The organism is Caloramator proteoclasticus DSM 10124, from assembly GCF_900129265.1.
GTDB classification, from domain to species: domain Bacteria; phylum Bacillota; class Clostridia; order Clostridiales; family Caloramatoraceae; genus Thermobrachium; species Thermobrachium proteoclasticum.
On record NZ_FQVG01000001.1, the window covers coordinates 1 to 115,343 of the forward strand.

A 115,343-nucleotide genomic window follows, 5' to 3' on the forward strand; every position below is an offset into this window, starting at 1 on the left:
ATGAAAATAGCCTCAAGAATAGTAAGAAGTAGTCGCTACATAATATTTAAGCTTTGCAGTAGCTACGCATATAAAAATGATTTTTATGAGATTGTAGCAAATATTCACAAGTTAGAATGAAATTCTTTTATTATTGTTCTTTGATAAGTTCAAAAAGTAAAATTTTATACTATAGGTGAAATCTATTCTTCTTTAATGTAAATATCTGTAATTTATGAAAATTTTATTCATATAACAATTATACTAAGATTTCTTATAAATATTTTTCAGTTTAATTTTTGGTTGGTGAATAATTCAGGTTTATATATTTTAGTGTATCTACCATTTCAAATTGGACATCATTATAATGTGTTTTAAAGTATTTTCCTATTGCCTCTGCAGCCTTTATGTGTCCACTTCCTGCCGATACTGTCAAGCACAATATCTTCATAACTTCACCTCACTTAATTATATTATAAGCAATAAATCTTAAAAAATCCTTTTATTAACATAATGTTAACAACAAATTAAATGTATAATTACAAGATAAATACAAAAAATAAATTTAGAAATTTTTGTGTAAAGGGTGGTAATATGTTTAATAAAAGGTCTTTTCTTGCAATAGTTGTTTCTATAATAATTGTTTTTACCACAACATTTGGAGTTCTAATGTATCTTGATAGGAGAGATTATAGAATATTTCTTGGGAATCAATACCAAAAGGACTTATATGAAATAGTCTCAAATGTTGAATCTCTACAGGCAAGTTTATCTAAGGTTCCAGTTACTATGTCAGAAAAACAAGGGATAATTATTTTTAGTGAGATTTGGAGGCAGGCGGGTGCAGCACAGGATAGATTAAACAGTCTTCCAATTTCCCACGAAGCCCTGTCCCAAACATCAAAATTTTTAGCCCAAGTTGGGGACTTTTCCTATACACTCCTTAAAAGAAGCAGTAGTGGGCAGGGATTAAGTGAATCTGAGCTTAAAACATTAGAAAAGCTTAATGATTATGCAGGTTATCTAAATGTTAAACTGCACGAACTGCAGCAGGAGGTTTCGGAGGGTAAATTAGACTGGACTGAAATCAAGCTTAAGGGAAAAGTATTATTTTCGCAGAATTTGCAAAATCCAGTGGATGTAAAATTTGAAAATATATCCAAGGAGCTTCAACAATACCCAACTTTAATTTACGATGGCCCATTTTCAGAAAATGTACTCAATATAAAGCCAAAGATATTAGAACAGCCGAAGATAAGCATAGAAGAAGCAAAGAGGATAGTTAAGGATATACTTGGAAATGATAAGGTTCAATCTATAGATACATATAGCAGTAAACAGGGAGGCAAAATACCAGTTTATCCCTTTAAGGTTACTATGAAGGGCAATAAGGATGCAACAGTTGATGTTGATGTAAGTCAAAACGGAGGCAAAATTGTATATCTTCTAAATACAAGAGAAATAAAAGGTTCAAAGCTTAATATGAAGCAGGCAATTGAAAGAGGAATGAAATATCTTGAAAATATAGGCTATAGAGATATGCTTCCAACTTACACATTAAAATATGATAATATTGCTCTAATAAATTATGTTTATGTTCAGGATAAGGTTGTTGTTTATCCGGACCAAATCAAGCTAAAGATTGCATTAGACAATGGAGAAATAATTGGTATAGAGGCACAGCACTTTTTAGTAGCCCATACCGAAAGAAGGATACCTACTGCAAGGATTACACCACAGGAGGCAAAGGCGAATGTTAGTAAAAATTTAAACATAAAAAACATAAGATTGACAATAATACCAATGGAATCTTTAAAGGAAGTTTTATGTTATGAATTCTTTGGAGAATATAAAGGAGAAAAGTTCTTCATATACATAAATGCTCAGGATGGAACAGAAGAGAGGATACTGAAGTTAATAGATACACCTAATGGTGAGCTTACCATATAGTTTATAACATATAAAAATGTTTTGGGGGAAAATTAATATCAAAGGGGGGATTTAGTATGTCAAGACATAGAAGTATTATGTCTGACGAACTAAAGTATGAGCTTGCAAAAGAGCTTGGGGTTTATGACATTGTTAAGGAAAAAGGCTGGGGCGATGTTCCATCAAGAGAGTGTGGAAACCTTGTAGCAGCAGCAATAAAATATGCAGAGAAGATGTATGAACAAAACCACAATCACAGCTAATAAACGCAGAAGATAATTTGCAAATTTGACATCAAGAGATGCTAAAGTGTATAAAAAGAGCCCCGTAGAAGGATTTCAAAGGCATTTATCACAAATTAAAAAGTGATTAAAAATGCCAAAAGAAATCCTTTACGGGGCAAATTTACATAAGAAAATATAATATTAATGTTTCTTGACTTATAATAGTACAAAATATAAAATGTCTATATAGTAAGACCTAAGCATATCATTAAAATAATTAGGTAAACTTTCAAATTATTAATAGGTGTTGCCTATTTAATTGCTGAATAGGTAACCCGCCATATTATGATAAGGAGAGGATAAAATGGCAAGAGCACTTGCGTTAATTTCAGGTGGATTAGATAGTGGACTTGCAGCAAAACTTGTAAAGGACCAAGGTGTAGAGGTTATTGGTATATGCTTCAAGTCTGCTTTTTTTGGTTGTGATAGAGCAGTAAAGATGTGTGAACAGATAGATATACCCCTTAAGGTTGTTGATTTTTCAGAAGAACATCTTGAAATGGTTAAAAATCCTAAACACGGATACGGAAAGAATATGAATCCTTGTATAGATTGCCACGCTATGATGTTAAACTATGCAGGAAAACTAATGAAGGAGCTTGAGGCAGACTTTATAATAACAGGAGAAGTTTTAAACCAAAGACCTATGTCTCAAAATAGACAGGCACTTGATATAGTAAAGAAGGAATCAGGATATGAAGAATATATATTAAGACCACTATGTGCTAAAAATTTACCTGAGACTTGGATGGAGAAACAAGGACTTGTTGATAGAGAAAAATTACTTGATATATCAGGCAGAGGAAGAAAGGTTCAGATGGAGCTTGCAGAAAAGTGGAATATAAAGGAGTATCCATCACCAGCAGGAGGCTGTAAGTTAACAGATCCTGGTTTTTCTAAGAGGCTAAAGGACTTACTAACACATAATAAAGAGGCAAAGCCTCAAGATATAGATATATTAAACATAGGAAGACATTTTAGAATAAATGAAAATGTAAAAATAATTTCAACAAGAACACAGGATGAATTTAAAATGTTAAAGACAATGATAAAAGAAGGAGATTATATATTTGATACACTTGATGTAACAGGTTCAACTGTTGTTTTAAGAGGAAAACCAACTGAAGAAGATATAATACTTGCAGCAAGGATTGCAGCAAGGTACAGCAAAGCGAGGGAAGAAAAAAATGTTAGAGTTAAGTATAGAATTTATAATGAAAATAAATATAATATATTAACGGTAGAACCTGCTTTGGATGATGAAATAGCAAAGTATATGGTGTAATAAAGTAAAAAGGTGGGAGAGAATTGGATACAAGACCTATTGGTGTTTTTGATTCAGGGATTGGAGGGCTAACTGTAGTTAAAGAGATAATGAAGATACTTCCTTATGAGGATATTGTGTATTTTGGAGATACTGCAAGGGTTCCATATGGAAGTAAATCTAAGGAAACCATAACTAAATTTGCCAAACAAAATTCAAGATTTTTATTGAGTAAAGATGTTAAAGCAATAGTAATAGCCTGCAATACTGCATCTGCATTAGCCCTTGAGGAGTTAAATTCAGAATTTGATGTTCCAATAATAGGTGTTATAAAGCCTGGTGCAAGTGCAGCAGTTAGAGCAACTAAAACAGGTAGAGTAGGAATAATAGGTACAGAGGGTACAGTAAACAGCAGAGCCTATGAAAAGATGATAAGAAGGCTGTTTAAGGAAGTTGAAATTTATGCACTACCTTGTCCACTATTTGTTCCCCTTGTAGAGGAGGGATGGGCAGAAAAGGAAGTTTCCTATATGATAGCAAGAGAATATTTAGAGCCCTTTAAGGAATTTGATGTGGATACACTTGTTTTAGGTTGTACCCACTATCCTATATTAACTAATGTTATAGGTAAAATAATGGGAGATGGTGTAACTTTAATAAACCCTGCAGAGGAGACTGCAATTGAGCTAAAGAGCATTTTATTTGAAAATGGATTACAAAATACATCTAAAAGAAATGCTGAATATAGCTATTATGTAAGCGACAATCCTGATAAGTTTAAAAGAGTTGGTGGAAACTTCTTGAATAGGGAAATAGAAAATATTACAAAAATAGATATAGAAAAATATTAAAAAAGCGAGGATGAGAGTGTGGAGAATAAGCGTTTGATTTCTGTAAAGACAAAGCAATTGATTGATGGACAAGAAGAAACAATAGAACTTATTTCAGAAGGTATATATTATAAAGATAACGACAGTTATGTGGCAGAATATGATGAGTCTGAAATATCAGGAATGGAGGGTACAAGAACAACCCTAATTATAGGTCAAGACAGTTTAAATATAATAAGAAGAGGTACAACCACCTCTGAACTGAAATTTAAAAAGGGAGAAAAGCATACAGCCTTCTATTCAACTCCCTATGGTGCACTTGAAATAACAATATCAACAAATAAGGTTGATATTCAGGCAGATGATAGGGGTGCAAAGGTTGAGCTTGATTATAAAATGCAGGCAACAGGCCTTGATCCGATTATAAATCATTTAGAGTTAAAAATAAGGTAAACAAAAGGTGTTTAGCACCTTTTGTTTTTATTTTAAAAGTATTTTTTTATCTTGTACTGCAGTGTTTGTCTTGGTATCTTTAGCATTTTGGCGGCAAGGCTTATATTATTGTTGCTCAAGCTTAACGCATCCTCAATCAACTTTTTTTCATATCTTTCTATAGACTCCTCAAGAGAAATATTATTGCAGCCTTTTATCTGTTCAGGTAGGTCGTCCATTGTTATTGTATCATCGTCCTTTAGGTTTAATATTCTCTCTATAGTATGTTCAAGCTCCCTTACGTTTCCAGGCCAGCTGTAGTTAATTAAACAATCAAGAGCCTCATCTGTTATTTGTATTTTATCTTTTCCAAGTTTATTTTTATATTTATTTATAAAAAAGTTAATAAGAAGAGGTATATCAGTCCTTCTATCCTTAAGTTCTGGTATTTTTATTGATATTACATTTAGTCTATAATATAAATCCCGCCTAATTAATCCTCTTTTTAAGCATTCTTCAGGGCTTATGTTGGTGGAGGCAATAAATCTAACATCAACCTTCTTTTCCTTTACATCTCCAACCCTTCTTACCAATCCATCCTGCAAAACTCTTAAAAGCTTTGCCTGAAGGGTGGGAGGCATAGAGTTTAGCTCATCAAGATAAAGAGTTCCTCCATCTGATAGTTCCAAAAGTCCAGGTCTATCCTCTGAGCCTGTAAAGCTTCCCCGCACAGTTCCAAATAGAATCCCCTCAAGAAGTGTTTCTGGCACAGCAGCACAGTTTTGAGCAATAAAGGGCCCATTTCTTCTTTTGCTGGCAGAATGTATAGCCTGCACAAAAAGTTCCTTACCCACGCCAGTCTCTCCATATATAAACACAGGAGAAGAAGAATTAGATGCCTTAATTGCTATATTTTTTATATAGAGCATCTCATTGCTCTCACCGATTATATCCATAAAGGTGTATAACCTTCTCTCTAAGCTTTTTCCATCCTTTTTAGTTATGAGTTCATTTTTTAGCTTCATTATTTCATCGGTCATTTTTTTTACGCTGGTTAAATCCCTTGAAATTTCAATAGCACCTATTATTTTTTCTCCATTTAAGACAGGAAGTGTTGTGTTTTGTGTTGTTATTTTTTCACCCTTGAAGTTAATGAAGGTTTGGATGTTGTCTTTGATTGGAGTTTTAGAATGAAGAACGTTAAGCAGTGTACTATTTCTCTGTGAAAGGGAAGGGTAAACCTCAAGGATGTGCCTCCCTAAAACTTCGTCTAAATTTATATTATCAAGTTTTTGTGCCTTTTTATTGAGAAAAACAATCCTACCCCTATTATCTATAATTGTGATTCCATCCTCTAAATTATCGAAAATATCATATACATTTTTATCAAACATATACCTTTCCCCCTATTAGTGATTAAAAATCGGCACAAAATGCAGAATTTTCTGCATTTTTATTTTATCATACTTTTCTTTAATTTACCATTGTTTATTTTAGTAAAAAATATTGCTATGAATTTTTATGTATGAAAAAAATGATAACAATGCATAGCATATTTTTGTAGCTAATTTAAAATATATATGCCCAAAATTCATCATACATAGAAAAGATAATATAAAATGAAGTAAATTTTGCAATTGTTTTTAAAGAAAACATAGTAAATATAGTGGATAGTTAATATAAATATAATCTAAATTTTGGCATAAACTTTGCAAAATAAATTTTAAAATAAACATAGGGGGGATTTTTATGAGAGGATGTCCATACGGAACACACAGAGTTATAGAACCAAAGGGAGTTCTACCACAAACAGCGTTAAAAATTGACAATACAATGGAGATTTACGATAACGAAATATTAATTGACGTAAAGACACTAAATATAGATTCTGCAAGCTTTACTCAAATAAAGGAGCAGGCAGGAGGAGATATTGAAAAGATAAAGGAGATAATGCTAAATATAGTGAAGGAGAGAGGAAAACATCAAAACCCAGTAACAGGTTCAGGTGGAATGCTAATAGGTATTGTAGAGAAGATAGGAAAAGATTTAGAGGGAAAAATTGACCTTAAGGTTGGAGATAAAATAGCAACATTGGTTTCACTATCATTAACTCCACTTAGAATAGACAAGATTTTAAATGTTAAAAAAGATATTGACCAAGTGGATATAGAAGGAAAGGCAATCCTATTTGAAAGTGGTATATATGCAAAACTTCCTGATGATATGCCAGAGACATTAGCACTTGCAGCACTTGATGTTGCAGGAGCACCAGCCCAGACTGCAAAGCTTGTTAAACCAGGTGATTATGTTTTAATACTTGGTGCAGCAGGAAAGAGTGGACTTTTATGCTGTTATGAAGCTAAAAAGCGTGCAGGGGTAACTGGTAAGGTAATTGGTTTAGCAAGACCAGGAAAATCAGCAGAGAGATTAAAACAAACAAATCTTTGTGATGTAGTAATTGAAGGGGATGCAACACAGCCTGTTGAAGTCTTAAATAAGGTTCTTGAATGCACAGGTGGAAGGTATGTGGATATTGCAATTAACGTTGTAAACATACCAAATACAGAGATGTCAACAATTCTTCCAGTTAGGGACGATGGAATAGTTTATTTCTTCAGTATGGCAACAAGCTTTACAAGAGCAGCACTTGGAGCAGAAGGCGTAGGAAAGGACGTTAATATGATAATAGGAAATGGATATACAAAGGGACACGCACAGATAACACTTGAGGTTTTGAGGGAGAGTAAGCTATTGAGAGAAATATTTGAAACTATTTATGTTTAATTGTGAGGGGGATTTAAATGAGGGATTATAGGAGTATTGAGCTATTTAAAAACGTAACTGAAGAAGAGTGGAATGATTGGAAATGGCAGGTTAGAAATAGAATAACGACCGTTGAACAGTTAAAGAAGGTTATAAACCTTCTGCCTGAAGAGGAGCAGGCAATAGAGAGGTGCCTAAAAACATTAAGAATGGCTATAACTCCATACTATGCAACCTTAATGGATAAAGATGACCCCCACGACCCTATTAGAAAGCAGGCAGTTCCAACATTATTAGAGCTTAATTTTTCAAGCTGTGATATGAGTGATCCATTACACGAGGATGCTGACTCTCCAGTACCAGGTTTAACCCATAGATATCCAGATAGAGTTCTTCTTTTGATTACGGATATGTGTTCTATGTACTGCAGACACTGTACAAGAAGGAGATTTGCAGGGCAGACAGATTCATCACTTCCATTAGATAGAATAGACAAGGCAATAGAATATATAAAAAATACTCCACAGGTTCGAGATGTTTTGTTATCAGGTGGTGATGCTCTACTTGTTGATGATGATAGACTTGAGTATATAATAAAGAAACTTAGGGAAATACCCCACGTTGAGATAATAAGAATAGGTACAAGAACACCGGTTGTAAACCCTATGAGAATAACTAAAGACCTATGTAATATGCTCAAAAAATATCATCCAATTTGGCTTAATACTCATTTTAATCATCCAAAGGAAATAACAGAGGAGTCAAAGAAGGCCTGTGAAATGCTTGCAGATGCAGGCATACCACTTGGAAACCAATCAGTTCTTTTAAGAGGAGTAAATGATTGTGTTCACATTCAGAGGAAACTTGTTCACGAATTGGTTAAGATGAGGGTAAGACCATATTACCTATACCAATGCGACCTATCACAGGGAATTGAACATTTTAGGACAAAGGTTTCAAAGGGAATAGAGATTATAGAGGGATTAAGGGGACATACATCAGGTTTTTGTGTTCCGACCTTTGTAGTTGATGCACCAGGTGGAGGCGGGAAGACTCCAGTTATGCCTCAGTATGTGATTAGCCAATCTCCAAAAAAGGTTGTCTTAAGAAACTTTGAGGGAGTCATTACGACATATACTGAACCTGAGTATGTTGAGGAAAAATGTACCTGCGATGTATGTAGAGGTAAGGAGCAGGATGATGTGACTGGAGTTTCGATGCTTATTGAGGGAGATAAATTAAGTTTTGAACCAGATGTTTTATTAAGGAGAGAAAGGGCAAAAAATTATAAAAACAAATAGAAGGTGGATGGATGAATTTATATAGTGCAATAGACACCTATAAAAAGATATCAATACTTGGTATGAGTAAAAATTCAGGAAAGACAGTAGTTTTAAATGAGCTAATTGATATTTGTAAAAAGAAAAAGAGAATAGTCTGCCTTACCTCAATAGGCGTAGATGGAGAGGGAAGGGATATTGTGTATAAAACAAAAAAACCTAAAATCTATGCCTATGAGGGCACATTAATTGCAACTTCAGAGGAGGCACTAAAAAGTTTTAGTGCAAAGTATGAAATAATCGATATTCTGCCCTTTTCAACCTGTCTTGGAAGAATAGTTATAGTTAAGATAATAAGGGATGGATATGTGCTTTTAGCAGGTCCAGATAGTAATAGAGAAATATCTCAAGTTTCAGATATGATGCTTACCCTTGGGGGAGATATTGTACTAATTGATGGTGCACTAAATAGAAAAACGCAGGGTTCCCCTTCTATAACTGATGCGTGCATACTATCAACTGGTGCAAGTCTCTCAAGGGATATAAATATAACAATAAAAAAAACAAAGCATACAGTGGATATGTTAAGTCTTAATAGAGTAGAAGAGGATGCTTTAAACAAAATAAATTCTCTAAATTCAAAAAATGTTTTATTAATAGGGGATAACACCATTGATACGGATATAAAGACATCCTTAGGCAATGAGGATGAAATATTAAATAGAATAGATAAAAATATAAAATATATCTACTTACCCGGAAGTTTAACAGGAACTTTTTTGAATAAAATAAAGGGACTTGAGGTTGATATAATTGTTAAAGATGGAACAAAGATATTTGTAAACAGGGAGGATTATGATAGTTTTAGGGTGGCAGGAGGTAATATATATGTATTAGAAAGGATAAATCTAATATGTGTAACTCAAAATCCAACTTCCCCCTTTGGTTACTATTATAATCCTGATGTGTTTTTGCAAAACTTAAGGAGGGCATTATACCCTCTTGATGTATATGATGTTTTGTATGAAGGAGTGGGGGTATGATTTTAAAAGATACATTAAAGAATATTGGAATGGACTATGTTTTATCTATATTAAATGTAAGAACCCCCTATGGAAAGGAAAGGATAAATTCATTAACTTTGTATAAAAACAAAGATGAGTTAAATAGGCAGTATGACTGTATAGAGTTTTTAATGGGTTTTATACAGAATAATAAAAGGGATTATAATGATATTTTGTCCCTTCTTGAAGGTATAAAGGAGATAAGAACCTCCATAAAAAGGGCAGTGTCAGGTTCGGTTTTAGAGGTATCCGAGCTTTTTGAAATAAAGAACTTTTTAATAAATGTTCGTGAAATATGTAAAATACAAATGGATAATAACTTCATAGAGGAGTTGAAGCTCTTTAGAATACTCTATTTAGAAAATATTTTAGACATAGAGGGGCAAAATAGCAAAAGTTTTTATATATACGATAGCTACAGCCAAAGATTAAAGACAATAAGGAGTGAAATAAAGGATTATATAAGAAGACTAAATCTTTTAAGGGAAGAGATTAAAAATAAGGTTGAACAAAAATACGGTGTTTATGTTAAGCAAAACAGCGAAATTGTGATATCAAGGGATGATGTTAAAATAGAAGAGGCCCTTTGTGATAAAAATCTAAGACAGGCTCTAAAGACACCCTACTATATTATTTTTTCCCTTGAGCTTGGGGATGAGGGAGATAGGATTAATAATATAATAGAAAAGCTAAAGGAAGAGGAGGAAGAGGAAGAGCATAGGATTAGAACATATTTAACAGAGAAAATTAAAGAAGAGGAAGAAAATTTGAATAGGCTAATTGCCTTAATTTCAGAACTTGATTTGCTCCTTCAAAAGGCAGAGCTTGCTATAGAGACAAAATCAGTAAGACCTAATATAAATAATAGTATTGAGATAAAAATAGAAAAGGGACGACATCTTAAGGTTGAGGCTGAACTTAAAAAGAAGGGAGTAGACTTTACACCAATTTCAATAGATTTAAAAAAAGGTTCAACAATAATTACAGGAGTAAATATGGGGGGTAAGACTGTTACATTAAGGCTTATTGGTCTTTTGTGTATTATGGCTCATATGGGATTTTTTGTACCCTGCGATTTCTTTAGCTTCTACCCCTTTGAATACTATTTTTGTCAAGCAGGTGATATGCAGTCGCTTGATAATGGATTATCAACCTTTGGTGCAGAGGTTTTGGCTCTAAATGAGGCTGTTAAATACAAAGATAAGATGGGACTTGTACTTATAGATGAAATAGCAAGGGGAACAAACCCAAAAGAGGGACGAGCAATATTAAAGGCAATTCTATCATATTTTAATACCTTAAATTCTGTTTTGGTTGTAACAACCCATTTTGATGGAGTAGATGATATAGCAAGACATTATGAGGTTGTGGGCCTTAAAATAGGAGAGGATATTAAAAATATTTCCCTTAAGGATTTGAATCTATATATGGACTATACCTTAAGGGAAGTCTATGGTAAGTACGAAGTTCCAAAGGATGCAATAAGGGTGGCAAGACTTCTTGGTTTTGAGGAGGATATACTTAATTTGGCAGAAAAATACCTAAAGTAGGGGGGATAATATGGCATATATAAACTTAAATGAAGAGCTTATAAAAAGGGCAAGGGATGCAGCAAGAAACATAGCACTTGATACACAGAAGTTTATAGACCTTCATTCAACAGTTTCAACAGAAAGAACCATTGCAAGGTTATATGGAATAGATGGAGTAGATGAAAATGGAGTTCCACTTCCAAACAGAATAGTTGACCACATCAAGGAAAATGGTGCATTAGAGGACGGGTTATCATATTATTTAGTAAATGCTGTACTTGAGACAAATCTATCAACGCAGGAGATTGCAGAGGAGGTTGCAAAGGGAAATTTAAATATAGTTAAATTAAACAAACACAGCTTAGAAGAAATTAAAAATAGGGCATTAGAACTTGCATATCCAATGGTAGAAAGGATAAAGCTAAATAGAAAAAAAAGAGAGGAAATGATTAAAAATATAGGTGAAGGGGATAAGCCCTACCTTTATGTTATAGTTGCAACAGGAAACATATATGAGGACGTTGTACAGGCACAGTCTGCAGCAAAGCAGGGAGCAGATATTATTGCGGTGATAAGAACAACAGGTCAGAGCCTTCTTGACTATGTGCCCTATGGTGCAACAACCGAAGGTTTTGGAGGAACCTATGCAACGCAGGAGAATTTTAGAATAATGAGAAGGGCCCTTGATGAAGTATCTTTAGAGGTTGGAAGATATATAAGGCTTTGCAACTACTGTTCAGGTCTGTGTATGCCTGAGATTGCAGCAATGGGAGCAATGGAAAGGTTAGATGTAATGCTAAATGATGCCCTCTATGGAATACTTTTTAGAGATATAAATATGCAAAGAACAATAGTTGACCAGTTCTTCTCAAGAGTAATAAATGGATTTGCTGGTGTAATCATAAATACAGGAGAAGACAACTACCTAACAACAGCAGATGCAGTAGAGGCAGCCCATACTGTTTTGGCGTCACAGTTTATAAATGAACAGTTTGCAAAGATGGCAGGAATTTTAGAGGAACAGATGGGGCTTGGACACGCCTTTGAAATGAATCCAGACCTTAAGGATGGATTTTTACTTGAACTTGCACAGGCACAGATGGCAAGGCAGATATTCCCTAAGGCACCATTAAAATATATGCCTCCTACTAAGTTTATGACAGGAAACATATTTAAAGGACACATTCAGGATGTACTATTTAATGTTGTATCTATTTGGACTCATCAGGGTATACAGCTTCTTGGTATGTTAACAGAGGCAATCCACACTCCTTTTATCTCCGACAGAGCCCTATCTATTGAGAATGCAAGGTATATATTTAATAATATGAAGTCAATAGGTGATGAAATAGAGTTTAAACGTGGAGGACTTGTAGAAAAAAGAGCAAATGAAGTTTTACAAAAGGCTACAATGCTTCTTGAGGAGATTGAAAAGGAAGGATTATTTACAACCCTCGAGAAGGGAATTTTTGCAGACATTAAGCGTTCAAGATATGGAGGAAAGGGATTAGATGGAGTATTTAAAAAGGGAGAAAACTATATAAATGAGTTCATACCTCTAATGTTAGGAGGCGCTAACAATGAGTAGTGGACTTTATTCAATGGAGAAGAAGGATTTTGACAAGACCTTTGATAAAACAAGGGTTAAGGCCTATGGAGATACAATGAATGATGGGAAGGTTCAGCTATCCTTTACACTTCCTCTTCCCTATTCAGAGGAGGCAAAGGAGGCGGCAAGGCAGCTTGCAATGAAGATGGGAATTGAAGAGCCTAATGTTACCCATATGATGGATTTAGGTGTAGGATATACCTTTTTTGTTGTATATGGTTCCTGTATACACTCTGTTGATGCAACAAAGATAGTAGTTCCAAAGGTTGAGACCAATACAATGTCAATGGATGAGGTGGATGACTATATTAGAAAAAATATAGGAAGAAAGGTTGTTGTAGTTGGGGCTTGTACAGGTACAGATGCCCATACGGTTGGAATAGATGCAATTATGAATATGAAGGGATATGCAGGACACTATGGGCTTGAAAGATATCAGATGATAGAGGCATATAACTTGGGAAGTCAGGTTCCAAATGAAGTATTGGTGGCAAAGGCAATAGAGGTAAATGCTGATGCAATTTTAGTATCACAGGTTGTAACCCAAAAGAATGTACACATTCCAAATATGACTGAACTTGTAGAAATAGTTGAAGCAGAGGGTATAAGGGATAGAGTTGTACTGGTTGCAGGTGGGCCAAGAATTAGTCACGAGCTTGCAAAGGAGCTTGGTTATGACGCAGGGTTTGGAGCAGGTTCCTTTGCTGAGGATGTAGCTTCTTTTATAGTTCAGGAGATGGTAGCAAGAGGTATCAGGTAGGCATATAAATATGCCCCATTAAAGGGTTTATAAGGCTTAAAATTAGGCTATCCTTTAATGGGACTTTATTATTTTGTCTTCTTATATTTTATAATCATTTGTGAAATTTTTTAAAATTTTTGCATAAAACCAGTCCATTTATGATATTATATATACAAATAAACATATACTAATCGGGAGGGGTTTTATGCGAATAAAATGGTTAGGCCACGCCTGCTTTAAGATAACATCAAAAAATGGAATAAGAATAGTAACAGACCCATTTGATGATAACGTTGGATATAAACTGCCTAAGGTAAGTTGCGATATAGTTACAACAAGCCATAACCACTACGACCATAACTTTACAGATTGTTTAAGTGGAGATTATACAATAGTTAATAAAGTTGGAAATTTCTATATAAAAAATATAGCAATAAGAGGAGTACATACCTATCACGATGAAGAACAAGGTGCAAAAAGAGGAGATAATATAGTTTATGTCTTTGATGTGGATGGTAAAAAGGTCTGCCACCTTGGAGATTTAGGACATAGGCTTACAAAGGCACAGATAGAAATGATAGGAGATGTAGATGTTCTTTTAATCCCAGTTGGAGGGGTATATACAATTGATGCAGAGGCAGCACGTGATGTGTGCGAGAGCCTAAATGCAAAGGTAATAATACCTATGCACTACAAGACAAAACCATTAAAATTTGAACTAAACTCAGTTGATAAGTTCTTAGAATATTATCCCTATACAAAGCTTGATAAACCCTTTATAGAGATAACGGAGGATATGTTAAAGGAAAGACATATATATGTACTTCACTATGAATAGGAGGCAAATTTGCCTCCTTAAATTTTTAGATTATATGTTGGAATTCAGATTTTTAAAAGTCCCCTTAAAGGATTTTATTAGGCTCTTTTATGAGCTTTAGCAAATCTTAGCTTTTCGACTTTGAAAAGTCCGTAATTCGGCACAGGACGTGCCGAGCCGAGCGGCCATCAGGACGATGGCATCGCGAGGGTAGGACTTTTTCAAACAAAGAAAAGCTTAGATTTGATTAGCGAAATAAACGAATGCCTAAAAATCCTTTATGGGGATAGTATATAAGAACAAATTGAGTATGCAAATTTGCCTCCATTTTATATTCCCTCTTGCACAAATCTAAAACATAAAGTAAAATATAAAAGTTAAATGAAATGAATACAAAGGAGGCTTATTATGGCAACCAAATACATATTTATTACAGGTGGTGTAGCGTCATCTCTTGGAAAAGGAATAACCGCAGCATCCCTCGGAAGACTACTTAAGTCCCGCGGGCTAAAGGTGTCCATACAAAAGTTTGACCCTTATATAAACATCGACCCAGGAACAATGAGCCCATATCAGCACGGTGAAGTTTTCGTTACAGACGATGGTGCAGAAACAGATCTTGATCTTGGTCACTATGAAAGATTTATCGATGAGAACTTGTCTAAAAACAGCAATGTCACAACAGGCAAAATCTACTGGTCAGTTATCCAAAAAGAGCGTAAAGGTGAATATCTTGGTGGAACAGTTCAAGTTATCCCACATATTACAAACGAAATAAAGTCAAAGGTTTACAAGGTTGCAAAGGAAAATGATGTAGATGTTGTTATAACTGAAATAGGTGGAACAGTTGGAGATATAGAAAGCTTACCTTTCCTTGAGGCAATAAGACAAATCAAGTATGAAGTTGGACGTGAAAATGTTCTTTTTATACACGTTACTTTAGTTCCATACCTTGGTAAGGCGGGAGAACTAAAAACAAAACCAACACAACACTCAGTTAAGGAATTAAGAAGCATAGGCATTCAACCTGATATAATTGTTTGCCGTTCAGAAAAACCACTATCCCGTGAAATGAAGGACAAGATTGGACTTTTCTGCAACATAGATGGAGAATCAGTAATACAAAACCTTGATGCTCCAACGCTCTATGAAGTTCCTCTTATGCTTCACGAAGAGGGATTAGACTCCCTTGTTGTAAAGAAACTAAACATAGATGCAAAGGAAATAGACCTTACAGAGTGGAAGGCTATTGTTGAGAGATTAAAGAATTTGAAGCACAGGGTAAAGATAGCCCTTGTTGGAAAATATGTAGAGCTTCACGATGCTTATATGTCAGTTGTTGAGGCCCTAAAGCACGCAGGTATTTACAACGATGCGGATGTTGAAATAGATTGGATAAATGCCTGTGATGTGGATGAAAATAACTATGAAGAAATATTAAAGGATGCAGATGGAATATTAGTTCCAGGTGGATTTGGAGATAGAGGTATTGAAGGCAAGATACTTGCAATAAAATATGCACGTGAAAACAATGTTCCCTTCCTTGGAATATGTCTTGGAATGCAATGTGCAGTAATTGAATTTGCAAGAAATGTAGTAGGCCTATCTGGTGCAAACAGTTCAGAAATAGACCCAAATACAAAATATCCTGTAATTGACCTTATGGATGAACAAAAGGATATTGATGAAAAGGGCGGAACAATGAGACTTGGACTTTATCCTTGTAAGTTAAAGGAAGGAACCTTCTCCTATGAAGCCTATAAGGATGAGATAATATATGAAAGACATAGACATAGATATGAATTTAATAATGAATACAGAAGTCAAATAACAAAAATGGGAATGGTACTTGCAGGAACAAGCCCAGATGATAAGCTTGTTGAAATAGTTGAAATACCAAACCACAAGTGGTTTGTTGGTGCACAGTTCCACCCAGAATTCAAATCAAGACCAAATAGACCTCATCCACTATTTAGAGACTTTGTAAAGGCTGCATTAAATAAGTAAGAAGGAGCTGTCAGATGACAGCTCCTTTTAATTTTGGGCATATAAAATTACTTTATTTTAAATTATAAAAAATGCTGAATATAAAAAATATGTAGAACTGATGATTGTTTTTTGATAACATATAACTATAAACATTGTAATATGGAGTGGTAGTATGTCAAAAAAAAGAATAAGTCTGATTGTATTGGTTATATATTTTGTTTTTATCAATAATAATGCCATAGCTTTGAATAAAGAACCAAGCGTTCTATGGCAAAGCATTGATGGAGGTAAAAGTTTTGAAAGATATAATAGTATAAAAAGAACTAATGATTCTGGCTTTGTAGTTGTTGGACATACAAGTTCTAATGATTATGAAACAAGTTTGAATTTATATGGTGGATTTGATGCACTTTTAGCTAAATATAATGAGCTTGGGAAACTTGAATGGGCAAAAACCTTTGGAGGTGAAGCCTTTGAAACCTTTAATAGTGTAAGTTTATGTAGGGATGGTGGATTTATTGTATCTGGTTTTACTGAATCTCAAAAAGGTGATTTGTCTGGATTAAATGTTAAAGGTGAAGAGGCATTAATAATAAAGTATGATTATAATGGCAATGTTGAATGGAAAATGACTTATGGTGGAAGTATGTATGATAGATTTACAAATGCTATAGAGGTAGCTGATGGATATATAGCAGTAGGGTACTCTAATTCATTAGATGGTCATTTATATTCCTTTAATAAGGGAGAATATGATGGAATCATTGTTAAATTAGACAGAACAGGTAAAATAATTTGGGAAAAAACATTTGGTGGTAGTAAATGGGATAAGTTTTTTTCAGTTATTGGTGTAAGTGATGGTTATATTGTTAGTGGATATTCAGGTTCTAAAGATAATGACTTAAAAAATATAAAAATTAAAGGTGGAGATGATGGAATTTTAGTAAAATACAATTCAAATGGACAAGTTATGTGGATAAAAAACATAGGTGGAAGTGGAGATGAAACAATACAATCAATTTGTAATTTTAATAATGGCTTTATAGGTGTTGGTTATACTACTTCTGCTGATGGAGATTTTTACGGTTTAAAAAACAAAGGTTTAACCGATGCATTTATATTTAGATTTGACTTAAATGGTAATATTTTATGGAAAAATACATTTGGTGGAACAGGAAAAGATGTTTTTAATTCAGTAATGTATGAGCAGGATTTTGGAATAGTAGCTGTAGGTTATAGTCAATCAAATGATGGTGATTTATATAATTTAAATTTAGGTAGTCAAGATGCATTAGCTGTTAAATACAATATAAATGGAAATATGGAGTGGAAAAAAACTTATGGAAAAGGGGGAGATGATGTTTTCTTTTCTGCTGTCTATTCTGATTTTTTAGGATTTGTTGCTGCTGGATATACAAACTCAAAAGATTTAAATATTAAAGGGAATGAAGATTGTTTAATAGTTAAATATGAGGAGCCACGAGTAAAGGTAAAAGGGATATATTTAACTGAAAAGCAAAAAGTAATCAAAAAAGGAGAAAGTTATAAATTGACAGTAAGGTTCATTCCTGATGATTCTACAATAAAAAAGGTTAAATGGACAAGTAGCAATAGTAATATTGTAACTGTTGATGAAAATGGAGTAATAAAAGCAAAATACATAGGTGAAGCAGTGATAACGGCTAAAAGTTTAGATGGAGGATACGAAGCTAAATGCAAGATTATTGTTAAGCATAATTTTGATAAGAAAAAGTTGCCTTTTATAATATGGGCTAATTTATATTTAAAAACAGTTAATATCTTAAAAAGCATTATGTAAAGGAGGTATAAAATGAGAAGAATTTTTTCCTTGCTTCTAAGTTTTATATTTATTTTCAATATTGTACCCAAATTTTCTTTTGCAGCAACAGATACTAATTTACCAAAGGATTCAATTGTTGTAGGTGAAAAAATATTTACAAATGATTATATTTCAGTTAATACAAATTTAGTGAATTCTGAAATTAATAGTAATCCAGGTAAAGTATTCTACATTGACAACCAAGGGATTATAAAAAATGAGTATGGACAGGTAGTTTCTGAAAAACAAATTATTGATAGTACAAGAATTTTAACTGTTTATAGTACTTCAGACAATTATGATAATCCTAATGGTACAAAATACGTAGCCAATGAAAATGATGTATTTGTAAAATTAAGCAATAATGAAGTTAATAAAAGATATGGTTATGGAATTTTTGATATTCAATATGTTAACGAATATAAAAAAATAATAAATGTGAAAATAAATGAAATTCATAATATTCCAGAGGCGTACTATTACATAATTGGTACAGGAAACTTCATAATAGATGTAGATACAAATAAGTTATCAAACTTAAATGATGATTATCAATTAAATAAAAAGATGCTAACTGAAAGTTTTACTATTTCAAATGATTATCCTATAAACACTTTATATATTGCTATATATAATTCTTCTGGTTATAGAGTTGCTATAGGTACAATATTAAATGTTAAAAGTGGTACAACACCTGTATTGCTTTATGTTGAAAATGATAGTATTGAAATGTATACAAATTTAAAAGGGAATATAAGCAATGGTGGTTTTGTAGCTACTGATGGAGACTTTATATATTATAGTAATACAGCTGATGGTGGGAAAATATATAAAAAGAGTATAGATGGAGATGTTGATTATCCTATTTGTAATGATAATGCCAAATATATAAATATTGTAAACGATTTTATATACTATAGTAATATGGCTGATGGAGGAAAAATTTATAGAATTAAGACGGATGGTACAGCAAGAAGTAAAGTAAACAATGTTCTTTCCTCATATATAAATGTAGTAGATAATTATATTTATTACATCAATGGAAAAAGAGGTAATAAAATATATAGAATTAGTGCGTATAATACAAACCCAAACTATGAAGGTACACTTGTTGCTACAGACAAAGCAGAGTACTTAGTTGTTAATAATAATAAGATATATTATAGCAATTTGTCTGATAAAGGAAGATTATATTCAATAAGTATAATTGGAGGCAAAATAGGTTCAAGACAGGCGTATGTAACTGTAACGGGCAATAAAAATTTAGGTGTAAGATATATTTCACTAACATTGAACAATGAAGTTTATTGTACAGGCTATGATTCAAAATTGTATAAGTTAAATAGTGTGACAAGCAGGTTAGAACCGCTAACTATACAGGTTATAATGACTAATAAAAGCAAAAATTCTGCTCCAAAAACAGTATATGATAAAGTTGGTGCAATGAATGCTGTTGAATCAAATGCTATATATTATAGAAGCATAACTGATGGAGGAAAAATTTATAAATTAGATTCCACAGGTCAAGCGGTTAAGGTAGTAGATGATGTTGCAACTAATATAAATATTATTGAAGATATATTGTTTTATTTAAAAGGCGGTAAATTGTACATATATGATATGAAGAACCAGAACAAACCATTTGCTGTTACTAAATTTAAACCTGAAGGTAAAATTGTTAGAGTAGATGATTTAGAAGATATACCTTATGGTTCTCAATTGCCAGATAGAATTTCTGTTGTTTTAAATAATGGAGATGTAAAGGATGTATTAGTTGCTTGGGATATGAAAAATGTTAAATCTAAGAATGGCGTATTCACATATAATGGAAGCGTAATAGGATATGGTACAAAGGTGCAAATAAAAGCTGTTAGATATTCACAAATGATATTACCTGACAATATAGAAATCTATAATGAAGAAGGAAGTAAAGCAGATAGTGTTATTGTTAAGGGACTACAATATGGAGAAGAAGTATTAATATATAATGAAGATGGAAAACTTCTTGGTAAAGTTAAGGCTGATAAGAAAGGAATTGCGTCTTTAACAAAGATTGATTTAGAACAAATGGGTGGTAACTTAAAAGTTTTAAGAGTAACCCCTAATTATGCACCAAGTATTCCAACGATTAAAGGCTTCCCAGCAGAAACACCAAGCATTTTAAGTGTTCAATATATAGAAACAGAAGGTAGATATGGAATTACATATAAAGGATTAAGCCCATATATAAAGTATGCTATAACCTCTGAAAATGGTATAGTTACATCTGATAGTTACAGTGATGTAATACAAGCTGAAGAAAGAGGAGCTAATATTTACTACTTCAAGATTAATCAAGAAGTATTTAGTTATAGAAATAATAAAAATCAATATATAAGAATAGCATACAAAGATAGCATTACTCCATCTAAACCATTTACAATGATTTCTCAACCAGAACCAAATGTTTATTATGATTTTAACTTAGGAACCTTTGTTGGTTTAAATAGTAACATAGAATGTAGAATAGAGGGAGCAAATGAGTGGATTAGTGCTTATGACTTAATACAAGAACAGCATAGAGTTGTAGGTAAAAACTATGTTGAGTTTAGATATAAAGCAAGTGGAAATAAGATGCCAGGTATTAGTAAATTGGTTTCAATAGTTAAAATGCCAAATATAATAATTGAATCAAAGGGAGAAGTATTATTTGATTCACAAGATATAAATACTTTTGATTATAATACTATTGCTAATACGATGACAGCAAAATATATAGCTAATACAGATAAAACGGGAATAAATATAAAATATGCTTTACCATCTACAAACGTGACATATAAATATAGGTTAAATGATGATAATACAGAATATGATTTCCCAACAGGAAGTCAAATGACACTTGCAGGTAGTGTATTAAATTTAAAAGAAAATGAGCTTAATAGTCTAATAATTAGTGCTTATTCAGGATATAGCAAGATAGGAGAATTAAAAATAAATTTCAAGATATTTAATCAAAATTCGATAGAAATTTCTCCTCAATTAGAGGGTGTTATTGGAAGAAAAGTTGGCGATAAGTATATATGCTATAAGGCAAAGGTTGTTGTTCCAGCGGTTACAGGAATGGGAAGTAATATACCAGTTGTAGGAACAGTAAGTTACAATGGAGGAATGCCAATTAAATATAACTTTGAATATATAAGTGATTCAAAAGGTGGCAGATGGGAAGGAGAGTTAATGAGCCCTACAAATTTAGGAAAGGGAGAATATGTTGTTACAGTAAGATATGAAAATCCACTGTTCAAGCCATCTGTTGTATCCAGCAGTAAGACTATAAAGTTTGAAATTAATGATGAAATAGCACCACAAATAAATATAACACAAAATGGAAGTATTATCGGTGAGCTTGTTAGAAAGTATTCACCAGTTGGTGGATTAAATGAAAGTTATAGTGGAACAAAGCAGTATTATGGAGATGTTGTATTAGAAGGATTTAATGCTTTAATGCCTTCTGACAAAATCGAATGGATAGATAATAAATTAGCGACAAGAAATATTGACCAAAAAGACTACTCATTCTATGTTGAATACAGCAGAGATCAAGGCAATACTTGGTCAAGCATTAAGAAAGGTGATAAGTTAACAATAGCAGGAGAATATTTATTAAGAGTTATTGTTTATAATAACAATAATGGACACTATGCTTATTATGATTACAAGTTTTCTATTAAAAAATAATTAAAAAGTGTTTAAAAGGCCTTCTTACATATTTACATAGAAGGCCTTTTAATAAATTATTTTGTTTTTATTTAAAAGGTAGGTGAATTTTATGCGAATAAGAAGGTTTGCTAAAAGGTTAATTGCATTATTAATGGTATTTTTTTTCTTTTTAACAAGCAATGTAATAGCTAATGAATTTATAGATGAAATAAAAGATACAATTAGAGGTAACTATTTATATAATTTTGACGAAACAAAATTTGATGGTTCAAATATTAAAGAATCAATAAAAAATTTAGGAGATATATATAGTGAATATTTTTTTGCTGATGAATTTGATAATTATTTAGAAACTTTAAATGGAGGATATGTAGGAATAGGTGTATCTTTAGAAAAAGGTGAATATGGTATTTTGATTACGGGTGTTTTTGAAAATTCCTCTGCAAAACAGTCAGGAATATTACCAGGAGATATAATTGTGGAAGTAGATGGAGTGGACGTTAAAAATAAATCGCTTGAGGATGTAATAGTTAGTATTCGTGGTAAAGAAGGAACATATGTTAAGCTTAAAATAAAAAGAAAAAGTGATTTGTTAGAATATAATTTAAAAAGAACTAAAATAAGTACAACAACAGTAAGAGGGCAAATAATTAATGGTCATATTGGTTATATTAGCTTATTCTCCTTTGAAGAAAATACTAATACTGAATTTTTAAATGTATATAATAGTTTAAAATCTAAAGGAGCAGATATATTTATTTTAGATGTTAGAAATAATGGGGGAGGTTTTATAGATTCAGCAGTAAAAGTATTATCTAATTTTATCGGTAACAATAATAGCGTAATATTAACTGATAAAAATGGTATTCAAACAAAGATAAAAAGTGATGTTGTTCCAAGTAAATTAATTAATGATAGATTTATATTGTTGACAAACGAAAATTCAGTAGGTTCGACGGAAATAATAGCAGCCGCATTAAAAGATTATAACAAGGCTTTAATTATTGGTAATAAAACATATGGTAAAGGGACATTACAAGACTATTTTGAATTATCAAATGGTGATGTTATAAAGCTAACAACTCATAAGCTTTATTCACCTTATGGAAAAGAAATAAATAAAGTAGGTGTATTACCACACATATATATTGAAAATGATATTTATGAAGTGGCAATGCAGCTTACAGAAAAAGAACCAGCTTTAGATAAGACAAATTATGTGAAATTTATAATAAATGGTAAAAATTATTATGTATACTTAAATGATGAAATACATTTTAATAAATTAATGAGTGTAATTAGTAATTGTGATATGTATATTGGTGTAAAAAATAATTGGATAAAAAAGGATTTAAACTATTATAAGCAAAAGGAGAATCCTTTTATAGAAATAAAAAAGGATATAAGTAATTTGCTTTTAGAGTTACAAAAAAGGGAAATTGAGCAAAAGAAAAAAGAACAAGAAAAAAACAATATCCAAAATAACCAATCTAATACTATACTGCAAAATAAAATTGTTACTAAAAAATATGGATATGTTTCAATAAGCAGACTTAATTTTAGACAATTACCTTCTAAAAAAAGTAAAATATTGTTTGTATTAAAAAGGAATACAAAAGTTGATATCTTAGGAAGTATTAATGGCTGGTATATAATCTCTTATAAATACAAATTAGCATATGTGTATGGGAAGTATATAAAAATAGCTAAATAAGAATCAAGGCCCATCTTTTATCTAACAAAAGATGGGCCTTGATTTACTTTGGACAAATTAAATTAATATATTTAGACTTTAATTGGAATTCAACTTTATTGGCAAGAAAAGTTTCTCCATCTAAATTTACAGCAAATAAGTCGTCAGACTCTATTTTTACCCTTTTACCTTTATAGAAACTAACTTCATTAAAATCTTTATGATTTCCCTTTATATATTTATTTAAAAGGAAAGGTATTTTAATCTTATTTATTTTCCTAATATGGCAAATGTCAAATTTGCCATCAAATATATCGGAATCAGGTGTTGGCATTATTCCACCACCATAGTATTTTCCATTTGAAATTGTAGTTAATAAAGTTTCAGATTCTATATTAATGTTATCAATTTGTATTTTAAATTGCTTATTTTTGTACTGTACTAACGTATTTATAAGATGATAAAGATAGCTTGTCTTACCACTAAATATTTTTTTGCCTCTTTGAACTTTGTGGGCTATTTCAGCATATAATCCAACACTTGCTATATTTATAAAATATTTATTAAAGCATTTTCCTACATCACATTTTTTATAATCTGATTTGATTAATAGTTCTAAGATTTTATCAATATCCATTGTTTTATATATAGTTCTTGCAAAGTCATTTCCTGTTCCACACGGTAATACCCCAAGGGCAGCATTACTATCTATAATTCCATTTAATACCTCATTTAATGTGCCGTCGCCTCCTACGGCAATAATTCTTTCAAATTTTGCTATGTTTTTGTTTGCAATTTCTATTGCATTCTCAGGGTAATTTGTAAACTCGATTGAGTAGCTTATTCTGTTTCGTTCACATATGTTTTTTATGTTTTCAACAGCCTTAATAGCACGTCCGTTTCCTGCCTTAGGGTTTACAATAAAAAGCATAATATCCCACCTTTGAATTCAAATTAAGTAGAGGTTGTATGAAGGGATAGGTTTAAACAAAATTAATAGTGTTTATAAAGCCCCTTAATAGCCACAGTTTAAATTAATAAATCCATAAAAGGGGCTTTATAAAAAAATATAATATACAGTAGTTTTAAAATAATCTTTATTTAATTACTTTATATTTAAAATCCTTCTTGCTTCATTAGGAGTTGCAACATCTCTTCCAAGTTCCTTTGCTATTCTTACAACTCTTTCAACAAGCTGTGCATTTGATTTTGCAAGCTCACCTTTATTATAGTATATATTATCCTCAAGTCCAACTCTAACGTGTCCACCAAGAAGTATAGCAAAAATAGCCATAGGAAGTTGATGCCTTCCTATGCCTGCAACTGTCCAGGTTGAACCTTCTGGAATTGACCTTACCATATATGTAAGGCTGTCTATATCAGCAGGCATACCGGATGGAACTCCTAATACAAAGTCAAAATGAAGTGGTGTGTCTAAAAGTCCCATTTTAACAAGCCTTTTTGCGTTTTCAATCATTCCTCTATCAAAAACCTCTATTTCAGGTTTAATATTAAATTCCTTCATCTTTTTTGCAAAGTTTATGAGGGATGGAAAACTATTAACAAAAACTTCATCACCAAAATTTATTGTACCCGCATCAAGTGTTGCCATTTCAGGTCTTAATTTTACAGGTGCAAGTCTCTCCTCATCGCTCATACCAACTGCACCGCCTGTTGTTACCTGTAATATTGCATCAGGGCATTTTTGTCTTATTGCATCAAGTATTACTTTAAATCTTTCTTTATTCTGTGTTGGTGTTCCATCGTCCTCCCTAACGTGTATATGGAGTATAGATGCACCTGCGATATATGCCTCATAGGCTGATTGTGCCATTTCTTCTGCAGTATATGGTACAGCAGGATTTTGTTCCTTTGTAACTTCTGCACCTGTTAATGCACAAGTTATAATAAGCTTTTCCATACCAATTACCCCCTATTAAATCTCTGTTTATCCTTTGGAACAACACAGGTTCCTGACGCTCTGCATACGACAATAGGATTATCAAGAACATCACAGGCAGAATCGTTGTTAGGAATGTTTGCAGAAGTTATAACCTTCTTTGCCTCAAACTTCATTTTCCTTGATGTATTGCCAACTTCAATTATTTCACCAATAGCTTCAATATAATCCCCAGCATATACAGGTGCTAAAAATTCAACACTATCATAGGCTCTAAAAAGTCCTTCATCTCCATCGTGCCTAATTAGAAGCTCTGTTGCAACATCTCCAAACAATTGAAGCATTTTTGCACCATCTACTAAATTTCCAGCATAGTGTGCATCGTGACTGGACATTCTTACCCTAATTACAACCTTTTCTCCAATTGGCATATCGTTACCCCCTTAAAAATATTTTCATAATATTTATATTCTTCAAACAACAATCAAATCCTTTTTTATAAGCACTGACAAAAAATTTTTTTTTTCGACAAAGAAGGAATTTGAATTTAAGTGAAGAATATATGATTATGGAGGTGAAAAAAATGATTATGGATTCTTCCATTAGGGCTGCTGTAAAGTGCAGTGAGTGCGGAAGGTACACAAGTTTTCACATAAACTTATTTGAGGCAAAAAGGCCAACAAGTAGGAGATGTTCCTGTGGAAATATCGTATTTAAAGTTAGTGCTACTAAGGGAGAAGTTGACATAGATATACCGTGTATAGCTTGTGGGGAAACACATAGATATAAATATAAAATAAAAGATTTAATAGATAAATCAGTTAATATTTTAGCTTGCCCTGTTTGTGGTATGGAAATTGCCTTTTTGGGGAAAGAATATCTTGTAGATGATATGGTTAATAGGTATATGGATGATATGCTTGAATTATTAACTCATCTTGGAGTTATAGATAAAACAAAGAGGTGGGTTATAAAATAAAAATACTACAATGGGGAGTGATTATATGAAACTATTTATCGACACTGCCAATGTTGATGAAATTAGAGAGGCAGAAAGACTTGGTATAATCTGTGGAGTTACTACAAATCCTTCTCTTATTGCAAAGGAAGGAAGAGACTTTGTTGAAGTTGTAAAGGAAATTACTGAAATAGTTGATGGCCCAATAAGTGCAGAGGTAATAAGCCTTGAGGCTGAGGGTATGATTATGGAGGCAAGGGAACTTGCTAAAATTCATAAGAACATAGTAATTAAGATACCTATGACACTTGAGGGATTAAAGGCTGTTAAGGTTCTTTCAAAGGAAGGAATTAAAACAAATGTTACATTGATTTTCTCATCAGCACAGGCTTTACTTGCAGCTAAGGCTGGTGCTACCTATGTTAGCCCATTTGTGGGAAGATTAGATGATATAGGGCATAATGGAATGACATTAATTGAGGAGATAGTGAGAATATTTGATAACTATGGAATAGAAACAGAGATAATAGCTGCAAGCATAAGACATCCAATGCACGTTGTTGAAGCAGCACTTGCAGGTGCACATATTGCAACAGTACCATATAAGGTGCTTGTTCAAATGGCAAAACACCCTATGACTGATATAGGAATAGAAAAATTCCTAAAGGATTGGGAAACAGTTCCTAAAAAATAATTCATATTGTTTATAAGAAGGCCTAACTAAAAGATGCATTTTTAGTTAGGTCCTTTATTTTTGGTTATAAAGTGCCACCAAGAGCTCCGAAAAAATGATACCTTAAAAATTGTCACCACTATATATAGTGAATAAAAGATAATATGCGCAACTATATATAGTATGTTTTTAAAAATAATTTGATTTTTTCGGAGGTCTCCCACCCAGGTGAAATGTGACATTTTTAATTATAACCTTTGTTTTCTCTAAAATTATACCTATCTTGTTTGAGGGTGATTTTAGAAAGACAGGTTGGGTTATATAGAATATCCCCTAAAGAATTGCAAAACAATAAGACCACCGAAAGTTAGATAATTTCACATTTCATCTAAGTGGCACCAAATAGTATATCACATTACATAAATATATTTTAACAAAAATATATTTGACAAACAATTAACGTAAAGAGTATAATAAAAATGTTGATTAAGGGATAAATAGTATAGCACAATAGGAGGAATTTTTATGAATATGGATTTAGCACTTGGGCTTGTTAGGGTTACGGAGGCTGCCGCAATCAATGCTTCAAAATATATGGGACGTGGAGATAAAAATGCTGCTGATGAGGCTGCTGTAGAAGGTATGAGAGCTATGTTTGATAGTCTTCCAATTAAGGGAACGGTTGTTATTGGTGAGGGTGAAATGGATGAGGCACCAATGCTATATATAGGAGAGGTACTTGGAAGCGGTGACTATGAGGTGGATATTGCTGTTGATCCTTTAGATGGTACAAGCTTTGTGGCAAAGGGAATGCCAAATGCACTTGCTGTTGTTGCAATTGCAGAGAAGGGATCCCTTCTGCATGCACCTGATATGTATATGGAAAAGCTTGTTGTGGGACCAAAGGCAAGGGGAGTAGTATCGCTGGATGCTCCTTTGAGTGAAAATATAATAAATGTAGCAAAGGCTCTTAATAAAGATGTATCAAATGTAACTGTTGTAATACAGGATAGACCAAGACATAAACATTTAATGGATGAGGTAAGAAAGGTAAATGCAAGATTAAAATTATTTAACGATGGAGATATACAGGAGGCACTTGCAACGTGTTTTGATGAGAGTGGTGTAGACATTATGGTGGGAATAGGTGGAGCACCTGAGGGGGTTATAACAGCTGCTGCAGTAAAGTGCATTGGTGGAGATTTTCAAGGGAGACTCTTTCCTACTAACGATGAGGAAAAAAAGAGATGTTTTGATATGGGTATAACTGATTTAAGTAGGGTTATGCAGCTTGATGATATAGTAAAGTCAGATGATGTGTATTTTGCAGCAACAGGAGTATCTGATGGAGATATACTTAAGGGAGTTGTATTTTTAGGTAAGGATAGGGCAAAAACAAGTTCTATTGTAATGAGGGCAAAGACAGGAACAATAAGATATATAAATGCTATACATAATTTAAGTAAAAGAGGGTATTAAATCTTAAAGGAGCCTATTGGCTCCTTTTCAGGCTGTTGAAAAAGTTATGTATTGATTAGCCCCATTAAGGATTTCTTAGGCATTCGTTCATTTCGCTAATCAATTCTAAGCTTTTATTTGTTTGAAAAAGTCCTACCCTCGCGATGCCATCGTCCTGATGGCCGCTCGGCTCGGCACGTCCTGTGCCGAATTACGGACTTTTTCAAAGTCGAAAAGCTAAGAATTGCTAAAGCTCATGAAAGAGCCAAATAAAATCCTTTCATGGGGCTTTTTTAGATTTTTGCTAACAATTAGGTTTGCCAACAATCTGAAAAAGGAGCCTATTGGCTCCTTTTTTATGTATAGTTATAATTTTAAAAAAACTGAGGTTATAATAAGAAAATGTCATATTTCACCTGGGTGGCACTTTATTGAGTAGCATATATAAAAATTATGTTATATTATATATTGACTTTGGGTATATAAAGTATATATAATATAATTAGTAATTTGGAATGGGGGAGTAATATGGATATTGATTTGGCTTTATCTTATGTAAGAGTTACAGAGGCAGCAGCAATTAGTGCCTCAAAACTTTTAGGAAGAGGAGATAAAAATGCTGCAGATGATGCGGCAGTTTCTGCTATGAGAAGGATGTTTGACTTAATTCCAATAAAGGGTAAGGTTGTAATAGGCGAAGGAGAGATGGATGAAGCTCCTATGCTCTACATTGGTGAAGAGCTTGGTATTAGAGATGAGGATAGTATAGAGGTTGATATTGCAGTTGACCCACTTGATGGAACTAATCTTGTAGCAAAGGGACTTCCTAATGCACTATCTGTTGTTGCAATTTCTCCTAAGGGAGGACTTCTTAATGCACCTGATATGTATATGGAAAAGATAGCTGTAGGAAGACGAGCAAAGGGGTGTGTTTCTTTGGATGCACCACTTGAGGAGAATATAAAAAATGTAGCAAGGGCCTTAAATAAAAAGGTGGAAGATGTAACTGTAATAATGCTTGATAGAGAAAGACATTATGGTCTTATGGAAAAGGTTAGAAAAGTAGGTGCAAGAATGAAGCTAATAACAGATGGAGATATTGCAGCGGCAATAGCGACAGGGTTTGAGGATACAGGAATAGATATTATGGTTGGTTCAGGTGGTGCACCTGAAGGAGTAATAGCTGCTGCTGCATTAAAGTGTTTGGGAGGAGACTTTCAAGGTAGGCTATGTGTAACGTCTGAGGAAGAAAAAAGAAGATGTATTGAGATGGGAATAACGGATTTAAATAAGTTAATGTATATAGATGATATAGTTAAGGCAGATGATGTATATTTTGCAGCAACAGGTGTGTCAGATGGCGACCTTTTAAAGGGTGTTGTATATTTAGGTAAGGATAAAGTAAAGACACAATCTGTAGTTATGAGGTCAAAAACAGGAACAGTAAGATTTATAAATGCAATTCATAGATTAAGTTAATAAGATAGAATGTAAGGTGCCAAGTAGATGGCACCTTGTTTAATTATGTAACTGTGAACTACTTATATAGAGGTGGAGGCTTTGTAGTAGTTAATACTCAAAATAGATAAAGTTTTTCTAAGCTTATAGGGTTGTTTCATCCTAAATAATACTGCTATGGGTTTTATTATATAGCTTCTTTTTACTATGTAATTATTTTGTTTTTTAAGAAAAGTGACATTCATCATTCATTAACAGAATTATATAACTTCTGTTCTTATTTATTGAATTAGTAGGATTTTAAATTGTTAATTATGTTTAACAGTATTAGTTCTACTTTACATTTCTAATATAGAGTATTAAAATAATAATAGTCGAGTCTTATAGTCTGTTCTATTCGTCTATTTCCCCAGTTATCCGAATTTAATAAAAAAGTTTCATTATAGAGTTAAATGTCCTTATGTGTTGTAAAAATATGGAGGTGTAGTATGAATTTTGAAGAATTGAAGGGTAAGACGCTGGAGGAGCTAAGGCAGATTGCAAAGGATTATGACATAAAATCTGTTTCAAAGTTCAGAAAGAGCGAACTTATCGAGGAAATATTAAGGTTAGAAGAGGAGAAGAGCAGGGTAAAGCCTCAAGAGATTATAGTCCCTGAAATTGAAGAAGAAAAAAGTGAACCGCTTCGTGATGAGGAGATAAAGCTTCACGATATAGATGTAGAAAAGAGGGAAAAGATACAGGAACTTCTTCAGGATGCTGATACGGTTGAGGGTGTATTTGAGCTTATAGAAAATCAGCAATATGGTTTTTTAAGATTGGATAACTACCAACAGGGTCCAAGGGATATATATGTATCTCCGTCACAAATAAGAAGATTTAATTTGAAAACGGGTGATTTAATAAAGGGTAAGGCAAGGTTTCCGAAGGAGACTGAAAAATATAAGGCACTTATATACCTACAAGAGATTAATGGAATGCATCCTGAAAAGGTAATAGGTAGAAAAAGCTTTGAAACATTAACTCCAATATATCCAAATAAAAGACTAAGTCTTGAAGTTTCAAGTGGAGATTTAGCAACAAGACTTATAGATATTTTAGCTCCAATAGGAAGAGGACAAAGAGGGCTTATTGTTGCACCTCCAAAGGCAGGAAAAACTGTTCTTTTAAAGAAGATAGCAAATGCAATTACAACAAATCACCCAGATGTTGAGCTTATAGTTCTTTTAATAGATGAAAGACCAGAGGAAGTAACAGATATGCAAAGGTCTATAAAGGGTGAGGTAGTATATTCAACCTTTGATAATGAGCCGGAAAACCATACAAGAATAGCAGAACTTGTTCTTGAAAGAGCAAAGAGGCTTGTTGAGCTAAAGAAGGACGTTGTTATACTTCTTGATAGTATTACTCGTCTTGCAAGGGCCTATAACCTTACAATAAACCCAACTGGAAGAACATTATCAGGAGGACTTGATCCTGGTGCATTGATTCAGCCTAAGAAGTTTTTTGGAGCGGCAAGAAATATTGAAGAGGGTGGAAGTTTAACAATACTTGCAACAGCCCTTGTAGAAACTGGAAGCCGTATGGATGATGTTATTTTTGAAGAGTTTAAAGGTACTGGAAATATGGAAGTACATCTTGATAGAAAACTTCAAGAAAGAAGAATATTCCCTGCAATAGATATATATAAATCAGGTACAAGAAGAGAGGATCTTCTATTAAATGAGGATGAAAAATCAGCTGTTATGGCTATAAGAAGACTTCTTGCAAACGAAACAACTCAAGATGCAACAGAAAAGCTGTTAAATTCAATTGCAAGAACAAAGACAAATAAAGAGTTTGTACAGATGGCAGCAAAGGTTTTAAAGGATTAATTTAGATATTGAAAAACTATAATAAATGTGGTATAATCTAAAAAGTTGACGGAAGGTACTACATAAAGCTTATATATTATGTTAAGAATATATGAAAGAGGTGAAATAAATGAGAGATATCCATCCAAATTACAATCACGATGCAGTTGTAAAGTGTGCTTGCGGTAATACTTTCACAACTGGATCAGTTAAGAAGGAACTTAAGGTAGAAATCTGTTCAAACTGCCACCCATTCTTCACAGGAAAGCAAAAGATGCTTGTTGAACAAGGTGGAAGAATGGATAAGTTTATGAAGAAGTACAACCTAAAGATTGAAGAATAATTTCTTTGACCGGCATGCCGGTCTTTTTTCATATAATAGGATGGAGGGATATTATGTACGGCCCAAAGGATCACGGATATATTGAGGTTATAGTAGGTCCAATGTATAGTGGAAAAAGTGAAGAACTTATAAGAAGAATCAAAAGAGCAAAGATTGCAAAGCAAAATGTATTGGTTTTCAAGCCTATAATTGATGATAGATATAGTAAAACCTGTGTTGTTTCCCATACAGGTATAAAGGAAGAGGCAATATGTATTCAAAACCCAGAGGAAATATTAAATTATGTTAAGGATACAACAGATGTAGTTGCGATAGATGAAGTTCAGTTTTTTGATGAAAAGGTAGTAGATGTATGTAAAAAGCTTGCAGATAAGGGCAAGAGGGTAATTTGTGCAGGTCTTGATATGGACTTTAGAGGAGAACCCTTTGGGCCTATTCCAAGACTACTTGCAATTGCAGAGTTTGTAGATAAGATTCAGGCTATATGTGTTGTTTGTGGAAACCCTGCAACAAGAACACAAAGACTAATTAACGGAAAGCCTGCAAAATATAGCGACCCTATTATTTTAGTTGGTGCAACTGAAGCATATGAGGCAAGATGTAGAAAGTGTCATATAGTTCCTAAGGAGTGATTTAATGAAGGGTGTTGTAGACAGGATTGAGGGGAATGTGGTTGTAATTGTTTTAGATGATGAAGATGTAGTTGAAGTAGATATTAAGAATTTTGATAATAAAGTAACAGAAGGGGATGTTGTATATAAAGGCGTATATAACTGGGTTGTGGATGAAGAAGAGACATTAAAGAGAAAAAAAGAAGTAGAAAATTATCTAAAACTATTTGATGAATAATTTTATAATGAAGAATCCAGTATCTTAAGGTATAAGATACTGGATTCTTTTATTTTATTTTTTACGAACATTCGACAAGATTTGGCATAATATGGAGTAGAAAAAATAAAGGGGGGGTCATATATGCCAGATATAAGAAATAATATATCTATGGACGTAAAGCAGGAGGAAAATAGGGGATTTTGTAACCAAACACAAAATGAGCAAACTATAGAAGTTACAAATACAGAAACAAAATGTCTATGCAAGAACTATCAATATGGAAGGAAGAAATATGTTAAGATACCTGTAGTTCTTGCAGAATTTACCGTTCAGATAGATACAGAAGCAGATATAACTCTTCCAGAGGATGCAATAGATATTAAGTTTATAGACAAAAATGTTTATTTAACTCAATGTCATCTAATTCCAGGAACTAACAAAGTATATCTTTCAGGTTATGTAAGAAAAAATATAGTGTATTCAACCTTAGGTGGAGTAACAGGAAAGGGTATAGCAGGTAATATAAGACACGCAACTTTAAACGTACCATTTGACTGTGTAACAGAGGTATGTTTTGAAAGATATCCAAAGATTTATTCAACACCTCCAAAGAAGGAGGTAGAGTTCTTAGATTGTAAAAAGCCTGGCAAGAATATGAAGGAAGATAATTATAAGCACGTAGAGATATTTAATGAAAGAGTATATTGTGAATTAGAGAACGCATATATCTATGAAACAGATATTAAGCTTGACTCAAGACCAGTTAGAGGGTTTGAGACTGAAGAGGTATTTAGATGTATAAAGGAAAAGATGGTTGTATATGTAACAATAAAGCTTCTCCAAAATCAGCAGGTATGCTGGGATGGGCCAGTTAGTTATGAAGAAGATGAGGAAGAAAAATTTGATGAACTAAAGGTTGAATTTGAGGATGAGAAATAATTTATAAAAATCCATAAGGTATTTTGCCTTATGGATTTTTTGTATCATATATAGACACAGTCTCAAGTTTATACAAAATGAAGGTGTATAAACTTGAGACTTTTTTATTTTTAGATTGGCATATAAATTGCTTTAAAATATTAAGAAAATTCTATACACGGAGGTGGAGTGATGTCACAGGTAATTGTAAGTGGAATTATAACAGGTAGCCTTTATGCACTTGCTGCATTAGGATTGGTTTTAATATTTAAAACATCGGATGTGGTAAATTTTGCACAGGGCGAGATGGCAATGTTTTGTACATTTATCGCATATACCTTTATGACCTTTGTAGGACTACCATACTATATAGCCTTTCCCTTAACAATAATTTGTGCTGGTATTTTAGGGGTAATTGTTTATAGATTGATTATAAAGCCCCTATCAAAGTCAAATGTTTTAAGCATAATGATTGCAACATTAGGCTTAATTATGATTTTAAATGGACTTGCAGGAAATATATTTGGTTTTGAGACAAAGAGTTTCCCAAAGCTAATAAATGCAAAAAACATAAATATACTTGGTGTATCCCTTGAACCTAACAGCCTATTAATAGTTTTAATAACCTTTGCTATTATGTTGTCACTTTTCTTCTATTTCAAAACTATGGAGGGAATAGCTATAAGAGCAGTTGCACAGGATGTTGATGCAGCCAAGCTAATGGGTATATCAGTAAAGAGGGTTACAGTAACAACTTGGATAATAAGTTCAATGCTTGCAGCAACAGCAGGTATGCTAATTGCACCAACAACATTTTTAGATATAAATATGATGTCTGAAGTGCATTTAAAATCCTTCTGTGCAGCAGTTTTAGGAGGTTTTAATACATTTGTTGGCCCAGCAGTTGGTGGCGTATTGATTGGTATTCTTGAAAATTTAGTTGGTAAATATATATCCCTTGCTTGGAAAACAGTTTTTGCCTTCATATTAATCATAGTAATGTTAGTGGTAAGGCCTAATGGATTATGTGGCAAAAGCTATAGAAGGAAGGTGTAGAGTATGAAAAAATATATGAAACAGGTTATTATTTTAGCAATATTTATACTTCTTCCGTTAGTTTTTAATTTTAATAGAAGCTTTATGACTCTTTTAAATATGGCCGGAATTTATGTTGTTATTGCAATAGGTTTTAACATACTTTTAGGATATGCAGGTCAAATTTCACTTGGACACGCTGCCTTTGTAGGAATTGGTGCATATACCACAGCAATTTTATCAACAAAGTGTAATCTTTCCTTCATACTTATAATTCCAATTGTAATTTTAATAAGTGGAATATTAGGATTTATTTTAGGTCTTCCTGCCCTTAGACTTCAGGGAAACTATCTTGCTATCGCAACATTAGGATTTGGTGTTGCCTTTAGCCATATATTTATGGAATGGGAAAGTGTAACAGGTGGTTTTTCGGGTATAAAGGGAATTAATCCACCCAATTTATTTGGATATCAATTTAAAACAAGACTGTCGATGTACTATTTTATCCTTTTCTTTATTGTAGTTTCAATCATATTTGCTAAAAACCTTATTAAAACAAAAACAGGAAGAGCTCTAATGGCTATAAGAGATAGCGAATATGCAGCTATGTCCCTTGGAATAGATGTTGCAAAGTATAAAACTATAGCCTTCTTAATAAGTGCAATATATGCAGGCGTTGCAGGTAGTCTTTATGCCTTTTTATTTAGACAAGTATACCCAAATACCTTTGATGTTGGTATGTCCTTAAACATACTTGCAATGATTGTAATAGGTGGAATTGCCTCAATTGAAGGATCTGTTGTTGGAGCACTTTTTATTACCTTGATTCCTGAATTTTTAAAGAATATAAAAGTACAAAATGCATCCTTTATACTTACAGGATTATTATTAATTTTATGTGTTATGTATTTCCCCTATGGACTTGTTGATATATATAGAAGATTTAAGGTGTGGCTGAAGAAAAAGGCAGCAGTTAAAGATGAGGGGGTTAAGGTATGAACAAGCAGGCATTAAACTTTAAAGATATAACAATTGCCTTTGGAGGGTTAAAAGCTATTGATAGTCTTTCCTTTGATGTTAAAGAGGGAGAGATAGTTGGTATAATAGGCCCAAATGGTGCTGGAAAAACAACTCTATTTAATATAATAAGTCGTTTTTATAAGCAGGATACAGGAAAAATTGAGGTATTTGGGGAGGATGTAAGTTCACTAAAGCCCCACGATGTAATAAATAAGGGAATAGTTAGAACTTTTCAAAATGTAGAGCTTTTTAAGCATATGACAGTATTAGATAATCTCCTAATAGGTCAGCATAGAAACTTAAACTATAACATATTTTCAAGCCTTATAATGACAAGAAGGGTTAAAAGGATAGAGGAGGATGCAAAGAAGAGGGCCTTTGAAATATTAAATATATTAGGTATTGGAAACTATGCCTATTACTATCCGATAAATCTTCCCTATGGAATACAAAAGAAGGTAGAACTTGCAAGGGCACTAATTTCAAATCCAAAGATTTTAATATTAGATGAACCTGCAGCAGGAATGAATGATACAGAGACTATTGATTTATCAAACAAGCTAAAGGAATTAAAGGATAAGTTCAATTTAACAATCATAGTAATAGAGCACCATATGCCCTTTGTTATGAATATATGTGACAGAGTTGTAGTTTTAAATTTTGGTAAAAAGATTGCAGAAGGAACCCCAAATGAAATTAAGACAAATCCTCAGGTTATAGAAGCATATTTAGGATAGGGGGGAATAAGATGCTTATTATTAAAAATCTAAAGGTCAACTATGGGTATGTTAATGCACTAAAGGGGGTTGATATAGATATAAAAGGGGGGCAAATTGTTAGTATTTTAGGTTCAAATGGAGCTGGAAAAACAAGTCTCCTAAAGGCGGTGTCAGGACTTGTTGAAGATAAGTCTGGTACTATTTTATTTGATGGACAGGATATAACAAATATGTCAACAGAAAAAATAGTATCACTTGGAATTAGTCACTGCCCAGAGGGGAGAAGAATATTTCCTCAGCTTACTGTTGAGGAGAACTTAAAAATAGGTGCATATGTTTTGAGAAATAAAAAAGTAAATTTACAGGAGGAATTTGAAAGAGTATATGCATTCTTTCCAAAGTTAAAGGAGAGGAGAAGGCAGGTGGCAGGTACCTTAAGTGGAGGAGAACAGCAGATGCTTGCAATTGGTAGGGCACTTATGTCAAAACCTAAGCTTTTGATGCTTGATGAGCCTTCCCTTGGACTTGCTCCAATCATTGTTAATGAGATTTTTAAGATAATAAAACAAATAAATAGTGAAGGTGTAACAGTCTTATTAATTGAACAAAACGCAAATGGGGCATTAAAAATATCGGACTACAGCTATGTTCTTGAGTTAGGTCAAGTAGTATCAGAGGGAGATAGTAAGAAACTTTTAAATGATGAAGGCATTAGAAAATCTTATCTTGGTGCATAATTAATTTAAAAATATAAAGGGGGAATTTTTTATGAAAAAAATCTTATCAATCCTATTAACGCTTGTCTTATCACTATCTTTACTTTCAGGCTGTGGTAAAGAGACAAAAACAACATTAGCACAAGGGGTAGACGAAAAGACTATAAAGGTTGGAACAATAGGGCCAACATCAGGACCTATTGCAATAGTTGGAGTTCCTATGCTACACGGAATGCAGGCTTATTTTAATATGGTTAATGACTTAGGTGGAGTAAATGGTAGAAAGATTGAACTTATTGCAAAGGATGACCAATTTAAGCCAGATTTAGCACTTCAAAAGGCTGAAGAACTTGTTGAAAAGGATAAGGTATTTGCTATTGTAGGTCAACTTGGTACACCAGGATGTCTTGGAACATTAGATTATTTCAAGGAAAAGGGAATACCTGCAGTATATCAAGGAACAGGAGTTAGTGCCTTTGCAAAGGCAAAGGGTAACTACTTCCCAGTACAACCAAACTATACATTTGAAGGTGGACTACTTGTTAAATATGCTGTAGATAATCTAAAGGCAAATTCTATTGCAATAATATATGGTAATGATGATGCGGGAAAGGAAGAGCTTGAGGGGGTTAAGGCACAACTTAAGAAGATGGGTAAAGAGGATGTTTTAAAGGCAGAGGTTCCATTTAATACACAGGATCTTGATTTCTCAGCACACGTTCAAAAGGCAGCAGAGGTTAAGCCAGATGTTACTATTGTTGTTGGATATCAAAAGGCAGTTCCTGGTATTTTACTTGAAGCAAAGAAGCAAGGTTTTAAGACTCAATTTATGACTTCATATATCAATGCAGATTTAACAATGCTAACACTTGCAAAGGATGCAGCAGATGGTGTTATTGTTACAGCTTGGGTTCCAGATATAACAGATCCAAATAATCAAGCAGCTAAAAAGTTTATTGAAACATATAAAAAATACTTCCCAAATGAAACACCAAATGCCTTTGCAGCTGCTGGTTGGGTTGCAGCAGAGGTATTTGTAGAGGGATTAAAGAGAGCAGGAAATGACTTATCTTGGGAAGGATATATAAAGGCTATGGAAACATTTAAGGATTGGAATGATGGTATTGCGAAGGGTATAACCTATACAAAGGACAGAAGAAATGGCGTTGAAAAGATGTATTTTATGAAGGCAGTTTGGGATGAAAAGATGCCAAGATTTGAAAAGATATCAGACTTTGTTGGACTTGAATAGGAGTTGATATTATGCCATTTGAAATAATAAACGATAAGAGGATGTACTATGAAGTATATGGAGAAGGTGAACCGCTTATTCTATTAAATGGAATAATGATGTCTACTGCAAGTTGGTCAGCATTTGTAGGAGTACTTTCAAAGTATTATAGAGTAGTTTTGGTGGATTTAATAGACCAAGGCAGGTCAGACAAGGGAGATGCCTTTTATACACAGGATATGCATACTGATATGTTATATGAACTTACCAAAAGGCTCAATATAGATAAGTTTAACCTTCTTGGTATCTCCTATGGTGGAGAAGTTGCAATGCTTTATGCATTAAAATATCAGAATACTTTAAAATCCCTCATCCTTTCAAATACAACTGCATATACAACTAAAATTATGAAACATATTGGTGATGCGTGGGAATATGCCGCTTCACTTTATGATACAAAGAACTTTATGAAGGCGACACTACCCTATATATATTCACAAAGATTCTATGAAGAAAATTTTAAATGGATTAACGATAGAATTGAGCTATTTGATAGTTTATTTACCAAAGAATGGTATGATGGTTTTAGAAGGGCTGTTAAAAGTGCAGATGAATTAAATATTTTAGATAGGATTTCAGAAATAAAAGTTCCAACTCTAATTATAAGCAGTGAATTAGATATAATAACTCCTTTATACTACCAACTTGAAATAAAAAATAGAATAGAAAACAGCAGATGGATAGAGATTAAAGAGGCAGGACACGCATCTATGTATGAAAGACCAAATGAATTTGCCCTTGCTGTTATAGGATTTTTAAAGACAGCAGAATTTGATATTAAGATTAAATGATAGTAAGTAAACAAAAGGTGCTTGTTACCTTTTGTTTACTTATTTAATTTAGAATATTTTATATTTTTATTCAAATATAATTTATATTTATTTATAATAAAATATAGTAGAGACTAAAAAGAATTTGGGGTGAGGGGAATGATTAATTTTATGAAGACAAAGGAATTCAATTTTTTTTGTAAAAATTTATTTGATAAGTTACCTGTTCCAGTTGACTTTTTAGATAAAGATGGAAGAATTGTTTATATAAATAGATGTTTTTTAGAATTTTTAGGTTTAAATGAAGAGGATGTATTAGGAAGGGTTGTTACAGAGGTTGAACCTACCTCTAAATTTTTAGAAACATTAAAATATAGACAAGCAGAGGTGGCTAAAAGGCACGTTTTTTCAAATGGAAAAGAGGCAATTGTACATAGAATTCCAATAATAGATGAGAAGGACAATCTAATAGGTGGATTTGGAATGCTTCTATTTGATGACTATGAAAAGCTAAAGCAGGTAACAGAACAGATAGAGAAAATACATAAAGAACTTAATCTATATAAAAATGAGATAGCAAAGATGAATAGGGCAAAATATTCCCTTGCTGATATAATAGGTGAGTCAAAGCCTATGAAGCAGGCAAAATCTAAGGTTAAAAAGCTTGCCAGAGTAAATTCAAATATTTTGATTATAGGCGAGAGTGGAGTAGGTAAAGAGCTTTTTGCCCACGCTATTCATAACGAAAGTGAAAGAAATGAATTTCCTTTTGTTTCAATAAACTGTTCTGCTATTCCAGAAAATCTACTTGAGGCAGAGTTTTTTGGATATGAGGATGGTGCCTTTACAGGAGCAAGAAAGGGAGGAAACATTGGTAAGTTTGAACTTGCAAATGGAGGCACAATATTCTTAGATGAGATAGGGGATATGCCTCTATATATGCAGGCAAAACTTTTGAGGGTTTTGCAGGAGAAGGAAGTTGTAAGAATAGGTTCAAATAAGGTTGTAAAGCTTGATGTTCGTGTTATATGTGCAACCCATAAAAATTTAGAACAGCTTGTAAATGAAGGTAAGTTTAGAGAGGACTTGTACTATAGACTAAATGTACTTTCCTTAGATATTCCTCCATTGAGACAGAGAAGGGAGGATATACCTCTTTTAGTTCAAAGTTTTGTAGAGAAGTTTTATAAGGAGACGGGACTTTATAGGGAAATACCAGAGGAAGTTATGAATATATTGTGCAACTATGATTGGCCAGGGAACATAAGGGAGCTTAAAAATATAGTTGAGAGAATATGCGTCAATGCAGATGATACTGAAGTTACGGTTAACGACCTTCCAGCAGCAATATTAAATAAGACCTTTAGGATTGAACACAAGAAAAATCAAGGTTTAAAGGAGATTATGGAGAACATAGAGAAGGAAATAATAATAAGTACGCTAAAGGAGTGCAACAATAATAAGAGTCTTGCAGCCAGTAAGCTAAATATTCCAAGGGCTTCCTTATATAGAAAGATTGAAGAATATAACATAGAGAGTGAAAATAAATAATACATATGTAATAATTTGTTACACAGGAGTACCTTTAAAATGGTGCTCCTTAATTATTTTTTTTGGCATAGTTTTTGCAATATTCATAAAAAAAGCTAAGGGGTGATGTTATGAGAAAGCACGTTGGAATTGCTGGGGTTTCTTATTATATTCCAGATAAATTTATGACAGCAAAAGAGGTAAGCGAGGCAACGGGAGGAGTTTGGACAGAGGAGGCTGTTATAGAAAAACTTGGATTTTATAAAAAGCCAATACCAGGAGAAGATGATGGAACACAGGAGATGGGGGTTAAGGCAGCACTAAATTGCCTAAAGGAATACAATATAGATCCTATGGAAATAGATGTTGTAATTTGCATAGGAGAAGAGTGGAAGGAATATCCATTAACTACATCCGCAATATACATACAAGAGAAGATAGGTGCAAAAAGGGCCTATGGTTTTGACCTGCAACAAAGATGCTGTACCTGCATTACTGCAATGAAGGTTGCAAAGGATATGATGATGAGCGATGATTCAATAAATACAGTTTTAATTGTAGGTGGATATAGAAACGGCGACTTTATCGATTATAAAAATAATAGGGTTAGTTTTATGTATAACTTAGGTGCAGGTGGTGGTGCATTAATTCTTAAAAAGAATTTAGGTAAAAATGAGCTTTTAGAGTCTGCAATAATTAGCGATGGCTCCTTTGCAAGAGATGTTGGTGTAAGATACGGTGGTACTGTAAATCCAATTAACAGAGAGAATGTGGATTATGCGTATAAGTCCCTTGATGTATTTGATGTAGAGGGAATGAAGCAGAGGTTAAATGAAAAATCAACACCAAACTTCCTAAAGGTTATAAGGGATTCGCTAAAAAAGAGTGGATATTCACAGGAGGATATAGGTTATCTTGCAATACTTCATTTTAAATATTCTGCACATAAGTATATTTTAAATGAGCTGGGACTCGATGAATCAAAATCAGTTTATCTATGTGATTATGGTCATATAGGACAGATAGACCAGATTTTATCCTTAAAGCTTGGTTTAGAGCAGGGAAAGGTTAAGGATGGAGATATTGTTGTTATGGTTGGTGCAGGCATAGGATATGCTTGGGCAGCAAATACAATCAAATGGGGAAAAATTGAAGATTAAGGAGGCAGGATTTTTATGAACTTTAGAGAAGAATATAATAGAAAGCTAAAAAGCCTTGATGAAATTTTGCATTTAGTTAAATCCGACTATGAAGTTTGTGTAGCACTTGCGGGTGCAGAACCTATGGACTTTTTAGGAAGACTTCACGAGATAAAGGATGAGGTTCAAAATGTATCGGTATTAACTTGTCTTAATATGGCTAACTACAAATTTACAAGTGAACCTGATATGGAGGGGCATTTTATAAATAACACTTGGTTCTATAGTCCGCTTACAAGAAAGGCACATCAAAATAGAACAGCAAGCTTTTTACCAAACCACCTACATCTTGCAGCAAGACAAAGATTAGGATATAGAAGGCCTAATATATTTGTTGGAACGGCAACACCAATGGATAAGCACGGCTATTTTAGCCTATCTCTTTCTGTAACCTATGAGAGGGAATATATTGAGGCGGCAGATATAGTGATACTTGAGGTAAATGAAAATTATCCAAGGACCTATGGTGATACCTTTGTTCATATAAGTGAGGTAGACTACATTTATGAAAGCAATAGAAAACCTCCAGAACTTACAATCGTTGAACCAAATGAAAAGGATATGATTATTGGAAACTATATAGCAGAGCTTATTGAAGATGGTTCGACTATACAGCTTGGTATTGGTGGAATTCCTAACGCTGTATCAAAGGCTCTTATAAATAAAAAGGATTTAGGTGTTCATACAGAGATGTTTACAGATGGAATGGTGGATCTATATAATGCAGGAGTTATAACAAATAAAAAGAAGACACTTCATAGGGATAAATTTATAGCAACCTTTGCACTTGGAACTAAAAAGCTATATGATTTTATAGACGAAAATCCAGCAGTTGAATTTAAAAGAGGATGCTATACCAATGATCCATATGTTATAGGTCAAAACTATAAGATGGTTTCTATAAATACATCCCTTCAGGTTGACTTAACTGGACAGTGCTGTTCAGAGGCAATAGGACACCTTCAATACAGTGGAACAGGTGGACAATCAGATACTGCAATAGGAGCACAAAACAGTGTAGGTGGAAAGTCTATAATTGCACTTTATTCAACTGCAAAGAATGATACAATATCTACAATTGTTCCAATGCTCTCACAGGGAGCAGCAGTTTCACTTTCAAGAAATGATGTGGATTATGTTGTAACTGAGTATGGAGTTGCACCGCTTAAGGGAAGAACAATAAGAGAGAGGGTAAGAAATTTAATTAGTATTGTACATCCAAACTTTAGAGAACAATTAAAGAAGGATGCAGAAAAATATATGATTTGGTAGGAGGGGGATTATGGGAAAGGTAGAATTAAAAAAGGTAGAGCTTAAAAATGGAGAGGTAATTGGCTATCGTGAAGGGGGAGAAGGAAAAACAATTCTTCTTGTACACGGCAATATGGTTTCCTCAAGGCACTGGGGAGAACTGTTAGAGAGACTTGCAGACGAATACCACGTTGTTGCAGTAGATTTAAGAGGTGCAGGTGAATCAAGCTACAATAGACCAATTGAAACATTCAAAGACTTTGCAGAGGATATTAAGCTTCTATGTGATGAACTGAATTTAAGGGATTTTCTACTAATAGGATGGTCTATGGGTGGAGGAATCTCCCAAAGATTTGCAGCAGACTATCAAGGTTATGCCAATAGTCTAATACTTTATGAATCAATTCCTTGTTCAGGGTATTCATATCACAAAAAGGGACCAAATGGCGAATTTTTACCTGAATGTTATCAAAATAAAGAAGAACTATTGCAGGATAGAATACAATTAAAACCTATGATAGATGCACTTGAAAATAACAATAGAGCCTTTATTAAGTATCTTTGGGATCAACTTGTTTTTAATGTTGTAAAGCCAAGTGATGAAGAGTATGAAAAGCTTTTAGATGACATATTTATGACAAGAAATCTAAGGGATGCAGCTTGGGCAGCCCACAGCTTCAACATCTCCCATATGTACAATGGTGTAACACAGGGGAGTGGAGAGGTCGATAATATAACTATACCTGTTAGAATCTTTGCTGGAGATAGGGATTTGATTGTTCCTTCAAACTTAGCATACTTTACTGCAAAGGAAATTGGTGATAATGCAGAGGTTGTAATTTTAAATGGCTGTGGCCATACTCCACATTATGATAATATAGAGCTTGTATTACAAAAGATAAAGGAATTTTATAGATAAGTAATTTAAGGTGCCAAATACTTACCATAGTTTCCCCTTATACTGTTTTGGCACCTTTTTTCTTTAAGTGTATAAATATGATAAGGTGTCTAAAATATATACATTTTTTAAAAAAGATAGCCGCTTAAAGTACATTATTTAAAGACTATTTTATGGCATATAATTTGCTTTTACTTTTTAAAAGGCAGCTGACCCTATGGCAGTTGACCTTATATAAAAAAAAGGGGGGATTTTAAAATTTTTTAAAAGCTATCTTTAAATTTTAAATAAGTGGGGAGGTTTGGTTATGAATAAGAAGGATTTAACTGTATTAGTTATTTTGATTTCAGCAGTATTAATGTTAATAGCTCAATTTACTAAAAATAATATGTTGTTTGCACTTTCTTTTCCTTTTGTATGTATAGCTTGGATGTGGCTTGGTGCGATGAAGAAGGATGGCGTTAGAGGTAGGGCGAAGGTTTCACTTATTTCAATACTTATAATATGGTTAATTGCCTTTTCTTCTATGGTTTCAATGAATAGTACTGAAGTGACTGGATATTTCTTAGGCCTTCCAAAGGCAACAGCTATAATGGTATATGGTGTATGGGTTGCATCATTTTTAGTTGTAACTTTAGTTTATGCATTAAGGTTTGATAAGGATTACATAACAAATGAAGATATTAAGGAATTTAATCAAAGAACAGGTGCTAATATAAACATAGAAGTGACTGAAAACAAACAGGGCAAATTGAATATGTAATGGGGGGATAAAAATGTCAGCCATTAGAGTTGTTATGGTTATTTATATGTTGGTGGTTTTGGCAATAGGTTATTATGCGATGAAGCAGACAAAAAGCTCATCAGACTTTTTTATAGCAGGTAAAAAACTTGGACTTATAGCTCTTGCAATGGCATCCTTCTCAGCTGCGATTTCAGGATGGGTTTTTGTAGGAGGACCAGGACTTTACTTTAGCATTGGACAAGGTTCTCTTTGGATGACTTTCCCAACAGCTATATCCTTTGCAATGGCCTGGATAATACTTGGTAAGAGAATGAGATTACTAACAGAAGTAAACGACTGTATGACTACACCAGATGCAGTATATGCACGTTATAAATCAAAGTGGGTTAGCGGTATTGCAGCAGTTGCAATATTAGTTGGACTTGTTCTATATCTTGCAAATCAAATAACAGCCTTTGCATTTATTTTATCTCCTATATTTAAAATAAATTTCCAATGGGCTATATTAGTTGGGATGGGAATAGTACTTATATATTCTGTTGCAGGAGGAATGCTTGCAGGTGTTTATACAGACGTTTTTCAAGGAACCTGTATGATTATAGCTTCAATAATAATATTTACATTATGTTTAGTTACAGGTAGTGGAACACAAAATATGGCAGCTAATATTGTTGATGCCCTATCAAAGGATGCGGTAGGTGCAAAATTTGTGAATCCTTGGGGTATAATGCCTGCAATAACAACAATGAGCTGGTTCTTCTGCCTATCCATAGGTATAGTAGGACAACCCCACATAGTTCATAAATTCTATATGGTTAAAGATGTTAGAAAGATGAGATGGGGAGTTGTTCTTGCAGCAATAGGTGGAATGCTTGCAGGACTATTATGGTTTGGTGTTGGTTTAACAGTAAAATATTTATCAGTAACAGGAAAGCTACCAAAAGAGGCAGTAGAACTATTAAAGAAATCAACCGACAACACAATAGTTGTATTCTTAAACTACTATACTCCAAAGGTAATAGCAGGAGTTGTATATGCAGGTATAGCATCAGCAATAATGTCAACAGCAGACTCCTTTATAAATATAGCTGCAGCAAGTGCAGTAAGGGACTTACCCTTTGCCTTTAACAAGAAGCTAACTTCAAAACAAGAACTTTTTATGGGAAGAATAGTGGTTGTTGTTATAGCTGTAATTACAGTTGTACTTGCGTTAACACTTGGACCTAAGGGAATTGCTCTTCTTGGTGCATTTGGTTGGGGTACCTTTGCAGCAGCATTAGCACCAGCTATTGGTATTGGATTTAACTGGTCAAGAGGAACAAAACAGGCAGCCTTTGCGTCAATAGTAGTAGGACTTGTTTGCAATGTAGGTCTTGAAATAGCAAAGGTTTTAGGAGCAGGGTTCTATAAAACATATATTGCACCAAAGGGAATATACAATGGTACATTATCCCTATGTCTATCTATAATTGTATATATTCTTGTTTCATATATGACTAAAGAAGAAAAACTTGATAGAAAGGTTGAGGCAGTATTAGAGGCATAGGAAAAGGGGCTAATTAGCCCCTCAGATTGTTGACAAACCTGTTCGTTAGCTAAATTATGAAAAAAGCCCCAAGAAAGGATTTCAAAACGGCATATTTCATAAGCTATAGCAATTCTTGATTTTCGACTTTGAAAAAGTCCGTAATTCGGCACAGGACGTGCCGAGCCGAGCGGCCATCAGGACGATGGCATCGCGAGGGTAGGACTTTTTCAAACAAAGAAAATCTTAGAATTGCTTGGCGAAATGAACGAATGCCTAAGAAATCCTTCTTGGGGCTAATCGTTATATAAATCTTTAAACAGTATAAGGGGCTAATTGGCCCCTTTATTCATACACACAACTTGATTCTGCATAAGCCTTAGATGAAGGTTTAGAACAATTTTTTCTCTCATCTTATAAAAGCAATCTTGTCCCTTTATATTTTCAACAGGTACCACATCCTCACGGCACATAAGTTCATTTATCTTATACCTTACTATTTCGCATATTATATTTTGATTAAAGTATCCCTTATCTTCGCATACAAAGTGATATTCAAGGGGGATAAACTTTTGTTCCTTATTTGCCTTTATCTCAGGTGGATTTATATAGCTTATTTCAGTTGTACACTCAAAGGGAACAAGATAGGTTAAATATCTAATATTTCCGCTTGTGCCCTTTGAACTTTGGCAGCGGGCAGAGGCGTATTCTAATACTTTTTTTATGACACCACGTATAAATACCTTTTTAGTTCCAGGTATTAATTTACATTCCTTTAGCTGAAGTGTCTTTTTAGATGCTTTTATACAAACAACAGGTTCGCAAAACCTTACTGAGTTTTCAAGTTGAAGGCATATTTTAAATTGGCTTATTACAACGGGTACATTTATATAACTAACATTACTACAGCAGGGTTCTTCAGGTTCATTTTTGCATTCAGGTATATTTTTTGAGCTTATAAGTATAGGATCACATTCCCCCTCTTGACCTCCTCTTGAAGTCTCATCAACCTCTGTATTTTCATTATCCTCTAATATATCCACAGTTAAGTTTGGTTCTTCTTTAATATTTAACTCTTCACTTCTTTTAGATTTACTACTCATTTGACCACCCTAAATTAAACTTCATTTTATATTATGAAGTAGCTAAAAGGATGGTTACTATTTATTTTTGATGATGTATAATTATTATAGTAATTTTTGGAGGGGATTATATGAAGATAAAATCAGTATGTCCAAGGGATTGTTATGGAGGTTGTTCTTTAATTTTAGAGATTACAGATGGAAGAATTACAAAAGTTGAGGGAGATAAAGAAAACAGGGCAACAGAAGGAATAATATGTAGAAAAGGAATTGAATATATAAGTAGAAATTATGGCAAAAACAGATTAAAGAAGGCATTAAAAAGAGTTGGAGAAAAGGGAAAGGGAGAGTTTAAAGAAATTGATATAGAGGAAGCTTTAAATGAAGTTGCAAAACGTATAAAGGAAGTACAAGAAAAGGAGCCTTTATCCTTTTTATTTTACAAGGGAGCAGGGGAGATAGGAACAGCCTCAAAGGTATACAATAATTTTATAAATCAGTTAAATGGGTATACATATGTTTATGGAGACCTATGTTCTGCTGCGGGGCTTGAGGCAGTTAAGGCTACATATGGAAGTGTTGAGCACAATGCTCCTTGGGATTTAGAAAATGCAAATCTTATTGTTATTTGGGGTAAAAATCCTGCTAACACTAATATTCAGGAATTAATTCATATAAAAAGGGCAAGGGAAAAGGGTGCAAAGGTTGTTTTAATTGATATAAGAAAAAGTGAAACAGCAAAATACGCAGATTTAGTTATAAACCCTGAGGTTGGTACAGATTTAGTTCTTGCAATGGCAATACACAATTATTTAATAGAAAATAAAAAGTATGATGTGGATTTTGTTGAAAACTTTACATATGGATTTGATGAATTTAAGGCCGAGGCTAAAAGATATACTTTAGATTATGCAGAGAGAATAACAAAGGTTTCAAAGGAAGATATAGTTTATATAGCTGATATGATGGCGAGCATTAAACCATTTACATTGATTTGTGGCTTTGGAATACAAAGACAAGCACAAGGTGGGCAAACTGTAAGGGCAATTTCCCTTTTACCTGCACTACTTGGAAGTGTAGGAGTAGTTGGTGGTGGTTTTAGATATTCAAATCATACAAGGCCAAGGCTAAATATACCAAAGATGTTAAAACCAATTAAAAATATAAGAGGAATAAATGTAGTAAATATGGGACAAGAAATAAAAGAAAAAGGAATAAAGTGTATGCTAATTCAAGCTGCAAATCCAGTAGTGTCAAATCCAAATTCAAGGGCTCTAAGGGAGGCACTTAAGGAACTTGATTTCTTAGTTTGTATTGATACAGTAGTATCGGAGACGGCAAAGTATGCAGATATAATACTTCCTGCAGCTTCTACCTTTGAATACTATGATGTTTTAAGATCCTATTGGCATCCATATGTTATGCTCCACGAAAAGGTTATAGAACCGCTTGGAGATTCTATGCACGAGAGCAGGATATATAGAGAACTTGCAAAGAGGATGGAACTTAATGAAGAAAAAATACCAGAAAATAATTTAGAATTTATTGAGTCAGTTTTAAAATATTCAAAAATTAATGCTACTATTGAGGATTTGAGAAAAGGGCCATACTTAACTGATGATTATAGTGAAGTAGTTTATAGGGATAGGATATTTAAAACACCATCCGGCAAGATAGAATTCAAATCTATATTACTTGAGGAACAAGGTTTTGATGGTGTGCCAAAATATAAGGAGAACAATTTAAATAATGGTTTTAAGCTCATTTCTATTCATAATAGAGATGTAATAAACTCACAGTATTTAAATATACCTTCAATACAAGATAAATTATATAATCCATATGCATATATAAACATTGATGATGCTAAGGAGATTAATATAGAAGATGGAGAAAAAATAAGAGTATTTAATGATAATGGAAGTGTAGAGCTAAATGCTAAACTTACATATGATATAAGAAGGGGACACGTTATTGTACCCTTTGGACAGGATATAGATTTAAACTCATTAATTAAGGGGAAGAATACCGACATAGGACTTTGTACAGTTTTTCATAACATAGAAGTTAATATTGAAAAAGCAAAATAGGGGGATGAAATTATGTCAGAAATATTTGTGGAGGTTACTCGCGGACCTTTGGTGGAATGTGTTCATAGGGGTGATGCGGTGGTTGTAGATAAGACTGGAAAGGTTTTAGCATATTCTGGAGATGCCTATAAACTTACCTATATTCGTTCTGCTGCAAAGCCAATACAGACAATGAATGTAATATTATCTGGTGCTGCAGATAGGTTTAATTTTAATGATAAAGAAATAGCAATAATGTGTGCGTCCCACTATGGTGAAGAATTTCATATTAATACATTGAATGAAATGCTAAAAAAGATAAACATTAAAAAAGAGGCTCTTTTATGTGGGGAAACCTATTCAATAAATCAAGCATATAGACACAAACAGCTAAAGGAAAATCATAGTATAACGACTCTAAACTCAGACTGTTCAGGTAAACATATAGGAGTTGTTGCAACCTGCCTTCATAAGGGATATGGACTTATAGATTACAACACAAAGGAACATCCTGTCCAGAAGGATACATTAGAGGTTGTTGCAAAGGTGTGTGATATTAATAAAGATAAGATTATAATAGGTGTTGATGGATGTAGTGTTCCTGTATTTGGTATGCCAATCTATAATATGGCATTAGGTTATGCAAGAATGGTTACAGGGTATGGATTAAATGAAGAATATAAAGCTGCAGCAGAGAGGGTATATAATTCTATGGTAGCCCATCCTGAAATGGTAGCAGGAACTAATGGTTTTTGTACAGAGTTAATTAAGGCAGCGGGTGGAAAACTAATTGGAAAGCTTGGGGCAGAGGCTGTGTACTGCATTGGTATTAAGGATTTAGGAATAGGAATAGCAGTTAAAATAGAGGACGGAAACTATAGAGCCCTTTATCCTGCGGTAATGAAGATATTGGAGGATTTAAAGATACTAAATTATAATGAAATAAATAGGCTCTTAAACTTCAAAAACCCTCCAAATCTAAATAATAAGGGGGTTAAGGTAGGAGAGCTTAGGGCGGTTGTTGAGATGAAAAAGATATGATAATATGTTAAAAAAAAATATTTTATAAGTAAAAGAGTTCCATTAACAAATATTTGATAGTGGAACTCTTTTACTTATAATTAAGCTTATAGTTTTTATAAAATGAGATAACTCAAAATTTAATTATTAGTAGTTCTGTGGATAATGTGCTTAATGGAGGAGACTGTTTACTACTAAAGAGTTCTTTATGGAATTACTAACTATAATATTATTTGCATTTCCTATATTTCCTCTAAATCCCGCTACAAATTAGATACATTTTAGTTTATTATTATAGTAAATAAGTCCTAATAGTATATTAAAATTTATCTAAGCACATATCAATAAAATAACATAAATTTAATAACATCTCATAATTGCTTTTTCTTTGTACATATAAATTCCTCATAGTCTACATACAATTAAACTCTTTTTAATTAGCATCCAATAAATTATAAAAAACCACATTATTTTGATTATCAAAATAATGGTGATATATAGGTACTTTTGGAGGTGTCACTATGTTTAATATTACACCTATTTTAGGTTTTAAATTTATTTATGGAAATTTTAAGGATATTATAGATTATTTATTTACATTAGATAAGATTTGCCTATATTCTGCAAATGGAGAGATTCTAAACAATATTATATTTAATAATCTACCTTTAGTGGAGAAGTATTATTTAATACCTGATGGAATTAGTGCTGTATATTTTGCCAAAAAAATTAATGGAGTAGAAGTAAATAAGATTGCAGGAATAGAGGTTATGCAATATATAGTAAACAATAAAGGAGATAGGCCTATATATTTATTTGGGGCAAAACAAGAAGTAAATAATAGATTAACTGAAAAGTTAAAAAGACAGGGTGTTAATGTAGTAGGAAATAAATGTGGATTTGGTTATGATGAGGGAAAAGTAATAGAGGAAATAAACAACAGCGGAGCAGAGATATTGTTTGTAGCATTGGGTTCACCTTTGCAGGAAGAATTTATATATAGAGCCTTTAACAAATTAAATGTAAGATTAATTGTTCCTGTTGGTGGTGCCTTTGATGTTCTTTCAGGTTATAAAAGGAGGGCACCTAAAGTCTTCATAAGATTAAAATTGGAGTGGTTTTGGAGAGCATTAAATGAGCCAAAAAGGTTTAAAAAGATATTTTCGATTTTATTATTTAATTTTTATATTTTGGAGTTAAGTTTAAAACTTAAACAGCTTAATTTAAATTATGCTACACAGGAGGAGGAGATGTAGTTGCAATTTGTATTTATGTCAATATTTTTTTTACTACAGATTTATTATTTAGGATTTATTTATTATTATAGTTTAATATCCTTGTGGGGATTTAGGCTAAATAAAAGAAAGGATTTTAAACCTATAAAATCCTTTGCATTAGTTGTGGCAGCACATAATGAGAGTTCAGTTGTAGGAAGTATAGTGGACAATTTAAAAAAGCTTAATTATCCAAGGGAATTATATGACATATATGTAATAGCTGATAATTGTACAGACAATACAGCAAGCATAGCAAGACAAGCAGAGGCAATTGTCTATGAGAGATTTAATGATGAGCTGAGGGGTAAAGGATATGCACTTAAGGAATTTTTTGAGGAGTATTTATTTAATTTAAAGAAGAAATATGATGCAATATGTATATTTGATGCAGATAATCTTGTTTCAAAGAAATTTTTGCTAAAAATGAACAATAGATTATTAGAGGGGAATAAAGTAATACAAGGTTATTTAGATACAAAAAATCCAGATGATTCCTGGATTACAGTATCAAGTGCATTAGCTTACTGGATAACAAGTAGAGCTTTCCAGCTTGCAAGGGAGAATTTGGGATTATGTGCAGCATTAGGTGGTACAGGCTTCTGTGTAGACTACAATACATTAAAGGAATTAGGATGGAATGCATTAAGCTTGACAGAAGATTTGGAGTTTTCTATGAAATGTGTGTTAAAGGGGATAACTGTGCATTGGGAACACGAAGCCAAAATCTATGATGAAAAACCTTTAACGTTAAAGGCATCCATAAGACAAAGAATTAGATGGATGCAAGGACACTGGGATTGTGCATACAGATATACAACAGCCCTATTTAGAAAGGCTATTAAGGATAGAGATATAGTTGCGTTAGATGCTGCATTTTACCTATTACAGCCATCAAAGGTAATAGCCAATTTATTTGTTTTGGTAATGTTATTTCTAAAGATTTTATTTCCAGAGATATGGTTCAGTAAAATAATATTACCTCTTTGGTTATTAGGAATAAGTTTAGGGATTAATTATATAATTCCAATACTAATATTAATAAAAGAAGGAGTAGCATTAAAATATATTTTAGGTTTAATTCCTTGTTATTTTTATGGTTTAACTTGGTTCCCGGTTACAGTTATGGGATGGATAAAGAGAAAAGAGAAACAATGGGTTCATACGATTCATACAAGAAGTCTAACAATAGAAGAAATACAAAATAGAGAAGGAAGGGATGGAGGTGTAGATATTGAACAAAGTTATCAGAGTATTTAGTTTATATCTAACATTTGTCATTGTTTTAATATTTAAGATATTAGTATTTAATAATATTGTGAATATAAATAACAACTTAATTAATTTTATCTCATTATTGGGAGTAGCTTTTATTTTATTATTTATATTGAGTTTATTTGGAACACAAAATTTTATTAAATATAGTATAGTATTTAATCTATTAATATCATTTATATTGATAGTAAATATACTGAATTATACCTATTTTAAAGACTTAGTATCAATATTTAATTTAAGAAGTATAAAATATATAGATGATGTATCAGAATCAATAAATAGAAATTTTTCTATTAATTTTATGTTAGTTTTTGTAGTGGATATATTATATGTAATTATTATAAGATTTGTGTTTAATAAGATAAAAAAGGATATATTAAATTTAAAATATATGGATATATTAACGAAATTATCAGTTTTAGCGTTAGCTGGAGTTATATCAGTAACTTCCACAGTTGCATATGCTAAAATGAAAAATAGTACAGTGTTTAATCAATTTTATAATAAGCATATGATAGCCTCATCAACTAATATTTTAATGTATCATTATTTAGACTTAAAGAGATATATAAAAAATATATCCTCCATATATAGTACAAACGAGATAAAGGAAGCAAATGACTCTTTGAAATATTATAACGAAAAAGATTGGCTATATGGTAAATATTATGGTAAAAATTTATTGTTATTACAATTAGAGTCCTTTCAAGGTTTTGTAATAGGGAAAAAGATAAATGGTATAGAGATAACACCAAATTTAAATAAATTAGCAAAAGAATATTATGAAGTTCCTAACTTGTATATTCAGACATCTATTGGTGGTACATCAGATGCTGAGTTTGTTGTAAATAACGGTTTATTATCCATACCGGATATACCTGTATATTATACAAATAATAAATTTAATAATTCTCTACCCAGATTATTTAAAGATTTAGGATATAAAACCTTTGTTATGCATCCCAATGATGAGTCATTTTGGAATAGAGGTATTGTTTATAGAAATATTGGAATAGATAGATTTTATAACAAAAATGATTATAAAATAGACGAAAAAATCTTATTAGGTTTATCAGATGAAAGTTTTTTAAAGCAAAGCATAGAGTATATTAAGTTAATGCCAAAACCCTTTTATAATATGGTTATAACAATGTCTACCCATTATCCATTTAGAGATAAAAAGTTTGAAAATGAATTAAATGTTGGAGAATTAGAAGGTACATTGATGGGAGATTATTTAAAGTCAATTCATTATTTGGATAGGCAAATAGGAATGTTCATTGATAGTTTAGAAAAAGAAGGTATATTAAAAGACACAGTTATAATAATATATGGAGATCACCACGGAATACCATATAATTTTAGGGATGAGCTGTCAAAGTTTTTAAATATTAAAATTGAGGATGACTATGATTGGTATAATCAATTCAAGGTTTGGGGATTTGTAATGTTGCCAGATAAAGCTGTTACAGGTAAGACAGAAGGCATATATGGACAGGCAGACATATATGCAACAGTTCTACATCTTTTTGGAATAAACAAACCAACTACAGAAATTAGTAAATCTGTATTTAGGAAAAAGGATTATGTATATCTACCACAGGGAATATTTAAAGAAAAAAATAGGGTATATTTAATGTTTACTAATAAGTATAAAGATTATGATTTAAATGAGTTAAGGAGAATTGATAAAAGAATTGAAGATAAAATAAATAAAATACTAAAGAATAACAATATAATTGTTAAATATATCAATAGATAGAATATGTATTGTATAAAGTTTTTGATTAAATCTAAAAATAAAATTTCTAAAAATTGTTGAAATATAATATATATATAGTGTAAAATAAATTTGAAAAGTGAATAAGAGCGTCAAGGGTGCTTATTTTAGCTTAATAGGGAAAGTGGTGAAAATCCACTGCAGCCCCCGCTACTGTAGACGGAGACGAATCCTAACCACTGGGAAACTGGGAAGGTAGGAGGAGGATGACCCGTGAGCCAGGAGACCTGCCTTTGATGTGCTAATCCTTCGGAGGGAAGGGAATGGCAAAGTTTTGAATAACAGCCTGCCCTTTTTGCAGGCTTTTTTATTTGGTAAGTTCAAACATTTTATGAAACTTACTTGAAATAAAAATAAAAGCTTCCATTTCCTTGGAGGCTTTTTTATTTTACTTAGATTGGGGGATTAATATGGAATTTTTAAGGGATAGTTTAAAACAAATACAACCATTATATGAAGAAAAAATAGAGGAAGCGTGGCAGAGAATTGATAATCTAACAAAACCTATAGGAAGTCTTGGAACTTTAGAAAAGATAGCGGCAAGGATGGCTGGAATAACAGGAAATTTAGTAAATAGTCGATTAAAGAAAAACATTGTTATTATGTGTGCAGATAATGGGGTTGTGGAGGAGGGTGTAAGTGCTTGTCCTAAGGATATAACAAGAATAGTAACAGAAAACTTTACAAGGGGAATTACTGGTGTATGTGTCTTTGCAGATATGGTACAGGCAGATTTAACAGTGGTGGATATAGGCGTAGATGCTGAATTTAATAACACTAAGATAATAAATAAAAAGATAATGAGGGGAACAAAAAACATAGCAAAGGGGCCTGCAATGGAGTATAGGGAGGCAGTTGAGGCAATTGAAGTTGGTATAGCTATTGTAGATGAGCTTGTTAAAAAGGGATATAACCTTTTAGGAACAGGAGAGATGGGAATTGCAAATACAACAACATCTGCAGCAGTTTTGTGTGCATTATCTAATCTTGAACCAGATGTTGTTGTAGGTAAGGGAGCAGGTTTAACGGAGGAACAGTATAGACACAAGATTGAAGTTGTAAAGAGGGCACTTGATGTAAATAAGCCAAATCAAAATGACCCGATAGATGTTTTAGCAAAGGTTGGAGGACTTGATATAGCAGGATTATGTGGATGTTTTATAGGAGCTGCCAAAAATAGAGTTCCAATTGTAATAGATGGTTTTATATCATCTGCAGCAGCCCTTTGTGCAGTAAGATTAAATCCTAAGATAAAGGATTATATATTTCCATCCCATCTATCTGCAGAACCAGGTGCAATATATATGATGAAGGAAATAGGACTTGAGCCTATGCTGAATCTAAATATGAGATTAGGTGAGGGTTCAGGCTGTCCATTTGCCTTTTTTATAATAGAAGCTTCCCAAAAAATGATGAGGGATATGGGCAGTTTTGAGGATGCTAACATAGTGAATAATTTTCTTATAGATATAAGAGAGGAGAAGGCAATATGATAACGCTTGTAACAGGTGGGGTGAGATCTGGAAAGAGTAGTTACGCAGAAGAAATCTTAAGTGGTAATGATGATGTTGTCTATATAGCAACATCACTTGCTGAGGATGAGGAGATGAAGGAGAGGGTAAGGCTCCATAGATTAAGAAGACCAAAAGAATGGAGAACCTTTGAGGGGTATAAATGTTTAAAGGAGGCAATTGGAGAAGAAAAAAACTACCTTTTAGACTGTGTAACAAATTTAGTTTCAAATATTATGTTTGAGATGACATATCAGTTAGATGATATAGATGAGGAGACAAAGCTATTGGTTGAGGAGAAGGTTTTGGAGGAGTTAAAAAATTTAATTCAAGCGGTTAGAAATATAGGAGGAAACTTAGTTTTAGTTACAAATGAGGTAGGATACTCTATTGTACCAGAAAATAAAATAGCAAGAGCCTTTAGAGATATACAGGGAAGGGTAAATGTTAGGCTTGGTAGCCTTTGTGATGAAGTTTTCTTAGTAGTCTGTGGTATTCCTGTAAAAATAAAATGATTAAATCTTTAATATTAACACTTCAATTTTTAACAAGGCTACCAATACCTGTTTCAGTAGAGATAGACAAAAAGACTTTATCAAGGGGTACATTTTTCTACCCATATGTAGGTGTATTAATAGGCTCTTTAGGATACATACCCTATTATTTATTACACCCAATAGATAATCAAATAGCAGCACTCTTTTCAGTTTTATGTTTAATTGCTATAACAGGAGGCTTTCATCTTGATGGATTATCCGATACCTGTGATGGTTTTTTTTCCTCAAGAAACAGAGAAAGAATACTTGAAATAATGAAGGATTCAAGGATAGGAGCCTTTGGAGTTGTTGCAATTGTATTTGATATTTTAACAAAGTTTTTACTCCTATCTAAAATATCCTATAAATCAATGCTACTTACTCTTATGTTTTCCCTTGCCTTTGCAAGACTAACTGCTGCCTTTATGTTTACCTTTGGAAAAAGTGCCAAAAAAGATGGTTTAGGTGCTCAAATTACTCAAAACAGGTCAGAACTTTATTATATATTGGCATTTTCAAGCTTTATGCCTATTGCATTTTGGTATTTAGGATATGTAGCATTTTATATATTTTTTATTGATTTAGCCTTTGCAATACTTTTAATGTTAAAGTCCTATAAAACAATTGGAGGACTTACAGGAGATGTCTATGGTGCCTGCATAGAAATATGTGAGGTAATAGGTTTTTTTATAATGCTTTTAAAGTTTTGAGGTGACGCTATGCTGAATTTGTATCTTTTAAGGCACGGAAGTGTTGAGTCAAACGAGCATAAAAGATATATAGGGGTAACAGATGAAGAGTTATCCGAGATTGGGCACAATCAGGCTAGATATATGAGTAAAAAAAGTAATGTAGAGTTTAAAAGAATAATATCAAGTCCCCTTAAAAGATGCAGGCAGACGGCTGCCTATTTTGGAGATTTTGAAGTCGATGAAAGGCTGTTGGAACTTAATTTTGGAATATTTGAAAAGAAGGACTATATGCAAATTCAAAGGGAGTTTAAAGAGGAGTATAGTGCCTGGTGTAGAGACTATAAAAATTATAAGATTCCACAGGGTGAGAGCCTTATGGAGCTTTTTAAAAGAGTTGAAGATTTTTTAGATGATATAAAAAAAGAAGAAGGAAATATATTAATTGTAACATCAGGAGGAGTAATACGTTGTATGCTCTCCTTAGTATTTGAAAGTTATGATTATTTTTACAAATTTGAAATAGAAAACTGTAATATGTCAATAATAACAACCTATGATGGTTGTTATTGGTACATAAAAAAATTAAATGGAGGGGTCTAAATGAAAAACAAAAAACTGTTTCTATTTTTAATTTTATTTCTTTTACCCAAAATTGTATATGCAATGCATATAGGAGAAGGATTACTGCCACCTTTTTGGGCAGCCCTTTATTATGTTTTAATGTTTCCATTTGTAATAAAGGGAGCGATTGAAATTAAAGGGGCAAAGGAAAAGGAGATTAAGATGCTAATTGCACTATCTGGAGCTTTTATTTTTCTTTTGTCTGCACTAAAGCTTCCATCCGTTACTGGTTCTTGTTCACATCCTACAGGAACAGGACTTGCGGCAATTTTATTTGGGCCTTTTGTAACAGCGTTTTTATCTATGATAGTTCTTATTTTTCAAGCACTGCTGTTGGCCCACGGTGGAATTACAACACTTGGTGCAAATACCTTTTCAATGGGAGTAGTAGGACCATTTATAGCGTTTTTTACATATAAACTTTTAAAGAATAAAAATAGAAATTTAGCTGTATTTTTAGCAGCCTTTTTAGGTGATTTTACAACTTATATCATAACGTCTGTGCAACTTGCACTTGCCTTTAATAAAGCAGGATTTTTAAGTTCCTTTATTAAATTTATCTCAATATTTGCAGTTACGCAAATTCCCCTTGCAGTTATGGAGGGAATATTAACGGTTGTTATATATGAATATATAACAAAAAACGCATCAGAAGAATTGAAGATTTTGGAGGTGAAATGATGAATAGAAAAAATGTGTTTTTACTTTCCCTTTGTGCATTTTTAGTTGTTATATCCCTATTTGTAGGCTCAAGGGGAGGTGAATTTGGAGGTGCAGATGACCTAATTGAGGAGAGGATTGTTGAAATAGATGAAAACTATAAGCCTTGGTTTAATTCAGTATGGGAACCACCATCAGGAGAGATAGAAAGTCTTTTATTTGCACTTCAGGCGGGATTAGGTGCATATTTTATAGGCTACTATGTAGGAAGGAAGAAGAATGTTAAAGAGTGTGGATATGTATTCAAGAAATAGCAGTGCAAGATATATACATCCTGTGGAGAAAATGCTGTTTTGTATAGTTTCGATTGTAATAGTAAGCAACTGTGAAAATGTTAAATTAATTTTTATAAATTCAATTGTAATAATTTTTTTACATATATATTTTAAAACACCAAAGAGGTTAGTTTTAAAGTATGTATTTGGTATAGTAGGATTTTCCTTTTTATCAGCTGTTGTTTATTCTTTTGAACTTGGAATAGGTATTTTGATAATAATTCTTTTTAGGACGCTTTTTTGTTCATTGATGTTAACCCTTCTTATCTTTACAACCCCTATGGATGATATCATAGGTACTATTAAAGGTGTTTCCTTTTTAAGGGATACAGCAGAGATTATGGAGATGATGTTTAGATTCCTATTTGTACTTGAGGATGAACTTATGATTATAAATAAATCAATGAGGTCAAGATGTGGATTTTTGGGAATAAAGGCAAAGATAGAGGATACAGGAAGGCTCTCTGCTGTCCTTTTTATAAATACTTTAAAGAGATACAGAGAAGTAAAGGATGCACTAAATACAAGATGTTATGTGGGTAGAAGTTCAAGTCTTCGAAAATTTAGTTTTAGTCCTAAGAGATTAGCCTTTATAGTTTTATATCTATCTATATTAACATTTTTATCCTTTTAAAATTTAGGAGTGATTATATGAAGATAATGGTACAAGGTACATCATCATCCTGTGGAAAAAGTTTAACGGCAGCAGCCCTCTGCAGGATATTTTTTAAGGATGGATATAGTGTTTGTCCCTTCAAATCTCAAAATATGTCTCTAAATTCATTTGTAACAATTGAAGGATATGAGATGGGAAGAGCACAGGCACTGCAGGCATATGCTGCAAATATTGAGCCTGAGGTATATATGAATCCAATTTTGTTAAAACCTACAACAGACCATAAAAGTCAAGTTATATTTATGGGAAAACCGATTTCAAATATGGGGGCAAAGGAGTATTTTACCTTTAAGCCTAAATTAAAAAACAGGATATATGAAATATATAAAGAAATTGAAAAAAAATATGATGTGGTTGTTATAGAGGGTGCTGGAAGTCCTGCAGAGATTAATCTTAAGAAGGATGATTTTGTTAATATGGGAATGGCAGAGATGGCAGATAGTAATGTGATTTTAGTTGCCGATATAGATAGAGGAGGAGTATTTGCTCAAATTTATGGTACCTATATGCTCCTTGAGGAGGAGGAAAGAAAAAGAATAAAGGGAGTTATAATAAATAAATTTAGAGGAGATAAATCACTGCTTGAGCCTGGTATAAGGATGTTAGAGGAACTTATTCCAGTAAAGGTTATTGGAGTAGTTCCATATTTTGAATTCAATCTTGATGATGAGGACAGTGCATCGGGATTTAAGAACTTTATAAAAAATGGAATAAATGTAGCAGTTATAAAACTGCCTAAGATATCTAATTTTACTGACTTTGATTGCTTTAAATTTGAGGAGGATGTATCTCTAAAGTTTATTTCAAGACCAGAGGAGATGGCTGACGCGGATTTGGTTATCCTTCCAGGAAGTAAAAATACTATATCTGATTTAAGATGGTTAAAGGAGAAGGGCTTTGATAGTGCAATAAGAAATTTTGAGGGGATTGTATTTGGTATATGTGGTGGATATCAAATGATGGGAAAAGAAATATTTGATAAATATGGCGTTGAGGTTAAAGAGGGTACATATGAAGAGGGAATAGGTATATTTGATACAAAGACTTTATTTTTAGAGGAAAAAAGGCTTGAGAGAGTAGAAGGCACTGCCTTTTTAAATAAAATTTATGGGTATGAAATACATATGGGAATTACCATAGATAATAAAAATCCCTTTGTGTTTTTAAAGGATAGAATGGATGGAGATTGCAGGGAAGATAGGTTCTACGGAACTTATGTTCACGGAATATTTGATTCTGGAGAATTTAGAAGTTATATATTAAACAAAATAAGAAGAAAAAAGGGATTAGAGGAAAGAAGGTCGGAGGATTTAACAGATATAAGAAATCGAGAGCTTGACAGGTTGGAAAAGATTTTTAGGGATAACATTGATATAGATTATATTTATAAGCTACTATGATTGATTTAATTTTGGCAGTTTTTATTGATTTTACATTAGGAGACCCTGAAAATTTTCCACATCCTGTTAAGCTAATGGGTAAAATAATATCCCTTGAGGAGAAGATTTTAAGAAGGATTTTTAGAGATAATATGCTTTATTTTGCAGGTTTTTTGATTGTATTTATAAATATTACTCTATCATTTTCAATTCCATTTTATATTCTTAAAATTCTAAGTCCTTATAGGGCAATATATCATATTGTAAATATATATTTGCTTTATACTACAGTTGCAGCAAGGTGTCTTTCTGATGAGGCAAAAAAAGTTTATAGGGCTTTGGAAGAGTCGTTAGATTTAGCAAGAACAAGGTTATCTTATATTGTTGGACGTGATACACAAAATTTAAGCAGAGAGGAAATAGTACGAGCTACCGTAGAAACAGTTTCAGAAAATACATCAGATGGAATAATTGCACCTCTTTTTTATGCAAGCATATTTGGTGCACCTTTAGCTCTATGTTATAAGATGATAAATACTATGGATTCGATGCTTGGATATAAAAATGAAAAATATAGAAAGATAGGATTTTTTCCAGCAAAAACAGATGATGTTGCCAACTTCATACCTGCAAGGTTAACTGGAATATTAATGATTTTAACTCATCCATTTCAAATAAAAAGGTCCTTAAGAATTATGCTTAGGGATAGGAGAAACCATAAAAGCCCAAATTGTGGGTATCCAGAGGCTGCAACTGCAGGAATACTTGGAGTACAGCTTGGTGGCAGTAATTATTATTTTGGTGAGCTTGTTGAAAAACCAACCATAGGCGATAAGTTACGACCTCTTGAGGCAGAAGATATAAATAGAACTATAAAAATTATGTATCTTACAGAAATTTTATATTTAGCTTTTTATATAGTAGTTTGGTGGTGTTTAAAATGAGGCACGGTGGATGTGTATATGAATTTGGTAAAGATAAAGTAATAGACTATTCAAGTAATATAAACCCAATAAGATATAATGCAGACTTAAAGTCTATTAAGGATGCCTATATTTATCCAGATATTGAATATAGGGAATTAAAGGATGCTGTTTCAGAATACTTAGGGTGTAATAGAGACAATGTTGTTGTAGGAAATGGTGCGGTTGAAATTATAGATGCCTTTGTTTCTGCATTTAAAAGGGTGGTTGTGTTTATTCCTTGTTTTAGTGAATATGTAGATAGGGCAAGGATAAGAGGATGTAATGTGGTTAGATTTAAGTTGGATGATAACTTTAACATTGATTTAAATAGGATTTACGATTTAGAAAAGGATGACCTTCTAATACTTGGAAATCCCAACAATCCAACAGGTTATAGGATAGAAGAGGAGGTATTAAAAAAGATATATAAAATTTGTAGAGAAAGGGATGCCTATCTTCTTTTAGATGAGGCCTTTTATGAGTTTTCCTGTGATTACGATAGTATCCAACTTTTTAAGGACAAACAGGGTGTTGCTGTAATTAGGGCAGCAACTAAGTTTTTTTCACTGCCAGGCATTAGATTAGGATATGCCTATGTATCAAGTGAAATAAAGCAAAGGATAGAGGAGTTACTTTTACCTTGGAATGTAAATGTTTTTGCAAATGCCTTTGCATTAAAATTTTTAAGGGATAAGGAATATATAAGATTATCTAAAGAGTTTATTGAAGAAGAAAGAAGATATATGATTTTAGAATTAGAAAAGATTGAAGGGATAGTTGTATATAAAACACAGGCAAATTTTATATTGATAAGGCTTTTGAAACATAATGAAGAGACTATATTTAAAAGAATGCTACAAAAAGGGATACTTATTAGAAAATGCTCATCCTTTGAGGGATTAGATAATAGATATATAAGAATTGCTATAAAGGATAGAGAAAATAATAAAAAATTTTTACAGGCGTTTAGGGAGGCTTTATATGATTAGTGCTGTTGCCTATGGCAGCTTAGGGGAAATTTTGCAGGGAAGGTATAAAGGAATAGATGTTCTTTGTTCTTTTCCAGTAAATCTATTTACAAAAGTTTATTTAACGGAGGATGTAAGAAATACATATGAGTATGTAAAAACCAACTCCTTTATTAAGGAGATTTTAAAGAAATGGGAAATAGAGGAAAAATATTTTGCTTTAGTAGAGTCCAATATTCCAAAGATGAAGGGATTTGCCAGTAGTACAGCTGACATACTTGCTGCATATATAGCATTATTAAAAAGGTATAAAAGAATATTTAATATAGAAGAGTTTGTTAAGACAGCAATTAAAATAGAACCAACTGACAGCATCATATTTGATAAAGCAACATTATTTGATTATAAAGAAGGAAAATATATAAGAGCACTTGGAGATTATTTCAAATTCTATTGTATATGCTTTGAAGGGATAGAGGGTGTAGATACATTAAGTTTTAATAAAAGTGCCAAAGTTCCACTTCAGGAAGTAGATGACCTTGTTGAGTTATTAAATGAGGCTATTAAAAATAAATCGGCTGAAAAGCTTGCTTATGTTTCTACCCAGAGTATCCTGAGAAATCAAAAAAGACTTCCCTATTTGTATTTAAATGATATATTAGATATTTGTAAAAAAGTTGAGGGTTTAGGAATAGTTGGTGCCCATAGTGGTAATATGATTTCTATTATATTTGATGATAAGGAAAAAAGGGATTTTTATATGGAGAGAATTGATTATAAAATGAATTTTTACCCCCTTGAGACATTGAGAAAGGATGAAATCTATGAAGTCAATAATGATATCAGCATTAAGTAGCGGCAGTGGGAAAACACTTTTTACGGTAGGATTAATAAAACTTTTAAGCAAAATGGGGCTTGATGTTCTTCCGGCAAAGTCAGGTCCTGATTATATTGATACGCAGTATTTATCACAAGCGGCAGGATGTATGGCACAAAACATTGACTTTCATCTTCAGGGAAAGTTAGGTGCAAAGGAGTGCCTTTTTATTGAGGATAGGAATTACCTTGTTATTGAGGGAGCTATGGGATATTTTGATGGTATATATAATACATTTGAAAACTCAAGTTTTGACATAAGTAATACCTTAGATATAGATACATTACTTATATATTCTCCAAAGGGAGAAATGTTTTCAATGATTCCAAAGATAAAGGGGGCTGTGGATTTTTCCTGTGGAAGGATAAAGGGAATAGTTTTGAACAGAACAAATAGAAGGATTTATGAGCTTATAAAGCCTAAAATTGAGGAATATGTTGGGATAAGGGTTTTAGGTTTTATTGAGGAGGATGAAGATTTTTCAATTAAATCAAGGCACCTTGGGCTTGTGCAGAGCCAAGAGGTGTATAATTCTTCTCTAATAATAGATAAGATGTCGGATAAAATTAAAGAAAATATTGATATGGAATATTTGATGGCCCTATTTAAAGATTTAAATTATTATAGAAGATTAGAGCTTAATAAAAGAGATGTTGATGTATGTATATTAAAGGATGTAGCCTTTTCCTTTTATTATAGAGAAAATATTATGCTTTTAGAAAAGACGTGTAATGTTTGCTATGTATCACCCTTAAGGGACTATTCTATACCAAAGTGTGATTTTTTATATATAGGTGGCGGTTATCCAGAAATCTTTAAACACGAGCTATCCTTCAACACAAGTATGAAGGCTTCGATTAAAAGATATGCAGAGGATGGAGGGTATATTTATGCAGAATGTGGGGGGCTTATGTATTTGACTAAGGAGATAGATGGTGAAGAGATGGTGGGTGTTTTTGATGGTAGGGCTAAAATGACAAACAAACTTCAAAATTTTGGATATGTAGATTTAAAGTTACAGGATGAATTTTTAATTGGAGATTGTAACGACACATTTACAGGACACGAGTTCCATAGGTCAGTAGTAGAAATTGATGATAAAAGGTATGTTGAGGTAGAAAAAACAATGGGTGATGCAAATTGGAGATGTGGATATAGATATAAAAATGTATGTGCAATGTATCCACACATAAGCTTTATGGGAAATATAGAGGCCTTTAATAAAATGTTAGATAAGATAGAAGGGAGAAGAGGAGTATGAAGGCAATTTTACTTATTGGACACGGTAGTAGAGCAAAGGAGGCAAAGGATGTTTTTATAAAGGTTTCAAATGGGCTTCAAGAAAGAGTGAAAAGTAAGGTTTATATAGCCTTTATGGAGAATGCAACTCCGAGTATAGAGGATGCCTTTGTAAGTATTAGGGAGGATGGAGTAAGATATGTAGATGTTTTGCCCTATTTTCTATTTGAAGGAATACATATAAAGGAGGATATTCCTGAGATTTTAAGGGAGATGAAGGAGAAATACGATGTTGAAATCGAATTTAAAAGACCTATCGAGTATCACGAACTAATTATAGATATTCTAATTGACAGATTAAAGGGGGCAGGAATTTGTATATAAAAAATCCATATGAAATAGAAAGAAGGAGTTTTGAAATTATACGTTCTCATATAAAGGGTACATTTAATGAAGGGGAACTAAATGTAGTTATGAGAATGATACATACAACAGGTGATTTTGATTATGAAAATATAGTTGTATTTAAAAATAAGCCTGTTGATTGTGGAATTGAGGTATTTAAAAGAGGAGTAAATATATTTACAGATACTAAAATGGCGTATTCAGGTATAAACAAAAGAAGGTTGAAGGAACTATCCTGTAGTATTGATTGTTTTATAGATGATGAGGAGGTTTTTAGAAGGGCAAAGGAGAAGGATATTACGCGTTCTATGGCTTCAATTGATAAGGCAGTTGATTTAGGATTTGATGTATATGTTATAGGAAATGCTCCAACAGCTCTTTTTAGGCTAATTGAGCATATAAAGAATGGAAACGTATCTCCAAAGCTTGTTATTGGTGTACCAGTTGGATTTGTTGGGGCAAAGGAATCAAAGGAGGAACTTAGAAAATTAGATGTTCCTCAAATTACAACTGTAGGAACAAAAGGTGGAAGCAATGTAGCGGCTTCAATAGTAAATTCAATTTTATATATGGTGGGATAGTATGTTTGAGGTTATTGATGGTAAAAAGCTAAGATGTGGATATACAACGGGTAGCTGTGCACAGGCTGCAACTTTAGGATGTATATATCTATTGAAGGGAATTGTATTAAATGAGGTTGAGATTGAAACTAAAGTGGGAATTAAGCTGAAGATAAATTTATATGGACATACCTTAAAGGATGGATGGGCAACCTGCTATGCTTTAAAGGATGCTGGAGATGATTTAGATGTAACAGATGGAATAAAAATATATGTAAAGGTTAGGAAGAGGAAGGATTTTAAGGTTTTAATTGATGGTGGTGTAGGGATTGGAAGGTTTATAGAGGACACACCCTATGGCAAAAGGGGAGAGGCAGCAATAAATAGAGTTCCAAAGGAGATGATAGAGAAGGAGGTTAGAGGACATTTAAGGGGGGCTGATGTTATTGTATATGCTCCAGAGGGGGAGGAGGTTGCCAAGAAGACCTTTAATGGTCGGTTAAAAATAGAAGGAGGCATATCTATTCTGGGAACTACAGGCATAGTAAGACCTATGTCTAATGAGGCACTTTTAAAAACTATTTTTATGGAATTGGAGCTTAAAAGAAAAAAGACTGATGAAGTTGTTATGTGTTTTGGAAATCACGGAGAGGAATTTGCAATAAAAAGAGGCTTAGATGATACGGTTATAATATCAAATTTTGTAGGAGATGCATTGCAATATGCAAAAGTATTAAATTTTAAAAAAGTAACATTGGTAGGTCATTTTGGTAAACTATGCAAAGTGAGCATAGGGGCCTTTAATACCCACAGTCATATATCAGATTTAAGGATGGAGTCCTTTGTTTATTTTCTTGCGAAAAATCACATATCTTATGAAGTGATAGATAGGGTGGATAAAATGGCAACAGCAGAGGAGGCTGTGTGCTTTTTAGTGGATAATGGGTATAACTTTGTTATTTTGGATATGCTTAAGGGAGCTATAAATAAGATAAAGCAGCTTGTTAGAAATGATATGGAGATAAGAATAATAATGTATACATTTAGAGGTGATGTATTTGATAGTTGTGGGGATAGGACCTGGTAATTTAAAATACGCAAGTCTTGAGGCAATTGAAAAAATTAAAAATTCAAATAAGGTTTTGGCCTTTAAGAGAGTTGCAAAGGATATAGAAGAGATTTGTAATCCAATAATTATAAATGAATTAGAAGAATTAATAAAGCATAAAGATGCCTGTTTTGTGGCATCGGGAGACCCTTGCCTTTATGGTGTTTTAGATTTTCTTATAAAAAATAATATAGAGATAGAGGAGGTTGTTTCTTCGATTTCTTCTATTCAGTATATGTTTTCTAAAATAAAAAGAAGCTGGTCAAATGCTAATATTATAAGTCTTCACGGTAGAGACTTTAAAGATATAGGTTCAGGTATTTATGCAATATTTACTGATAGGACAAATACACCAAATTTCATATCAAAAAGGCTATCTGATATGAATAAAAGAGGACGTATGTTTGTTGGGTATAATCTATCCTATTCTAATGAAAGGATATTAGAGGGCAACATAGGAGACTGTTTTGAAGAATTAAGTGATTTAAGTGTGGTGATTTGTTATGTGGATTAAGGATGAGGATTTTATACGTTCAAAGGTTCCTATGACAAAGTTTGAAACAAGAATTATATCCTTAGCACTTCTTGACATTAAGGAGGGAGATGTTCTTTTAGATATTGGAGCTGGTACAGGTAGTATTTCAGTACAGGCAAGTAAATTAGGTGTAAAGGTTATAGCAGTTGAAAAGGATAAGGATGCAATAGAGGTGTTTAAAAGGAACATTGAAAAGTTTAATGTTGATATTCAGGTAATAAATAAAAGGGCAGAGGATGTAATTTTAAATTTAGACTTTGATAAATGTTTTATAGGCGGTACAGATGGTAATATTAATTTTATTTTAGAACTTATAGATAAAAAACTTAAAAAGGGTGGAATTATAGTAGCAAACTTTGTAACCAATAAATATATACAAATGGTAGAAAAACTAAAGGATTATGAAGTTGAAATAAGATTACTAAACATATCAAAATACGATGGAGTTTTATATAGAGCCAATAACCCTATTTTTATTGTAAAGGCGGTGAAAAATTGAAGTTAATTGGAGTGGGAGTAGGCCCAGGAGATATTGAACTTTTTACTTTAAAGGCAATAAATGCAATTGAAGAAGCAGCATATATATTTATACCCGAGAGTAGAGGGAAATCAATAGCCTATGATATAGCAAGGCCTTTATTGGAGGATAAGTATAACATTATATTCTTAGATATACCTATGGGATGCGGTAGGGATTTGTATAAAACCTATGCAGAAAGGATTTTTCGTACATCTGAGGGCAAAACATCCGTATTTTTAACCCTCGGAGATCCAAGTATTTATAGTACCTTTATTTATATAGCAGATGAAATAAAAAATCTTGGTGGTGATGTTTCGACAATTCCAGGAATTCCATCCTTTATTGCAGCTGCAGCATTGATAGGAGAACCGCTTCTTAGAAAGGGAGATAAAATGATTGTTTGTGATTCTATTGATGAAATAAACTTGAAGGGGTTAGATGCCGTAGTTGTATTAAAAACATTAGACAAGGAAAAAATATTAAATTTATTAGAAGAAGAGGGATTTAAATATTTTTATATTAAAAGATGTACTCAGAAGGATGAGATGGTTTTAACTGATAGAGATGATATACTTAAGGATAATGATTATCTTTCAATGATTATAGCAAAAAGGAGCTGATTTTATGGTGTATTTTATAGGAGCAGGCCCAGGAGATGTGGATTTAATTACGGTTAAGGGAAGAAGACTTTTAAAGGAGGCGGATGTTGTTATATATGCAGGTTCTTTAGTCTCAACAGAACATCTAAACTTTTGTAAGGAGGGGGTTGAGGTTTACGACAGTTCATCTATGAATTTAGATGAAATAACACAGATTATAGGTAATGCATACAGACAAGGGAAAAGAGTAGTTAGGCTTCATACAGGAGACCCTACATTATATGGTGCAATACTTGAGCAGATGAGGGAGCTTGATAAATTAAATATACCTTATGAAGTAGTTCCGGGAGTCTCTTCCTTTACTGCAAGCTGTGCAAGGGTTAAGAGGGAATTTACAGTTCCAGAGGTTACGCAAACGGTTATTTTAACACGTATATCAGGAAGAACTCCTGTTCCAGAAGAGGAGGACTTAGAAGTTTTAGCAGCCCATAAATCTTCAATGGCAATATTTTTGTCTGTACACGAAATAGATAGAGTTGTTGAAAAATTAAAAAGAGGCTATCAGGATGAAAATGTACCCTGTGCTGTTGTTTATAAAGCAACGTGGCAGGATGAAGAGGTTATTGTAGGAACATTAAAGGATATTGCAGATAAGGTTAAGGATAAAAATATACGAAGGACTGCTCAAATTTTAGTAGGATATTTCTTAAATGATAATGGTACATATAGTAGGTTATATGATAAAAATTTTAGTCACGAATTTAGGGATGCTCTATGATTAGTATTATATATTTTACAAGCTATGGGGAGGAAATTGCTTATAAATTAAATCAGCATTTTAAAGATGCCTGTATATTTAACAAAAACACCTATAAAGGAAATTTAGAAAATATATTCAATAATTCAAGGGCTATCATATTTATATCCTCAGCAGGAATAGCAGTAAGAATAGTATCTAAATTTTTAAAATCCAAGTATCAAGACCCAGCAGTGCTTGTTATTGATGATGCTGCAAATTTTGTAATAAGCCTTATCTCAGGACATATTGGTGGTGCCAATGAACTTTGTAGGGAGATTTCACATTTTTTGAGTGCAACACCTGTTATTACAACCTCAACAGATATACATAACATATATGCAGTTGATTTGTTTGCTAAGAAAAACAATATGATAATTGAAAATATAGATAATCTAAAGCTTATTTCCACTGCAATGATTGAAAAAAAGGAAATTGATTTAATTAAGGATATAGATGTTGATTATGATTATAGATATAAGAGTAAAAATTCCAATATAGCTCTTTACATAACTTATAAGCGGGTTGAAGAAGATAGACCGCATTTGATTTTAAGACCTAAAGTTTTAAACGTTGGAATAGGATTAAGAAGAGGTGTGGATTTCAATACCCTATATAACAGCCTATTGACTGCCTTCTTTTTAAATAATTTAAGTATAAATTCAATAAAGGCAGTTGCAAGCTATGAACTTAAAAGGGATGAGGAGGCACTTTGGAGGCTTAAGGAAAGGCTAAATGTACCTCTTATTTTCTTTAAAAAGGAGGAAATAGATATGGTTGATTGCGATAGAGATGAATTTGTGTTTAAAAGCGTAGGGGTTATGGCTGTTTCAGAACCCTGTGCAAAACTTCTTGGGGGTAGACTTATAGTTAAAAAATTTAAGAAGGATGGAGTTACAATTTCTATTTGTTTGGAGGAATAATATGGGAAAGATTTATGTAGTATCAATTTCATCCGGGAATATTTTAGATATGTCAAATAGAGCAGTAAAGGCAATAAGGGACTCAGATGTAGTTGTTGGTTATACAGGCTATGTAAGCCTTATTGAAGAGTTATTAAAGGATAAGGAAGTTTATTCAAATTCAATGAAGGGTGAGATAGAGAGGTGTAGGTATGCAATAAAAAGGGCAAGGGAAGGTAAAAAAGTATCAATTATAAGTTCAGGAGATGCTGGACTTTATGGAATGGCAGGCCCAATCTTCGAGATGGCAGAGGATTTGGAGGTTGAATATATACCAGGAATTACAGCAGCCTTTTTGGCAGCTTCACAGCTTGGAGCACCTGTAATGCACGATATGTGTACTATAAGTTTAAGCGACCTTTTAACTCCCTTTGAAGTAATAGAAAGAAGGATTAAATCAGCAGCAGAAGCAGACTTTGTAATTACACTATATAATCCTAAAAGCCTTGGAAGAATAAATCACCTGCAATATGCCATAAATATCATAAGACTCTATAGAAGGGATGATACTCCTGTTGGAATTGTAAAAAATGCATTAAGAAAAAATCAAAAGGTTATCATAACAACAATTAAAGAAATAGATTATGATTTGGTTGATATGTCAACTGTACTTATAATTGGAAACAGTCAGACCTATATAAAGGATGGTTATATGATAACACCAAGGGGGTACAAATATTGATATGGGTAATTGGAGGAACCTATGAAACAAGAATTTTATTAGATAAATTAAAGCAAGATTATATATTGACTGTAGCAACATTAGATGGAAAAAGGGAATATGAAGAATATAATCCTATTGTTTTAAAGTTAGATTTTAATGATATGCTTAAATTTATTGATAAATATAACATTCATACTGTTGTTGATATATCCCATCCCTATGCAGTAAATGTAAGCAAAAATGCGAGGGAGGCCTGTAAACTCAAAAATGTCCTATATTTAAGATATGAAAGAGAAAGGGTGGATTTAACCGATTGTATAGTTTTTAAGGATTACAGTGAATGTAATGATTATATAAAGACAAAAAAAGGAAATTTCCTATTTACGATTGGCTCAAGAAATATTCATATATTTGAAGGGGAAAGAGGAGACAGAAGGTATATATATAGGATTTTACCCTCAGTTGAGAGTATAAATGAATGCTTAAATAATAATATTGATATAGATAGAATAATTGCACTTAAGGGACCATTTTCGGTTGAGTTTAATATGGCTATTTTAAAGGAATACAAAATAGACTATATAGTTATGAAAAATAGTGGTGTTTTTGGTGGAACAGTTGAAAAAATTAAAGCTGCTAAAAACTTAGGTGTAGTTCCACTTGTAATTGATAGGGAAGAAAATAAGGGACTTAATATAGATGAAATATTAAATATATTAAATTCGGGGGCGATTCTATGATTTATATGATAGGAGTTTCTAAGGATGTTCCCCTTAATATAAGGCAGAAACTATCCTTTACAAAGAGCAGATTAATGGATGCTCTTTTAAGTATAAAGTTATATGTTGAAGGATGCGTTATTCTTTCAACCTGTAATAGAACAGAAATTTATGTTGAGGGCGACAATAAGGTAGATGAAATAATAGATATATTAGGATTTAGAGATTTTAAGGATACTTTTTTTTATAAAGAGGAAAGGGAGTGTATAGAGCATCTTTTAAATGTTGCCTGTGGGTTCTATTCAAATATATTAGGAGAAGAGCAGATTTTAGGTCAAGTAAGAGATGCTCTTATAGTATCTGAGGAATTGAAGGTGATAAGTGGAACTTTGAAAAGACTTTTTGATGTTGCGATATCCTGTGGAAAGGAGTTTAGATTTAAAAGTAGCCTGTATAAATACCCAGTATCATCCTCTTCAATTGTGATAGATTATTGTAGAAAAAATGGAGTTAAGAGATATATGCTTATAGGATATGGTGATGTAAATAGGTTAACTGCAAAATATATATTGTCAAATGAATTTGATATTCTTTATATTGCAGTTAGGGATGTAGAGAAGGTTAATATAGAAGACAAAAGGGTTGTAGCCATTAATTTTAAGGATAAGGCACAATACATAAGAGATGTTGAAGGGATAATTTGTGCAACCTCAGCACCACATACTGTTTTAAGAAGGGATGAATTAAAGGATTTTAGAGGATATATTTTTGATTTAGCAGTACCAAGGGATGTTGAGGATGTAAAGGATTTAGTAGATGTTGTCTATTTTGATATAGATACAGTTACATCAATTAATGATAGAAATGTTGAGATGAGAAGAAGGATTATGGAAGAAAATAGGTATATAATTCAAAAATACAGGGATGAGTTTATCAACTATATAAAGATTAGAGGTTTATCGGATGTCATAAGAAAACTTCAAAAAAGTTCAGATAATGTTTATAAAAAGAGGCTTAAGAGGTATATAAATAAATACCCTGATAGTGATTTTAAAACATTAGAGATTTTATTTAAAAGTACCTCCGATGCCTATGTTAACAGGGCAATAGAAGTGTTAAAACAAGAATTGATAGAGGGAAGAGGAGAGGAATGTTTAAGGATAGTAGAGAAGATATTTATGATATAAATGTTGGTTTTTTAGGTATTTTCCCAAGAAATATAAGGGTGCTTATAATAGGAGGAGGAAGTGTTGGTTTTTTAAAGGCTAAGGGGCTAATAAAACAGGGTATTAATAACATTGATGTAATATCAAGGGAATTTATAGATGATTTTTATAAAATTAAAGTTAATTTAATTTGTGAAGAGGTAAGCATAGATATATTAAATAAATATCATTTTATAGTTGTTGCAGTAGAGGAATATAAGGATATAAAGGCTATGCTTGATAATCTAAATAAGCTTTATGTTATATGTGCAGATAGCAGGGAAGGAAATTGCTTTGTACCTGTTGTTATTAAAAGTAGGGGTTTTTCTTTAGGTATAACATCTAATGGAAGTCCTAAGGGTACCTGCTTTTTAAGGGATAAGATATTAGACTCTGTTTTAAGATATGACGAGTTTTTATACGAAACAAGAAGAATAAGAGAAGAAGTAAAAATGCTTGATGAAAAGGATAAAATAATAAATTTTATGTATACTGATGATTTTTACTTTTTTTATCTAAAGGGTAAGCATAATTTAGTTTTAGAACTTTTTTTTGGAGGTTTTTATGATAAGGGTAGCAACAAGAAAAAGCACGCTTGCACAGGTTCAGGCAGATAAAATCATTGAATTGATTAAAGAAAAATTGAATGTAGAGGCTAAAAAGGTTTTATATACAACAAAGGGAGATAGGATACTTGATAAAACATTAGATAAAGTTGGTGGAAAGGGACTATTTGTAAAGGATATAGAAGTTGCACTTTTAAAGGGTGAGGCAGATTGTGCAGTGCATAGTATGAAGGATGTTCCCTTTGATTTAAATGATGAATTTGAAATAGTTGCAACTCCTGTAAGGGAGGATGCAAGGGATGCCTTTGTTTCAATAAGTGGACAAAGTTTCTTTGAACTTAGGAAGGGTGCAAGAGTTGGTACAAGTAGCAGAAGGAGAGCTATGCAGCTATTGAGTTTAAGAAGTGATTTAGAAATTGTACCTATAAGAGGAAATGTTGAAACAAGAATTAGAAAAATTGAAGAGGAGGAGCTTGATGGGATAGTTCTTGCGGCTGCTGGACTTAAGAGGCTAAATCTTGAGGCGATAATAACCGACTATTTTGATGTTGAAAATTTTATCCCAGCCTCAAATCAAGGGATATTAGGGGTTGAAGTTTTAAAAAAGAGTTTATATAAAGAACATTTAAAGAAAATAGATGATGAAGAAGTACATTTTTGCTGTATGGTAGAAAAGTATGTAATGAAACTTTTAAATGGAGGATGTCATAGTGCCTCCTGTGCCTATGCAAAGTTAGATAGAGATAGAATTTATATTATTGCTGCAAATGAGGTTTCGGGAGTTTTAAAGAAAGGAAGCATAGAGGGAAATAAAGAGGACTACATTAATTTGTGTAAAAAATTAGTTGAGAGGATTGTTTAGGAGGATAAGTATGGGAAAGGTTTACTTGATAGGTGCAGGTCCAGGAGATGAGGAACTTTTAACTTTAAAGGCATTAAGAATTATAAAAGAGGCTGATGTTATTTTATACGATAAATTGGTTAATATTAATATTTTAAACTATGCAAAGGATGAGGCAAAGCTTATATTTTGTGGTAAGGAGGCTGGAAAGCACTATAAATCTCAAGAGGAGATAAATGAATTAATTATAAAGTATGCAAAGGAGGGATATGTGGTTGCAAGGTTAAAGGGAGGAGACCCTTATGTATTTGGTAGAGGTGGAGAGGAAGCTATAAGATTATTTGAAGAAAAGATAGATTTTGAGGTAGTACCAGGAGTAACTTCTGCTATATCTGCCTTAAACTATTCAGGTATACCTGCTACCTTTAGAGGTATATCACAGGCAATACATATATTTACAGCTAAGAGTGAAGGTAAGTTAAATATAGATTATGAAGTAGTTGCTAAATTAGAAGGAACATTGGTATTTTTAATGGGACTTGGGGAGATAGAAAATATTACAAATAAGTTAATTGAATTTGGAATGAATAAGGGTACCCCTTGTGCAGTAATAGAAAATGCTACAATTAGTCGACAGAGGGTATGTGTTGGTGAACTTTGTAATATATCAAATAGAGTTAAGGAACAGATGATAGGAACACCAGCAATATTTGTGGTTGGGGATGTTGTAAATTTTAGAGAAAAACTTAATTGGTATGAGAATAAGCCATTGTTTGGTAAAAGGATATGTATAACTCGTCCAAAGAAACAAGCAGTAAATCTTAAAAATAAAATATTAAGCTTCGGTGGAGAAGTTTTGGAATTGCCTTCCATAAGGATACAGAGATTAGATGGAAGTATAGATGGGTATATAGATAGAATATCAAGCTATGATTATATTATATTTACAAGTGTGAATGGAGTCGAAATATTTTTTGATGAGTTAATTAATATGGAATTTGACATACGTAAAATTAAGGCTAAGGTTTATGCAATAGGAGAAAAAACAAAGGATGAGTTAAAAAAGAGAGGTATTATTGCAAAGTGTGGAGTTCAATTTACTCAAGAGGGTATATTTGAAGAGATTAAGAAGGAAGTAAAGAGTAGGGATAAAATTTTAATACCACGGGCTAAAGGGGCAAGGAATTTTTTAGTTGAAGCATTAAAAAATATTGGTGCAGAAGTTGATGAAATATATTTATATGAATCAGTTTTAGAGAAAAAGAGGAAAGATATAGAGTGCGATATCTATATTTTTACAAGTACATCAACTGTAAGAAATTTTATTTCTTTATATGGGAAAGAAGTATTGAAGGGAAAAAGAATAATAGCCATAGGGCCTATAACAGCAGATGAGCTAAGAAAAGAAGGATTAAATGCTGAGATACCCAAGGAATATACAATAGATGGAATCTTAAATATACTTGTTGGAGGTTGTTAATATGTTTAATAGGACAAGAAGAACAAGGATAAATGATAACATAAGAGCATTAATTAGAGAAACTGTCTTAAATATTGATGATTTAATATATCCCCTATTTGTTGTTGAAGGAAATGGGATTGTCGAGGAGATATCTTCACTTGAGGGAAACTATAGATATTCTGTGGACAAGTTAGATGAAATAATAAAGGAAATAGAGAGGTTAGGCATAAGGGGAGTGTTGATATTTGGTGTGCCAAGCTTTAAGGATGAATGTGGAACTTCAGCCTATGCTGATGATGGAATAGTTCAAAGGGCAGTTAGAAGGATAAAAGAAATTTCAAATTTATTTATTATAACAGATGTATGTATGTGTCAATATACAAGCCACGGACATTGTGGAATTATAAAGGATGGCTATGTGGATAATGATGAAACACTTAAATTTATAGCAAAAATAGCATTATCTCACGCAAGGGCAGGGGCGGATATGGTAGCACCATCTGATATGATGGATGGAAGGGTAAAGGCTATCAGAAATATACTGGATGAAAATGGATATAAAAATGTTGGCATAATGTCCTACTCTGCAAAGTATGCATCAAGTTTCTATGGACCCTTTAGAGAAGCTGCAGATTCAAAACCCCAGTTTGGAGATAGAAAAAGCTATCAAATGGACTTTTCAAATATAAGAGAGGCAATGAGGGAGATAGAATATGATATAGAAGAGGGTGCAGATATTGTTATGGTAAAACCAGCCCTTTCCTATCTTGATGTTATAAGATGGACAAGGGATAGGTTTAATCATCCGATTGCTGCCTATAATGTAAGTGGAGAATATGCAATGGTAAAAGCTGCGGCAAAAATGGGATATATTGATGAAGAAAAGATAGTTTTTGAAATATTAACATCTATAAAAAGAGCAGGGGCAGATATTATAATAACCTATCACGCCCTTGACGTGGCAAGAAAACTAAATAATAGATAGGGGGAGTGTTATGAATAATTTAAATATATTTAATGAATCTAAAAGGTATATGCCAGGTGGAGTTAATAGTCCAGTCAGGGCATTCACGGGGCTTAACATAAATCCACCTGTTATAAAAAGTGGGAAGGGTGCCTATATATACGATGAGGAAGGAAAAAAATATATAGATTTTGTTTTAGCTTGGGGACCTATGATTTTAGGGCATAGTGATGAGGAGGTTGTTGAGGAGGCTATAAAAACATTAAGGGAGGCACAAGCCTTTGGTGCACCTACATATTTAGAGCTTGAGCTTGCTAAACTAATTTGTGATATTTATAAAATTGATATGATAAGAATGGTAAACTCAGGTACAGAGGCTACTATGAGTGCTGTAAAATTGGCACGTGGATATACAAACAGGGATAAGGTTGTAAAATTCTCTGGTTGTTATCACGGACATTTTGATGCTTTTTTAGTTGCAGCAGGTTCAGGAGTAATGACTGAAAATATACCAGGAAGTGCAGGAGTTCCAAAGGATAGTATAAAAAATACTATAATTGCAAATTACAATGATATAGAAAATGTAAAGGAAGTCTTTGAAAAGTGGGGAGAGGAGATTGCCTGTGTAATAGTAGAGCCTGTTGCAGGTAATATGGGGGTAGTACCAGCGACAATGGAATTTTTAAATTTCTTAAGAGAGATAACAAATAAATATGGTTCACTTCTTATATTTGATGAGGTAATGACAGGATTTAGGGTGGCACTTGGTGGTGCCAAGGAACTTTATGGTATACAGCCTGATTTAGTTACCTTTGCAAAGATTATTGGTGGAGGATTACCCTGTGGTGCCTATGGTGGAAGGAGAGAAATTATGGAAATGCTTTCACCGATAGGGTCTGTTTATCAGGCTGGAACGATGTCGGGTAATCCTGTTGTAGTTTCTATGGGGCTTGCTACTTTAAAAAAATTAAAAAGCAATGGAGGCTATTATGAACAGCTTGAACAGCTCTCAAGTTATATGCATAGGCAAATAGAAGTTATATTGAATAATAAGAGTATCCCATTTGTTATAAATAGATGTGGGTCAATGATGACGGTGTTTTTTACTGAAGAAAACTCTGTGAAAAACTACGAAGATGCAAAAAAGTGCAATATAGATTTATATAGAAGATATGCAGAACATATGATTACAAACGGAATATATTTATCTCCATCTCAGTTTGAAGCTATGTTCTTATCAGTTAAACATACAAAGGAGGATATTGAGATTTTTTTAGATGTATTAAAAAGATTCCACTAAGGGTTCCCCTTAGTGGAATCTTTTATCCTAATATAACCTTTAAGTCTTCATCAGGAGTAGATATTGGCTTAATATTAAACTTATCAATTAAAACTTGAAGAACATCAGGTGAGATAAATGCTGGTAAACTTGGACCTAAGTAGATGTTCTTTATTCCAAGGGAAAGTAATGTTAAAAGTATGCAAACAGCCTTTTGTTCATACCAGGATAGAATTAATGAAAGCGGCAAATCATTTACTGTACATTTTAGGGCGTCGGCAAGACCAAGGGCGATTTTAATGGCAGAATAAGAGTCATTACACTGACCAAGATCTAAAAGCCTTGGGAATTCACCAATAGTTCCAAAATCCATTTTATTAAATCTATACTTACCACAGGCAAGGGTTAATATAATTGTATCCTTTGGGGTTTTTTGTGCAAATTCTGTATAGTAGTTTCTTCCTGGTCTTGCACCATCACATCCACCTATTAAGAAGAAATGTCTTATTTGTCCTTGCTTTACTGCATCAAGTATCTTATCTGCAAGTGATAAAACAATATTGTGTCCAAATCCAACGAGTATTGTCTTTTCAGGTTCATCTTCTGTAAATCCACCAAGTTCAAGGGCTTTGTTTATGATAGGAGTAAAGTCTTTTTTTCCATTCTTTTCTTCAATATGTTGAACCTGTGGCCATCCTACAATACTTGTTGTAAATATCCTATCTTTATAGGAATCACGAGGTTTTTGTAGACAGTTAGTAGTCATTAATATACAGCCTGGTAAGTTATCAAATTCTTTTTGTTGATCCTGCCAAGCACCACCAAAGTTACCAATAAGGTGTTTAAACTTTTTAAGTTCTGGATAACCGTGGGCAGGAAGCATTTCACCGTGGGTATAAATATTTATTCCCTTTCCATCAGTTTGAACCAATAGTTCATATAAATCCTTAAGGTCGTGTCCAGATACAACAATAAATGGTCCCTTTTTCTTTGTAATCAGAACAGGGGTTGGTACAGGGTTTCCATAGGTTTGTGTATTTGCTTTATCCAATAGTTCCATACATTTTAAATTAATTTTTCCAAACTCCATAGTTAAATTGAACAAATCATCTACGCTTAATGAGTTGTCAAGGGTTGCAGCAAAACCCTTATAGAAGAAGTTATTAACTTCTTCATCAATATATCCTAAAACGTGGGCGTGGTGGGCATAGGCAGCCATACCCTTAAGTCCATATATTAATGTTTCTCTTAAAGAACGAATGTTAGCATCAAGTGTTTGATCATACATTATACCGGCCTTTTTAGCATCCTGTAGCATTTGTTCTTTAGAATTTGGCAGTTTATAGTTTACACATTCTGGAACATTGGATGGGAGATTTTTAAGCTGAGATTTTAAGTTTTCCTTTACCTTTTCGGCTTCCTTTAAAAAGCATATAAATCTTTCAGGATCAAAGTTTACATTGGTAAGAGTAGAAAAACAGGCATCAGCAACAAACTTTGAAATTTCCTTATCAATTGATTTTCCTTGTTTTAAAAGTTCATTTCCAATAAATCCAATGCCTTTAAGCTCATATACAAGTAAATCTTGAAGTGCTGCAACTTCTGCATCCTTACCACAGTTACCAGCCTTTGTACATCCTTTTCCACCTATTGTTTGTTCACACTGATAACAAAACATCAATTCTTCCATTTATTTAACCTCCTTTTCATATTTACATATTTAGTTTGCTCAAAAAAAAAAAAAATATATTTTCAAAAGGGGATCCATTTTGTTTTGTTTTATGGACATTTATAGTGATGTTTGATATAAATATATATAAGGATTTTATTTTGAAATTTATAAAAATTAAGTTAGAAATTTGGAGGTATAAGATGCAGGTTGGTGGACAAGCAGTTATTGAAGGTGTAATGATGAGGGCACAGGATAAAATGGCAGTTGCAGTAAGAAAGCCTGATGGTGAGATAGAGGTTAGTGTTGAAAATATAGAGCCTTTATATAAAAAATATGAAATACTATCTCTTCCCTTTATTCGTGGGGCTGCTGCTATGATAGAATCTTTAATAGTTGGTATTAAAACTTTACAGTATTCAGCCTCATTTTATGAGGATGAAGATGAGAAAAGTCGGTTTGAAAAGTATCTTGATGAAAAATTTGAAGGTAAATCGGAAAATATAATAATGAGTTTAACTCTTTTTACATCCTTTGCCTTTGCAATATTTTTATTTGTACTTTTGCCTACCTTTGCAGCAAACTTTTTTAAGTCAAAAATACAAAGTAACATATATATTAACCTATTTGAGGGATTTTTGAGGCTAATTATTTTCCTTGTATATATATATTTAATAAGCAAAATGGAGGATATAAGAAGGGTTTTTGAATATCACGGTGCGGAACATAAAAGCGTATTCTGCTATGAGGCAGGATTACCTCTTACTGTTGAGAATGTATCTAAGTTTTCAACACTTCACCCAAGGTGTGGAACAAACTTTCTTTTAATAGTTATGCTGATTAGTATATTTATATTTAGTTTTTTTGGTTGGCCTAATATAATGGTAAGAATTATATCAAGAATATTATTAATACCTGTTGTTGCAGGTATATCCTATGAGATAATAAAGTGGCTTGGAAAATCAAACACAGGGCTTTCAAGAGCTCTTGCATATCCAGGGCTTATGCTTCAAAGACTTACAACAAGAGAGCCGGATGAAAAACAAATAGAGGTGGCAATTGCTGCATTAAAGGCTGCCATAGGGGAGGAATAATATGACTATTTTAGAGGCAATAAGATATGGAATACAAAATATAAATTCAGATACACCTCAGCTTGATGCTGAGGTTCTTTTGAGTAGTGTACTAAAAAAGGATAGACTTTATTTAATAATTCATAAAGATGATATATTAGATAATGAGGTTTTAGAAAGGTATAAAGAGTATGTTGAGAGGAGAAAAAAAGGAGAGCCAGTTGCTTACATAATAAACAAAAAGGAATTCTATGGATATGAATTCTATGTCGAAAAGGGAGTTTTAATACCGCGTCCAGATACAGAGATACTTGTTGAGGAGGTTATAAAAAGAAGTGGAGAATATGAAAACCCTGTAATAGTAGATGTAGGATGTGGAAGTGGTGCAATCTCTGTAACATTAGCAAAGGAGATTAAAGGTAGTAGAGTTTTTGCACTTGATTTAATGGATATACCTATTAAGGTTACAAAGATAAACGCCAAAAGACTTGGAGTAGAGGATAGGGTACAAGTAATAAGGAGTGATATTTTTGAAAATCTTAATAAGGAATTAGAAGGAAGGGTTGATATAATAGTTTCAAATCCTCCTTATATAAGGGACGAAGTAATTCCAACTCTTATGACAGATGTTAAAGACTATGAACCCTATGAGGCTTTATCTGGTGGAGAGGATGGGCTAATATTTTATAGAAGGATTGCTAAGGAGGCATTAAAATATTTAAAAAGAGATGGACTAATTGCCTTTGAGATAGGCTTTGACCAAAGGGAGGAGCTTTTTAATATTCTTTCAAAGGACTATAAAGATATTGAATGTATAAAGGATTTGGCAGGTTTAGATAGAGTAATACTTGCAAGGAGGGGGTAGAATGTTACTTCAGCTTTTTATATCCTTTGCAAAAATAGGGGCCTTTACATTAGGAGGAGGTTATGCAATGGTTCCTCTTATACAAGAGGAGGTTGTTGAAAAAAAGAAATGGATAGAAAAGGAAGAGTTCCTTGATATACTTGCAGTTTCCCAATCTACTCCCGGTGCCCTTGCGGTTAATATGTCTGTTTATATAGGATATAGATTAAGGGGATTTTTAGGGGCAGTATTTGCAGCACTTGGATGTATTCTTCCTTCCTTTTTATCTATTATATTTATTGCAGCCTTTCTTACAAACTTTTTAGACTATAAATATGTAAAAAAGTTTTTTCAAGGAGCAGGGCCTGCAGTTGCAGCACTTATTTTTTATTCAGCATTTAAAATAGGAAAGACAAAAAAGTATAAATGGTATTATTACATAATAACTGTTCTTACTATTATACTTATGTTTTTAAAGGTTGACCCGATTATTATAATTTTATCATCTGCCATTTTAGGCATATTGATAAGGGGTGAGAAGGATGGCATTTAGGCTCTTTTTAATTTTTTTTAAAATTGGAGCCTTTTCAATAGGTGGAGGTTATGCAATGCTTCCCTTTATTGAGAGGGAGTTTATAGGAAGAGGATTTTTAACTATGAAGGAGTTTTCAGATATACTTGCTATATCTCAAATGACTCCAGGTCCTATTGCAATAAATTCTGCAACCTTTATAGGGTATAAAATGGCTGGTGTATTTGGAAGTGTAATGGCAACACTTGGAGTGGTTTCTCCCTCCTTTATAATGATTTTAATTATTGCAGCCTTTCTAAAGAGGTTTTATGAAAGGGAAGGTGTAAAGAGGGCCTTTAATGGAATAAGGCCTGCAGTCCTTGGACTTTTAATATATGCTTCCTTTTCAATATTTAAAAGCAATGTTATAGGTATTAAGGATGGTTTTATATATATTTTATCTTTGCTTTTACTTATGTATTTTAAATTAGATACAATATTAGTATTAATTATCTGTGGTTTGCTTGGTATAATTCTTTTTTAATAATATTTTTGTTGCAACAATGTAAATTCATTGCTAAAATAAGATAGGTATATTGTAAATTAAACTAAAGTATGGAGTGATAACTATGTTGCATAAATTGGATTTTATTGAAGAAAAATATGAAGAGCTTTCAAAGAAGATAGCAGATCCAGAGATTATTGCAGATAATACTCTTTTTCAAAAATTATGTAAAGAACACAGTTCAATGGAACCAATTGTATTAAAGTATAGGGAATATAAGGACATTCAAAGGAGACTTAAGGAAGATAAGGAGATGCTCCAGGAGGGCGGACTTGACGATGAAATGGAACAACTTGTTAAGGAAGAGATAAAGGAACTTGAGGAGAAGGTTGTAGAAACTGAAAAGGAACTTAAGATTTTACTTCTTCCAAAGGACCCAAATGATGATAAAAACGTTATCGTAGAAATAAGGGCAGGTGCAGGTGGTGAAGAGGCTGCATTATTTGCAGGAGACCTATTTAGAATGTACACAAGATATGCTGAAAGACATAACTTTAAAGTAGAGGTTATGTCAGCTAATGAAACAGGAATAGGTGGATATAAGGAAGTTATATTTATGATAAAGGGACAGGGTGCCTACAGCAGATTAAAATATGAAAGTGGAGTTCACCGTGTTCAAAGAGTTCCTCAAACAGAGTCAGGAGGAAGAATACACACATCAACTGCAACAGTTGCAGTTTTACCAGAAGTTGAGGATGTTGAGGTTGAAATCAATCCAAACGACTTAAGGGTTGACGTTTATCGTTCATCAGGTCACGGTGGACAAAACGTTAATACAACAGACTCAGCAGTTAGAATAACTCACCTTCCAACAGGTATTGTTGTAACGTGCCAAGATGAAAAGTCCCAGATTAAAAATAGAGAAAAGGCAATGAAGGTTTTAAGAGCAAGGCTTTATGAAATAGAACTTCAAAAGCAGCAGAGCCAAATTGCTGAAGAGAGAAAGAGCCAAGTAGGTTCTGGAGACAGAAGTGAAAAGATAAGGACATACAACTTCCCACAAAGCAGAATTACAGACCATAGAATTGGGCTTACAATATATAAATTTGATGCATTCTTAGATGGAGAAATTGATGAAATGATAGATGCACTTATCACAAACGACCAAGCAGAAAAATTAAAGGCAGCAGGAGAATAGGCATGCTACTTAGCATGCCCAAATTTTTAGCTGGGGGTGAAATTATGAAACGCTATATTGCCAACAGACCACTGTATTTAATTTTCCCTTTGTTTGTTTTATCTATAATTTTTTCATATCTTTTGGTGCTCTATAAAAAAAGCTATACCTATGTGAACTATATAAATATAGGATTTGATATATTTATATTGCTCTTTTATTTAAGAAGCTTTTGCATTGAAGTTAGTATAGATAGTAAAGGAATAAACTTTAAAGGACTGTTTTTAAGAAAAAGGGTATATATAGAAGACTATATAGGAATTGCACAATCCAACTTCTTAACTCAAGTTAAAACAAAATTAGGAAACTTTTATATACTTACCACCAAAAATGGACGTAATATTTTAAATGATATGTTTAAAAATCTAAATAAAGGGGAATGACTTGCATTAAAGGGGTGGTACAGTGAAGATAAAAAAGAAACTTGCAAAGGAAAGGGCAAAGTTTAAAAGAAGTATATTTTTTTCAATAACTATAATGATAGTAATGCTCTATCTTGTAAAGGTTCTTGATGATCAAGGCTATTTTATAGGTTTAGAGAGAACACTTATATATGCAAATTTATATATAATAGAGTTTTTGTTTATAGTCTATATGTTTAGGATGTATGTGGATTCAACCTTTGATATAATATTTAAACAAGACAGAGTTAAGGTGCAAAAGCTCTTTAGTAGGGTGGTTAACATTCCCTTAGATAATATATTGTTTGTTGATGTTGTAGAAAAATATGATGATTTTCAAATAATAATTTTAATTGATAAAATGAAACGTTCAAAATCATTAATTCTATTTGATAAGCAGTATGCATTAAATCATAATGACTATTTAAAGTGCTACAAAGAGGCATCACATTTTTATGATAGAGAAAAATTTTATTGCTATATAATTAAAAATGGAGGAGCTAAAAAATATTTTTATTTATATAAGCTATATAAGACCTGCTATAGAGCCCACTTTACCGATAGGGCTATAAAATACATAAAATTAGTTATAGACGAATATAACCTCTCATAAACTTAAAAGGAGAAAATCAAAAAGGAGAGGTTTTATGGAATCAAGATTGTATATAACCCTATTTGCTACATTTTGCTGTATGGTGGGAACATCCCTTGGAGGTGCATTAACAGTACTCTTTAGAAAAACAAATAATATGGTTTTATCTGCTGTTATGGGTATAGCTGGAGGGCTTATGCTCTCTGTTGTTACCTTTGATTTAATACCAGAGGCAATACTTATGGCAGATTTAGAAGTTGTTTTAATTGGAATAATATTTGGAGTTATATTTATTTCACTTCTTGATATATTTTTGCCCTATAGTAATTTCGTAAAAAAATATGGTAAAGGTATTAAAGTTGCACTGCTTCTTGCCCTTGGACTTGCTGCCCATAATTTTCCAGAAGGGCTCGCGATAGGTTCAGGTTTTAGAGGAAGCAGCATATTAGGGTATAAGATTGCCTTTGTAATAGCACTTCACGATATACCAGAGGGTGCAGCAGTTGCAGCTCCGCTTTTAAGTTCGAGATTATCTAAATTAAAAATAATTTTATTTACCGCAATAACAGCACTGCCCACTGCAATAGGTGCCTATATTGGTGCCTATATTGGTGAGATACAAAAAAGCTTTATTGCAGCATCCTTAGGATTTGCATCGGGAACAATGCTCTATATTGTTTGTGGAGAGCTAATACCTGAAAGTAAAGAAAATTATAGAGGACTGTTTTCAACTCTTTCAATTATAATTGGATTTATAATAGGTTTTATATTGATTAATATAATCTAATGGAGGCGAAGAGGTTGGATACAAAGGTTTATTATGTGGATGAACATAGTGATGAAAAGATAAAAGAGGCGGCAGAAGTTATAAAAAGGGGAGGTCTTGTTGTTTTCCCGACAGAGACAGTATATGGGCTTGGGGCAAATGCACTTGATGAGGAGGCCTGCAGGAGGATATTTGAGGCAAAGGGAAGACCACAGGACAATCCGCTTATAGTTCATGTTGCAGATTTTGATATATCAGATTATGTAGAATATATACCAGAAAATGCAAAAAAAATAATGGAAAATTTTTGGCCAGGACCAATAACAATAGTTGTAAAAAAGAGCAGCAGGATACCTATGCTTGTTACAGCAAACTTAGATAGTGTTGCTATTAGAATGCCCTCCAATAAGGTTGCAAGAAAGCTGATAGAGTATGCTGGGGTTCCGATTGCAGCACCAAGTGCAAATATATCAGGAAGACCAAGCCCAACAACAATAGAACATACAATTGATGACCTTATGGGAAAGGTTGATATGATAATTGGTGGAGATAAATGTGAATTTGGCCTTGAGTCAACGGTAGTTGAGGTTTTAGATGAAAAGGTTACAATACTAAGACCTGGTGCTATAACAAGGGATATGCTGGAGGAAATTGGGCTTAATGTAGATATTGATCCTGCAATTTTAACAAAGCCATATGAAAATCTAAAACCAAAGTCCCCAGGTATGAAGTATAGACATTATGCTCCAAAGGCTGAAATGACAATAATAACAGGAAGGATAGAAAGGGCTGTTGATTATATAAATATGAAAATAGATGAAATGAAATCAAAGGGTAAGCTTGTTGGAGTTCTTGCGACAGATGAGACAAAGGATTTGTATAGGGGTGGCTATATTATTTCTGTAGGAAGTAGAAAAAAATTAGGACTTATTGCTGCAAATCTATTTGACACATTGAGGGAATTTGATAAAATAGATGTAGATTATATATATGCAGAAGGTTTTGAAGAGGATGGATTGGGACTTGCTATAATGAATAGAATGAAAAAGGCTGCATCATATAATGTTATAAATCTATAGGAGGTAAGTATGAAGCTACTATTTGTGTGCACAGGGAATACTTGTAGAAGCTGTATGGCAGAAGGAATAGCTAAAAAGAGAGCACAGGAATTGAATTTAGATATGGACATTTCATCTGCTGGAATCTATGCAACAAATGGTGCATCCTGCTCTTTAAATGCCCTACTGGCTATGGAGGAGATGGGAATAGATATAAGAAACCATCTCTCAAGGCAGCTTACATACGAACTTTTAGAAAATTCAGACCTTATTTTAACTATGACAAGAGCACACAAAGATACAATACTTTCATACTATCCATCCTTTTCTAATAAAGTTTTCACTCTTTTAGAATATATTGGAGAAAGTGGAGATATTGTAGATCCATTTGGTGGAGATATTGACACTTATAGGGCTTGTGCCAATGAAATTAAACAAGCCATAGATATTCTATTCAGTAAATTAAAGGAAAGTTAAGGCTTTTTAGCCTTTTACTTTCCTTTTTTGTTAAATAAAAAGGTAAATTTATAAATTATATAAGGGAGGAATACCTATGAAGATAGCATTAGGATGTGACCACGGAGGATATAATTTGAAACAGGCTATTTTAGAACATTTAGAGAAGAAGGGAATTGAATATAAGGATTTTGGATGCTATTCAATAGAATCCTGCGACTATCCTGATTTTGCAGAAAAGGTTGCAGAATCAATAGTGAAGGGTGAATATGACTGCGGAATATTAGTTTGTGGAACAGGAATTGGAATATCAATAGCAGCAAACAAGGTTCCAGGAATTAGGGCAGCCCACTGTACAGATACATTTAGTGCCAAGGCAGCAAGACAGCACAATAATGCCAATATATTGGCACTTGGTGAAAGAATAACAGGAATTGGTCTTGCACTTGATATAGTTGATGCTTATCTTGAGGCTGAATTTGAAGGTGGCAGACACCAAAGAAGAATAGATAAGATAGCAGAAATTGAAAAGAAATATTCAAAATAAATAATATGAGGAGGATATTATGGATAAGAGAGTTATTGTTATTGATCACCCGCTAATTCAACACAAATTATCAATAATGAGGGATGTAAATACGGGTTCTAAGGATTTTAGAGAACTTTTAGAAGAAATTTCAATGCTTATGGGTTATGAAGTTACAAGAAATTTTCAACTTGAAGAGGTTGAAATTGAAACACCTATATGTAAAACAAAGGCAAAGATGCTAACTGGTAAGAAGGTTGCAATAGTTCCTATTTTAAGAGCAGGACTTGGAATGGTAGATGGAATGCTAAGATTAGTTCCAGCTGCAAAGGTTGGGCATATTGGACTTTATCGTGACCCAGAAACTCTAAAGCCAGTAGAATATTACTGCAAGCTTCCAAGTGATATTGAGGAGAGAGAAATAATAGTTACAGATCCAATGCTTGCAACAGGTGGTTCTGCTGCAGATGCTATAAAGCTTTTAAAGGATAAGGGAGCAAAGAATATTAAGCTAATGTGTTTAATTGCAGCACCAGAGGGAATAAAGGCGGTTCTTGATGCTCATCCAGATATTGAAATATACGTTGCACACGTAGATGAATATCTAAACGACCACGGATACATTGTTCCAGGACTTGGAGATGCAGGCGATAGAATATTTGGTACTAAGTAGGTGTAGCTATGAGACCAAGCTGGGATGAATATTTTATGGAGATTGCCCATACAATAAAGAAGCGTTCAACCTGCCTAAGAAGACAGGTAGGAGCTGTTATAGTTAAGGACAATAGAATTCTTACAACAGGATATAACGGTGTTCCGCCAAAGATGAAGCACTGCCTTGATATTGGATGTCTAAGGCAAGAACTTAACATTCCATCAGGGCAAAGGCACGAACTATGCAGAGCACTACACGCAGAGCAGAATGCTATAATACAGGCTGCAAAGTATGGAATATCAATAGAGGGAGCAACTATTTATGTTACTGCACAGCCTTGCATTATATGTGCAAAGCAGATAATTGCATCAGGAATAAAAAAGATTGTATTCTCGGGAGACTATCCAGATGAACTGTCACTTGAGATGATAAAGGAATCTGGAGTTGAAATTGTAAGGTTTACTATATAGTGAAAAAGCCCACAATGTATTATTTGTGGGCTTATATTGTCGACAAACTCATTTGTTAGTTAAAGTATGAAAAAGCCCCATGAAAGGATTTCGATAGGCTCTTTCATGAGCTTTAGCAATTCTTGCTTTTCGAATTTAAAAAAGTCCGTAATTCGGCACAGGACGTGCCGAGCCGAGCGGCCATCAGGACGATGGCATCGCGAGGGTAGGACTTTTTTAAACAAAGAAAAGCTTAGAATTGCTTGGCGAAATGAACGAATGCCCAAGAAATCCTTCATGGGGCTAATTAAGATATAACTTTTTCAACATTCTGATCTACAATGCATTATTTGTGGGCTATTTTGATTTATAAATATAGGGATTGGAAAAAATAAAATATATAAATTTAATAAAAAGATGCCCTAATCTATAAAGTTCATTTATTTTTAATTATTTTTTTTATAATTTTATGGTAAAATGTTTATGGTATTTTGAAAAATGAGGTGTAGTAAAATGAAGTATCTTTATATGTTTTTGTTTCCGGCTTTGACATCCTTTTTATTAACACCATTGGTAAAAAAGCTTGCATACAAATTAGGTGCAATAGATGTACCAAAAGACGAAAGACGTCTACATAAAAAGCCTATTCCAAGACTTGGGGGACTTGCTATTTTTACATCCTTTTTAATTTATTCTTTATATTACATAGGTTTTAAATCTAATTTTGATGGTATATTAGTAGGTGCATTAATTATAGTAGCTATGGGTATAGTAGATGACATAAGGGAATTAAAACCAAAGACAAAGCTTTTATTTCAAATAATTGCAGCCATTGTTTTAATTTTGTTTGGAATTAAAATTAATTATATAACGATACCTTTTTTACCTGGAACAGGCTCCTTTTATGTAGGATGGATAGGTATTCCAATAACTATTCTATGGGTTGTTGGTATGACTAATGCGGTTAATTTGATTGATGGATTAGATGGCCTTGCCTGTGGTGTTTGTACAATATCTGCATTATCGTTGTTTGGAGTATCAATTATAAGCGGGAGAATGACAGTAGGCATATTGTCAATAATATTATCAGGTGCGTGTATAGGATTTTTATACTACAACTTCAATCCGGCAAGTATATTTATGGGAGATACAGGATCGCAGTTTTTAGGTTTTACCCTTGCAGCAATATCAATACAAGGGGCAATAAAGTCAGCAACAGCAGTTGCTGTAGCAGTACCAATATTGGCACTTGGACTTCCTATTTATGATACTTTATTTGCTATGATAAGAAGAAAAATAAACAACAGGCCTATTATGGAGGCGGATAAGGGACATCTTCACCATAGACTTTTAGCATTAGGGTATAGTCAGAAACAGGTTGCTATAATTTTATATATAGTTAGTGGAATTTTTGGGATAACATCTATTATAGCAATGTCAGTTTCAACAAAAAAATCCTATTTGATATTGATGATTGTATGTACTTTAGTATTAGCCTTTGCAACTGAATTAGGACTTTTAAAAAGAACAAAGAGGTGATTAAATGTTAAAGGTAATGACTATTTTTGGAACAAGACCTGAGGCAATAAAAATGGCACCACTTGTAAAGGAGCTTGAAAAAAGAGAAAATATTAAGTCAATTGTTTGTGTAACAGCACAGCACAGACAAATGCTTGATCAAGTATTAGATTTGTTTGAAATAAAACCAGACTATGATTTGAATATAATGAAGGATAGACAAACATTAACATCAATAACAACGGGTGTTCTTGAAGGACTTGATGAGCTTTTTAAGGAAGTAAAACCAGATATAGTTTTAGTTCACGGTGATACAACAACTACCTTTGCAGGAAGCCTTGCAGCCTTCTATAACAAGATAAAAATAGGACACGTTGAAGCAGGACTTAGAACCTTTGATAAATATTTTCCATTTCCAGAGGAGATAAATAGGAAACTTACAGGTGCACTTTCAGATATTCATTTTGCACCAACACCTACTTCAAAGCAAAATCTATTAAATGAAGGCGTAAAGGAAGAGTCTATATTCATTACGGGTAATACAGTAATAGATGCATTAGAGGAGACAGTTAGTGATGAATATGTATTTGAAAATGAAGTTTTAAATAATATAGATTTTACAAATAAAAAGGTGATAATGGTTACAGCTCATAGGCGTGAAAATTGGGGTGAACCTCTACAAAATATATGTAGAGCCTTTAAGAGAATAGTTGAAAATAATGATGATGTCGAGATTGTTTATCTTGTGCATCTAAATCCAGTTGTTAGAGAAACTGTATATAGTATATTAGATGGTGTAAAGGGAGTACATCTTCTTCCTCCACTTGATACTAAGGAAACTCATAACTTGATGAGTAGATGTTATATGGTAATGACAGATTCAGGAGGATTGCAGGAAGAAGCACCACACCTTGGAAAGCCTGTGCTTGTTTTAAGGGATGTTACAGAACGTCCTGAGGCAGTTGAGGCTGGAACTGTAAAGGTAATAGGAACTGATGAGGAGAATGTATATAAAGAGGCAGAAACATTAATAAAAGACCAAAGGGCATATAAGGCTATGGCCAATGCAGTAAATCCCTATGGAGATGGAAAGGCTTCAAGGAGAATAGTGGATGCTATATTGTACTATTTTGGTTTAATTAATGAAAGACCCGATGAATTTAGAGCTAATAAATAATAAAATCAATAGTTATTCTTAGATTGATAAAGAAATACAAAACGTAAATTAGACTAATCAGTCTAATTTACGTTTTTTTAACACAAAAAAGTGTTGAATTTTATCGAATAAGTGTTAAAATATTCAATGTTAGGGCTAACTGACAGCCAACTTGGAGGTCGGGTAGTCTTAGATAGTAAGGCAGACAGTTACCTTATCAGGGTGGATGTAGGCCGGTACCAAAATTTTTGGTACCGGCCTTTTTGATTAAAATTTCTGACAAGTTATAAAATTTAAATATCTATATCTTTGATTGACACTATAACTTGATAGGAGTATTATATATTAATGAATTAGAATATCGTTAAAATACAATATAATTTGTATGTATTAAAAATATAAAACTTTAGAAACTAAGATAAAAGACATTTTTGGTGGTGTTTTATGGTTGATTATTTTATATTTAGCTTTATTTTAAAAAGGCTTAAATTTTCCCTTAACATATTTTTGTTATTAATGTTGTCAATATTAGTTTTTAATGCAAATTACGCTTTATCATATTTTTTAGGATATATTATTGGGATATTTAATTTTATTCTATTGTCACTAGGTACAAATTACATAATAACCAGAAAAGTTAATCACTCTAAGATTATTCAGTTTATATTTTTTACGATGAGAATAATTTTAATAGCGTTAATTTTAGCAAGTGCAGTTAAGGATGGTTATAACGTTTTTATACTCTTTTTAGGGTTTTTAACAATAAATATATCTATAAAAATAGGTGCATTATTAGACTGTAGAAGGGAGGGACAATATGGGAAAGAGTGAAGCGATTTTTACATTAAGACTTTTAGGATTAAATATACCCATATATTTTTCAGTTATAGCACAGTGGATAGTTATAGCCTTTATAATGCTGATAGTTCCATTTTTAGTAAGAGACTTAAAGACAGTTCCAAGGGGCAAACAAATTTTTGTAGAAACAGTTGTGGAAAAAATAAATTCCCTTGTAAAGGGGAGTATGGGAGATGAATACAAAGGTTTTGCACCCTTTTTTGGAACACTGATGATTTATCTTTTGTTTTTAAATTTATTTGGCTTAACAGGTTTTAGGCCTCCTACTGCAGATTATAGTGTAGCACTTGGTTTAGCACTTATATCCTTTGTGCTAATACAAGTAAATGCTATAGTTCACAGTGGAATATTAGGGTACTTTAAGGGATATGCAAAACCATTTTGGTTTATGCTTCCTTTAAATATAATAGAGAGATTGGTTGTACCTGTTTCTTTGAGCCTAAGATTATTTGGAAATATAACTGCTGCGGTAATTATGATGGAACTTCTATATGAAGGATTGGAATTTTTAAGCCACTCACTTCACCTTAAGTTACCTGTGTTTGCAGCCTTTTTACCAATACCATTTCATATATACTTTGATTTATTTGATGGAACAATACAGATGTTTATATTTGTTATGCTAACAATGATTTTTATAAAAACTACATCAGAACATTAAAGGAGGAGATTTTAATGACTACAATGGATCCAAAAGCATTTATATTAGGACTTTCAGCAATAGGAGCAGGTATTGCTGCACTTGCAGGACTTGGTGCAGGAATAGGTACAGGAATTGCTACAGGCAAGGCAGTAGAAGCAGTTTCAAGACAACCAGAGGCTAAAAATGATATAGTTAGTACACTAATCATAGGTTCAGCCTTCTCAGAAGCAACAGCAATTTATGGATTGCTTGTTGCAATACTACTTATAATTGTTAAGTTAGTATAAATTTAAAAGGACTATTTCTTAAATTTAAATTAGCCCCACGAAAGTAATTTATATTCAATACTTCGTGGGGCTAACCAAAACTTATGTATAGAAACAAAAGGGTGAACCCTAATTTATAGCCTTTGGAGGTGAAAGTATGGAGATAAAGTTAGCGACAGTTTTAATAACAATATTTAATGTTGTTATTTTATATATATATCTAAAGAAAAAGCTTTTTATACCAGTCACAACCTTTATGGAAAACAGAACAAATACAATTGAAAATAACATTAAAACATCGGTAAATAAAAAGAAGGAAGCAGAAGAGCTTAAAAAACAATATGAAGAAAAGCTTAAGGAGTTAAATGAAGAGGGAAGAAAAATAGTTGAGGAATATAAAATTAAAGCCCAAAGCATTCACGATGAGATTGTTGAGGCAGCAAAAAAAGAGGCAGATTTTATTAGGCAGAGGGCAAGAGAAGATGCAGAGCTTGAAATGGAAAGGGCACAGGATGAAATTAAAAAGCAGATTGTATCTTTATCGCTTTTAGCTGCTGCAAAGGCAATTGAAAGGGAACTTGATGAAGAAAAACATCATGCACTAATTAGGGAATTTATAAATAGGGTAGGTGCATAATATGCATGAAATAGTTGCGGCAAAGTATGCTGAGGCACTTTTAGAAGAGGCAAAAATAACAGGAAATTTAAAGGAATGTGTTGAGGATCTTGATAATTTCTGCAAACTTCTAAAGGAAAATAGTCAGTTTTATGAGTTTTTAGTACATCCAGAGATAAAGGATGATGAGAAGATAAATATAATAAACAGTTCATTAAAGGGTAAAACACCAGATGAACTAATAAGAACAATAATTCTTCTTATAACCCACGATAGAATAGAGGATATATTCCTTGTTAATGAGGAGTTTAAATATAAGTATTATGAATATATAGGAGTAAAGTTTGCACTTGTAAAAACAGCCATAAAATTAAATGATGAAGAAATAGAAGCTTTGAGAAGTAAACTTAAGAGAAAGTATAATTGTGATATTGAGATAGAGAATATCGTTGATGAGTCCTTAATTGGAGGAGTATATCTTAAGGTATCAGATGAAACAATAGATGAGACAGTAAAGGGAAGGCTTGAGAGGATAAAGAAGCAACTTCTAAAGAAGGATGAGGTGATAATATGAGCATAAGACCTGATGAAATTACAAGAATATTAAAAAGGCAGCTTGAGGAATATGAAAACAAATTTGAAATAGAGGATACAGGCACGATAGTTCAAATTGGAGATGATATTGCAAGAATCTATGGTTTAAATAACTGTATGTCAGGAGAACTTTTAGAGTTTCCAAATGGAGTATATGGTATGGCACTAAATCTTGAAGAGTCAAATGTAGGTGCAGTTCTATTTGGAAATCAGCAGGGGATAAAAGAGGGAGATATAGTAAAAAGAACAGGAAAGGTAGTTGAAGTTCCTGTTGGAGAAGCTTTAATAGGAAGGGTAGTAAATGCATTGGGTGAACCAATAGATGGGAAAGGACCAATAAAGACAACAAAAACAAGACCAGTTGAGACACAAGCTCCAGGAGTTATAGAAAGAAAATCGGTAAAAGAGCCTATGCAGACAGGTATAAAGGCGATAGATTCAATGGTTCCAATAGGTAAAGGACAAAGAGAACTTATTATAGGAGATAGACAAACAGGTAAAACAGCAATTGCAATAGATGCGATTATAAACCAAAAGGGTAAGGACGTAATATGTATTTATGTTGCAATAGGACAAAAACAGTCAACAGTTGCCCATATAGTTAACACATTACAACAGGCAGGCGCAATGGACTATACAATAGTTGTATCAGCTTCTGCATCTGATACAGCACCACTACAATTTTTAGCTCCATATGCAGGTTGTGCTATGGGAGAAGAGTTTATGTACAATGGAAAACACGTTTTGATAATTTACGATGATTTATCAAAGCACGCGGTGGCATATAGAACTATGTCACTACTATTAAGAAGACCACCAGGACGTGAAGCTTATCCAGGGGATGTATTCTATTTACATTCAAGACTTTTAGAGAGGGCTGCAAAGCTTTCGGATGAATTAGGAGGAGGTTCTATGACTGCTCTTCCTATAATTGAAACCTTAGCAGGTGATGTTACTGCATATATTCCAACAAACGTAATTTCCATTACTGATGGACAGATATTCCTTGAAACAGACCTTTTCTTTGCAGGGGTAAGACCTGCTATAAACCCTGGTATATCAGTTTCACGTGTTGGAGGTTCTGCACAAATTAAAGCTATGAAGCAGGTTGCAGGTATGCTAAGAATTGAGCTTGCACAATATAGAGAGCTTGCAGCATTTGCACAGTTTGGTTCAGACCTTGATAAGGAATCAAGGGCACGAATTGAGAAGGGACAAAGACTTGTAGAAATCCTAAAGCAGGAGCAGTATTCACCTATGCCTGTTGAAGAACAGATAGCTATTTTATATGCAGCAATAAATAATTATTTAAATGATATTAAAGTTGAAGATGTTAGAAGATTTGAAAAGGAATATTTAGATTTTCTAAAAACTCATAAGAGAGAAGTTTTAAATGCAATTGTTGAGAAAAAGGAATTAACAGATGAAATTAAGAAGATGTTAGAGGATGCTATTAACGAATTTAAGGGTAATTTTAAATAATATACCCTTCTGGAGGTGTTTTTATGGCAGGAGGGCTAATTGACTTAAAAAGAAGAATAAAGTCAGTACAGAATACTCAAAAGATTACAAAGGCAATGGGGCTTGTTGCAACATCAAAATTTAAGAAGGTTAGAGCAAGGGCTGAAAAGAATGAGCCATATATAAATAAATTCAATGAAGTTATAAAAACATTAGCATTAAGTCAAGATGCAGAGTCAAGTATATATTTTAATAAAAATAAGGTTGATACGGATTTATATATAATTATAACTTCTGATTCGGGGCTATGTGGCAGCTATAATGCAAATGTTATAAAAAGAGCCCTAGAAGATATGGAGGGTAAAAAGGTTAAGCTATTAACTGTTGGGGAAAAGGCAAGAAGTTTTTTTGTAAGAAGGGGATATGATACTATTGCAGAGTATGTAGAGGTTGGCGATTATCCTGTTTATTGGGATGCTGTAGATATTATGAAACACGCAATAGACTCCTATAAAAATGGCGAGGTTAGAAGTGTAAAACTTATTTATACTAAGTTTTATTCGCCTGTTAAACAAGAGGTGGAGGTTTTAAAACTTCTTCCACTTGAAAAGCCAAAGGATAAGGTAAACAGGGAATTTGAGTTTGAACCAAGAGCCAGTAGGGTTTTAGATTATATTTTTCCAAAGTATCTTAACAATATGCTCTACTATGCTATTTTAACAAGTATTGCGAGTGAATATGCAATGAGGATGAATGCTATGGATAGTGCAACTAAGAATGCACAGGAGTTATTGAATAAGCTGCAAACAATGTATAATCGATTAAGACAGAGCAGCATAACTCAGGAGATAACAGAGATTGTAAGTGGTGCAGAAGCATTGAAGGAGTAGGAGGGATAGTGTGAGTAAGGGAAAGGTTGTACAGGTAATTGGACCTGTTGTTGATATAAGGTTTGAAGAAGGCCATTTACCAAGTATATATAATGCAATAAAAATAGATAACAATGGAAAAGAGCTTGTTGCAGAGGTTATGCAGCATATTGGAGATGATACGGTAAGAGCTATTGCTATGGATTCAACTGATGGACTTGTACGTGGTGCTATGGCAGAGGATACTAATGCACCTATATCAGTACCTGTTGGTGATAAGACATTGGGTAGATTATTTAATGTTTTAGGAAAGCCTATAGACAATTTAGGAGACGTAGAGGCAGAGGAATACTACTCAATTCATAGAACACCACCAAGTTTTGAAGAACAATCTGTTCAACCAGAGATGTTTGAAACAGGTATTAAGGTTATAGATCTTCTTGCACCATATCAAAAGGGTGGAAAGATTGGTCTATTTGGTGGTGCAGGAGTAGGAAAGACAGTTTTAATACAGGAGCTTATAAATAACATAGCAAAACAGCACGGAGGACTTTCTGTATTTACAGGAGTTGGAGAGAGAACAAGAGAAGGTAACGACCTTTATAATGAAATGAAGGAATCAAAGGTTATAGATAATACAGTTCTTGTGTTTGGACAGATGAATGAACCACCTGGAGCAAGAATGAGGGTTGCTCTAACAGGGCTTACAATGGCAGAATATTTTAGAGATAAAGGTCAAGATGTGCTTTTATTCATAGATAATATATTTAGATTTTCACAGGCAGGTTCAGAGGTTTCAGCATTGCTTGGAAGAATTCCATCAGCAGTTGGATATCAGCCTACTCTTGCAACAGAGATGGGTGCACTTCAGGAGAGAATTACATCTACAAAGCACGGTTCAATTACATCTGTTCAGGCAGTATATGTTCCTGCAGATGACTTAACAGACCCAGCACCTGCAACAACTTTTACACACCTTGATGCAACGACAGTTTTATCAAGGTCAATAGCAGAGCTTGGTATTTATCCAGCAGTTGACCCACTTGATTCAACATCAAGAATACTTGATCCAAGAATAGTTGGTGAGGAACACTATGAAACAGCACAGAGGGTAAAAAATATTCTTCAAAGATATAAGGAGCTTCAGGATATAATTGCAATACTTGGGATAGATGAACTGTCTGAGGAGGATAAGCTTGTTGTATCAAGGGCAAGAAAGGTTCAAAGATTTTTATCACAACCCTTCTCAGTAGCAGAACAATTTACAGGTATAAAAGGTAAATATGTACCTGTAAAGGAAACAGTAAGAGGATTTAAAGAGATACTTGATGGAAAATACGATAATATTCCAGAAGCAGCCTTCTTTATGGTTGGAACTATAGATGAGGTTGTTGAAAAGGCAAAGGCATTAGGATATGAGGTATAAGAGGTGATGTTATGGCTAAATTTAGCCTGGAGATTGTTACACCAGATAGAAGATTTTTTAAAGGAGAAGTAGATTCGTTAATTGTAAGTAGCCTTGTTGGGAAAATGCAGTTTCTTGCAAACCACACCCCCTATGTTGCCGCACTTTTACCTGATGTTATAAAGATTACACAAAATGGCTTTAATAAGTATGCTGTTATTGCAGGAGGTTTTATCGAATTTATAGATAATAAGGCAATAATAATGGCAGATGCAGCAGAGTGGCCGGAGGAAATAGATAGAGAAAGGGCAGAGGAAGAGCTTGATAGAGCAAGGAAAAAGCTTCAGGCAAAGGATGAAAATATTGATTATCTTAAGGCAAAATTAAAGCTTATGAAGGCAACGGCAAGATTGAAGGCAAGTGATATAATGAACAAAAAATAGAAAATTTGAATAAAACCACTTTTTCATGGACATACTCTTTTATAAAAAGGGGAGGGTGTTAAAATGAAAAAGTGGTTTTGTTTATTATTAGTTTTAATCATTCTGATTTTTTCATTTTGGAATTATCAAAATAAAATTTATTCAGACATTATTGATGCTTGTTATGAAGCAGGTGGTGAAACAATAAATATACAGTTAGAGGGAAGTAGTTTTCTATCAGGTTATAATGATAAATATTTGTTATCAAAAGAGCTAATCAGTGGTTTTGATGTCATATCCTATGATTATACACAAACAGAAGAAGAGTTTTTCCTTAATGCAATTATGTCAAGTGGCTATATTACAGTAAGATTAAGGGATGTAGAGAATAAAATTTATGCTTCCTTAACAGTTTCACAAAATGCACATAATGTGAATATAAATAATATTAAGCAGACTATTTTTATTAACTTTATAAAACATAGGGCAATTCCTAAGTTTTCAATACTGGTTGTAGGAAAATTTAGTGGTAAACTTACAAAAGCTGAGATGAAGGAAAAGGCAATTGAAATATTAAAGAGTAAAAGGGCTATTTTTGTAGATGGGATTGAAAATGAAAACTTAGTTAGCGTATCTGCTTTTTTACCAACTTTAGAGGAGAGAAAGAAGTGTGAAGATAGGTATATAAACTTAAACATAGCCTTAAGATATAGTGACTTAAATAAATGCACATATATATGGATTGGAAGTCCACTTATATTTGAAGAGTATTAATTTTTGGAGGAATATATGATGGAAAGGATTGTTGTAAAAGGAAATAACAAATTAAGAGGAACAGTAAAAATAAGTTCGGCAAAAAACTCGGTGCTCCCTATTATTGCTGCATCTATTTTATGCCACGAGAGATGTGTTATAGATGATGTACCAAATCTTGATGATGTTAAAGTAATGTGTAGTGTACTTGACTCTTTGGGTGTAAATATCAATATGGATATTAATAAAGGTATAATAGAAGTTAAGGATGGTTCTTTAAAAACATTAGAACCTCCCTATGAACTTGTAAAAAAGATGAGGGCATCTTTTTTAGTTTTAGGTCCAATACTATCAAAATATGGAAAAGCAAGAATTTCAATGCCAGGAGGATGTAATATTGGAAGTAGGCCTATAGATTTACATCTAAAGGGTTTTTCACTTCTTGGTGCAGATATAAATATTGGACACGGATATGTGGAGGCAGAGTGTAAAAAACTTAAGGGGAACAAAATCTATTTAGACTTTCCATCAGTTGGCGCAACAGAAAACATAATGATGGCAGCTGTTTTAGCAGAGGGAGAAACAGTAATTGAAAATGCAGCAGAGGAACCAGAGATAGTTGATCTTGCTAATTTTTTAAACAGAATGGGAGCAAATATTTTAGGAGCTGGAACTGACACAATAAGAATTCAGGGTGTGAAGGAATTAAAGGGGACAATCCATCAGCCTATACCAGACAGAATAGAAGCTGGAACCTATATGGTAGCAGCTGCAATTACAAGAAGTGATTTAATAATTGAAAATGTAATTGTAGAGCATATAAGACCTATTATAGCAAAGCTTGAGGAATGTGGAGTAAAGGTATTAGATGTTCCAGGAGGAGTTAGGGTTATAGGAACAGATAATCCTAAACCAGTTGATATTAAAACTTTACCTTACCCAGGATTCCCCACAGATGTGCAGGCACAATTTATGGCATATTTATGTACTGTTGAAGGAACATCAATTGTAACTGAAACAGTATTTGAAAATAGGTTTATGCACGTAACTGAACTTAAGAGAATGGGAGCAAATATAAAAATAGATGGTAGAAGTGCTGTTATTGAAGGAGTTAAAAAACTAACTGGAGCAGATGTTAGAGCAACAGATTTAAGAGCAGGAGCTTGTTTGATTTTAGCAGGACTTGTAGCAGATGGTGTGACAACAATTGGAGATATTCAACATTTAGATAGGGGCTATGTTGATATTGTAGGCAAGATGAAGTCTATAGGGGCAGAAATTGAAAGGGTGTAGGAAGGTGCCGTAATGGCACCTTTTGTTTTTTGGCATTGTACCCCCCATAAAGGATTTATCTGGCATTTGTTCATTTGAAAGAGCCCATTGAAATCTTTTATAGGGCTTTTTCATACTTTGGCTAACGAGTGTTTTTTTAACAATTTGAGGTGCCGTAATGGCACCTTTTGTTGTTTAGGAATAAATAGAAGAATAGTGAAATAAAATTGTAGTAGAACTTTACGAGGGGGGATTAAGTGAAAAGGGTAACAGGCTTTTTTTTATTTATTTTATTTTTAATGATAGGTATACCCCTAATCATTTCTGGAGGTGTTAGAGAGGATACAAAATTACCCTATTACATATCAAAGATTCAGCAATTTGTACCAGAACCGCTAAAAAAGCCACAGGTTGAGGACAAGCTAAAGGAGGAAAAAAGTGATAAATCAATAAAAATAAAGGTTTTTATTGAAGGACAGAACAAAATAGTTGAATTAGAGCTAGAGGACTACATAAGAGGTGTTGTAGCAGCAGAAATGCCTGCAGCCTTTGATATAGAGGCTCTAAAGGCACAAGCCATTGCAGCAAGAACCTTTGCCTTTGCCAATTTAATTCAAAATGGTGGTTCGGGCTGTGCAAAACATAGCGGTGCTGATGTATGTAGTACTGTTCACTGTCAAGCTTATGTTACAAAGGAGGAGAGATTTAGAAATTGGCCAGCCTCTATGGCAAATGAATATTGGAATAAATTAACGCAGGCAGTTTTAGAGACTAAAGGGATGGTAATAACATATAACAATGAGGTTGCAAGACATATAAAATATCATTCTACAAGCAATGGTAAGACTGAAAACAGCATATATGTTTTTGGATACCAAGAACCATACTTGGTGAGTGTTGAAAGTCCCTATGAGGAGGGAACACCAAGTTTTTCATCAAAGGTTGTTATGAAGAAGCAGGAGTTTATAAGAAGAATAAAAGAATTAAATCCTGATGTAAGTATTAGCAGTAATAATTTAGCAAAGCAAATAAAAATACTTGAATGGACAGAGGGAGATAGGGTTAAAACAATAAAAATAGGAAATAAAACATTTTCAGGAATAGACATAAGGTGGGCTATGGGTTTAAAGTCGGCTTCTTTTACTATAAATATTGACAGTAAAAATGTTACATTTAATGTAAAGGGCTATGGTCACGGGGTAGGGATGAGCCAGTGGGGAGCAAATGAAATGGCTAAAAGAGGTAAAAAATATGATGAGATACTAAAGCATTATTATAAGGGAATAGAAATTAAAAAAATTGATGAATTGGTGAATAAAAAACAGTAATTAAGAGCATCTTACTAAATGTAAGATGCTTTTTTATTCTTATGTATAAAATGTCACAAACTGGAGAAAATACTAATGGAGGTGTTGATAGTGGGAGAAAAAAACATTTTCAAAAAATCAAAATTCTTTAACAAAGACAGTTTCTATGTAATTTTATTTATCTGTCTTTGTATAGTAGCCGTAGCAGCAGTGTTTATTACAAGGAGCAACGAAAGGAATATATCTAATAAGTTAGGTGATTCAAAACTTACTGAAGAAAAGAAGATAACACAACCTAACAATGAACCAACACTAATCGAAGAAAAGACAAAGAACAAGACTGTTCCTGCTTCAAATTTACCAAAGCAAACAACAAGTAATAATCCTCAAAACAGCACTAATAATTCAACTTCAACAAAGAAATCACAGCAAAGTTCAGTAGTTTCCTTCAAACTTAACAAACCAATAGAGGGACAAATAGTAAAACCCTTTGATGATACTAAACCTCTATTTAATAAAACATTAAACCAATGGGAAACTCACGAAGGAATTGATATTGAAGCAGATTTAGGAACAGAAGTAAAGGCTGCTGCTGATGGAAAAGTTTTAAAGATATTTAAGGATGACAAGATAGTAAACACAATCAACAAAACAGGATTTGGTGTAACAGTTGTTGTTGATCACGGTAATGGATATCAAACAGTTTATTGTAATCTTGCTGAGGATTTAAAGGTTAAAGAGGGGCAAAAGGTTACTAAGGGTCAAGTTATAGGAGTTGTTGGAGATACTTCTGTTAGAGAATCCGTTGCAATTGAAGGAAGTCATCTACACTTTATGCTTCTAAAGAAAAATGGTAGTGAATATGTACCAGTAGATCCACAAAAATTTCTAAAGTAAATTAATGAAAAATAAGGTTGCAAACCTAAAGGTTTGCATCCTTATTTTAAAAAAAAATTATTATAAAATACTAAAATTTTACATATTATGATATAAGAGTATTTAAGGGAGGTACATGCCTTGAAGGACTATATAGAAGAGAGAGTTTTAGAAGTTGCAAAGTACATCATTGAATCTAAGGCAACAATAAGAAAAACCGCTAAGATGTTTGGGGTTAGTAAAAGCACCATCCATAAGGATATAACAGAAAGGTTGCCTAAAATTAATCCGCAAATTGCAAAGGAAGCAAAGGAAGTATTGGATTTAAATAAAGCCGAAAGGCATATTAGGGGAGGAAAAGCAACTAAGTTAAAATACAAATCTGCAGAAGCATAATGCACGCTCCCTATTTTCTTAACAAAAAATTTACTTTTAAAATAAAAGGAAAAAAGTAAAAAATGTAGAATAATTAATTGTTAAGTATAATTATGTAGGGAGTGTGTCAAATGGGATTTTTTACTGCAAATGACATTGGAATAGACTTAGGAACTGCCACAGTACTTGTATATGTAAAAGGGAAAGGAATAGTATTAAAGGAACCATCTGTAGTTGCTATAGAGAAAATGAGTAATAAAATTTTAGCTGTTGGTGAAGATGCCAAAAGTATGATTGGTAGAACCCCAGGTAATATAGTGGCAAAGAGACCACTAAGAGAAGGTGTAATTTCTGACTATGATGTAACAGAAAAGATGTTAAGTCATTTTATAAAGAAGGCTTATAATAAAAGAGGATGGGGCAAGCCAAGAGTAGTGGTATGTATTCCCTGTGAGGCGACAGAGGTTGAAAAAAGAGCAGTTAAAGACGCTGCATTGAATGCAGGTGCAAGAAAAGTTTATTTAATAGAAGAACCTATAGCAGCAGCAATTGGTGCAGGATTAGATATATCAAAACCAAGTGGTACAATGGTGGTAGATATTGGGGGAGGAACCACAGACGTTGCAGTTATATCCCTTGGAGGGATGGTAGTTAGGTCTTCGGTAAAGGTTGCTGGAGACAAATTTGATGAGGCAATTATTAGATATATAAGAAAGAAATATAAGTTGATGATTGGAGAAAGAACAGCAGAAGAATTAAAGATTAATATCGGATGTGCATTTAAGAGAGAAGAAGATGTTTCTATGGAAATAAGAGGAAGAGATTTAATTTCAGGTCTTCCCAAAAATATAGTTGTAAGTTCTGAAGAGATAAGAGAAGCACTTGCTGAGCCTGTACACGAAATTGCAGAATGTGTTCATTCAGTTCTTGAAAAAACTCCTCCAGAACTTGCAGCAGATATAAGTGATAAAGGCATACTTATGACAGGAGGAGGTTCACTTCTTTGGGGACTTGATAAATTCATAGAAGATAGGACTAACGTGCCTGTTAAGGTAGCAGAGGATGCAGTATCCTGTGTAGCACTTGGAACAGGGAAAGCATTAGATTTTATAGAAAAGCTTGAAGAGGTTAAAATATCAAACTATTAAAAGCACGCATAACTGCGTGCTTCAGATTGTTGGCAAACTTAATTGTTAGCAAAAATCTGAAAAAGCCCCATGATAGGATTTCAATAGGCTCTTTCATAAGCTTAGAATTACTTAGCGAAATGAATCGATGCCCAAGAAATCCTTCATGGGGCTAATCATTGTTTTAAAGTGACTCCTTTGCTGCCTTTATAAAGGCATCTGTTATTACTTTTGCCATCTGCATAACAAATCCGAGTCTTGTAGAATTAAAGGCAAATATATCCGAATTATCCGTTGTATCTACAACTCCAATTATAGAGATATCTCCAACTTTTGGTAACTTTTTACCAACGCCCTTTCCAGGTGATACAGGCCCTAACTTAACTTGAATATCCCCAACAAAATCAGAATATCCAAGGCAAGCATCTACTGCAATAACAAAATGATGTTTATAATATTGATTAATAAAGTTAATCTTTGTTTCTAAGTTTACTGCGTGGGCAGGATCCTCAAGTGTCCCAATTACAGGCAGATTGAAATTTTTGTCGGTGAGTAAAGTTCCAACTAATGGACCTAAGGAGTCTCCAATACATTTATCAGTACCAATACACAGAATAATAGTATTTTTACGTATAAATTTTTTAAGATATTCCGAAAGCTTATCAACAGCATCTTTATCTTTAAAATGTACCTTCATTCCTATTAAATCATCTCTATTAGGCACATCCTCCACCCCCTTATTTAATATATACACATATATAAAGGTAAATTATTACTAAAATGAATATAAAAAAAATTAAGGGGGAAAATATAATATGAGGAGGGGTGTTATGAAAAGAATATATAGTTACCTTGTAATTATTATAACTATAATAACACTGTATACAATGTTTACAATCAAACCCAATGAAGTTGAGACTTTAGTTAATGAAACAATTGAGGAAAAAGTTTATGATGTTCAAGATGAGAACACAGGCTATATATTTGATGATTTTAATCGGGGTATTAATATAAAGCTTGAAGAAAATAAAACTAAAGATAAAGAAGAGAAAAAAACAAATAAGCAAAGTTTAAATAATATAGAAAAATTAAAATACATATATGATACTTATATAGCGAGTGAATATTACAACATAGACAGCATAGCTGAAACAACACAAGTAGCAACATACGATGTTATGTCTATGGAAAATAAAATAAGCCTTGATGATAAGGCTTATATTTTTTCATTAATAAAATACTTGAAACCTTCTGATATTTTAATATTAAATGACATAATAAAGGATGGGGTTACAGAAAAGGAAGCCGATTATATATTTAAAATTTTAAAGGATAGGCTTCCTAAGGAAAAATATGAAGAGTTAATAGGTATAGTTTATAAATATAGCAATTAATCCTTTTTGCAAATTTTGCTTATTTTTTCTTTATCCCATATATTAAGTTGATCTATATTTGTAATCGCATTCAGTATATTATCCTTTACAAAGGGTATATCGTGTTCAATTTGTTTTATTAAATCCTTCATATATTGTCTCTTTGTTTCCCCATTTGCAGGGCAGGGATTTTTAACAACAGGAATATTATATTTATTACAAGCTCCTATTATTTCCTTTTCATACACATAAACAAAAGGCCTTATTAAATATAAATCCTTCCTTGATAAATAGGTTACAGGAGAAAAGGTATTAAGTCTTGCTTCATAAAAAAGTGATAATAAAAAGGTTTCAATGGCATCGTTAAGATGATGACCAAGAGCAACCTTATTACATCCAAGTTCTTTAGCAGTATCGTGCAGTATTCCTCTTCTCATATTAGCACAAAGAGAACAAGGATTTTTTTCTTTCCTAACATCAAATAATATTTCACCTATTTGAGTTGGTACTATTTTAAATTCAATATCAAGCTCCTTAAAATATTCTATTAAAGGTTCAGGGGTATATTCTTTAAAACCCATATCAATTGTTATAGCTACAATATCGAATTTTTCATTAGAGAATCTTTGATACATCTTTAATGCTTTAAGAAGCAGATTGCTATCCTTACCACCTGATACACCAACAGCAATTTTATCGCCATCTTGAATCATATTGAAATCTGTTGCAGCCCTTCGTAGCTTTCCAAGTATTTGTTTCATTTTATCCCACCTTTTAATTACGATTATTTATAGATAAATTTACAATAAATATTGTTGATTGACAAGGGGGAAGCTGTAGGATAAAGTATAGAGCAATGCATAGAAATTAAATAGTATCAAAGAAATTTCTTAAGCAGATAATTTATAAGAAATCTATTGATGCTAAATATAAAATAATGAGTTATTTAAAGAATATAAAAGTATTTTAAAGAAATATGAATATAATCTTAAAAAACAGGGAATATTATATTTGAAAAAAGTTTTTGGCTCTTATATAATAACACTTGTCGCGAGGGACGAATGAAAAAAGCGACGAAAAAGATGAGTAAAAACGTGGGCGCGTAGCTCAGCTGGGAGAGCATCTGCCTTACAAGCAGAGGGTCACAGGTTCGAGCCCTGTCGTGCCCACCACATAAGATGCCGGCTTAGCTCAATTGGCAGAGCAACTGACTTGTAATCAGTAGGTTGTAGGTTCGATTCCTATAGCCGGCTCCATAAGTGGGGCGATTCCCGAGTGGCCAAAGGGGGCAGACTGTAAATCTGTTGGCGCAGCCTTCGGTGGTTCGAATCCACCTCGCCCCACCAATAAATTAAAAATAAAATATTAATATATGGGCGCGTAGCTCAGCTGGCAGAGCAACTGACTTACAAGCAGAAGGTCACAGGTTCGAGCCCTATAGCCGGCTCCATATATGGGACGGTTCCCGAGTGGCCAAAGGGGGCAGACTGTAAATCTGTTGGCGCAGCCTTCGGTGGTTCGAATCCACCCCGTCCCACCAAAGAGACGCATATGCGTCTCTTTTTTAGTAGTAAATACATCTTTTATAGGTGGAGGCTTTAGTGGTCAATACTCAAATTTAAGCAAGTTTTTCCTAAACTAAAAGGGTTAATTTGCCTCTAAAATATCACCATGTGGTTTATTGTAACTTAGTTTTTTTTCTATATAACTATTTTATAAGATAATCGACATTCATTACCCAATTATAGAAGTAGGCAACTTCTGTGCTTATTAGTTAAATATAAATAAAAAGTGGTGATTATAGTGAAAAAAATAAAAAAATGGGCAGAAAATTTGTTAAAGCAACTTGAACTATTGTATAAGATATATACATATCCTAAAACACCTTGGTATGCAAAAATATCAATTGGAATAGTTATAGCTTATGCTTTAAGTCCTATAGATTTAATACCAGATTTCATACCTATTTTAGGTTATTTAGATGACCTATTGATTTTACCCTTAGGAATATATCTGTCATTAAAGTTAGTACCTGACTATGTTATAGAAGAATGCAGAGAAATAGAGGTTGACTTAAGCAAATTTAAGGGTAAAAAAATAGTTTCAGCTTTGTTAATTTCAGCCATATGGCTATTACTTATATATTTATTGATTAGAAGGTTATTTAGATAAGATAAGTCCTGCAAATATTTTAATTAAATAAAATTATAAATAATATTATTGACATACATATTTTATTGTGATAATATTACTCAAGATGTTTAAATTGAATACAGGAAACTCTTATCAAGAGAGGTGGAGGGACTGGCCCGATGAAGCCCGGCAACCGGTGCATAAGCACAATGGTGCCAATTCCTGCAGAATTTAAATTCTGGCAGATGAGAGTCTTATGGATATAAGCCTCTTCGTCAGAAGGGGTTTTTATTATGCATTGAAAATTATAAACGGTTTAAATAATATAGTTTATAATTTTCATATCATTAAAAACAAAAGATTGAGAAATACTAAATTTAGTCTCAAAATCCTTCAATTAAAGTGTAAACAATTTTATTTATATATTAAAAGGAGGTAGAAAGATGGCAAGAAGATTATTTACATCAGAATCAGTTACTGAAGGACATCCAGATAAGATTTGTGATCAAATTTCAGATGCGATACTTGATGCTATATTAGCTGAAGACCCAGAGGCAAGAGTAGCTTGTGAGACAGCAGTAACAACAGGTATGGTACTTGTTATGGGGGAAATATCAACAAAATGTTATGTTGATATTCCAAAGGTTGTTAGAAGAACAATCGAAGAAATAGGATATACAAGAGCAAAATATGGATTTGACTGTGATACTTGTGCAGTTATAACTTCAATAGATGAGCAATCATCAGATATTGCAATGGGTGTTGACAAGGCACTTGAAGCAAAGAAGGGTGAAGAAAACGAATTTGCAACTACAGGTGCTGGAGACCAAGGTATGATGTTTGGTTTTGCTTGTACTGAAACACCAGAATATATGCCACTTCCAATAGCAATGGCACATAGACTATCAAGAAGACTTGCTGAAGTTAGAAAAAATGGAACACTTGACTATCTAAGACCAGATGGAAAGACTCAAGTAACTGTTGAATATGAAGATGATAAGCCAGTTAGAATAGATACAATAGTTATATCAACTCAACACAGCCCAGAAGTTACAAGAGAACAAATAGAAAGAGATATGATTGAACACGTTATAAGAAAGGTTGTTCCAGCAAACCTTCTTGATGAAAATACTAAATATTACATAAACCCAACAGGAAGATTCGTAATAGGTGGACCACACGGAGACTCAGGTCTAACAGGAAGAAAGATTATAGTTGATACATACGGTGGATATGGCCGTCACGGTGGTGGTGCCTTCTCAGGAAAGGATCCAACTAAGGTTGACCGTTCAGCAGCTTATGCAGCAAGATGGGTTGCAAAGAACCTTGTAGCAGCTGGTGTAGCAGAAAAGCTTGAAGTTGAAGTTGCATATGCTATAGGTGTAGCAAAGCCAGTTTCAATAACTGTTGATACATTTGGAACAGGAAAGTTACCAGATGAAAAGATAATTGAAATAATCAACAAGGTATTTGATCTAAGACCAGCAGCAATAATTAAGCATCTTGATTTAAGAAGACCAATCTACAGACAAGTTGCAGCTTATGGTCACTTTGGTAGAACAGATTTAGATTTACCTTGGGAAAGACTAAACAAGGTAGATGAAATAAAGAAGCTTATAGCTGAAATGTAATAAGTTAAGTTCTATGCAATATGGAAATGTTGCATAGAACTTTTTATTTTAGATTTTTGTCAAAATTATATTTTAAAGTGGTGTAAAAATATTCCCTATTCACAATTTATATAAGTGAAAGGGGGAATTAAAAATGGCAGTAAAAGATTTTAAACAATCATCAACATTACTTATGAAATTTAATATGGGAGTTGACGCAAGAGGAAACGACATAATAAAGGTGGTTAATTTAAGGAAGGTAAAACCTCAAGCAGACCATCAGGCAGTATTTGAAACAGCACAATCTATCTCTACATTGGTTGATGGAAATCTTATTGAAGTTTTAAGACAAGAAGTTCTTGAATTAGTAAATGAATAATGGGGGTGTAGATTATGGCAAAGTCACTTGTTATGGTATTTCAAAATGAAGCAGGTAAGAATGTTTCACTTTCAATTCCAAATGTAAGGGAAAACATAACAGAACAGGAAGTAAAGACAGTTATGCAGGATATTATAAGCAAGAACATATTTACATCAACAGGTGGAAACTTAATAACAATAATGTCTGCACAGGTAGTAAATAGAGAAGTAGAAGAGCTTGCAGTAAGATAATGTTTGGCACTTCATTAGTTGGATGAATGAATAGGCTAAATTTAGCCCCATAATGGATTTTAGGCTGTGACAATAAATATTAAATGAAAAAGTCCCAAACCTTTAATTATAGTTTCTTTAGAGATAATGTTTTATATGTTGTTTTAAAAGTACTATGGACTTTTTCAATATAGGTTTCATAAATACTTAAAGTTTATGAAACGGCCTCAAAATCCATATATGGGGCTTTTGTAAAAATATAAAATAAGTGTTTGTTATGTATTGATTTCAATAAGTTGTAGGTATAATTTATATAAATAATGGAGGGATATTATGGAGGAATTATTTAATCAAATAGCCAATTTTGGCTTTCCGATTGTATTATCAATTTATCTTTTAGTTAGATTGGAAAATAAATTGGAAAAACTAACAGAGAGCATAAATGAACTTTCTAAAAACATATCAAATATTTGTAAATTTTAAAAAAACAGGGTTTTGACATCGAACATATGTTCGATTATAATTGTATATATAACATTTTATATTTACAAAGGGGAGGAGTTTGATGTTAGTTTGCATTAAGCCAGAATACAAAGAGGGTGTTGGGGATTGTACTATACTTATTTATGAGAGAGATGAAGTAGTTCTAAAAAAGAATATAAGATATGGCCTAAGACAAGTTGCAAAACAATATAACCAGGATATAAGGGAGCTAAAATATAAATGTAATAGGATAACAAATTTAGGTAAGTTAACCCCTATAGCACTATCATCTGACACAATATTAGTGCCAATTAAAGTTAGAACTCCAAGGGTTCACAGGGATGGAGGTTACGGATATATAAACTTGTTTTTTATTGAACAAGTTTATGAAAATTTCATATTATTAAATAATGGGAGTAAAATATTTTTTGTAGAAAATAGAAGAAGTATTATAAAAAGAATAAATGTTGCCAAGAATTTAAGTAGTACAATACTTAAAATAGAATATAGCAACATTGTTACAATTTTAAATGAGGTCTTGAAACTTAACGATAAATTAGAGACAATAATACTAAAAAGATAAATTTAGTAGGAGAGAGTTGGATGATAGATATAGAAGGTGTAGTTGAAAATATTGTTTTTAAGAATGAAGAAAATGGTTATACAGTTGCTAAAATAAGGCATAACAAGGATTTGGTTTCAGTTGTTGGTCATATTCCATTTATAAATATAGGGCAAAGAGTAAAGGTACAGGGTGAATGGGTATTTCACCCTAACTTTGGACAACAGATTAAGGTGCATTACTGTGAGGAAGTAAAGCCGTCAACAATAGAGGGGATAGAAAGATATTTAGCCTCAGGCCTTATAAAGGGAATAGGACCTGCTACAGCTAAAAAAATAGTTGAACGTTTTGGCAAAGATTCACTTGATATAATAGAAATGAATCCTGATAAACTTACTGAGGTGGAGGGAATAGGTCCTAAAAAAGCAGAAAAAATAGCAGAATCCTTTAAGGAACAGAGACAGCTTAAGGAGGTAATGGTTTTTCTTCAGAGCTATGGTATAACTGCTGGGCTTGGGATAAAGATTTTTAAACGATATGGAGAAGAAACTAATGCAGTTTTAAAATCTAATCCCTATAGGCTGTGTGACGAAGTTTCTGGTGTTGGTTTTAAAACAGCAGATAGGATAGCCGTTAATTTAGGATACGATATGATGTCGGAGGAGAGGGTTAAGGCAGGAATTAAATATATTCTTTCTCAATGTATTGCAAATGGCCACGTTTATTTACCAAAGGAGGAACTCGTTAAAGAGTGCGTTAAGATTTTAAATGTTCCAGATGAAATAATAAGGGAACAGATAATAATGCTCAACTTAAATAAAGAAATTTATATAGAAAATGTGGATAATGATGAAGCAGTATATTTAAGATATTATTATCTATCAGAGCTTTATGTAGCAAGAAAATTAATAGAGCTTTCGTTTCAAAATTATAATCAGGATTTTGATGAAATAGAGGAAGAAATAAAAGAATACGAAAATGAAAATGGAATAGAGTTAGCAAAAGAGCAGAGGGAGGCTATTGAAAAGGCAGTTAAAAATGGTGTTTGTGTTATTACAGGTGGACCTGGCACAGGGAAAACAACAATAATAAAGTGTATAATTAAACTATTTGAGAAAAGAGGTTTAAGTGTAGTTTTAGCAGCACCTACAGGAAGAGCGGCAAAGAGAATAACTGAAACAACAGGATATGAAGCAAAGACTATACATAGACTACTCGAGATGGAATATATGCCGGAGAATGAAATACCAATATTTACAAAGGATGAAGAAAGTCCAATTGAAGCACATGCAATCATAATCGATGAGGCTTCTATGATAGATATACTGCTTATGAACAGCCTTTTAAAGGCAGTAGCGAAGGGTACAAGGCTTATAATAGTTGGTGATGTTGATCAGCTTCCATCAGTTGGTGCAGGCAATGTGCTAAGGGATATAATTGAAAGTGGAAGTATATGTGTTGCAAAGCTTAACAAAATATTTAGACAGCAGGACAAAAGTCTAATAACTATTAATGCACATAAAATAAATAATGGAGAGATGCCAATTTTAAATGAAAAGGATAAGGATTTCTTTTTTATCGAATTAGATGGGACACAGAGTTTAAATGATGAGCTTGTAAAGCTTGTATCTGAAAGATTACCAGGGTTTAAAAAGGATATTGACCCTGTTAAAGATATTCAAATATTATCTCCAATGAGAAAGGGAGATGCGGGTGTTAACAACCTTAATATAAGTATGCAGTCTGTTTTAAACCCACCAGCAAAGTTTAAAACAGAAAAGAGTTTTAGGGAATTTGTTTTTAGAAGATTTGATAAGGTTATGCAGATTAAAAACAACTACAATATAGAATGGGAAAGTGTAGTCACAGGGGAAAAGGGAAGAGGAGTATTTAATGGAGACATAGGATATATAGAGGATATTGATTTAGAAAATCAGCAAATAATAGTTATGTTTGATGATAGAAAAGTTGAATATGACTTTTCAAATCTTGAAGAACTTGAGCTTGCCTATGCAATTACAATTCACAAAAGTCAAGGAAGTGAATTTAAGGTAGTAGTTATACCTGTATGCTTTGGGCCACCAATGCTTATGACAAGAAATTTAATTTATACAGGTGTAACGCGTGCAAAGGAGCTTGTTGTCCTTATAGGAAACAGAGCCGCACTAAAATATATGATAAAAAATAATACAATAACAAAGAGGTATTCAGGGCTAAGATGTAGAATAATTAATTATTTAAAGGCAATATCCTGATAAAAGGGAGTGTTCTGTGTGGAGGTATATTTATATAAGGCAAGGGGTAAGGGCGGAAGCATATATGATATTACATTAAATCCTCAGATAGATTTTGAAGTTTTAAGGAAGATTAGGGGAATAACCAATATAGAGATTTTAACGGATAAAATAGATTTATGTGTTGCTGAAGAGATAATAAATCAAATTTACAGTGGGAACTTTATTGGAAGATTTATATCTCTTCAGGAGTATTATCTAAATAAAATATTAAAGAGTTATGGTATAAAGAAGGAGAGTAGATTTATTACAAGCGGTAAGCCTATTCCCAAGGTTGAGGATTTAGAGAGGATAGAGGAATATATAAAGGGAAAGATAATTTCCTTTAGATATTTAATGGAATTAGATGAAATAAAAAATATGGATTATGAATTAGTTATAGATGTAATACAGACTCTGTATTGTGAGAGAAGAATTAAATATACAAAGGCTGTAAAAACCATTAAAAATAAAGAAGTATGTTTTTTGTGTGAAAAGGAAAAATGCGATGTTTGTAATTTTGAACATATTGAGGATGATATACTTCTCTATGCTGCTGACAACTATAATAATTTAAAGCCGCCCCATATTGAACCTATAATAAATAGGAGTTCTATAGCAACAGTTAATACATTGAAGGAAGTAACAGAATTTATAAAGTCTAAAAGGGAAAAAAGTATGCTTCTTTCATCGCCAAAGGCATTTAGCATTGATGTTTTAATAGAGGCAGTTTATGAAGTGTTAAAGGTAGGAGGAAGAGTTCTATATATTACTTCTCCTAAATTTATAAACGAAGCAAAACAGGAGTTTCAAAGTAAAATAAATGGTGCAAGGGTAGAGATAGTTCTTGGGAGAAAGGCAAAACTTGTTGACTGCGAGATAATTGTAACATCGTATACAGATTACCCCTGCTTTTATAAGTCCTTTGATTTAGTTATATTTGATAAAAGGCTGATATTTTTAGATTTAACGAGCCTTCAGGATGAAATTTTCAAAAAAGCAAAAAAAGAGAGAGGTAAGTTTTTGAAAATATCGGTTTCACTAAATGAGGAAGATAAAAAGGAATATAAAGAT

General features: G+C 32.9%; 118 protein-coding genes, 4 tRNA genes and 2 riboswitches (1 of these 124 running past the window's edge). Of the genes, 113 read left to right on the forward strand and 9 right to left on the reverse strand.

Annotated elements, in window-relative coordinates:
• Positions 1-271 precede the first annotated feature (271 nt).
• The gene (locus tag BUB63_RS13530) at positions 272-430 is read right to left on the reverse strand and encodes a hypothetical protein (protein ID WP_159431436.1); all 159 of its coding nucleotides are present in this window, start codon (positions 428-430) and stop codon (positions 272-274) included.
• A 143-nt stretch (positions 431-573) separates the two neighbouring features.
• Here BUB63_RS13530 and ypeB point away from each other — a divergent pair, with 143 nt between their 5' ends.
• From ypeB to BUB63_RS00025, 5 genes are all read left to right on the forward strand, one after another.
• Positions 574-1,929, forward strand: a complete 1,356-nt coding sequence (ypeB, locus tag BUB63_RS00005) for a germination protein YpeB (RefSeq protein WP_027309433.1) — start codon at positions 574-576, stop codon at positions 1,927-1,929.
• A gap of 56 nt (positions 1,930-1,985) precedes the next feature.
• Positions 1,986-2,171, forward strand: coding sequence for a small, acid-soluble spore protein, alpha/beta type (locus tag BUB63_RS00010; RefSeq protein WP_027309432.1), 186 nt, complete (start codon positions 1,986-1,988; stop codon positions 2,169-2,171).
• A 325-nt stretch (positions 2,172-2,496) separates the two neighbouring features.
• Positions 2,497-3,477 (forward strand): DUF814 domain-containing protein, encoded by a 981-nt coding sequence (locus tag BUB63_RS00015; protein ID WP_027307985.1) that lies wholly within the window; start codon positions 2,497-2,499, stop codon positions 3,475-3,477.
• 23 nt (positions 3,478-3,500) lie between these two features.
• Entirely contained in the window at positions 3,501-4,307 is an 807-nt protein-coding gene (murI, locus tag BUB63_RS00020; protein ID WP_073247547.1) for a glutamate racemase, read from the forward strand.
• Positions 4,308-4,325: 18 nt separating this feature from the next.
• Positions 4,326-4,739, forward strand: a complete 414-nt coding sequence (locus BUB63_RS00025) for a YwiB family protein (protein ID WP_027307983.1) — start codon at positions 4,326-4,328, stop codon at positions 4,737-4,739.
• 32 nt (positions 4,740-4,771) lie between these two features.
• Here BUB63_RS00025 and BUB63_RS00030 read toward each other — a convergent pair whose 3' ends face one another.
• Complete coding sequence (locus tag BUB63_RS00030; RefSeq protein ID WP_073247548.1) at positions 4,772-6,112, reverse strand: sigma-54 interaction domain-containing protein; 1,341 nt, start codon at positions 6,110-6,112, stop codon at positions 4,772-4,774.
• 355 nt (positions 6,113-6,467) lie between these two features.
• On the opposite strand from BUB63_RS00030, the gene kdd reads away from it, so the two are divergent.
• The 11 genes from kdd to BUB63_RS00085 all read left to right on the forward strand — a co-directional run bounded on the left by kdd (position 6,468) and on the right by BUB63_RS00085 (position 23,767).
• Positions 6,468-7,502, forward strand: a complete 1,035-nt coding sequence (gene kdd, locus BUB63_RS00035; RefSeq protein WP_073247549.1) for an L-erythro-3,5-diaminohexanoate dehydrogenase — start codon at positions 6,468-6,470, stop codon at positions 7,500-7,502.
• A 17-nt stretch (positions 7,503-7,519) separates the two neighbouring features.
• Positions 7,520-8,782 (forward strand): lysine 2,3-aminomutase, encoded by a 1,263-nt coding sequence (gene kamA, locus BUB63_RS00040; protein ID WP_027307980.1) that lies wholly within the window; start codon positions 7,520-7,522, stop codon positions 8,780-8,782.
• Between the two features lie 11 nt (positions 8,783-8,793).
• Positions 8,794-9,804 (forward strand): lysine 5,6-aminomutase reactivase subunit KamB, encoded by a 1,011-nt coding sequence (kamB, locus tag BUB63_RS00045; protein WP_073247550.1) that lies wholly within the window; start codon positions 8,794-8,796, stop codon positions 9,802-9,804.
• Complete coding sequence (kamC, locus tag BUB63_RS00050; protein WP_073247551.1) at positions 9,801-11,375, forward strand: lysine 5,6-aminomutase reactivase ATPase KamC; 1,575 nt, start codon at positions 9,801-9,803, stop codon at positions 11,373-11,375. Before kamB ends, kamC begins: the two co-directional genes overlap by 4 nt.
• A gap of 10 nt (positions 11,376-11,385) precedes the next feature.
• On the forward strand, positions 11,386-12,945 hold the full coding sequence (kamD, locus tag BUB63_RS00055; RefSeq protein WP_073247552.1) for a lysine 5,6-aminomutase subunit alpha: 1,560 nt from the start codon (positions 11,386-11,388) through the stop codon (positions 12,943-12,945).
• Positions 12,938-13,726 (forward strand): lysine 5,6-aminomutase subunit beta, encoded by a 789-nt coding sequence (kamE, locus tag BUB63_RS00060; protein ID WP_027307976.1) that lies wholly within the window; start codon positions 12,938-12,940, stop codon positions 13,724-13,726. Before kamD ends, kamE begins: the two co-directional genes overlap by 8 nt.
• 187 nt (positions 13,727-13,913) lie before the next feature.
• Positions 13,914-14,546 (forward strand): MBL fold metallo-hydrolase, encoded by a 633-nt coding sequence (locus BUB63_RS00065; RefSeq protein WP_073247553.1) that lies wholly within the window; start codon positions 13,914-13,916, stop codon positions 14,544-14,546.
• A gap of 387 nt (positions 14,547-14,933) precedes the next feature.
• A complete protein-coding gene (locus BUB63_RS00070; RefSeq protein ID WP_027307974.1) occupies positions 14,934-16,532 on the forward strand; it encodes a CTP synthase in 1,599 nt (532 codons plus the stop codon).
• 154 nt (positions 16,533-16,686) lie between these two features.
• Positions 16,687-18,333 carry an Ig-like domain-containing protein gene (locus tag BUB63_RS00075; protein WP_027307973.1) on the forward strand — a complete coding sequence of 549 codons (1,647 nt, stop codon included), beginning with the start codon at positions 16,687-16,689 and terminating at the stop codon, positions 18,331-18,333.
• A 12-nt stretch (positions 18,334-18,345) separates the two neighbouring features.
• A complete protein-coding gene (locus BUB63_RS00080) occupies positions 18,346-22,071 on the forward strand; it encodes a DUF5050 domain-containing protein (protein WP_027307972.1) in 3,726 nt (1,241 codons plus the stop codon).
• Positions 22,072-22,162: 91 nt separating this feature from the next.
• Positions 22,163-23,767 (forward strand): S41 family peptidase, encoded by a 1,605-nt coding sequence (locus tag BUB63_RS00085; RefSeq protein WP_027307971.1) that lies wholly within the window; start codon positions 22,163-22,165, stop codon positions 23,765-23,767.
• A 43-nt stretch (positions 23,768-23,810) separates the two neighbouring features.
• On the opposite strand, the gene BUB63_RS00090 is transcribed toward BUB63_RS00085, so the two are convergent.
• From BUB63_RS00090 to kal, 3 genes are all read right to left on the reverse strand, one after another.
• Positions 23,811-24,677, reverse strand: coding sequence for a diacylglycerol/lipid kinase family protein (locus BUB63_RS00090; protein WP_084106374.1), 867 nt, complete (start codon positions 24,675-24,677; stop codon positions 23,811-23,813).
• 174 nt (positions 24,678-24,851) lie between these two features.
• Positions 24,852-25,667, reverse strand: a complete 816-nt coding sequence (gene kce / locus BUB63_RS00095; protein ID WP_027307969.1) for a 3-keto-5-aminohexanoate cleavage enzyme — start codon at positions 25,665-25,667, stop codon at positions 24,852-24,854.
• Positions 25,668-25,672: 5 nt separating this feature from the next.
• Positions 25,673-26,077 (reverse strand): 3-aminobutyryl-CoA ammonia lyase, encoded by a 405-nt coding sequence (gene kal / locus BUB63_RS00100; RefSeq protein ID WP_035165741.1) that lies wholly within the window; start codon positions 26,075-26,077, stop codon positions 25,673-25,675.
• 152 nt (positions 26,078-26,229) lie between these two features.
• Here kal and BUB63_RS00105 point away from each other — a divergent pair, with 152 nt between their 5' ends.
• The 21 genes from BUB63_RS00105 to BUB63_RS00205 all read left to right on the forward strand — a co-directional run bounded on the left by BUB63_RS00105 (position 26,230) and on the right by BUB63_RS00205 (position 46,858).
• The gene (locus BUB63_RS00105) at positions 26,230-26,625 is read left to right on the forward strand and encodes a hypothetical protein (protein ID WP_027307967.1); all 396 of its coding nucleotides are present in this window, start codon (positions 26,230-26,232) and stop codon (positions 26,623-26,625) included.
• A gap of 25 nt (positions 26,626-26,650) precedes the next feature.
• Positions 26,651-27,298: a fructose-6-phosphate aldolase gene (gene fsa / locus BUB63_RS00110; protein ID WP_027307966.1), complete on the forward strand. Its 648-nt coding sequence runs from the start codon at positions 26,651-26,653 to the stop codon at positions 27,296-27,298.
• Between the two features lie 504 nt (positions 27,299-27,802).
• On the forward strand, positions 27,803-28,756 hold the full coding sequence (gene glpX / locus BUB63_RS00115; RefSeq protein ID WP_027307965.1) for a class II fructose-bisphosphatase: 954 nt from the start codon (positions 27,803-27,805) through the stop codon (positions 28,754-28,756).
• A gap of 507 nt (positions 28,757-29,263) precedes the next feature.
• Positions 29,264-30,214, forward strand: a complete 951-nt coding sequence (glpX, locus tag BUB63_RS00120) for a class II fructose-bisphosphatase (RefSeq protein WP_073247555.1) — start codon at positions 29,264-29,266, stop codon at positions 30,212-30,214.
• 467 nt (positions 30,215-30,681) lie between these two features.
• The gene (gene rho / locus BUB63_RS00125; protein ID WP_027307963.1) at positions 30,682-32,067 is read left to right on the forward strand and encodes a transcription termination factor Rho; all 1,386 of its coding nucleotides are present in this window, start codon (positions 30,682-30,684) and stop codon (positions 32,065-32,067) included.
• A 109-nt stretch (positions 32,068-32,176) separates the two neighbouring features.
• Positions 32,177-32,389: a 50S ribosomal protein L31 gene (gene rpmE / locus BUB63_RS00130; RefSeq protein WP_027307962.1), complete on the forward strand. Its 213-nt coding sequence runs from the start codon at positions 32,177-32,179 to the stop codon at positions 32,387-32,389.
• 53 nt (positions 32,390-32,442) lie between these two features.
• Positions 32,443-33,021 carry a thymidine kinase gene (locus BUB63_RS00135; protein WP_027307961.1) on the forward strand — a complete coding sequence of 193 codons (579 nt, stop codon included), beginning with the start codon at positions 32,443-32,445 and terminating at the stop codon, positions 33,019-33,021.
• A gap of 4 nt (positions 33,022-33,025) precedes the next feature.
• Positions 33,026-33,238 (forward strand): DUF3006 domain-containing protein, encoded by a 213-nt coding sequence (locus BUB63_RS00140; protein ID WP_073247556.1) that lies wholly within the window; start codon positions 33,026-33,028, stop codon positions 33,236-33,238.
• A gap of 123 nt (positions 33,239-33,361) precedes the next feature.
• Positions 33,362-34,159 (forward strand): CsxC family protein, encoded by a 798-nt coding sequence (locus BUB63_RS00145; protein ID WP_073247557.1) that lies wholly within the window; start codon positions 33,362-33,364, stop codon positions 34,157-34,159.
• Positions 34,160-34,330: 171 nt separating this feature from the next.
• Positions 34,331-35,194, forward strand: a complete 864-nt coding sequence (locus tag BUB63_RS00150; protein WP_200790106.1) for a branched-chain amino acid ABC transporter permease — start codon at positions 34,331-34,333, stop codon at positions 35,192-35,194.
• A gap of 3 nt (positions 35,195-35,197) precedes the next feature.
• Positions 35,198-36,172, forward strand: a complete 975-nt coding sequence (locus BUB63_RS00155) for a branched-chain amino acid ABC transporter permease (protein ID WP_073247559.1) — start codon at positions 35,198-35,200, stop codon at positions 36,170-36,172.
• On the forward strand, positions 36,169-36,930 hold the full coding sequence (locus BUB63_RS00160) for an ABC transporter ATP-binding protein (RefSeq protein ID WP_027307958.1): 762 nt from the start codon (positions 36,169-36,171) through the stop codon (positions 36,928-36,930). Before BUB63_RS00155 ends, BUB63_RS00160 begins: the two co-directional genes overlap by 4 nt.
• Positions 36,931-36,941: 11 nt before the next feature.
• Entirely contained in the window at positions 36,942-37,649 is a 708-nt protein-coding gene (locus tag BUB63_RS00165) for an ABC transporter ATP-binding protein (protein ID WP_073247560.1), read from the forward strand.
• Positions 37,650-37,680: 31 nt separating this feature from the next.
• On the forward strand, positions 37,681-38,880 hold the full coding sequence (locus BUB63_RS00170) for an ABC transporter substrate-binding protein (protein ID WP_027307956.1): 1,200 nt from the start codon (positions 37,681-37,683) through the stop codon (positions 38,878-38,880).
• Positions 38,881-38,891: 11 nt separating this feature from the next.
• On the forward strand, positions 38,892-39,710 hold the full coding sequence (locus BUB63_RS00175; protein WP_027307955.1) for an alpha/beta fold hydrolase: 819 nt from the start codon (positions 38,892-38,894) through the stop codon (positions 39,708-39,710).
• A 138-nt stretch (positions 39,711-39,848) separates the two neighbouring features.
• Positions 39,849-41,240: a sigma-54 interaction domain-containing protein gene (locus BUB63_RS00180; RefSeq protein WP_035165736.1), complete on the forward strand. Its 1,392-nt coding sequence runs from the start codon at positions 39,849-39,851 to the stop codon at positions 41,238-41,240.
• Between the two features lie 110 nt (positions 41,241-41,350).
• The gene (locus BUB63_RS00185; RefSeq protein ID WP_073247561.1) at positions 41,351-42,379 is read left to right on the forward strand and encodes a 3-oxoacyl-ACP synthase; all 1,029 of its coding nucleotides are present in this window, start codon (positions 41,351-41,353) and stop codon (positions 42,377-42,379) included.
• A 15-nt stretch (positions 42,380-42,394) separates the two neighbouring features.
• Complete coding sequence (locus BUB63_RS00190) at positions 42,395-43,690, forward strand: acetyl-CoA hydrolase/transferase family protein (protein WP_073247562.1); 1,296 nt, start codon at positions 42,395-42,397, stop codon at positions 43,688-43,690.
• Between the two features lie 10 nt (positions 43,691-43,700).
• Positions 43,701-44,588: an intracellular short-chain-length polyhydroxyalkanoate depolymerase gene (gene phaZ / locus BUB63_RS00195; protein ID WP_027307951.1), complete on the forward strand. Its 888-nt coding sequence runs from the start codon at positions 43,701-43,703 to the stop codon at positions 44,586-44,588.
• A gap of 286 nt (positions 44,589-44,874) precedes the next feature.
• The gene (locus BUB63_RS00200; protein WP_073247563.1) at positions 44,875-45,330 is read left to right on the forward strand and encodes a hypothetical protein; all 456 of its coding nucleotides are present in this window, start codon (positions 44,875-44,877) and stop codon (positions 45,328-45,330) included.
• Positions 45,331-45,343: 13 nt separating this feature from the next.
• Positions 45,344-46,858: a sodium:solute symporter family transporter gene (locus BUB63_RS00205; protein ID WP_073247564.1), complete on the forward strand. Its 1,515-nt coding sequence runs from the start codon at positions 45,344-45,346 to the stop codon at positions 46,856-46,858.
• 311 nt (positions 46,859-47,169) lie between these two features.
• Here the strand turns inward: BUB63_RS00205 and BUB63_RS00210 are convergent, their stop codons facing one another.
• Positions 47,170-47,940 carry a DUF7852 domain-containing protein gene (locus BUB63_RS00210; RefSeq protein WP_073247565.1) on the reverse strand — a complete coding sequence of 257 codons (771 nt, stop codon included), beginning with the start codon at positions 47,938-47,940 and terminating at the stop codon, positions 47,170-47,172.
• A gap of 110 nt (positions 47,941-48,050) precedes the next feature.
• On the opposite strand from BUB63_RS00210, the gene BUB63_RS00215 reads away from it, so the two are divergent.
• The 33 genes from BUB63_RS00215 to hemL all read left to right on the forward strand — a co-directional run bounded on the left by BUB63_RS00215 (position 48,051) and on the right by hemL (position 79,005).
• Positions 48,051-50,009, forward strand: coding sequence for a molybdopterin-containing oxidoreductase family protein (locus tag BUB63_RS00215; protein ID WP_073247566.1), 1,959 nt, complete (start codon positions 48,051-48,053; stop codon positions 50,007-50,009).
• A 12-nt stretch (positions 50,010-50,021) separates the two neighbouring features.
• Positions 50,022-51,029: an asparaginase gene (locus tag BUB63_RS00220; RefSeq protein WP_073247567.1), complete on the forward strand. Its 1,008-nt coding sequence runs from the start codon at positions 50,022-50,024 to the stop codon at positions 51,027-51,029.
• 500 nt (positions 51,030-51,529) lie between these two features.
• On the forward strand, positions 51,530-52,264 hold the full coding sequence (locus BUB63_RS00225; protein ID WP_051350574.1) for a WecB/TagA/CpsF family glycosyltransferase: 735 nt from the start codon (positions 51,530-51,532) through the stop codon (positions 52,262-52,264).
• Positions 52,265-53,542, forward strand: a complete 1,278-nt coding sequence (locus BUB63_RS00230; protein ID WP_143290218.1) for a glycosyltransferase family 2 protein — start codon at positions 52,265-52,267, stop codon at positions 53,540-53,542. It begins immediately after the preceding gene.
• A complete protein-coding gene (locus tag BUB63_RS00235; protein ID WP_073247568.1) occupies positions 53,517-55,322 on the forward strand; it encodes an LTA synthase family protein in 1,806 nt (601 codons plus the stop codon). The genes BUB63_RS00230 and BUB63_RS00235 overlap by 26 nt, the downstream gene beginning before the upstream one ends.
• 97 nt (positions 55,323-55,419) lie before the next feature.
• Positions 55,420-55,589: riboswitch (cobalamin riboswitch) on the forward strand.
• A 161-nt stretch (positions 55,590-55,750) separates the two neighbouring features.
• On the forward strand, positions 55,751-56,833 hold the full coding sequence (gene cobT, locus BUB63_RS00240; RefSeq protein ID WP_073247569.1) for a nicotinate-nucleotide--dimethylbenzimidazole phosphoribosyltransferase: 1,083 nt from the start codon (positions 55,751-55,753) through the stop codon (positions 56,831-56,833).
• Positions 56,830-57,366: a bifunctional adenosylcobinamide kinase/adenosylcobinamide-phosphate guanylyltransferase gene (cobU, locus tag BUB63_RS00245; protein ID WP_073247570.1), complete on the forward strand. Its 537-nt coding sequence runs from the start codon at positions 56,830-56,832 to the stop codon at positions 57,364-57,366. Before cobT ends, cobU begins: the two co-directional genes overlap by 4 nt.
• Entirely contained in the window at positions 57,363-58,097 is a 735-nt protein-coding gene (cobS, locus tag BUB63_RS00250) for an adenosylcobinamide-GDP ribazoletransferase (RefSeq protein ID WP_073247571.1), read from the forward strand. The genes cobU and cobS overlap by 4 nt, the downstream gene beginning before the upstream one ends.
• A gap of 9 nt (positions 58,098-58,106) precedes the next feature.
• Positions 58,107-58,679 carry a histidine phosphatase family protein gene (locus tag BUB63_RS00255; RefSeq protein ID WP_051350572.1) on the forward strand — a complete coding sequence of 191 codons (573 nt, stop codon included), beginning with the start codon at positions 58,107-58,109 and terminating at the stop codon, positions 58,677-58,679.
• Positions 58,680-59,381, forward strand: coding sequence for an energy-coupling factor ABC transporter permease (locus BUB63_RS00260; protein WP_027307940.1), 702 nt, complete (start codon positions 58,680-58,682; stop codon positions 59,379-59,381).
• Entirely contained in the window at positions 59,381-59,674 is a 294-nt protein-coding gene (locus BUB63_RS00265; RefSeq protein WP_027307939.1) for an energy-coupling factor ABC transporter substrate-binding protein, read from the forward strand. Before BUB63_RS00260 ends, BUB63_RS00265 begins: the two co-directional genes overlap by 1 nt.
• Positions 59,640-60,329: an energy-coupling factor transporter transmembrane component T family protein gene (locus BUB63_RS00270; protein WP_027307938.1), complete on the forward strand. Its 690-nt coding sequence runs from the start codon at positions 59,640-59,642 to the stop codon at positions 60,327-60,329. Before BUB63_RS00265 ends, BUB63_RS00270 begins: the two co-directional genes overlap by 35 nt.
• 17 nt (positions 60,330-60,346) lie before the next feature.
• Positions 60,347-61,771, forward strand: coding sequence for a cobyric acid synthase (locus BUB63_RS00275; RefSeq protein WP_073247573.1), 1,425 nt, complete (start codon positions 60,347-60,349; stop codon positions 61,769-61,771).
• Complete coding sequence (gene cbiB / locus BUB63_RS00280) at positions 61,768-62,694, forward strand: adenosylcobinamide-phosphate synthase CbiB (protein WP_027307936.1); 927 nt, start codon at positions 61,768-61,770, stop codon at positions 62,692-62,694. Before BUB63_RS00275 ends, cbiB begins: the two co-directional genes overlap by 4 nt.
• Complete coding sequence (locus tag BUB63_RS00285; RefSeq protein WP_073247574.1) at positions 62,691-63,704, forward strand: pyridoxal phosphate-dependent aminotransferase; 1,014 nt, start codon at positions 62,691-62,693, stop codon at positions 63,702-63,704. The genes cbiB and BUB63_RS00285 overlap by 4 nt, the downstream gene beginning before the upstream one ends.
• The gene (locus BUB63_RS00290; RefSeq protein ID WP_073247575.1) at positions 63,697-64,539 is read left to right on the forward strand and encodes a GHMP family kinase ATP-binding protein; all 843 of its coding nucleotides are present in this window, start codon (positions 63,697-63,699) and stop codon (positions 64,537-64,539) included. The genes BUB63_RS00285 and BUB63_RS00290 overlap by 8 nt, the downstream gene beginning before the upstream one ends.
• Positions 64,508-65,821, forward strand: a complete 1,314-nt coding sequence (locus BUB63_RS00295; RefSeq protein WP_073247576.1) for a cobyrinic acid a,c-diamide synthase CobB — start codon at positions 64,508-64,510, stop codon at positions 65,819-65,821. Before BUB63_RS00290 ends, BUB63_RS00295 begins: the two co-directional genes overlap by 32 nt.
• Positions 65,818-66,183: a sirohydrochlorin chelatase gene (locus BUB63_RS00300; RefSeq protein ID WP_027307932.1), complete on the forward strand. Its 366-nt coding sequence runs from the start codon at positions 65,818-65,820 to the stop codon at positions 66,181-66,183. Before BUB63_RS00295 ends, BUB63_RS00300 begins: the two co-directional genes overlap by 4 nt.
• Positions 66,174-66,785 carry a precorrin-8X methylmutase gene (locus BUB63_RS00305; protein ID WP_027307931.1) on the forward strand — a complete coding sequence of 204 codons (612 nt, stop codon included), beginning with the start codon at positions 66,174-66,176 and terminating at the stop codon, positions 66,783-66,785. Before BUB63_RS00300 ends, BUB63_RS00305 begins: the two co-directional genes overlap by 10 nt.
• 1 nt (position 66,786) lies before the next feature.
• Positions 66,787-67,851: a cobalt-precorrin-5B (C(1))-methyltransferase CbiD gene (gene cbiD, locus BUB63_RS00310; protein WP_073247577.1), complete on the forward strand. Its 1,065-nt coding sequence runs from the start codon at positions 66,787-66,789 to the stop codon at positions 67,849-67,851.
• Positions 67,832-68,386 (forward strand): precorrin-6y C5,15-methyltransferase (decarboxylating) subunit CbiE, encoded by a 555-nt coding sequence (gene cbiE / locus BUB63_RS00315; protein ID WP_242947327.1) that lies wholly within the window; start codon positions 67,832-67,834, stop codon positions 68,384-68,386. The genes cbiD and cbiE overlap by 20 nt, the downstream gene beginning before the upstream one ends.
• Positions 68,376-68,906 carry a precorrin-6Y C5,15-methyltransferase (decarboxylating) subunit CbiT gene (gene cbiT / locus BUB63_RS00320; RefSeq protein ID WP_073247579.1) on the forward strand — a complete coding sequence of 177 codons (531 nt, stop codon included), beginning with the start codon at positions 68,376-68,378 and terminating at the stop codon, positions 68,904-68,906. The genes cbiE and cbiT overlap by 11 nt, the downstream gene beginning before the upstream one ends.
• Positions 68,903-69,547 (forward strand): precorrin-2 C(20)-methyltransferase, encoded by a 645-nt coding sequence (locus BUB63_RS00325; RefSeq protein ID WP_073247580.1) that lies wholly within the window; start codon positions 68,903-68,905, stop codon positions 69,545-69,547. Before cbiT ends, BUB63_RS00325 begins: the two co-directional genes overlap by 4 nt.
• Before the next feature lie 4 nt (positions 69,548-69,551).
• A complete protein-coding gene (cobM, locus tag BUB63_RS00330; protein ID WP_027307926.1) occupies positions 69,552-70,304 on the forward strand; it encodes a precorrin-4 C(11)-methyltransferase in 753 nt (250 codons plus the stop codon).
• Entirely contained in the window at positions 70,301-71,245 is a 945-nt protein-coding gene (locus BUB63_RS00335; protein ID WP_073247581.1) for a cobalt-precorrin 5A hydrolase, read from the forward strand. The genes cobM and BUB63_RS00335 overlap by 4 nt, the downstream gene beginning before the upstream one ends.
• A 1-nt stretch (position 71,246) precedes the next feature.
• Positions 71,247-71,966, forward strand: a complete 720-nt coding sequence (gene cobJ, locus BUB63_RS00340; RefSeq protein WP_027307925.1) for a precorrin-3B C(17)-methyltransferase — start codon at positions 71,247-71,249, stop codon at positions 71,964-71,966.
• Positions 71,963-72,688: a precorrin-6A reductase gene (gene cobK / locus BUB63_RS00345; RefSeq protein WP_073247582.1), complete on the forward strand. Its 726-nt coding sequence runs from the start codon at positions 71,963-71,965 to the stop codon at positions 72,686-72,688. The genes cobJ and cobK overlap by 4 nt, the downstream gene beginning before the upstream one ends.
• Positions 72,685-73,854: a glutamyl-tRNA reductase gene (gene hemA / locus BUB63_RS00350; RefSeq protein ID WP_027307923.1), complete on the forward strand. Its 1,170-nt coding sequence runs from the start codon at positions 72,685-72,687 to the stop codon at positions 73,852-73,854. Before cobK ends, hemA begins: the two co-directional genes overlap by 4 nt.
• On the forward strand, positions 73,818-74,489 hold the full coding sequence (locus tag BUB63_RS00355; protein WP_073247583.1) for an NAD(P)-dependent oxidoreductase: 672 nt from the start codon (positions 73,818-73,820) through the stop codon (positions 74,487-74,489). Before hemA ends, BUB63_RS00355 begins: the two co-directional genes overlap by 37 nt.
• A complete protein-coding gene (gene hemC, locus BUB63_RS00360; protein WP_027307921.1) occupies positions 74,437-75,300 on the forward strand; it encodes a hydroxymethylbilane synthase in 864 nt (287 codons plus the stop codon). The genes BUB63_RS00355 and hemC overlap by 53 nt, the downstream gene beginning before the upstream one ends.
• 10 nt (positions 75,301-75,310) lie before the next feature.
• Positions 75,311-76,759, forward strand: a complete 1,449-nt coding sequence (gene cobA / locus BUB63_RS00365; protein WP_073247584.1) for a uroporphyrinogen-III C-methyltransferase — start codon at positions 75,311-75,313, stop codon at positions 76,757-76,759.
• Between the two features lies 1 nt (position 76,760).
• The gene (gene hemB, locus BUB63_RS00370; RefSeq protein WP_073247585.1) at positions 76,761-77,726 is read left to right on the forward strand and encodes a porphobilinogen synthase; all 966 of its coding nucleotides are present in this window, start codon (positions 76,761-76,763) and stop codon (positions 77,724-77,726) included.
• A gap of 10 nt (positions 77,727-77,736) precedes the next feature.
• Entirely contained in the window at positions 77,737-79,005 is a 1,269-nt protein-coding gene (gene hemL, locus BUB63_RS00375) for a glutamate-1-semialdehyde 2,1-aminomutase (protein WP_073247586.1), read from the forward strand.
• Between the two features lie 22 nt (positions 79,006-79,027).
• Here the strand turns inward: hemL and hcp are convergent, their stop codons facing one another.
• Positions 79,028-80,674, reverse strand: coding sequence for a hydroxylamine reductase (gene hcp / locus BUB63_RS00380; RefSeq protein ID WP_073247587.1), 1,647 nt, complete (start codon positions 80,672-80,674; stop codon positions 79,028-79,030).
• A gap of 182 nt (positions 80,675-80,856) precedes the next feature.
• On the opposite strand from hcp, the gene BUB63_RS00385 reads away from it, so the two are divergent.
• The 30 genes from BUB63_RS00385 to mreB all read left to right on the forward strand — a co-directional run bounded on the left by BUB63_RS00385 (position 80,857) and on the right by mreB (position 105,265).
• A complete protein-coding gene (locus BUB63_RS00385; RefSeq protein ID WP_073247607.1) occupies positions 80,857-81,747 on the forward strand; it encodes a DUF1385 domain-containing protein in 891 nt (296 codons plus the stop codon).
• Between the two features lies 1 nt (position 81,748).
• A complete protein-coding gene (gene prmC / locus BUB63_RS00390; protein ID WP_073247588.1) occupies positions 81,749-82,591 on the forward strand; it encodes a peptide chain release factor N(5)-glutamine methyltransferase in 843 nt (280 codons plus the stop codon).
• A gap of 1 nt (position 82,592) precedes the next feature.
• On the forward strand, positions 82,593-83,123 hold the full coding sequence (locus tag BUB63_RS00395; RefSeq protein WP_035165730.1) for a chromate transporter: 531 nt from the start codon (positions 82,593-82,595) through the stop codon (positions 83,121-83,123).
• Positions 83,113-83,625 (forward strand): chromate transporter, encoded by a 513-nt coding sequence (locus BUB63_RS00400; protein ID WP_027307913.1) that lies wholly within the window; start codon positions 83,113-83,115, stop codon positions 83,623-83,625. The genes BUB63_RS00395 and BUB63_RS00400 overlap by 11 nt, the downstream gene beginning before the upstream one ends.
• 85 nt (positions 83,626-83,710) lie before the next feature.
• Positions 83,711-84,784 (forward strand): peptide chain release factor 1, encoded by a 1,074-nt coding sequence (gene prfA, locus BUB63_RS00405; RefSeq protein ID WP_073247589.1) that lies wholly within the window; start codon positions 83,711-83,713, stop codon positions 84,782-84,784.
• Positions 84,785-84,828: 44 nt separating this feature from the next.
• Positions 84,829-85,206, forward strand: a complete 378-nt coding sequence (locus BUB63_RS00410; protein ID WP_143290219.1) for a hypothetical protein — start codon at positions 84,829-84,831, stop codon at positions 85,204-85,206.
• Between the two features lie 22 nt (positions 85,207-85,228).
• On the forward strand, positions 85,229-85,837 hold the full coding sequence (locus tag BUB63_RS00415) for a hypothetical protein (RefSeq protein ID WP_027307910.1): 609 nt from the start codon (positions 85,229-85,231) through the stop codon (positions 85,835-85,837).
• Positions 85,838-85,871: 34 nt separating this feature from the next.
• Positions 85,872-86,603 (forward strand): ZIP family metal transporter, encoded by a 732-nt coding sequence (locus BUB63_RS00420; RefSeq protein WP_035165728.1) that lies wholly within the window; start codon positions 85,872-85,874, stop codon positions 86,601-86,603.
• Positions 86,604-86,617: 14 nt separating this feature from the next.
• Positions 86,618-87,661, forward strand: a complete 1,044-nt coding sequence (locus tag BUB63_RS00425) for an L-threonylcarbamoyladenylate synthase (protein WP_073247590.1) — start codon at positions 86,618-86,620, stop codon at positions 87,659-87,661.
• 9 nt (positions 87,662-87,670) lie between these two features.
• Entirely contained in the window at positions 87,671-88,117 is a 447-nt protein-coding gene (locus BUB63_RS00430) for a low molecular weight protein arginine phosphatase (protein ID WP_073247591.1), read from the forward strand.
• A gap of 76 nt (positions 88,118-88,193) precedes the next feature.
• Positions 88,194-88,643: a ribose 5-phosphate isomerase B gene (gene rpiB, locus BUB63_RS00435; protein ID WP_027307906.1), complete on the forward strand. Its 450-nt coding sequence runs from the start codon at positions 88,194-88,196 to the stop codon at positions 88,641-88,643.
• A 19-nt stretch (positions 88,644-88,662) separates the two neighbouring features.
• A complete protein-coding gene (gene upp, locus BUB63_RS00440) occupies positions 88,663-89,295 on the forward strand; it encodes a uracil phosphoribosyltransferase (protein WP_073247592.1) in 633 nt (210 codons plus the stop codon).
• A gap of 8 nt (positions 89,296-89,303) precedes the next feature.
• Positions 89,304-89,747: a deoxycytidylate deaminase gene (locus BUB63_RS00445; protein WP_027307904.1), complete on the forward strand. Its 444-nt coding sequence runs from the start codon at positions 89,304-89,306 to the stop codon at positions 89,745-89,747.
• 492 nt (positions 89,748-90,239) lie between these two features.
• Positions 90,240-91,265 carry an MraY family glycosyltransferase gene (locus BUB63_RS00450; RefSeq protein WP_073247593.1) on the forward strand — a complete coding sequence of 342 codons (1,026 nt, stop codon included), beginning with the start codon at positions 90,240-90,242 and terminating at the stop codon, positions 91,263-91,265.
• A 4-nt stretch (positions 91,266-91,269) separates the two neighbouring features.
• A complete protein-coding gene (wecB, locus tag BUB63_RS00455) occupies positions 91,270-92,421 on the forward strand; it encodes a non-hydrolyzing UDP-N-acetylglucosamine 2-epimerase (protein WP_073247594.1) in 1,152 nt (383 codons plus the stop codon).
• Positions 92,422-92,844: 423 nt separating this feature from the next.
• A complete protein-coding gene (locus BUB63_RS14080) occupies positions 92,845-93,231 on the forward strand; it encodes an ATP synthase subunit I (RefSeq protein ID WP_027307901.1) in 387 nt (128 codons plus the stop codon).
• Entirely contained in the window at positions 93,218-93,919 is a 702-nt protein-coding gene (locus tag BUB63_RS00465; RefSeq protein ID WP_073247595.1) for a F0F1 ATP synthase subunit A, read from the forward strand. Before BUB63_RS14080 ends, BUB63_RS00465 begins: the two co-directional genes overlap by 14 nt.
• 23 nt (positions 93,920-93,942) lie before the next feature.
• On the forward strand, positions 93,943-94,188 hold the full coding sequence (gene atpE, locus BUB63_RS00470; protein WP_027307899.1) for an ATP synthase F0 subunit C: 246 nt from the start codon (positions 93,943-93,945) through the stop codon (positions 94,186-94,188).
• Positions 94,189-94,324: 136 nt separating this feature from the next.
• Positions 94,325-94,804 carry a F0F1 ATP synthase subunit B gene (locus BUB63_RS00475; RefSeq protein ID WP_027307898.1) on the forward strand — a complete coding sequence of 160 codons (480 nt, stop codon included), beginning with the start codon at positions 94,325-94,327 and terminating at the stop codon, positions 94,802-94,804.
• A 1-nt stretch (position 94,805) separates the two neighbouring features.
• Positions 94,806-95,357, forward strand: coding sequence for an ATP synthase F1 subunit delta (atpH, locus tag BUB63_RS00480; protein ID WP_073247596.1), 552 nt, complete (start codon positions 94,806-94,808; stop codon positions 95,355-95,357).
• Positions 95,354-96,859 (forward strand): F0F1 ATP synthase subunit alpha, encoded by a 1,506-nt coding sequence (gene atpA / locus BUB63_RS00485; protein WP_027307896.1) that lies wholly within the window; start codon positions 95,354-95,356, stop codon positions 96,857-96,859. The genes atpH and atpA overlap by 4 nt, the downstream gene beginning before the upstream one ends.
• A 23-nt stretch (positions 96,860-96,882) precedes the next feature.
• Positions 96,883-97,728, forward strand: a complete 846-nt coding sequence (gene atpG, locus BUB63_RS00490; RefSeq protein ID WP_027307895.1) for an ATP synthase F1 subunit gamma — start codon at positions 96,883-96,885, stop codon at positions 97,726-97,728.
• 10 nt (positions 97,729-97,738) lie between these two features.
• Positions 97,739-99,133 (forward strand): F0F1 ATP synthase subunit beta, encoded by a 1,395-nt coding sequence (atpD, locus tag BUB63_RS00495; RefSeq protein ID WP_027307894.1) that lies wholly within the window; start codon positions 97,739-97,741, stop codon positions 99,131-99,133.
• Positions 99,134-99,144: 11 nt separating this feature from the next.
• Entirely contained in the window at positions 99,145-99,555 is a 411-nt protein-coding gene (gene atpC, locus BUB63_RS00500; RefSeq protein WP_073247597.1) for an ATP synthase F1 subunit epsilon, read from the forward strand.
• 63 nt (positions 99,556-99,618) lie between these two features.
• Entirely contained in the window at positions 99,619-100,308 is a 690-nt protein-coding gene (locus tag BUB63_RS00505) for a YwmB family TATA-box binding protein (RefSeq protein ID WP_073247598.1), read from the forward strand.
• 18 nt (positions 100,309-100,326) lie between these two features.
• Positions 100,327-101,580, forward strand: coding sequence for a UDP-N-acetylglucosamine 1-carboxyvinyltransferase (gene murA, locus BUB63_RS00510; RefSeq protein ID WP_200790109.1), 1,254 nt, complete (start codon positions 100,327-100,329; stop codon positions 101,578-101,580).
• Positions 101,581-101,816: 236 nt separating this feature from the next.
• Positions 101,817-102,887: a stage II sporulation protein D gene (gene spoIID / locus BUB63_RS00515; protein WP_027307890.1), complete on the forward strand. Its 1,071-nt coding sequence runs from the start codon at positions 101,817-101,819 to the stop codon at positions 102,885-102,887.
• Positions 102,888-102,977: 90 nt separating this feature from the next.
• Positions 102,978-103,763, forward strand: a complete 786-nt coding sequence (locus BUB63_RS00520; RefSeq protein WP_073247600.1) for a M23 family metallopeptidase — start codon at positions 102,978-102,980, stop codon at positions 103,761-103,763.
• A gap of 120 nt (positions 103,764-103,883) precedes the next feature.
• Positions 103,884-104,138, forward strand: a complete 255-nt coding sequence (gene spoIIID, locus BUB63_RS00525) for a sporulation transcriptional regulator SpoIIID (protein ID WP_027307888.1) — start codon at positions 103,884-103,886, stop codon at positions 104,136-104,138.
• Positions 104,139-104,248: 110 nt separating this feature from the next.
• Entirely contained in the window at positions 104,249-105,265 is a 1,017-nt protein-coding gene (mreB, locus tag BUB63_RS00530) for a rod shape-determining protein (protein WP_027307887.1), read from the forward strand.
• Positions 105,266-105,428: 163 nt separating this feature from the next.
• Here mreB and yyaC read toward each other — a convergent pair whose 3' ends face one another.
• Positions 105,429-105,968 (reverse strand): spore protease YyaC, encoded by a 540-nt coding sequence (yyaC, locus tag BUB63_RS00535; protein ID WP_027307886.1) that lies wholly within the window; start codon positions 105,966-105,968, stop codon positions 105,429-105,431.
• A 106-nt stretch (positions 105,969-106,074) separates the two neighbouring features.
• Here yyaC and BUB63_RS00540 point away from each other — a divergent pair, with 106 nt between their 5' ends.
• Positions 106,075-106,638: a hypothetical protein gene (locus tag BUB63_RS00540; protein ID WP_143290220.1), complete on the forward strand. Its 564-nt coding sequence runs from the start codon at positions 106,075-106,077 to the stop codon at positions 106,636-106,638.
• Here the strand turns inward: BUB63_RS00540 and BUB63_RS00545 are convergent.
• The gene (locus tag BUB63_RS00545; RefSeq protein WP_027307884.1) at positions 106,635-107,378 is read right to left on the reverse strand and encodes a PP-loop family protein; all 744 of its coding nucleotides are present in this window, start codon (positions 107,376-107,378) and stop codon (positions 106,635-106,637) included. The two genes, BUB63_RS00540 and BUB63_RS00545, sit on opposite strands and share 4 nt — an antisense overlap.
• Before the next feature lie 335 nt (positions 107,379-107,713).
• Here BUB63_RS00545 and BUB63_RS00550 point away from each other — a divergent pair.
• The 12 genes from BUB63_RS00550 to BUB63_RS00605 form a co-directional block, all read left to right on the forward strand.
• Positions 107,714-107,789: transfer RNA gene (locus tag BUB63_RS00550), tRNA-Val, on the forward strand.
• Positions 107,790-107,797: 8 nt separating this feature from the next.
• Positions 107,798-107,873: transfer RNA gene (locus BUB63_RS00555), tRNA-Thr, on the forward strand.
• A 5-nt stretch (positions 107,874-107,878) separates the two neighbouring features.
• A tRNA-Tyr gene (locus BUB63_RS00560) sits at positions 107,879-107,963 on the forward strand.
• Positions 107,964-108,072: 109 nt separating this feature from the next.
• Positions 108,073-108,157 (forward strand) — tRNA-Tyr (locus tag BUB63_RS00565).
• Positions 108,158-108,420: 263 nt separating this feature from the next.
• Complete coding sequence (locus BUB63_RS00570; protein ID WP_027307883.1) at positions 108,421-108,789, forward strand: YkvA family protein; 369 nt, start codon at positions 108,421-108,423, stop codon at positions 108,787-108,789.
• Between the two features lie 108 nt (positions 108,790-108,897).
• Positions 108,898-109,002, forward strand: a riboswitch (SAM riboswitch).
• A 191-nt stretch (positions 109,003-109,193) separates the two neighbouring features.
• Positions 109,194-110,381: a methionine adenosyltransferase gene (gene metK, locus BUB63_RS00575; protein WP_027307882.1), complete on the forward strand. Its 1,188-nt coding sequence runs from the start codon at positions 109,194-109,196 to the stop codon at positions 110,379-110,381.
• Between the two features lie 133 nt (positions 110,382-110,514).
• Entirely contained in the window at positions 110,515-110,739 is a 225-nt protein-coding gene (locus tag BUB63_RS00580; RefSeq protein ID WP_027307881.1) for a DUF1659 domain-containing protein, read from the forward strand.
• Positions 110,740-110,753: 14 nt separating this feature from the next.
• A complete protein-coding gene (locus BUB63_RS00585; protein WP_027307880.1) occupies positions 110,754-110,972 on the forward strand; it encodes a DUF2922 domain-containing protein in 219 nt (72 codons plus the stop codon).
• Positions 110,973-111,284: 312 nt separating this feature from the next.
• Complete coding sequence (locus BUB63_RS00590) at positions 111,285-111,434, forward strand: YvrJ family protein (protein ID WP_073247601.1); 150 nt, start codon at positions 111,285-111,287, stop codon at positions 111,432-111,434.
• 82 nt (positions 111,435-111,516) lie between these two features.
• Positions 111,517-112,017 carry a hypothetical protein gene (locus BUB63_RS00595; RefSeq protein ID WP_027307879.1) on the forward strand — a complete coding sequence of 167 codons (501 nt, stop codon included), beginning with the start codon at positions 111,517-111,519 and terminating at the stop codon, positions 112,015-112,017.
• Positions 112,018-112,037: 20 nt separating this feature from the next.
• Positions 112,038-114,251, forward strand: coding sequence for an SF1B family DNA helicase RecD2 (gene recD2 / locus BUB63_RS00600; protein ID WP_073247602.1), 2,214 nt, complete (start codon positions 112,038-112,040; stop codon positions 114,249-114,251).
• 18 nt (positions 114,252-114,269) lie between these two features.
• Positions 114,270-115,343 carry the 5' portion of a hypothetical protein gene (locus BUB63_RS00605; protein ID WP_027307877.1) on the forward strand. It continues 549 nt past the right edge of the window, so 1,074 of the gene's 1,623 nt are visible here — the first part of the coding sequence; it begins with the start codon at positions 114,270-114,272; its stop codon lies beyond the right edge, outside the window.

What these genes read in the sequence shown, in the direction of transcription:
- BUB63_RS00090 (WP_084106374.1), bottom strand. Translation starts at nt 24,677, where the DNA reads ATGCTTTTTATTGTAAACCCTAAGGCAGGAAACGGACGTGCTATTAAG.
- BUB63_RS00290 (WP_073247575.1), top strand. Translation starts at nt 63,697, where the DNA reads ATGATTAGTGCTGTTGCCTATGGCAGCTTAGGGGAAATTTTGCAGGGA.
- BUB63_RS00285 (WP_073247574.1), top strand. Translation starts at nt 62,691, where the DNA reads ATGAGGCACGGTGGATGTGTATATGAATTTGGTAAAGATAAAGTAATA.
- rho (WP_027307963.1), top strand. Translation starts at nt 30,682, where the DNA reads ATGAATTTTGAAGAATTGAAGGGTAAGACGCTGGAGGAGCTAAGGCAG.
- murA (WP_200790109.1), top strand. Translation starts at nt 100,327, where the DNA reads ATGGAAAGGATTGTTGTAAAAGGAAATAACAAATTAAGAGGAACAGTA.
- BUB63_RS00545 (WP_027307884.1), bottom strand. Translation starts at nt 107,378, where the DNA reads ATGAAACAAATACTTGGAAAGCTACGAAGGGCTGCAACAGATTTCAAT.
- BUB63_RS00180 (WP_035165736.1), top strand. Translation starts at nt 39,849, where the DNA reads ATGATTAATTTTATGAAGACAAAGGAATTCAATTTTTTTTGTAAAAAT.
- BUB63_RS00080 (WP_027307972.1), top strand. Translation starts at nt 18,346, where the DNA reads ATGAGAAGAATTTTTTCCTTGCTTCTAAGTTTTATATTTATTTTCAAT.
- hemA (WP_027307923.1), top strand. Translation starts at nt 72,685, where the DNA reads ATGATTTATATGATAGGAGTTTCTAAGGATGTTCCCCTTAATATAAGG.
- atpA (WP_027307896.1), top strand. Translation starts at nt 95,354, where the DNA reads ATGAGCATAAGACCTGATGAAATTACAAGAATATTAAAAAGGCAGCTT.
- BUB63_RS00580 (WP_027307881.1), top strand. Translation starts at nt 110,515, where the DNA reads ATGGCAGTAAAAGATTTTAAACAATCATCAACATTACTTATGAAATTT.
- ypeB (WP_027309433.1), top strand. Translation starts at nt 574, where the DNA reads ATGTTTAATAAAAGGTCTTTTCTTGCAATAGTTGTTTCTATAATAATT.
- BUB63_RS00065 (WP_073247553.1), top strand. Translation starts at nt 13,914, where the DNA reads ATGCGAATAAAATGGTTAGGCCACGCCTGCTTTAAGATAACATCAAAA.
- prfA (WP_073247589.1), top strand. Translation starts at nt 83,711, where the DNA reads ATGTTGCATAAATTGGATTTTATTGAAGAAAAATATGAAGAGCTTTCA.
- BUB63_RS14080 (WP_027307901.1), top strand. Translation starts at nt 92,845, where the DNA reads ATGGTTGATTATTTTATATTTAGCTTTATTTTAAAAAGGCTTAAATTT.
- glpX (WP_073247555.1), top strand. Translation starts at nt 29,264, where the DNA reads ATGGATATTGATTTGGCTTTATCTTATGTAAGAGTTACAGAGGCAGCA.
- BUB63_RS00295 (WP_073247576.1), top strand. Translation starts at nt 64,508, where the DNA reads ATGAAGTCAATAATGATATCAGCATTAAGTAGCGGCAGTGGGAAAACA.
- atpC (WP_073247597.1), top strand. Translation starts at nt 99,145, where the DNA reads ATGGCTAAATTTAGCCTGGAGATTGTTACACCAGATAGAAGATTTTTT.
- kamA (WP_027307980.1), top strand. Translation starts at nt 7,520, where the DNA reads ATGAGGGATTATAGGAGTATTGAGCTATTTAAAAACGTAACTGAAGAA.
- BUB63_RS00395 (WP_035165730.1), top strand. Translation starts at nt 82,593, where the DNA reads ATGTTACTTCAGCTTTTTATATCCTTTGCAAAAATAGGGGCCTTTACA.
- rpmE (WP_027307962.1), top strand. Translation starts at nt 32,177, where the DNA reads ATGAGAGATATCCATCCAAATTACAATCACGATGCAGTTGTAAAGTGT.
- BUB63_RS00105 (WP_027307967.1), top strand. Translation starts at nt 26,230, where the DNA reads ATGATTATGGATTCTTCCATTAGGGCTGCTGTAAAGTGCAGTGAGTGC.
- BUB63_RS00175 (WP_027307955.1), top strand. Translation starts at nt 38,892, where the DNA reads ATGCCATTTGAAATAATAAACGATAAGAGGATGTACTATGAAGTATAT.
- BUB63_RS00220 (WP_073247567.1), top strand. Translation starts at nt 50,022, where the DNA reads ATGTCAGAAATATTTGTGGAGGTTACTCGCGGACCTTTGGTGGAATGT.
- cobT (WP_073247569.1), top strand. Translation starts at nt 55,751, where the DNA reads ATGGAATTTTTAAGGGATAGTTTAAAACAAATACAACCATTATATGAA.
- BUB63_RS00450 (WP_073247593.1), top strand. Translation starts at nt 90,240, where the DNA reads ATGAAGTATCTTTATATGTTTTTGTTTCCGGCTTTGACATCCTTTTTA.
- upp (WP_073247592.1), top strand. Translation starts at nt 88,663, where the DNA reads ATGGATAAGAGAGTTATTGTTATTGATCACCCGCTAATTCAACACAAA.
- BUB63_RS00260 (WP_027307940.1), top strand. Translation starts at nt 58,680, where the DNA reads ATGAAAAACAAAAAACTGTTTCTATTTTTAATTTTATTTCTTTTACCC.
- BUB63_RS00465 (WP_073247595.1), top strand. Translation starts at nt 93,218, where the DNA reads ATGGGAAAGAGTGAAGCGATTTTTACATTAAGACTTTTAGGATTAAAT.
- kamD (WP_073247552.1), top strand. Translation starts at nt 11,386, where the DNA reads ATGGCATATATAAACTTAAATGAAGAGCTTATAAAAAGGGCAAGGGAT.
- BUB63_RS00135 (WP_027307961.1), top strand. Translation starts at nt 32,443, where the DNA reads ATGTACGGCCCAAAGGATCACGGATATATTGAGGTTATAGTAGGTCCA.
- metK (WP_027307882.1), top strand. Translation starts at nt 109,194, where the DNA reads ATGGCAAGAAGATTATTTACATCAGAATCAGTTACTGAAGGACATCCA.
- hcp (WP_073247587.1), bottom strand. Translation starts at nt 80,674, where the DNA reads ATGGAAGAATTGATGTTTTGTTATCAGTGTGAACAAACAATAGGTGGA.
- kdd (WP_073247549.1), top strand. Translation starts at nt 6,468, where the DNA reads ATGAGAGGATGTCCATACGGAACACACAGAGTTATAGAACCAAAGGGA.
- cbiD (WP_073247577.1), top strand. Translation starts at nt 66,787, where the DNA reads ATGTTTGAGGTTATTGATGGTAAAAAGCTAAGATGTGGATATACAACG.
- rpiB (WP_027307906.1), top strand. Translation starts at nt 88,194, where the DNA reads ATGAAGATAGCATTAGGATGTGACCACGGAGGATATAATTTGAAACAG.
- BUB63_RS00075 (WP_027307973.1), top strand. Translation starts at nt 16,687, where the DNA reads ATGTCAAAAAAAAGAATAAGTCTGATTGTATTGGTTATATATTTTGTT.
- recD2 (WP_073247602.1), top strand. Translation starts at nt 112,038, where the DNA reads ATGATAGATATAGAAGGTGTAGTTGAAAATATTGTTTTTAAGAATGAA.
- BUB63_RS00145 (WP_073247557.1), top strand. Translation starts at nt 33,362, where the DNA reads ATGCCAGATATAAGAAATAATATATCTATGGACGTAAAGCAGGAGGAA.
- BUB63_RS00335 (WP_073247581.1), top strand. Translation starts at nt 70,301, where the DNA reads ATGATTAGTATTATATATTTTACAAGCTATGGGGAGGAAATTGCTTAT.
- BUB63_RS00590 (WP_073247601.1), top strand. Translation starts at nt 111,285, where the DNA reads ATGGAGGAATTATTTAATCAAATAGCCAATTTTGGCTTTCCGATTGTA.
- kamC (WP_073247551.1), top strand. Translation starts at nt 9,801, where the DNA reads ATGATTTTAAAAGATACATTAAAGAATATTGGAATGGACTATGTTTTA.
- BUB63_RS00215 (WP_073247566.1), top strand. Translation starts at nt 48,051, where the DNA reads ATGAAGATAAAATCAGTATGTCCAAGGGATTGTTATGGAGGTTGTTCT.
- BUB63_RS00255 (WP_051350572.1), top strand. Translation starts at nt 58,107, where the DNA reads ATGCTGAATTTGTATCTTTTAAGGCACGGAAGTGTTGAGTCAAACGAG.
- hemC (WP_027307921.1), top strand. Translation starts at nt 74,437, where the DNA reads ATGATAAGGGTAGCAACAAGAAAAAGCACGCTTGCACAGGTTCAGGCA.
- BUB63_RS00420 (WP_035165728.1), top strand. Translation starts at nt 85,872, where the DNA reads ATGGAATCAAGATTGTATATAACCCTATTTGCTACATTTTGCTGTATG.
- cbiB (WP_027307936.1), top strand. Translation starts at nt 61,768, where the DNA reads ATGATTGATTTAATTTTGGCAGTTTTTATTGATTTTACATTAGGAGAC.
- BUB63_RS00210 (WP_073247565.1), bottom strand. Translation starts at nt 47,940, where the DNA reads ATGAGTAGTAAATCTAAAAGAAGTGAAGAGTTAAATATTAAAGAAGAA.
- BUB63_RS00010 (WP_027309432.1), top strand. Translation starts at nt 1,986, where the DNA reads ATGTCAAGACATAGAAGTATTATGTCTGACGAACTAAAGTATGAGCTT.
- cobU (WP_073247570.1), top strand. Translation starts at nt 56,830, where the DNA reads ATGATAACGCTTGTAACAGGTGGGGTGAGATCTGGAAAGAGTAGTTAC.
- cobA (WP_073247584.1), top strand. Translation starts at nt 75,311, where the DNA reads ATGGGAAAGGTTTACTTGATAGGTGCAGGTCCAGGAGATGAGGAACTT.
- BUB63_RS00190 (WP_073247562.1), top strand. Translation starts at nt 42,395, where the DNA reads ATGAACTTTAGAGAAGAATATAATAGAAAGCTAAAAAGCCTTGATGAA.
- BUB63_RS00165 (WP_073247560.1), top strand. Translation starts at nt 36,942, where the DNA reads ATGCTTATTATTAAAAATCTAAAGGTCAACTATGGGTATGTTAATGCA.
- BUB63_RS00205 (WP_073247564.1), top strand. Translation starts at nt 45,344, where the DNA reads ATGTCAGCCATTAGAGTTGTTATGGTTATTTATATGTTGGTGGTTTTG.
- BUB63_RS00140 (WP_073247556.1), top strand. Translation starts at nt 33,026, where the DNA reads ATGAAGGGTGTTGTAGACAGGATTGAGGGGAATGTGGTTGTAATTGTT.
- prmC (WP_073247588.1), top strand. Translation starts at nt 81,749, where the DNA reads ATGACTATTTTAGAGGCAATAAGATATGGAATACAAAATATAAATTCA.
- BUB63_RS00300 (WP_027307932.1), top strand. Translation starts at nt 65,818, where the DNA reads ATGAAGGCAATTTTACTTATTGGACACGGTAGTAGAGCAAAGGAGGCA.
- cobJ (WP_027307925.1), top strand. Translation starts at nt 71,247, where the DNA reads ATGGGAAAGATTTATGTAGTATCAATTTCATCCGGGAATATTTTAGAT.
- BUB63_RS00400 (WP_027307913.1), top strand. Translation starts at nt 83,113, where the DNA reads ATGGCATTTAGGCTCTTTTTAATTTTTTTTAAAATTGGAGCCTTTTCA.
- BUB63_RS00430 (WP_073247591.1), top strand. Translation starts at nt 87,671, where the DNA reads ATGAAGCTACTATTTGTGTGCACAGGGAATACTTGTAGAAGCTGTATG.
- BUB63_RS00265 (WP_027307939.1), top strand. Translation starts at nt 59,381, where the DNA reads ATGAATAGAAAAAATGTGTTTTTACTTTCCCTTTGTGCATTTTTAGTT.
- wecB (WP_073247594.1), top strand. Translation starts at nt 91,270, where the DNA reads ATGTTAAAGGTAATGACTATTTTTGGAACAAGACCTGAGGCAATAAAA.
- mreB (WP_027307887.1), top strand. Translation starts at nt 104,249, where the DNA reads ATGGGATTTTTTACTGCAAATGACATTGGAATAGACTTAGGAACTGCC.
- BUB63_RS00585 (WP_027307880.1), top strand. Translation starts at nt 110,754, where the DNA reads ATGGCAAAGTCACTTGTTATGGTATTTCAAAATGAAGCAGGTAAGAAT.
- kal (WP_035165741.1), bottom strand. Translation starts at nt 26,077, where the DNA reads ATGCCAATTGGAGAAAAGGTTGTAATTAGGGTAAGAATGTCCAGTCAC.
- BUB63_RS00385 (WP_073247607.1), top strand. Translation starts at nt 80,857, where the DNA reads ATGCAGGTTGGTGGACAAGCAGTTATTGAAGGTGTAATGATGAGGGCA.
- BUB63_RS00225 (WP_051350574.1), top strand. Translation starts at nt 51,530, where the DNA reads ATGTTTAATATTACACCTATTTTAGGTTTTAAATTTATTTATGGAAAT.
- cobS (WP_073247571.1), top strand. Translation starts at nt 57,363, where the DNA reads ATGATTAAATCTTTAATATTAACACTTCAATTTTTAACAAGGCTACCA.
- BUB63_RS00185 (WP_073247561.1), top strand. Translation starts at nt 41,351, where the DNA reads ATGAGAAAGCACGTTGGAATTGCTGGGGTTTCTTATTATATTCCAGAT.
- BUB63_RS00270 (WP_027307938.1), top strand. Translation starts at nt 59,640, where the DNA reads ATGTTAAAGAGTGTGGATATGTATTCAAGAAATAGCAGTGCAAGATAT.
- atpE (WP_027307899.1), top strand. Translation starts at nt 93,943, where the DNA reads ATGGATCCAAAAGCATTTATATTAGGACTTTCAGCAATAGGAGCAGGT.
- BUB63_RS00410 (WP_143290219.1), top strand. Translation starts at nt 84,829, where the DNA reads ATGAAACGCTATATTGCCAACAGACCACTGTATTTAATTTTCCCTTTG.
- BUB63_RS00475 (WP_027307898.1), top strand. Translation starts at nt 94,325, where the DNA reads ATGGAGATAAAGTTAGCGACAGTTTTAATAACAATATTTAATGTTGTT.
- BUB63_RS00445 (WP_027307904.1), top strand. Translation starts at nt 89,304, where the DNA reads ATGAGACCAAGCTGGGATGAATATTTTATGGAGATTGCCCATACAATA.
- hemL (WP_073247586.1), top strand. Translation starts at nt 77,737, where the DNA reads ATGAATAATTTAAATATATTTAATGAATCTAAAAGGTATATGCCAGGT.
- kamB (WP_073247550.1), top strand. Translation starts at nt 8,794, where the DNA reads ATGAATTTATATAGTGCAATAGACACCTATAAAAAGATATCAATACTT.
- BUB63_RS00355 (WP_073247583.1), top strand. Translation starts at nt 73,818, where the DNA reads ATGTTTAAGGATAGTAGAGAAGATATTTATGATATAAATGTTGGTTTT.
- atpH (WP_073247596.1), top strand. Translation starts at nt 94,806, where the DNA reads ATGCATGAAATAGTTGCGGCAAAGTATGCTGAGGCACTTTTAGAAGAG.
- BUB63_RS00015 (WP_027307985.1), top strand. Translation starts at nt 2,497, where the DNA reads ATGGCAAGAGCACTTGCGTTAATTTCAGGTGGATTAGATAGTGGACTT.
- BUB63_RS00200 (WP_073247563.1), top strand. Translation starts at nt 44,875, where the DNA reads ATGAATAAGAAGGATTTAACTGTATTAGTTATTTTGATTTCAGCAGTA.
- cbiT (WP_073247579.1), top strand. Translation starts at nt 68,376, where the DNA reads ATGTGGATTAAGGATGAGGATTTTATACGTTCAAAGGTTCCTATGACA.
- cobM (WP_027307926.1), top strand. Translation starts at nt 69,552, where the DNA reads ATGGTGTATTTTATAGGAGCAGGCCCAGGAGATGTGGATTTAATTACG.
- kamE (WP_027307976.1), top strand. Translation starts at nt 12,938, where the DNA reads ATGAGTAGTGGACTTTATTCAATGGAGAAGAAGGATTTTGACAAGACC.
- BUB63_RS00160 (WP_027307958.1), top strand. Translation starts at nt 36,169, where the DNA reads ATGAACAAGCAGGCATTAAACTTTAAAGATATAACAATTGCCTTTGGA.
- hemB (WP_073247585.1), top strand. Translation starts at nt 76,761, where the DNA reads ATGTTTAATAGGACAAGAAGAACAAGGATAAATGATAACATAAGAGCA.
- fsa (WP_027307966.1), top strand. Translation starts at nt 26,651, where the DNA reads ATGAAACTATTTATCGACACTGCCAATGTTGATGAAATTAGAGAGGCA.
- glpX (WP_027307965.1), top strand. Translation starts at nt 27,803, where the DNA reads ATGAATATGGATTTAGCACTTGGGCTTGTTAGGGTTACGGAGGCTGCC.
- phaZ (WP_027307951.1), top strand. Translation starts at nt 43,701, where the DNA reads ATGGGAAAGGTAGAATTAAAAAAGGTAGAGCTTAAAAATGGAGAGGTA.
- BUB63_RS00070 (WP_027307974.1), top strand. Translation starts at nt 14,934, where the DNA reads ATGGCAACCAAATACATATTTATTACAGGTGGTGTAGCGTCATCTCTT.
- BUB63_RS00155 (WP_073247559.1), top strand. Translation starts at nt 35,198, where the DNA reads ATGAAAAAATATATGAAACAGGTTATTATTTTAGCAATATTTATACTT.
- BUB63_RS00085 (WP_027307971.1), top strand. Translation starts at nt 22,163, where the DNA reads ATGCGAATAAGAAGGTTTGCTAAAAGGTTAATTGCATTATTAATGGTA.
- atpG (WP_027307895.1), top strand. Translation starts at nt 96,883, where the DNA reads ATGGCAGGAGGGCTAATTGACTTAAAAAGAAGAATAAAGTCAGTACAG.
- BUB63_RS00275 (WP_073247573.1), top strand. Translation starts at nt 60,347, where the DNA reads ATGAAGATAATGGTACAAGGTACATCATCATCCTGTGGAAAAAGTTTA.
- BUB63_RS00540 (WP_143290220.1), top strand. Translation starts at nt 106,075, where the DNA reads ATGAAAAGAATATATAGTTACCTTGTAATTATTATAACTATAATAACA.
- BUB63_RS13530 (WP_159431436.1), bottom strand. Translation starts at nt 430, where the DNA reads ATGAAGATATTGTGCTTGACAGTATCGGCAGGAAGTGGACACATAAAG.
- BUB63_RS00170 (WP_027307956.1), top strand. Translation starts at nt 37,681, where the DNA reads ATGAAAAAAATCTTATCAATCCTATTAACGCTTGTCTTATCACTATCT.
- kce (WP_027307969.1), bottom strand. Translation starts at nt 25,667, where the DNA reads ATGGAAAAGCTTATTATAACTTGTGCATTAACAGGTGCAGAAGTTACA.
- BUB63_RS00595 (WP_027307879.1), top strand. Translation starts at nt 111,517, where the DNA reads ATGTTAGTTTGCATTAAGCCAGAATACAAAGAGGGTGTTGGGGATTGT.
- BUB63_RS00505 (WP_073247598.1), top strand. Translation starts at nt 99,619, where the DNA reads ATGAAAAAGTGGTTTTGTTTATTATTAGTTTTAATCATTCTGATTTTT.
- BUB63_RS00030 (WP_073247548.1), bottom strand. Translation starts at nt 6,112, where the DNA reads ATGTTTGATAAAAATGTATATGATATTTTCGATAATTTAGAGGATGGA.
- BUB63_RS00150 (WP_200790106.1), top strand. Translation starts at nt 34,331, where the DNA reads ATGTCACAGGTAATTGTAAGTGGAATTATAACAGGTAGCCTTTATGCA.